Annotated in this window: 88 protein-coding genes and 2 CRISPR repeat arrays (2 of these 90 cut by a window edge); of the genes, 34 read left to right on the top strand and 54 right to left on the bottom strand. The window is 66.3% G+C overall.

The features are described from left to right. Both MPARV_RS0110570 and MPARV_RS25800 read left to right on the top strand, forming a co-directional pair. A protein-coding gene (locus MPARV_RS0110570) for a glycosyltransferase family protein (RefSeq protein WP_020378216.1) crosses the window boundary here: on the top strand, positions 1-1,308 show its 3' portion. The gene continues 1,389 nt to the left of window position 1, outside the view; the window shows 1,308 of its 2,697 coding nt (coding positions 1,390-2,697); its start codon lies beyond the left edge, outside the window; it ends in the stop codon at positions 1,306-1,308. A 48-nt stretch (positions 1,309-1,356) separates the two neighbouring features. Beyond that, positions 1,357-2,712, top strand: a complete 1,356-nt coding sequence (locus tag MPARV_RS25800; protein WP_157789553.1) for an ArnT family glycosyltransferase — start codon at positions 1,357-1,359, stop codon at positions 2,710-2,712. On the opposite strand, the gene MPARV_RS26055 is transcribed toward MPARV_RS25800, so the two are convergent. From MPARV_RS26055 to MPARV_RS0110550, 3 genes are all read right to left on the bottom strand, one after another. After that, entirely contained in the window at positions 2,602-2,883 is a 282-nt protein-coding gene (locus tag MPARV_RS26055) for a M15 family metallopeptidase (protein WP_012223013.1), read from the bottom strand. The two genes, MPARV_RS25800 and MPARV_RS26055, sit on opposite strands and share 111 nt — an antisense overlap. Positions 2,884-3,009: 126 nt before the next feature. After that, positions 3,010-3,897: a PAC2 family protein gene (locus MPARV_RS0110555; RefSeq protein ID WP_012223015.1), complete on the bottom strand. Its 888-nt coding sequence runs from the start codon at positions 3,895-3,897 to the stop codon at positions 3,010-3,012. Next, positions 3,894-4,940 carry a phosphotransferase family protein gene (locus tag MPARV_RS0110550; protein ID WP_012223017.1) on the bottom strand — a complete coding sequence of 349 codons (1,047 nt, stop codon included), beginning with the start codon at positions 4,938-4,940 and terminating at the stop codon, positions 3,894-3,896. Before MPARV_RS0110550 ends, MPARV_RS0110555 begins: the two co-directional genes overlap by 4 nt. A 115-nt stretch (positions 4,941-5,055) precedes the next feature. On the opposite strand from MPARV_RS0110550, the gene MPARV_RS0110545 reads away from it, so the two are divergent. The 6 genes from MPARV_RS0110545 to holA all read left to right on the top strand — a co-directional run bounded on the left by MPARV_RS0110545 (position 5,056) and on the right by holA (position 10,648). Continuing rightward, positions 5,056-5,763 carry a tetratricopeptide repeat protein gene (locus MPARV_RS0110545; protein WP_100221309.1) on the top strand — a complete coding sequence of 236 codons (708 nt, stop codon included), beginning with the start codon at positions 5,056-5,058 and terminating at the stop codon, positions 5,761-5,763. A gap of 264 nt (positions 5,764-6,027) precedes the next feature. Then, complete coding sequence (locus tag MPARV_RS22705) at positions 6,028-6,663, top strand: M15 family metallopeptidase (protein ID WP_155852212.1); 636 nt, start codon at positions 6,028-6,030, stop codon at positions 6,661-6,663. A gap of 107 nt (positions 6,664-6,770) precedes the next feature. Next, complete coding sequence (locus tag MPARV_RS0110535) at positions 6,771-7,652, top strand: ComEA family DNA-binding protein (protein WP_051011966.1); 882 nt, start codon at positions 6,771-6,773, stop codon at positions 7,650-7,652. After that, positions 7,649-9,361 carry a ComEC/Rec2 family competence protein gene (locus MPARV_RS0110530; RefSeq protein WP_020378210.1) on the top strand — a complete coding sequence of 571 codons (1,713 nt, stop codon included), beginning with the start codon at positions 7,649-7,651 and terminating at the stop codon, positions 9,359-9,361. Before MPARV_RS0110535 ends, MPARV_RS0110530 begins: the two co-directional genes overlap by 4 nt. Before the next feature lie 37 nt (positions 9,362-9,398). Next, on the top strand, positions 9,399-9,656 hold the full coding sequence (locus MPARV_RS0110525) for a hypothetical protein (RefSeq protein ID WP_020378209.1): 258 nt from the start codon (positions 9,399-9,401) through the stop codon (positions 9,654-9,656). Beyond that, on the top strand, positions 9,653-10,648 hold the full coding sequence (gene holA, locus MPARV_RS0110520) for a DNA polymerase III subunit delta (RefSeq protein ID WP_020378208.1): 996 nt from the start codon (positions 9,653-9,655) through the stop codon (positions 10,646-10,648). The genes MPARV_RS0110525 and holA overlap by 4 nt, the downstream gene beginning before the upstream one ends. Here holA and MPARV_RS21220 read toward each other — a convergent pair. Genes MPARV_RS21220 through MPARV_RS0110500 form a run of 4 tightly spaced genes read right to left on the bottom strand, consistent with a single transcriptional unit; the run spans position 10,599 to position 15,890 of the window. Continuing rightward, positions 10,599-11,588, bottom strand: coding sequence for an NAD(P)H-dependent flavin oxidoreductase (locus MPARV_RS21220; RefSeq protein ID WP_012223062.1), 990 nt, complete (start codon positions 11,586-11,588; stop codon positions 10,599-10,601). The two genes, holA and MPARV_RS21220, sit on opposite strands and share 50 nt — an antisense overlap. Next, complete coding sequence (locus MPARV_RS0110510; RefSeq protein ID WP_020378207.1) at positions 11,585-12,802, bottom strand: NAD(P)/FAD-dependent oxidoreductase; 1,218 nt, start codon at positions 12,800-12,802, stop codon at positions 11,585-11,587. The genes MPARV_RS21220 and MPARV_RS0110510 overlap by 4 nt, the downstream gene beginning before the upstream one ends. A gap of 7 nt (positions 12,803-12,809) precedes the next feature. Further along, positions 12,810-14,228, bottom strand: a complete 1,419-nt coding sequence (locus tag MPARV_RS0110505) for a wax ester/triacylglycerol synthase domain-containing protein (protein ID WP_020378206.1) — start codon at positions 14,226-14,228, stop codon at positions 12,810-12,812. A 9-nt stretch (positions 14,229-14,237) separates the two neighbouring features. Then, positions 14,238-15,890, bottom strand: a complete 1,653-nt coding sequence (locus MPARV_RS0110500; protein ID WP_162143564.1) for a VanW family protein — start codon at positions 15,888-15,890, stop codon at positions 14,238-14,240. Positions 15,891-16,065: 175 nt separating this feature from the next. Here MPARV_RS0110500 and MPARV_RS0110495 point away from each other — a divergent pair, with 175 nt between their 5' ends. Then, on the top strand, positions 16,066-16,914 hold the full coding sequence (locus MPARV_RS0110495) for a MaoC family dehydratase (RefSeq protein ID WP_020378204.1): 849 nt from the start codon (positions 16,066-16,068) through the stop codon (positions 16,912-16,914). On the opposite strand, the gene MPARV_RS0110490 is transcribed toward MPARV_RS0110495, so the two are convergent. The 4 genes from MPARV_RS0110490 to typA form a co-directional block, all read right to left on the bottom strand. Beyond that, a complete protein-coding gene (locus MPARV_RS0110490; RefSeq protein ID WP_020378203.1) occupies positions 16,911-18,263 on the bottom strand; it encodes a class I adenylate-forming enzyme family protein in 1,353 nt (450 codons plus the stop codon). The genes MPARV_RS0110495 and MPARV_RS0110490 overlap by 4 nt on opposite strands. A 5-nt stretch (positions 18,264-18,268) precedes the next feature. Next, positions 18,269-18,547 carry a DUF4190 domain-containing protein gene (locus MPARV_RS25360; RefSeq protein ID WP_020378202.1) on the bottom strand — a complete coding sequence of 93 codons (279 nt, stop codon included), beginning with the start codon at positions 18,545-18,547 and terminating at the stop codon, positions 18,269-18,271. 257 nt (positions 18,548-18,804) lie between these two features. Continuing rightward, positions 18,805-19,464, bottom strand: a complete 660-nt coding sequence (nucS, locus tag MPARV_RS0110480; RefSeq protein WP_012223076.1) for an endonuclease NucS — start codon at positions 19,462-19,464, stop codon at positions 18,805-18,807. Between the two features lie 51 nt (positions 19,465-19,515). Next, positions 19,516-21,402 carry a translational GTPase TypA gene (typA, locus tag MPARV_RS0110475; RefSeq protein ID WP_012223078.1) on the bottom strand — a complete coding sequence of 629 codons (1,887 nt, stop codon included), beginning with the start codon at positions 21,400-21,402 and terminating at the stop codon, positions 19,516-19,518. Between the two features lie 647 nt (positions 21,403-22,049). On the opposite strand from typA, the gene MPARV_RS0110470 reads away from it, so the two are divergent. Continuing rightward, positions 22,050-22,835 carry an SDR family NAD(P)-dependent oxidoreductase gene (locus MPARV_RS0110470; RefSeq protein ID WP_012223082.1) on the top strand — a complete coding sequence of 262 codons (786 nt, stop codon included), beginning with the start codon at positions 22,050-22,052 and terminating at the stop codon, positions 22,833-22,835. A gap of 269 nt (positions 22,836-23,104) precedes the next feature. On the opposite strand, the gene MPARV_RS22695 is transcribed toward MPARV_RS0110470, so the two are convergent. The 9 genes from MPARV_RS22695 to MPARV_RS0110420 form a co-directional block, all read right to left on the bottom strand. Next, complete coding sequence (locus tag MPARV_RS22695; RefSeq protein ID WP_020378200.1) at positions 23,105-24,751, bottom strand: HNH endonuclease signature motif containing protein; 1,647 nt, start codon at positions 24,749-24,751, stop codon at positions 23,105-23,107. A 117-nt stretch (positions 24,752-24,868) separates the two neighbouring features. Next, on the bottom strand, positions 24,869-25,165 hold the full coding sequence (locus MPARV_RS0110460; RefSeq protein ID WP_020378199.1) for a COX15/CtaA family protein: 297 nt from the start codon (positions 25,163-25,165) through the stop codon (positions 24,869-24,871). Between the two features lie 14 nt (positions 25,166-25,179). Further along, positions 25,180-27,351: a CRISPR direct-repeat array (repeat unit 36 nt; unit sequence GCCGCAATGGAGCCCCGGCCTGATGGCCGGGGGAAG). 113 nt (positions 27,352-27,464) lie between these two features. After that, positions 27,465-31,697: direct repeats of the CRISPR family, unit length 36 nt; unit sequence GCCGCAATGGAGCCCCGGCCTGATGGCCGGGGGAAG. A gap of 172 nt (positions 31,698-31,869) precedes the next feature. Beyond that, a complete protein-coding gene (cas2, locus tag MPARV_RS26050) occupies positions 31,870-32,160 on the bottom strand; it encodes a CRISPR-associated endonuclease Cas2 (protein ID WP_020378198.1) in 291 nt (96 codons plus the stop codon). Between the two features lie 7 nt (positions 32,161-32,167). Next, a complete protein-coding gene (locus MPARV_RS0110450) occupies positions 32,168-33,814 on the bottom strand; it encodes a CRISPR-associated endonuclease Cas4/Cas1 (RefSeq protein ID WP_020378197.1) in 1,647 nt (548 codons plus the stop codon). Positions 33,815-33,817: 3 nt separating this feature from the next. After that, positions 33,818-35,347, bottom strand: a complete 1,530-nt coding sequence (csb2, locus tag MPARV_RS0110445; protein ID WP_081582228.1) for a type I-G CRISPR-associated protein Csb2 — start codon at positions 35,345-35,347, stop codon at positions 33,818-33,820. Then, positions 35,344-36,318, bottom strand: a complete 975-nt coding sequence (gene cas7g, locus MPARV_RS0110440) for a type I-G CRISPR-associated RAMP protein Csb1/Cas7g (protein ID WP_031278186.1) — start codon at positions 36,316-36,318, stop codon at positions 35,344-35,346. The genes csb2 and cas7g overlap by 4 nt, the downstream gene beginning before the upstream one ends. Positions 36,319-36,374: 56 nt before the next feature. Next, positions 36,375-38,750, bottom strand: a complete 2,376-nt coding sequence (gene cas8g1 / locus MPARV_RS0110435) for a type I-G CRISPR-associated protein Cas8g1/Csx17 (protein ID WP_020378194.1) — start codon at positions 38,748-38,750, stop codon at positions 36,375-36,377. Continuing rightward, positions 38,747-41,221 carry a type I-G CRISPR-associated helicase/endonuclease Cas3g gene (gene cas3g, locus MPARV_RS0110430; protein ID WP_020378193.1) on the bottom strand — a complete coding sequence of 825 codons (2,475 nt, stop codon included), beginning with the start codon at positions 41,219-41,221 and terminating at the stop codon, positions 38,747-38,749. The genes cas8g1 and cas3g overlap by 4 nt, the downstream gene beginning before the upstream one ends. 524 nt (positions 41,222-41,745) lie before the next feature. Then, positions 41,746-43,056, bottom strand: coding sequence for an acyl-CoA dehydrogenase family protein (locus tag MPARV_RS0110420; RefSeq protein ID WP_012223092.1), 1,311 nt, complete (start codon positions 43,054-43,056; stop codon positions 41,746-41,748). 143 nt (positions 43,057-43,199) lie between these two features. On the opposite strand from MPARV_RS0110420, the gene MPARV_RS0110415 reads away from it, so the two are divergent. After that, positions 43,200-44,477 (top strand): DUF445 domain-containing protein, encoded by a 1,278-nt coding sequence (locus MPARV_RS0110415; RefSeq protein ID WP_012223096.1) that lies wholly within the window; start codon positions 43,200-43,202, stop codon positions 44,475-44,477. A gap of 61 nt (positions 44,478-44,538) precedes the next feature. Here the strand turns inward: MPARV_RS0110415 and MPARV_RS22690 are convergent, their stop codons facing one another. Continuing rightward, complete coding sequence (locus MPARV_RS22690) at positions 44,539-46,179, bottom strand: ABC1 kinase family protein (RefSeq protein ID WP_012223098.1); 1,641 nt, start codon at positions 46,177-46,179, stop codon at positions 44,539-44,541. Between the two features lie 59 nt (positions 46,180-46,238). On the opposite strand from MPARV_RS22690, the gene MPARV_RS0110405 reads away from it, so the two are divergent. The 4 genes from MPARV_RS0110405 to MPARV_RS0110390 all read left to right on the top strand — a co-directional run bounded on the left by MPARV_RS0110405 (position 46,239) and on the right by MPARV_RS0110390 (position 50,432). Continuing rightward, positions 46,239-47,003: a 3'(2'),5'-bisphosphate nucleotidase CysQ gene (locus MPARV_RS0110405; RefSeq protein WP_172636573.1), complete on the top strand. Its 765-nt coding sequence runs from the start codon at positions 46,239-46,241 to the stop codon at positions 47,001-47,003. Positions 47,004-47,081: 78 nt separating this feature from the next. Then, positions 47,082-48,599, top strand: coding sequence for a bifunctional aminoglycoside phosphotransferase/ATP-binding protein (locus tag MPARV_RS0110400; RefSeq protein ID WP_020378190.1), 1,518 nt, complete (start codon positions 47,082-47,084; stop codon positions 48,597-48,599). A 97-nt stretch (positions 48,600-48,696) separates the two neighbouring features. Beyond that, complete coding sequence (locus tag MPARV_RS0110395; RefSeq protein ID WP_012223114.1) at positions 48,697-49,554, top strand: universal stress protein; 858 nt, start codon at positions 48,697-48,699, stop codon at positions 49,552-49,554. Further along, a complete protein-coding gene (locus tag MPARV_RS0110390) occupies positions 49,551-50,432 on the top strand; it encodes a universal stress protein (RefSeq protein ID WP_012223115.1) in 882 nt (293 codons plus the stop codon). Before MPARV_RS0110395 ends, MPARV_RS0110390 begins: the two co-directional genes overlap by 4 nt. A gap of 37 nt (positions 50,433-50,469) precedes the next feature. On the opposite strand, the gene MPARV_RS0110385 is transcribed toward MPARV_RS0110390, so the two are convergent. Then, a complete protein-coding gene (locus MPARV_RS0110385) occupies positions 50,470-51,129 on the bottom strand; it encodes a response regulator transcription factor (RefSeq protein ID WP_020378189.1) in 660 nt (219 codons plus the stop codon). A 178-nt stretch (positions 51,130-51,307) separates the two neighbouring features. Here MPARV_RS0110385 and MPARV_RS22685 point away from each other — a divergent pair, with 178 nt between their 5' ends. Next, the gene (locus tag MPARV_RS22685) at positions 51,308-53,440 is read left to right on the top strand and encodes a PAS domain-containing sensor histidine kinase (RefSeq protein ID WP_157789552.1); all 2,133 of its coding nucleotides are present in this window, start codon (positions 51,308-51,310) and stop codon (positions 53,438-53,440) included. Here MPARV_RS22685 and ppsA read toward each other — a convergent pair. The 7 genes from ppsA to MPARV_RS0110340 all read right to left on the bottom strand — a co-directional run bounded on the left by ppsA (position 53,437) and on the right by MPARV_RS0110340 (position 61,030). Then, positions 53,437-55,872, bottom strand: a complete 2,436-nt coding sequence (gene ppsA / locus MPARV_RS0110375) for a phosphoenolpyruvate synthase (RefSeq protein ID WP_020378187.1) — start codon at positions 55,870-55,872, stop codon at positions 53,437-53,439. The genes MPARV_RS22685 and ppsA overlap by 4 nt on opposite strands. Positions 55,873-56,015: 143 nt before the next feature. Continuing rightward, entirely contained in the window at positions 56,016-57,278 is a 1,263-nt protein-coding gene (locus MPARV_RS0110370) for a metal-dependent hydrolase family protein (RefSeq protein WP_020378186.1), read from the bottom strand. A 149-nt stretch (positions 57,279-57,427) separates the two neighbouring features. Beyond that, complete coding sequence (locus MPARV_RS24735; protein WP_157789551.1) at positions 57,428-57,586, bottom strand: hypothetical protein; 159 nt, start codon at positions 57,584-57,586, stop codon at positions 57,428-57,430. Continuing rightward, on the bottom strand, positions 57,586-57,774 hold the full coding sequence (locus MPARV_RS24730) for a hypothetical protein (protein ID WP_155852217.1): 189 nt from the start codon (positions 57,772-57,774) through the stop codon (positions 57,586-57,588). Before MPARV_RS24730 ends, MPARV_RS24735 begins: the two co-directional genes overlap by 1 nt. A gap of 274 nt (positions 57,775-58,048) precedes the next feature. After that, entirely contained in the window at positions 58,049-58,291 is a 243-nt protein-coding gene (locus MPARV_RS0110355) for an ATP-binding cassette domain-containing protein (protein ID WP_020378183.1), read from the bottom strand. 1,033 nt (positions 58,292-59,324) lie between these two features. After that, entirely contained in the window at positions 59,325-60,119 is a 795-nt protein-coding gene (locus MPARV_RS0110345; protein ID WP_020378181.1) for an ABC transporter permease, read from the bottom strand. Beyond that, positions 60,116-61,030, bottom strand: a complete 915-nt coding sequence (locus MPARV_RS0110340) for an ABC transporter ATP-binding protein (RefSeq protein WP_020378180.1) — start codon at positions 61,028-61,030, stop codon at positions 60,116-60,118. The genes MPARV_RS0110345 and MPARV_RS0110340 overlap by 4 nt, the downstream gene beginning before the upstream one ends. A gap of 193 nt (positions 61,031-61,223) precedes the next feature. Between MPARV_RS0110340 and MPARV_RS22680 the strand changes: the two genes are divergently transcribed. After that, positions 61,224-62,096 (top strand): universal stress protein, encoded by an 873-nt coding sequence (locus MPARV_RS22680; protein ID WP_020378179.1) that lies wholly within the window; start codon positions 61,224-61,226, stop codon positions 62,094-62,096. 49 nt (positions 62,097-62,145) lie between these two features. Here MPARV_RS22680 and trxA read toward each other — a convergent pair whose 3' ends face one another. The 3 genes from trxA to MPARV_RS24130 form a co-directional block, all read right to left on the bottom strand. Continuing rightward, on the bottom strand, positions 62,146-62,571 hold the full coding sequence (gene trxA / locus MPARV_RS0110330; protein WP_012223138.1) for a thioredoxin: 426 nt from the start codon (positions 62,569-62,571) through the stop codon (positions 62,146-62,148). A gap of 23 nt (positions 62,572-62,594) precedes the next feature. Then, on the bottom strand, positions 62,595-64,301 hold the full coding sequence (gene ettA / locus MPARV_RS0110325; RefSeq protein WP_020378178.1) for an energy-dependent translational throttle protein EttA: 1,707 nt from the start codon (positions 64,299-64,301) through the stop codon (positions 62,595-62,597). 138 nt (positions 64,302-64,439) lie between these two features. After that, positions 64,440-65,924: a histone H1-like repetitive region-containing protein gene (locus tag MPARV_RS24130; protein ID WP_020378177.1), complete on the bottom strand. Its 1,485-nt coding sequence runs from the start codon at positions 65,922-65,924 to the stop codon at positions 64,440-64,442. A gap of 69 nt (positions 65,925-65,993) precedes the next feature. Here MPARV_RS24130 and MPARV_RS0110315 point away from each other — a divergent pair, with 69 nt between their 5' ends. Next, a complete protein-coding gene (locus tag MPARV_RS0110315; protein WP_020378176.1) occupies positions 65,994-66,692 on the top strand; it encodes an HAD-IA family hydrolase in 699 nt (232 codons plus the stop codon). Here MPARV_RS0110315 and MPARV_RS0110310 read toward each other — a convergent pair. Further along, positions 66,631-68,193, bottom strand: coding sequence for an MFS transporter (locus tag MPARV_RS0110310; RefSeq protein WP_020378175.1), 1,563 nt, complete (start codon positions 68,191-68,193; stop codon positions 66,631-66,633). The two genes, MPARV_RS0110315 and MPARV_RS0110310, sit on opposite strands and share 62 nt — an antisense overlap. 46 nt (positions 68,194-68,239) lie before the next feature. Continuing rightward, positions 68,240-71,947 carry a multifunctional oxoglutarate decarboxylase/oxoglutarate dehydrogenase thiamine pyrophosphate-binding subunit/dihydrolipoyllysine-residue succinyltransferase subunit gene (locus MPARV_RS0110305; RefSeq protein WP_020378174.1) on the bottom strand — a complete coding sequence of 1,236 codons (3,708 nt, stop codon included), beginning with the start codon at positions 71,945-71,947 and terminating at the stop codon, positions 68,240-68,242. Positions 71,948-72,083: 136 nt separating this feature from the next. On the opposite strand from MPARV_RS0110305, the gene MPARV_RS0110300 reads away from it, so the two are divergent. Both MPARV_RS0110300 and MPARV_RS22675 read left to right on the top strand, forming a co-directional pair. Further along, the gene (locus MPARV_RS0110300; protein WP_012223149.1) at positions 72,084-72,893 is read left to right on the top strand and encodes an exodeoxyribonuclease III; all 810 of its coding nucleotides are present in this window, start codon (positions 72,084-72,086) and stop codon (positions 72,891-72,893) included. Next, complete coding sequence (locus tag MPARV_RS22675) at positions 72,886-73,674, top strand: PaaI family thioesterase (RefSeq protein WP_020378172.1); 789 nt, start codon at positions 72,886-72,888, stop codon at positions 73,672-73,674. The genes MPARV_RS0110300 and MPARV_RS22675 overlap by 8 nt, the downstream gene beginning before the upstream one ends. On the opposite strand, the gene MPARV_RS22670 is transcribed toward MPARV_RS22675, so the two are convergent. Continuing rightward, positions 73,675-75,840 carry an ATP-dependent DNA helicase UvrD2 gene (locus MPARV_RS22670; protein WP_020378171.1) on the bottom strand — a complete coding sequence of 722 codons (2,166 nt, stop codon included), beginning with the start codon at positions 75,838-75,840 and terminating at the stop codon, positions 73,675-73,677. A 104-nt stretch (positions 75,841-75,944) separates the two neighbouring features. On the opposite strand from MPARV_RS22670, the gene MPARV_RS25220 reads away from it, so the two are divergent. Further along, the gene (locus MPARV_RS25220) at positions 75,945-76,592 is read left to right on the top strand and encodes a PH domain-containing protein (RefSeq protein WP_157789550.1); all 648 of its coding nucleotides are present in this window, start codon (positions 75,945-75,947) and stop codon (positions 76,590-76,592) included. 30 nt (positions 76,593-76,622) lie between these two features. On the opposite strand, the gene MPARV_RS0110280 is transcribed toward MPARV_RS25220, so the two are convergent. The 3 genes from MPARV_RS0110280 to MPARV_RS0110270 form a co-directional block, all read right to left on the bottom strand. Then, entirely contained in the window at positions 76,623-76,934 is a 312-nt protein-coding gene (locus MPARV_RS0110280; protein ID WP_155852218.1) for a hypothetical protein, read from the bottom strand. An 81-nt stretch (positions 76,935-77,015) separates the two neighbouring features. Beyond that, a complete protein-coding gene (locus MPARV_RS0110275; protein WP_020378168.1) occupies positions 77,016-77,864 on the bottom strand; it encodes an aldo/keto reductase in 849 nt (282 codons plus the stop codon). Positions 77,865-77,929: 65 nt separating this feature from the next. Continuing rightward, complete coding sequence (locus MPARV_RS0110270; RefSeq protein ID WP_020378167.1) at positions 77,930-78,958, bottom strand: galactokinase; 1,029 nt, start codon at positions 78,956-78,958, stop codon at positions 77,930-77,932. Positions 78,959-79,134: 176 nt separating this feature from the next. On the opposite strand from MPARV_RS0110270, the gene MPARV_RS0110260 reads away from it, so the two are divergent. Both MPARV_RS0110260 and MPARV_RS0110255 read left to right on the top strand, forming a co-directional pair. Continuing rightward, positions 79,135-80,523, top strand: a complete 1,389-nt coding sequence (locus MPARV_RS0110260) for a pyridoxal phosphate-dependent decarboxylase family protein (protein WP_020378166.1) — start codon at positions 79,135-79,137, stop codon at positions 80,521-80,523. Continuing rightward, complete coding sequence (locus MPARV_RS0110255) at positions 80,520-82,064, top strand: FGGY family carbohydrate kinase (RefSeq protein ID WP_020378165.1); 1,545 nt, start codon at positions 80,520-80,522, stop codon at positions 82,062-82,064. Before MPARV_RS0110260 ends, MPARV_RS0110255 begins: the two co-directional genes overlap by 4 nt. Before the next feature lie 41 nt (positions 82,065-82,105). Here the strand turns inward: MPARV_RS0110255 and MPARV_RS0110250 are convergent, their stop codons facing one another. The 3 genes from MPARV_RS0110250 to MPARV_RS0110240 are packed head-to-tail and all read right to left on the bottom strand — an operon-like array spanning position 82,106 to position 87,199. Next, a complete protein-coding gene (locus tag MPARV_RS0110250; protein WP_012223166.1) occupies positions 82,106-85,042 on the bottom strand; it encodes an AMP-binding protein in 2,937 nt (978 codons plus the stop codon). A 52-nt stretch (positions 85,043-85,094) separates the two neighbouring features. Beyond that, a complete protein-coding gene (locus MPARV_RS0110245; RefSeq protein ID WP_020378164.1) occupies positions 85,095-86,504 on the bottom strand; it encodes a WS/DGAT/MGAT family O-acyltransferase in 1,410 nt (469 codons plus the stop codon). Continuing rightward, positions 86,501-87,199, bottom strand: coding sequence for a rhomboid family intramembrane serine protease (locus MPARV_RS0110240; protein ID WP_012223170.1), 699 nt, complete (start codon positions 87,197-87,199; stop codon positions 86,501-86,503). Before MPARV_RS0110240 ends, MPARV_RS0110245 begins: the two co-directional genes overlap by 4 nt. Before the next feature lie 51 nt (positions 87,200-87,250). Between MPARV_RS0110240 and MPARV_RS0110235 the strand changes: the two genes are divergently transcribed. From MPARV_RS0110235 to MPARV_RS0110215, 5 genes are all read left to right on the top strand, one after another. Continuing rightward, on the top strand, positions 87,251-87,733 hold the full coding sequence (locus MPARV_RS0110235) for a cation:proton antiporter regulatory subunit (protein ID WP_012223173.1): 483 nt from the start codon (positions 87,251-87,253) through the stop codon (positions 87,731-87,733). A 7-nt stretch (positions 87,734-87,740) separates the two neighbouring features. Beyond that, entirely contained in the window at positions 87,741-88,985 is a 1,245-nt protein-coding gene (locus tag MPARV_RS0110230) for a cation:proton antiporter (RefSeq protein WP_020378163.1), read from the top strand. Positions 88,986-89,108: 123 nt separating this feature from the next. Continuing rightward, a complete protein-coding gene (locus MPARV_RS0110225; protein WP_031278150.1) occupies positions 89,109-90,257 on the top strand; it encodes a CaiB/BaiF CoA transferase family protein in 1,149 nt (382 codons plus the stop codon). Positions 90,258-90,386: 129 nt separating this feature from the next. Then, complete coding sequence (locus MPARV_RS0110220; RefSeq protein ID WP_020378162.1) at positions 90,387-91,187, top strand: PIG-L family deacetylase; 801 nt, start codon at positions 90,387-90,389, stop codon at positions 91,185-91,187. After that, positions 91,184-91,543: a hypothetical protein gene (locus MPARV_RS0110215; RefSeq protein WP_012223181.1), complete on the top strand. Its 360-nt coding sequence runs from the start codon at positions 91,184-91,186 to the stop codon at positions 91,541-91,543. The genes MPARV_RS0110220 and MPARV_RS0110215 overlap by 4 nt, the downstream gene beginning before the upstream one ends. 10 nt (positions 91,544-91,553) lie before the next feature. Here the strand turns inward: MPARV_RS0110215 and MPARV_RS0110210 are convergent, their stop codons facing one another. After that, positions 91,554-92,978 carry a flavin monoamine oxidase family protein gene (locus MPARV_RS0110210; RefSeq protein ID WP_157789549.1) on the bottom strand — a complete coding sequence of 475 codons (1,425 nt, stop codon included), beginning with the start codon at positions 92,976-92,978 and terminating at the stop codon, positions 91,554-91,556. Positions 92,979-93,127: 149 nt separating this feature from the next. On the opposite strand from MPARV_RS0110210, the gene MPARV_RS0110205 reads away from it, so the two are divergent. Continuing rightward, complete coding sequence (locus MPARV_RS0110205) at positions 93,128-94,168, top strand: LOG family protein (RefSeq protein ID WP_051011991.1); 1,041 nt, start codon at positions 93,128-93,130, stop codon at positions 94,166-94,168. Between the two features lie 26 nt (positions 94,169-94,194). On the opposite strand, the gene MPARV_RS0110200 is transcribed toward MPARV_RS0110205, so the two are convergent. From MPARV_RS0110200 to rpmB, 5 genes are all read right to left on the bottom strand, one after another. Continuing rightward, a complete protein-coding gene (locus MPARV_RS0110200; RefSeq protein WP_012223187.1) occupies positions 94,195-94,650 on the bottom strand; it encodes an Hsp20/alpha crystallin family protein in 456 nt (151 codons plus the stop codon). A gap of 147 nt (positions 94,651-94,797) precedes the next feature. Further along, a complete protein-coding gene (locus tag MPARV_RS0110195; protein WP_012223189.1) occupies positions 94,798-95,517 on the bottom strand; it encodes a hypothetical protein in 720 nt (239 codons plus the stop codon). Positions 95,518-95,687: 170 nt separating this feature from the next. Further along, positions 95,688-97,493: a phosphoenolpyruvate carboxykinase (GTP) gene (locus tag MPARV_RS0110190; protein WP_012223190.1), complete on the bottom strand. Its 1,806-nt coding sequence runs from the start codon at positions 97,491-97,493 to the stop codon at positions 95,688-95,690. Next, complete coding sequence (locus MPARV_RS0110185; protein WP_155852219.1) at positions 97,493-97,798, bottom strand: cold-shock protein; 306 nt, start codon at positions 97,796-97,798, stop codon at positions 97,493-97,495. Before MPARV_RS0110185 ends, MPARV_RS0110190 begins: the two co-directional genes overlap by 1 nt. A 143-nt stretch (positions 97,799-97,941) precedes the next feature. Beyond that, on the bottom strand, positions 97,942-98,160 hold the full coding sequence (gene rpmB / locus MPARV_RS0110180) for a 50S ribosomal protein L28 (RefSeq protein WP_012223192.1): 219 nt from the start codon (positions 98,158-98,160) through the stop codon (positions 97,942-97,944). 144 nt (positions 98,161-98,304) lie between these two features. Between rpmB and recG the strand changes: the two genes are divergently transcribed. Both recG and MPARV_RS0110165 read left to right on the top strand, forming a co-directional pair. Further along, a complete protein-coding gene (gene recG / locus MPARV_RS0110175) occupies positions 98,305-100,482 on the top strand; it encodes an ATP-dependent DNA helicase RecG (protein WP_020378158.1) in 2,178 nt (725 codons plus the stop codon). Between the two features lie 897 nt (positions 100,483-101,379). Beyond that, on the top strand, positions 101,380-105,453 hold the full coding sequence (locus MPARV_RS0110165; RefSeq protein WP_157789548.1) for a carboxypeptidase regulatory-like domain-containing protein: 4,074 nt from the start codon (positions 101,380-101,382) through the stop codon (positions 105,451-105,453). Between the two features lie 113 nt (positions 105,454-105,566). On the opposite strand, the gene MPARV_RS0110160 is transcribed toward MPARV_RS0110165, so the two are convergent. The 7 genes from MPARV_RS0110160 to MPARV_RS0110135 all read right to left on the bottom strand — a co-directional run bounded on the left by MPARV_RS0110160 (position 105,567) and on the right by MPARV_RS0110135 (position 113,184). Next, positions 105,567-106,841 (bottom strand): HNH endonuclease signature motif containing protein, encoded by a 1,275-nt coding sequence (locus MPARV_RS0110160; RefSeq protein ID WP_012227501.1) that lies wholly within the window; start codon positions 106,839-106,841, stop codon positions 105,567-105,569. Positions 106,842-107,522: 681 nt separating this feature from the next. After that, on the bottom strand, positions 107,523-110,147 hold the full coding sequence (locus tag MPARV_RS23600) for an RCC1 domain-containing protein (RefSeq protein ID WP_081582223.1): 2,625 nt from the start codon (positions 110,145-110,147) through the stop codon (positions 107,523-107,525). A 406-nt stretch (positions 110,148-110,553) separates the two neighbouring features. Beyond that, positions 110,554-111,021 (bottom strand): hypothetical protein, encoded by a 468-nt coding sequence (locus MPARV_RS0110155; RefSeq protein ID WP_020378154.1) that lies wholly within the window; start codon positions 111,019-111,021, stop codon positions 110,554-110,556. 67 nt (positions 111,022-111,088) lie between these two features. After that, complete coding sequence (locus MPARV_RS0110150; RefSeq protein WP_012227509.1) at positions 111,089-111,373, bottom strand: ribbon-helix-helix domain-containing protein; 285 nt, start codon at positions 111,371-111,373, stop codon at positions 111,089-111,091. Further along, positions 111,370-111,609: a hypothetical protein gene (locus MPARV_RS0110145; protein ID WP_012227511.1), complete on the bottom strand. Its 240-nt coding sequence runs from the start codon at positions 111,607-111,609 to the stop codon at positions 111,370-111,372. The genes MPARV_RS0110150 and MPARV_RS0110145 overlap by 4 nt, the downstream gene beginning before the upstream one ends. 70 nt (positions 111,610-111,679) lie before the next feature. Further along, entirely contained in the window at positions 111,680-112,774 is a 1,095-nt protein-coding gene (locus MPARV_RS0110140) for a potassium channel family protein (RefSeq protein WP_012227518.1), read from the bottom strand. Then, entirely contained in the window at positions 112,771-113,184 is a 414-nt protein-coding gene (locus MPARV_RS0110135) for a hypothetical protein (RefSeq protein WP_157789547.1), read from the bottom strand. Before MPARV_RS0110135 ends, MPARV_RS0110140 begins: the two co-directional genes overlap by 4 nt. A gap of 136 nt (positions 113,185-113,320) precedes the next feature. On the opposite strand from MPARV_RS0110135, the gene MPARV_RS22660 reads away from it, so the two are divergent. The 3 genes from MPARV_RS22660 to coaD all read left to right on the top strand — a co-directional run. Next, positions 113,321-114,298, top strand: coding sequence for a 50S ribosomal protein L11 methyltransferase (locus tag MPARV_RS22660; protein WP_020378151.1), 978 nt, complete (start codon positions 113,321-113,323; stop codon positions 114,296-114,298). Then, a complete protein-coding gene (rsmD, locus tag MPARV_RS0110125) occupies positions 114,295-114,819 on the top strand; it encodes a 16S rRNA (guanine(966)-N(2))-methyltransferase RsmD (RefSeq protein ID WP_020378150.1) in 525 nt (174 codons plus the stop codon). The genes MPARV_RS22660 and rsmD overlap by 4 nt, the downstream gene beginning before the upstream one ends. Positions 114,820-114,911: 92 nt before the next feature. After that, a protein-coding gene (gene coaD / locus MPARV_RS0110120; protein WP_012227523.1) for a pantetheine-phosphate adenylyltransferase crosses the window boundary here: on the top strand, positions 114,912-115,343 show its 5' portion. 69 nt of this gene lie beyond the right edge of the window; the window shows 432 of its 501 coding nt (coding positions 1-432); it begins with the start codon at positions 114,912-114,914; the stop codon falls past the right edge of the window.

The raw sequence follows: 115,343 nt of genomic DNA, 5'->3' as shown, positions 1-115,343 counted from the left end.
AAGGTGTACGCCGGACGGATCAACAACTGGGGTGACGAGTTTCTTGTGGGACGGGCTCCGGTGCCGGTGGTCCTCGCCTACTACCCGGTGTCTTCGATCGGTTTCAATCTGCGCATCGCCTCGCTGAGCGCCGATGTGGAGACCTACCTTGACGACACCAATGCGGCCGACCTGCGTCGTTTCGGAATTCGTTGGGTGATCCAGCCGGCGCAGCGGGCACGGCCCATCGGCACCCACCTGGTTGCTCTTGAGGACGGGTTGGCGCTCTATGAGGTGCCCGACTCGGGCTGGGTGTCGGTGGTAGACACGGTCGGTGAACCGCTGAACACCTCACGAGCCGAGCTGGGTGAGGCGGCCCGGACTGAGCTGGCACTGGATCGTCCCCCGTGGCAGGCACGCGTGGTGAACCTGGAGGGACGAACCCCGGCAACGCCGACCGCACCCGATGACTCATCGCTCGAGGCGTCGCTGGAGGGACCACCAGGGTCGGTTCTGGCATCGACGATCGACCTCGACGGTGGGCGCTTTGAAGCCGAGGTCGAGATGGACCGTGGCGGGGTGGTGACGGCGGCCACCAACTTCCATCCACGTTGGGAGGCCCGGGTCGACGGTGAGGTGGTGCCGACCCAGATGGTGACCCCGTCGTTCCTGGGCGTGGCCGTGCCCGAGGGCCGTCACCGGGTGGAGTTCGTGTACCGCGCCTATCCTCTCTACTGGTGGTGGCTCCTCGTCGCCGCGATAGCGCTGGCCGCCCTGTACTGGTGGCCCCGGCGGCGTGGCACAGGGCCTTCACACGTCCGGCCCGCCGTCGTGGCGTCTGCGCTGGCCGTGGGGTCGTTGGGGCTGGCCGGCTGTGCCGGCGGTCCGGGGCATCGGGTGGCGCGGGCGCCGGTTGCCCGCACGACCCAGAGGAGCCTGAGCGAGGCCACCCGGTCCACGCTGATGACGGGGTTCGATCTGAATGACACGCTGGGGTCATTGCTTGCTGCGGACCGCCCGACCGTGCTGCTGGTCACCCGGCAGGGATGCGCGTCGTGCGAGGCGGCGCTGTTGTCGTTGCGTGAGCGGGCGTTCGACGCCCCGAACTACTCGCTGCTGCTCGTCGGTGTGCCCCGGCTTGATTCTGACCTCGCCGACGCGGCGATTGCTGCCGGAGTGTCGGTGTATGCGACGTCGTCCATCGACGAGTTGCTTGCAACCGGCGACGAGGCCGTGGTTGTGGCGCTGACCCCGGATGGTGGGGTGCTCGGTACCTGGCCGCTCGATGAGTTCGACCACGACGACTTGGCATCCGCGTTGGCCGACTGATGGTCCAGTCGCAGGCCAACCTGTAAGGGCGGGTCTACGATGTCCGGCGTGACGACGAACGTGCGTGGGTGGGGGAGCCCTCGACGGTGGGCGCTGAGCCTGACGCTGATCTCGACCGTGGCGGTTGCGGTTCGGGTGGGCTACGTGGTGTGGGTGCTCGGACCGGTGCAATCGGGACTGGATGCCATCTGGTACCAGTTGCAGGGCGGTTCGATCCTGGCGGGGACTGGATTTGTGGTGCCGACGTCGCTGTTCGAGGGGAACCTGACGTCGACGGCGGCATTCCCGCCTGCGTATCCGGCCTATCAGGCGGTCTGGCAGTGGGCGGTTGGCCCCGGTGCGATGTCAGTCCGCGTGGCCGGGGTGGTACCGGGTGTCATCACGGTGGTACTGGTTGCCCTGCTGGGACGAGCGCTCGCTGACGCACGGGTCGGACTGCTCGCAGCAGCAGCGGTGGCGCTGAGCCCGACGCTCATCGCCGCCGACTCCTCGACGATGAGCGAGAACCTCACGGTACCCCTGGTGTTGGCGGCGCTGGTGCTGGCGCATCGGGTGCTCACCCAGGGGGTCGGCTGGCCGTCGGTGATCGCCCTCGGAGCCGTGTGCGGCGTGGCCGTTCTGACCCGTCAGGACCTGGCACTGATGGTGGTGCTCGTCGCGTTGCCGGCGGTGCTGGCGAGCGTTGGCACGGGATTGCGAACCAGGCTGTTGGCGACGTCGCTGCTGGTGCTGGTGGTGGCGTCGGTTGTGGGGCCATGGATGTGGCGCAACCATCGGAAGGTCGGAACCTACGCCGTGTCAACCATCTCGCCGAGCAGCGCGTTGGCTGGGTCGAACTGCGATGCCACCTACGGTGGACCCGACCTGGGCAGTTGGAGCTTCCCGTGCGTCGTGGACGCGACGCCCACCGGAGGGGAGGCGGAGGTGGAGGTGGCCGACGCCCAACGGGCGCAAGCCGTCGAGTACGTCCGAAGGCACCTGACCGACGTGCCGCTGGTCCTGGGGGCACGCGAGGCCCGGGTGTGGGGGCTCTGGGATCCGCGAGACCTGGCCCGCCGCGACGCGGATGAGACCCGACGCTACGGGTGGCAGCTGGCAAGCCGCCCGCTTGACGCTGTGTTGGCCGTCGCCGGGGTCGTCGGCCTGGCGCAACTTGGTCGGAGGCGGTCGTGGGGCTGGGAGTGGCTCGTCGTGTCGGCACCGTTGGTCATCGTGTGCGTGAGCGCTGCGGCAAGCTACGGCAACCCGAGGTTCAACGTGACGGCCCTTCCGGTGTTGTCGATCGGCATGGCGTCACTCCTGATGAGCATGATCGACGCAAGGCGCCCAGCGGCCGTTGACCGAGAAGTGTTGGTAGTCCACCGGGCCGGGCCAGATCCCGCCCCACTGCCACCCGGTTTGTGAGAAGGCCTCGACGACGTTGTCGCCATGGGAGATCACCGCCGTGTGGCTCGGGACGCGGTCGAGGTACCGCTCGCTCGCCGGGGGCGAGGTCATGCCCGAGATGCTGACGCAGGGGTTCTCCAGCGGGCTCAGGTCGAGCGGCGTCCCGTAGGAATGGGGCGCCGGTGCCACCAAACCGATGAATCGGGATGATCGATCTGATGGGGTGGTTGTTCTCGAACAGCTCCTCGAACACGTCGGCGAGTTGGTCCGCAACGTCGTGATGGACGATCAGGGTGCCATTGGTGAGGAGTTTGCTCAGCTTTCGGGACCCTGGTCCCGCAGAAACTCCTGAAACTCGGCGGCCAACTCCTCGCCGGACGGGAGGTTGCCGTCGGGGGACGTGAACGCCGCGTCGGCGCTCTGGCCCTGGTCCCAGGCCTCCTCCAGCTGCTCCACCAGTGGCTGATGCTCCGGGTTGGACTCCAACAGCGAATCGAGCCGCAGCCGGCCGGCCTTGACCTCGCTCTCCATCGGGTCAAGGTTGAAGCTCAGGCCGGTGTGGTGCATGACCCCTTGCACCAATGCCTTGGCTGCGGCGGGGGAGGGCAGGTTGGACGCGTAGTGAGGCACCTGCGCCCACAGGCCGAAAGCGGGGATGCCTGCGGCGTTGAATTCCTCGTCAAGTGCGGCGAAAACGCCGGCGGGGACCTCGAGGGTGCCTCGCTGAAATCCGGTGAGGCTGTCGGAAACCTCCTGGGACGCGGTGGTGATGCTCAGTCGGCTGGACCGGGTGTGAGGTACCGGTGCCGGGTAGGCACCCAGGCCGATGACCCGTTTCACGTCAAAGCTCAGGGCCAGCTCCACGGTTGCGCCCACGAAGGTTCGCCACAGCCGGTCGGGTTCTGCGCCGGTCAGGAACAGCACGTCGTTGCCGGCGGCGTCGGTGCCGCCACTCAGTTCAATCGCCGGCCACTCCAGGTCGGTGATGACGCCCTCCAACAGGTGCATGGTGGGGCGACGTGCCCGGTAGTCCAGCAACTCATCGGTGGAGTAGCTGGCGAGCGTGGCAACGCCCGCCTGATCGGCCATGGCCTCGGCGGCCGTATCGGCGGCGCCGCCCGCATCGATCCACCCGTCGAGAGCGATGATCAGCGTCGGCTCGGCCAACTCGGGTCGGAGGTGAATGTCCACCAGTTCGCTCATGTGTCGTGCTCCAATGCGTCGTAAGCCAGCTCCACGATGCCCTCGATCATGGTTCGAAAACCCTCGGCTCCCTGGCGACCGGCATCGCCCATGGCGCCGCCTGAGTAGCGGGCGTACACCCCGGCGATGATGCAGCCGAGCTTCCAGTAGCCGAATGCCACGTAATAGTCGATGCCGGACAGGTCGAGGTCGGACAGCTTCTTGTAGGCGTTCAGCAGGTCCGCCCGCCGGGGGAATCCGGGCAGCGACACCGTGGCAAGCTGGGGCATGGCTGCGGCGTCGCCCGAATCGGGCCAGTAACACATCAGCATGCCGAGATCGGCCAGCGGGTCGCCCAACGTGCAGATTTCCCAATCCAGCACTGCAACCACCGAACCGTCGGAGCCCAGCATGGTGTTGTCCAAGCGGTAGTCACCGTGCACGATCGAGCTGCGCTGTTGGGGCGGAACCGACTGAGCCAGCAGGTCGTGCAATGTGCCCAGGTCGGGCAGCGTTCCTTCGTCCACCTGCGTGCAGCTCTGCTCGTACTGGCGATTCCAGCGTTTGAGTTGGCGCGTCAGGTAGTCCTCTTTGCGCCCGAGGTCGCCCAGGCCAACCGCGTCGATGTCGACGGTGTGGATGGTGTGCAAGACCTCGATGAGGGAGCTGCCGGCGCGGGCTCGCTGCTCGGGTGTCAGGTCCGAAGCGATGCTCTCGTCTCGCACCACCACGCCGTCGACAAAGTCCATGACGTAGAACGGCGCGTCGTTGATGGATTCGTCGGTGCAGAGGCCGACCACCGAAGGCACCGGCACGTCGGTCGGCCCAAGCGCCGAAATGATCGTGTGCTCACGCGCCATGTCATGGGCGGTGGCCAGCACCTGCCCCAACGGCGGACGGCGCAGCACCCAGTGCCCGCCGGCCGTGTCGGTCACCGAGTACGTCAGGTTGGAGTGGCCGCCCGCGATCAACGTGTAGGTCAGTGGCGGGGCCAGGGTGTCGATGTGCTCGGCCATCCACGCCCCGACGGCGTCGGCGTTGATGCCTTCTGGTAGGTCGCTCACCGTCTTCTCCCGTGGTCCTCTCCCGCTTCGGCCACGCTATCGCCTCTGGGTGATCGGAGATTGCTGGGCCCGTATGATGTGGGTTCCAACCACTCCCACCTCCGAGGTTCACCCCATGGTCGACGTCACCGATGCCACCTTCGAAACCGAGGTGCTGGCACGCTCCGAACAGCTTCCGGTGGTGGTCGACCTGTGGGCTCCGTGGTGTGGGCCGTGCAAGACCCTGGGTCCGATTCTAGAAAAGGTCGTTGCCGACGTTGGCGGGAAGGTGGCCTTGGCCAAGATCAACGTCGACGAAAACCCGCAGGCATCGCAGGTTTTTCGGGTGCAGTCGATCCCGGCGGTCTTCGGGTTGGTGGACCGCCAGGTGGTCGACAACTTCCTGGGCGCACAACCGGAGGCCAAGGTGGCGGAGTTTGTGCGGGGGCTGCTGCCTGCGGACGAGAGCGAGCGACTCGATGAACTGGTCGGCTTCGGCGACGAAGGGTCGCTACGTGCCGCGCTCGCCATTGACGCCTCCCACGAGGGTGCGCGTGTGGCGTTGGCCAAGGTGTTGGTCGGCGACGGCCGCACCGAGGAGGCGCTCGCCCTCGTCGAGGGGCTCTCCGAGGGCGATCTGGAGGTTCGACATGTGCGCGCCCTGGCCGCCTCGGGTGGGTTGATCCCCGTCGGTGGGGTCACCACCGAGTTGGCGTCTCTTCTCGACCGCGTCAAGGGTGACGACGACGCCCGTACCCGATTTTTGGAGCTGCTGGAGTTGTTGGACCCGGACGACCCGGCTACGTCGGAGTGGCGCCGCAAGTTGACCGCACGGTTGTTTTAAGCCTCCGCAGGGAGACCTCACGGTTGTTCAATGGGCCCCGCTAACATGTGAATTATGTTTGTCAATACGGGACGCGCTCGGCGCTTCATCGGCGGGTTGGTGGCCCTGTGTGTAGGGGGCGCGCTCTTGGGAGCATGTGGTGGCAAGCCCGCACCGAGACCAGTTCGGCCCTCGAGGCCGGCGCCCGCATACCTTCCTGCCCCAAAATCGGCGAAGGGGTACGAGGTTTCCTGGCGGGCGCCCAGCCAGAATGAGGTCACCCGGTTGGGTCCGGTCTACGCACCGTCCCACCAGTGCCCGGTGCCGATCGGGCGGTTGGTGGTGCTCGAGCCGACGTTCTTGGACCTGAACGGCGCGCCGAGGCGTGGCACCATCCTCGTGGCCCGGGCCAAGGCAGAGACGCTGGGCCGTGCGTTTGGTGAGCTGTACTCAGCCGGATTCAGAATTGAACGGATGGATATTTGGGCCGCATGGTGGGCCCGGCTTGATCCGGCGGCAGGAGAACTCGTGAACAACACGGTTGGGTTTTCGTGTCGCAAATTGCAGAGCGGTAGCTGGTCGCGTCACTCATTCGGGGAGGCGATCGACATCAACCCCGTGATCAATCCCTACTCGCACAGGAAGTACGTCTTTCCAAAACACCCCACCATCGATTACACGCAGCGTCGCACCAGAGGTAAGGCCAGAGTCGGTGAGGTCGCACCCTACGGTCCGGTCACCTCCGCGTTCTGGCGGCTGCGATGGAACTGGGGTGGGGATTGGTTGACCACCAAGGACTGGATGCACTTCTCCGCGCCCAATGCCACGGGAGTCGAACTGATCGAGCATGATGAGCACGACGAAGTGGGTCAACCCGAATGGCAGCCGAAACGTCAGGTGGGGGCGGTGTCCGCCGGATAGGTGCGAGGCGGCTCCGGGGCGCCCTCCCCGGGGCGCCCTCCCCGGTGAGGGGTCCCCGGTGAGCGATCCCCAGTGCCAACAAGGGATTCGGTTTCTACCGTTGGCCTATGGACGATCCCTTTGACGCGCTGTCTCCCCGCGAAAAGCGCTCGCGCCCGGGTGGCGCTGCATCTGAGCTGATTGGAGACCTTCGCGCCCGATTGCGACCCCGCGGTGACCCGCTTGAGGATCCGGGTCAACAGAGGAGTGGGCCCATCGCCATGGGGCTGGTGGCCATCGGCGTCGTGGCGCTGCTCGGGCTTGGCGCCTGGTGGATGTCGCAGGGACGCGCGCAACCTGTCGATTTGCCGAGAGCAGCGGTGAAGTCGGCAGCGGCACCATCGGTGCCAACTCCGGCCGGACAGGCTGTGCCGGCTGAACAGGCTGTGCCGGCCGGACAGGCTGTGCCGGCAGTTACGACGATGCCAAGCGGATCGTCGGTACCGCAGGAGGTGGTGGTGCACGTCGCCGGGCAGGTGCTCCACCCCGGCCTCTACACCGTGAACGTCGGCGGTCGCCTGGCTGATGCGGTTGCAGCTGCCGGTGGCGCCACACCCCAGGCTGACCTCGATCGTGTGAATCTGGCCGAGCCATTGGCCGATGGCTCACGCGCGTACATCCCGGCCCTCGGTCAGGCTGAGGCCCCGGGAACGATGCCTCAGGATGCGTTGGGGCCGGGTCTGGGCTCCTCGCAGGGTTCGGTGCCGGAGTCCACGGGAACGAACGAGGCCGACACGGGCAATTCGGCAACGCCAGGAGGGCTGGTCAACCTCAACACCGCCGATGAGGCCGCGCTGGAGGAGCTTCCCGGCGTCGGCCCGGTGACCGCTGAGGCGATTGTGGCGCACCGAAGCGAGGTGGGGCCGTTCACCCAGGTGGAGGACCTGCTGGAGGTGCGTGGTATCGGCGACGCAAAGCTGGAGGGTATGGCCGACCTGGTCACGGTGTGAACCTGGCCCCGGCCAAGGTTGCGGTCGGGGCCTTGCTGGGCGCCGTGGCCGGGCCGGTCGTGTACGCCAGGTTGGGTCCGATGGCGACCCGGGCTGCCTTGCTCGCCCTGTTGCTGGGCTCTGGAGGGCTGGTGTGGGCCTGGCTGGGCCGCTCGGCCGCAGGTGTGGCGACTGCCTTGATGGTGGTGGTCGTGGGGCTGTCCCTTCGGGCGCTGGCGCCGCTGGACACCCTCGACCCTGGACCGGTCAGCGGAGTGGTGGTGTTGCGCGGCGATCCTGAGGTGAGCTTTGGCGGTATCGAGGTGGTTGTCGCCGATGGCGACCGACGTTTGCTTGCCTCAATCGATGGGCCGTCGGCCGGAGAGGTGGCCGCCTTGCAGCTGGGCGACTCGATGCGGGTGACCGGACGGACACGGCGATTCCGTGAGTCAACGGGATGGCACAGGTCCCGCCATCTCGCGGGCGAGCTTCAGGTGGATTGGGTGGGGGATATACGGGTGGGTCGTGGCGCCGTTGCGGTTGCGGCCGGGGTGCGGGAGCGCATCCGGACGTCGGTGGCTCCGCTTGATCCTGACGCCAGGGCCCTGGTGCTGGGCGCAGCGCTGGGCGACGATCGCACTCAGTCCGCTGCGCAACGAGACCGCTTTTTGCGGTCCGGGCTGACCCACCTGCTGGTGGTGTCGGGACAGAACGTGGCGCTCATGTTGGTGTTGTGCGCCCCGCTGATCACGAGGGTGCCGGTGGGGCGCCGTTGGATGATGGTGACGGCCGTGGTGGGCTGGTTCGTCGTGCTGGTGCGCCCCGACCCGTCGGTGTTGCGGGCGGGCGCGGCGGCCTTGGTGGCGGCCGTCGCAGCCCGACGTGGTCACCTGGTGGATGCGTCCACGGTGCTGGCGGGCGCCCTGACCGCAGTGGTGCTGGTGGACCCGTTGGTGGTCGGCTCCCTGGGATTCTGGCTGTCTGCGGCGGCCACGTTGGGCCTGGTGGTGGGTTTGGGCGATCGGCGCGGCAGCGACGTAAACCCGGTGGCTGTCGCACGGGCCACGTTGGCGGCGCAGGTCGGGGTGGCGCCGGTGTTGGCCGCTGCGGGCCTGGCGGTGCCGCTGGCCTCGTTTCCGGCCAACATCCTCGCCGGTGCACCCGCCGGATTCTTGACGCTGTGGGGCATGACCATCGGGTTGGTGGCCGGGACGCTGCCCGGTCCGGTGGCAACGGCCGCCCGGCTGCCCGTGGCGATGGCTGCCTGGTGGGTCGACGGGGTGGCCCGGTCGGCGGCCTTGCTGCCGCTGGGTCGGGTGACGCCCACAGAGACCTACGCGTTGATGGCCCTGGGCTTGGCGACCTGGATGGTTTGGGGCCATTGGGAGGGGCGCTCCCGAGCCGTCGTGGCATCAAAAGTGCTGTGGGCACCACTGGTGGTGGCGGCCCTTTGGGCCGGGCGGCCGATTGCACCCACAAGCGGCGCGGTCCCCGGGGGTTGCCTGTTGGTGGACGAGCGGGGCACCGTCCTGGTGCTCGAGCGGGCGCCTCCGTCGGATCGCCGTCTGTTGGCGGCGCTGGCGGATGTGGAGGTGCGCCGGATCGACGTGCTGGCCGTGACCCCGGGTGGGCTCCGCCTGGCCGCCACGGTGGTACAGGTTCGTGACGCATTGCCCGTGGGTGTCGTCACCGACCGCGCTGTGACACCCGGCTGTGAGGTGCTGTCATGAGGCAGGATCTGTGCCGACGGCGCTACGGTGCTGCATCGTGACCGTCAGCACCACGACTCACTCGGAGGCCATCGCGCGGGGCCACCACGTGGTGATGCCCGGCAATGCCGCGCCCGTATCCCCGAAGCAGCAGGTGGTGTGTGTGCCGACGGCGTTGACCCCTGCCGCCCGAATAGGTCTGATGAGCGCAGCCTTCATCGCCGGTGTCGGCGTGGCCACCGACGATCCCCGGGCCGCCCGCAGGGTGTGTCACGTGATCGCAGCCATCACCGACCGCAGGACGGTTCGACGATGACCGCAGCCCCCCCTGTATGGCTGGTTCGTGGCGACGACCCGGTTCTGGTGGAGGACGCGGTCGGTAAACTCGTCGATCGTCTGGTTGGCGACGCCAACCGCTCCGAGACCGTGGACGTCTTCTCGGGTGCCGACTACGAACTTGGTGCCGTGGTGATGGCGGCAGAAACACCGTCGATGTTTGGTCGGAGGGTGTTGGTGGCACGTGAGGGCGGACGGTTCAACACCGACGACTGCGCAGAGGTGCTGCGTTACATCGAGTCGCCTTCAGAGAGCTCGGTGATCGTGATTGCCTGGGAACGCCCTGCGGTTTCGGGTGCCCGTCTGGGCGCCACGCCCCGCAAGTTGCTGAGCGCCGTGAAAGCGGCCGGCGGGCTGCTGGAGACCAAGGCCCCCGGTGGCGGCAAGGCGCGGTCGCAGTGGGTGGGCGAGCAGTTGTCCGCCCTGCCGGTGCGCCTGACCCCGGCCGCCAAAACGTTGGTGCAGTCGACGCTGGGGGAGGATCTGGGTCGGCTGGTCGGTCTGGGCGCCACGTTGAAGGGCGTGTACGGCGAGGGCGCTCTGGTGGATGCTCCCGACCTGGCGCACTATCTCGGCGAGGCCGGCTCGGTGCCGCCGTGGGACCTGACCGACGCAATTGACGATCGTCGATCCAAGGTGGCCATCGACAACCTCAACCGTATGGTGAGTGGCGGAGACCGACATCCACTTCAGGTCATGGCATCGCTCATCACCCACTATCAACGCATCGCTGCGCTGTCGGGCTCAGATGTGCGAACCGAGCGCGACGCAGCCGACCTGTTGGGTATCAAGGGGTCGACGTTCCCTGCCAAGAAGGCGCTGGCTCAAAGCCGACGGTTGGGCCCGGAAGGTGTGGCGCGTGCGATCGCCCTGTTGGCGCAAGCCGACGTCGACCTGCGGGGCGCGTCGGGCTTGGATGCACTCACGGTGACGCAGGTGCTGGTTGCCCGATTGTCCCGGTTAGGGCGGTAAGCACGGCCTCGGCCTCGGCCACCATCGAGGTGACGATGTCGGCCGCCGGGGTCAACTGCCCGAGTGAGCCCACGCCCTGGCCGCAGGGGAAGAACTCGCGGTCGGCGTCAACACCTTCGGTGTCCGGCCCGCCGCCCAGGTGGTTGGCGCCATCCTCCAGGGATTTGAGGAACTGACCTGGAAACGGCTGGGCCACGCCACCGGATTCCTCGAAGCTCTCGGTGTAGCGGTTACGCACCACCCGACACGTCTTGCCGGTGTAAGCCCGGGTAACCGTGGTGCCGTCCTCCCCGGTGGCCAGCAGCGTGTCCTTGTAGCCGGGCACCGCTCGGGCTTCGGGTGTGGCGATGAAGCGGGTACCCACCCACACTCCGTCGGCGCCCAGGCTGAGCGCGGCGGCCAGCCCGCGGCCGTCGACGATGCCTCCCGCGGCGACCACCGGCACGCGGTCTCCCACTGCATCGACCACCTGGGGCACCAGCGCCATGGTTGCAACCCGGCCGGTGTGGCCGCCCGCCTCGGTTCCCTGGGCCACCACGATGTCGCACCCTGCGGCCACCGCATCGACGGCGTGGCGCACCTTGCCGCACATGTTCACCACCAACAGGCCGGACTCGTGGCAGAGTTCGACCACGTCCCTGGGCACGCCCAACCCGGCGACGAACACACGGGCGCCCCCGGCGATGATGGCTCGAACCTTTTCGGTCATGTCCCCGGCGGCGGTCAGCAGGTCGACTCCGAAGGGTGCCTCGGTGGCGGCGGCCGTGAGGGCGATCTCCTCGGCCATCGACTCGTCGGACATGGTCGAGGCACCCAAACAACCGAAGCCGCCCGCATTCGAGACGGCTGCGGCGAGCTCGTGATAGCTCACCCCGCCCATGCCCGCCAGCATGACGGGAGCCTCGATGTCGAGTAGCTCGGTGAGACGAGTGGAGATCATCGCTCGAATGTAGCGCCCGGTGGGGTGAACATTCCTCGACCCCAGCGGCGGGGCGTGAGCACGAGGGCACGTGGGTAGTCCTCAAACAGCCAGCGGGCGAAGTTGCGTCGGGTCCAACCTGTTGCGCCGGCCAGCGCCAATGCAACGGCGGCTCCTTTGCGGTGGCTGAGCGCACGGGTGAGCGCAAGCGACATGCGGTGATCGGCCAGCAGGGCGGCCCGGGCGGCCTGTTCGTAGTTCGCCTCGACGCCGGCGCCCTCGGCCACCACCGCCTCGGCGGCGAGCCTTCCCGTGACCAGCGCCTGGGCGATGCCCTCGCCTGTCATCGGGTCGCCTGCGGCAGCGGCGTCGCCCACGTACAGCACCCGGTCGCCCACCAGGGGCAGGTCACCGATGCGGGCGGGTATGGGCCAGGCCCGGTGGGGTGACTCCGGAGTGGCCTCGTTGCCCAGCAGCTCGCGGATATGGGGCCGATCAAGGAGTTCGGGCCAGCGCTTGGCCATGTCGTGCACGCGGTCCAGCTTGTTGCCCGGCGAGATGCCGTCGTGTCGCATGATGCCGAATCCCACATTGGCCCGGCCGTTGCCAAGGGGGAACGACCAGAAGTACCCGGGCAGGATGTCGGGCTCGAAGCTGACCCACAGGTCGTCGGCCGCCGGGCCGGTGACGCCGGTGAAGTATTGACGGAACGCGTGCCAGTCGCCCCGGTAGCGGTCGACGGTGTCCCCTGAGAGTTTGCGGGTGGCCGACCACATGCCGTCTGCGGCGATGATTCGTCCGGCTGCGATGGTGCGCCCGCCGGATGTGGTCACCTCGATGCCGTCGGCGCCGGGATCGATCGCTGCGATGCCCTCGCCCTCCAGCACCTCCACGTCGAAACTGCGGGTGTGTTTCAGCAGCGCCGCGTCCAGATCGAGGCGCCGCACGACCACCGCGTGCAGGCTGTCGTCACGGGGCAGCGGGAAGCGGACGACCGATCCGGTGGGGGAACGGACCACCACGTCCGACACCGGGGTCCAGTTGGCGACACCGTCCGGGGAGAAGCCCAGCGACTCCAGTTCCCGGAGGGCGCCGGTGGTCAGGCCGTCGCCGCAGATCTTGTCCCGAGGAAACGTGGCCTTGTCGATCAGGGTGACTGGGGCGCCGCTGCGGGCCAGCGTGATGGCTGCTGCGCACCCGGCCGGGCCGGCGCCGACGACGACGGTTGTCTTCATGAGCGTGCTAGCTGGTAGGGCTGAGCGACAGGACTTCGTCGAAGCCCTTCTGCACGCACAGCATGAGCACGTCCGGGTCGGGCACGGCCACCGGGTCGATGTTGGCGCCGATGAAGCACTCGTCGGCGTAGCTGACGAGGGTGAAGTTCATCGCCGACCCGGCATTGGGGCCGAAGGCGTATTGGCTCAGCATGCGTTGGCCCACGAGATAGATGGGGATGGGGGCACCCGGAACGTTCGATGCGGTGAAGTCGTTTCCCTTCAGCATGGCCCCGAACAGCGATGACGTCATCGAGGTTGGCAGCCGGTTGAGGCCGTTGGACAGCAACTCCATCAGATCGTTGGCGGGTTCGTCCCGGGCGGACAGCACCGCGGTGCGCACCTTTTTCATGATCTCGGCGGGGTCATCGGGGTGCAGCGGCACCTCCACTCGGGCGGGGATGAACGCATTGCCCGCCTGATTGCCGATGGTCTGATTACGGATGTTGATCGGCATGTTCATGCGGAGCGCACCGACGTTGCGCGCGTGGGCCTCGTGGTAGCGGCGCAAACCGAGCGCCAAGCCGCCGATGAAGGCATCGTTGAGACGGCCGCCTGACGCCTTGGCCGCCCCTTTGGCCTGGGCCAGGGGAAACTGCAGCGTGTCGAAGCGAACCGACAACGAGCGTTCGGTGATCAGCGGGCTCATCGGTGACGCAGGTTTGATCATGCGCACCACCGAGCCGCTGAGTTCCTCCGCGTCGGCGAGCGCGCCAACGGGGTCGGTGAGGACGCCCAGTACGCCACCCAGGCCCCGCTTGGCCCAATCGGCAAACATGCCGGCGCTGCGGCGACTCTCGTGGCTGACTGCGTCGGCCACGCGCTCGGGTTGGCTCAGTACGTGGATCTCGGGGGCGTCGGGTAACTCGGGAGTTGGGTCGTCGGGTGACAGATTGAAGAGCGCCAACTGCAACTTCATACCGCCCACACCGTCGGTGATGGAGTGGTGGATCTTGATGATCACCGCTGAGGTGCCATCGGCCAGGCCGTCAACCACCGTGAACTCCCAGAGCGGTCGGGCCCGATCGAAACCTTGCATACCTATGGGCTCTGCCATCGACAGCACGTCGTGCAGGGTGGCACCCTCCGACACCGTGACGAATCGCAGGTGATAGGCCAGATCGAAGTACGGGTCGAACTCCCAGCGGGGCGGGGCAATCGACAACGGGTTCGCCCGGACCCGCTGCCGCAATCGGGGGATCGCCCGACTCATAAAGTCCACCTGGTGACGGACCCGATCGTGGTCCAGGCTGCCTTCGAAGGTGCTGACGGTGACGATGGTGGACCGGAGCAGGGGGTCCTTCTCGATGCTCCACATGAGTGCATCGCTGTCGCTCATGCGGTCAATGAACTCGAAGTTCTCGATGTCTTGCATCACGTCTGTCACCGGGCCAAGTTAGTCCCCTTTGGTCTCCGGCTCCTTGCACACGTAGCTGGCATTGAACGTGTCATTCGTCGCGGCGCCGGTGGCGATGACCGTGGTGGTGCGCTGGGTGGTGATGTTGCCGCAACGCAGCCCACCTTCGCCCTCTTTTTCGCCGGTTTGAGCGGTCTGGTCGGCGTTGGCCCATTTGGTGGAGTAGAGGCTGACCGTGATGGACGTGTCGGTGTAGGTGGGCCAGATCATGACGCCGTAGGGGCTTGGGTTGGAGATCTTCAGGTCCACCCCCGGATAGGCGAGGGTGGCCTCTCGTCCGAACGGATACCGAGAGATGTACACCGAGTGTGCCTTGTACCTCGGAATGTCCAAACCGGCGAAGAACGATGCATTGAACAGCGTGGTGGCGTATTGGCTGATGCCCCCGCCGGTGTCTTTGGTGAAGACACCGTCTTCGATCACCGGTGCAGAGACGAACCCCTTTTCCTCGGTGCGTTGCCCCACGAAGTCGTTGACCGAGAACGACCCACCCGGAGGGATGTACACCCCCTGAGTGAGATCCGCGATGCGATGGATGTTCTGCACTCGGGGTTGGCCGGCCGGGTGTTCCGTGGTGAACGTGGCGACCTGCTCTTTGACGCCCGCCTGAGCAGCATCCTTGAGTCCCTGGGCGGCGCTGTACTTGGTTGTCGGCAACTTGACGTCGTGCTGAGCCTGCTCGATCGCCTTGGTGAAGACGGTGCCTGCGGTCTTGTCGCAACAGACCACCGCATCCTTGCCGCCGACGGGGGCGGGCCCGTTTGGTCCCAGCGTGAACCGCACCCCTGTTGGGTTGGAGGGGGTTGGCAGCTTGTCGGTCAGCAGTAAGGCGGCCGCCTTGGCATCGACCACAACCTGAGGCTTGTTGCCCTTGGTCGTCACCGAAAGCAGCGGGACGATCTCGCTTGGCTCCACCTCGGCGCTTTGATCGCCTGCCCGAAGGGTGAATGGTGTCCCCAAAATATTGTTGAGTTGTGCCTTGATCATGACCATGACGTCGTCGGAGATGGGCGTTGGGATGGTTCCCCGGGTGGCGGTCAGCTCAATCGGCTCTCCCAACCTGTTGAGTGAACCGGGAAGTTGATTGGTGATCGACGAGGGATCGATCTTGCGACCAGGGATTCCAGGCGTCAGCTCAGGTGTGGTGCCGGCGAAGGTGATGGCCGGGTTCACCGGATCGGTGCGGCGGTCGCCCTCAAGGGCCAGCACGGTGAAGTTCAACCGGTCCTGGTCGGTCGTCAGGGCCACGGGCAACCGGTACTCCTCGAACAGGTTGGACAACCACAGCACCGCTTTGGCCGGGCTGTAGCCCTGATGACCCTGAGCGAACGCGCGATCGACGGTGGTGTTCACGTCGATTTCGTACCCCAGGTCGCCGGCGGTGGTGTTCAAAATGAGGTCGTCGGCGGTGATGCTGACGGGGGTATCGGGGAAGCCCTCGGCCAACCGTTTCACCTGGGCCAACATCTCGGGTCGATTCAGTCCGCCGACGTCCTCGCCGGCAACGGAGACGTTGCGGACGACTTTGCCGTTCTGGAGCGCGCCGTCGATGAGGTAGCCCGCCGAGAGCACAGCCATGGCGACCAACGGCGTGAAACATGCGATCAGGACCGTTCGGCGCGACAAACTCACCGATCTACCATCGCGCATGGGGGACCAAAAGTGGCGGCAATGGCCGCACTGGCTGAGGGAGTGGGTGGGTTTGCTGGTTGGACGCAGGGGTTTGTCACCCCATGTGCCACGAACCTGCGACAGAATGGAATGGATTCGGCACCCCGTGTGGCCGTCCGGATCGAGGAGAACGACCGTGGCAATCAATCCGGACGCAGTCGGCACGACCGGCACGCCTGTCGAGTCGTCGTGGACGTCCAAGGACTCGTTGCTCTATGCCGTCGGCATCGGCGCAGGCACCACCGACCTGGCCTTTACCACCGAAAATTCGATGAACATCGCCCAGCGTGCCTACCCAACGCAGGCCGTGGTGCTGGGTGATGCCTCGGGTGCCTTCGCCAACATCGGCACATTCAACCCGGCCATGTTGGTGCACGGTGAGCAGGCGATCACCCTGCACCGGGAACTGCCGGTGCAGGGCTCGGTGGTGACCACGGGTGAGGTGACGGCGGTCTGGGACAAGGGCAAGGGTGCCGTGGTCGAGGTGACCTCGCGGTCGGTCGCGCCGGATGGTGAGCCCATGTTTGACAAGGTCATGTCGGTGTTCATCCGTGGCGAGGGCGGCTTCGGCGGTGAGCGTGGGCCCTCGGGGTCCCGCAGCATGCCGCACGAGGGGTCGACCCCCGATCTTGAGGTGACGTTGACCACCCGGGAGGATCAGGCGCTGACCTACCGCCTGTCGGGCGACCGAAACCCGCTGCACTCGGATCCGTCCTTCGCCGCGTTGGCCGGTTTCGACCGACCGATACTCCATGGGCTGTGCACCTATGGGTTCACTGGTCGGGCGTTGTTGCAGGGGCTGTGCGAGGGTGATCCTGCCCGGTTCCGCTCGATGGAGGGCCGGTTCTCGTCTCCCGTGTTTCCTGGTGAGTCGCTTACGGTGCGGATGTGGCGTGATGGCGACGGCGCAGCGCGGTTTTCCACCCACGGCGGTGACGGGCGCGTCGTGTTGGACGCAGGTCGGGTCACGTTCGATCCGGCCTAACGGGCCAACTCGCTCGACAGGGTCGAGCGACGTACCTTTCCGGTCGAGCTCACGGGGATCGAGGCGCGCACCAGAACCCGCTTGGGGCGCTTGTAGGGCGCCAAGGAAGCGTGGGCGTGCGCGTTGACGGCGTCGATCAAGGTGGTGTCTGCGGTGTGATCGGCGGGTGAGCGCGGCACCACCACGGCGTTGACCGCCTCGCCCCACTCATCATCGGCGACGCCGAACACTGCGACGTCCTCCACGCCGTCCACCTGGCGCAACACCCGCTCGACCTCGGCCGGGTAGACGTTGACCCCACCCGAGATGATCAGGTCGTCCCGCCGCCCGTCCAGGTACAGGTAACCATCCACCAGGCGGCCCAGATCACCCACGGTGAATTCGGCGTGGCCATCCGACGTGGTTCGCCATGCGAGCTTGGTGCGCTCCGGGTCGTCCCAGTAGGTGAAGGCGGCGGCGGGCGGGGCGGTGCACCAGATGTGGCCGTCGTCGTCCAGCCGGAGCCTGCGGTTGGGTCGAGCTCGACCAACCGACCCGGGCGCAGCCAGCCGATCGGCCGGCGAGCACACGGTGAACTGACCCTCGGTGCTGCCATAGAACTCCCAAACCGCTTCGTCTCCAAAGCGTCGCCTGGCTTCCGCAGACACCTCCGGTGGGCACGGCGCGCCGGCGTGGGCCAGCAGACGCATGTCGGTCCAGGCATCGTCAGGGTCGACGGCGAACAACCTTTTGAGATGGATGGGTGCAGCGAAACCGACCGAGGGGGAGTGCTCCAGGATGGCCTTCAGGGTGCGTTCCGCTTGGAACGGGCCCGGAACGACCACGGACCCGCCCGCCAGTTGCACGCAGGCTGCGAAGCGCAGCGGAGCGGAGTGATAGAGCGGACCGATCTGTACGTAGGTGTCTGCGGCGGTGATGCCCCACAGATCGATTTCCTCGGCCCAGAGCGACTGGGCCTCCGTCTCGCTGAGGACCCCCGAGTAGACGCCTTTGGGCTGTCCGGTGGTGCCGGACGTGTAGGCCATCGGCCGCCCCAGGGGCCACCGTGACAAGGCGGCACGCCGGTGATGTTTGGTGGCTGCAACCACCTCGTGTTCTCCCATTACGATGGCGGGCCGGGCGTCGCTCAGGATGTACTCGACCTCGTCCTTCAGGAGCGACGTGTTGATCAACACCGGTATCATCCCGCTGCGCAGCGCACCCAGGGCCACGTTGAGATAGTCGAGACTGCTGGGAGCCGAGATGGCGAGGCGGTCGCCAGGGCGCAACCCCGTGTTGATCAGCCACCCCGCCGACCGCGCCTGGGCATCGTCGGCCAGACCGGCGCGCTGCACAACTGCTGCCGTCATGGCCCTCAGGTGGTGGAACCCGAGCCGGCAGCGACGAGCACGATGATCAGAATCACCACTCCCACCGCCAGCAGGGTGCCGAACCAGCCGATGATGATCCCCGCCAGCGCCAGACCTCGACCCTCCTGACCGGAGGTCTTGATGCGGTTCAGGGCCATGTGGCCGATAATGGCTCCGACCGGTGCGAGCAGGATCGGCAGGTAGCACAGCGGCGCTGTGGCGACGCCAACGATGGACAGCACCAGCGACGTGATCGCCATGTTGTTGGTGGGGTTGGTCGCCATGTATCCACCCGGCGTTCCCGGAGGTGCATACACGGTGGCCGATGGCGGCCCGGGAGGTGGTGGTGCCCCGTATCCAGGTGGTGGCGCGTAGGGCGGTTGGGGTGGTGGTGGCGCGTAGGGCGGTGGGGTAGCGGGAGCTTCGGTGATCGAGTAACTCTCCAGCGACTCGCCACATACCGAACACGTCACGGCCGCGTCGAGGTTGGCGCTCTGACAGCTGCGGCAGGTTTGCATGAGGAACTCCTCGGAATGTGTCTCTAGAAAAGGGCCTGTTGTGGCGACTCGATGCCGCGCAGTGAGTCGTAGTCGACCTCGACGCAGGCGATGTCGCGGGACTGGGCCAAGACCTTGGCCTGTGGCTTGATGCTCTGGGCCACGAAGATGCCCCGCAGGGGCCGAAGCGTGGGGTCGCGCTCCATGCGGGCAAGGTAGCGGGTGAGTTGCTCCACGCCGTCGATTTCGCCGCGACGCTTGACCTCGATCACCACTGCCACCCCCGCTGGGTCGCGGCACAGCAGGTCGACCGGGCCGATGTCGGTCGAATGCTCGCGTCGCACCAAGGTGAGGCCGTCCTCAATGCGGGTTGGGTCAGCGGCCAGCAGCTCCTGAAGGTGCGCCTCCACCCCGTCCTTCTGAAGCCCCGGGTCCACCCCAAACTCCCAGGACGAGTCGCTGAGCAGTTCCTCCATGGTGATGCGCAGGGTGTCGCCCTTGGTGTTGGTCACCCGCCACTCGTGGGGCTCCTCAATCAGGCGGTTGGGGGCGTTCATCCAGTTCAGCGGCTTGTAGGCGCCTCCGTCTGCGTGGATCGCCACGCAGCCGTCGGCCTTCACCATGATCAGGCGCACGGCGCTGGGCAGGTGCGCGCTCAGTCGTCCTTCGTAGTTGACCGAGCAACGAGCGATCACAACTCTCATCGCCGTAGCTTGTCAGACCTCGGCAGCGGCGGTCAGACCTCCGCTCTGCAGCTAGGCGTCCGCCTTGGCCTTCTTGGCCGCCCGGGCTCGGACGGTCGGGTCCAGCTCCACCTTGCGCAGTCGAATCGACTCGGGGGTCACCTCGACACACTCGTCGGTGGCGATGAATTCCAGCGCACGGTCGAGGCCCATTGGCATGGGTGGCGTGATCTTCTCGGTGTTGTCCGAGCCGGATGCCCGCATGTTGGTCTGCTTCTTTTCCTTGCAGATGTTGACGTCCATGTCGTCGGGACGGCTGTTCTCGCCCACCACCATGCCCTCGTACACCTCAACGCCGGGCCCAACCATGAGCGAAGAGCGCTCCTGGATTGAAATGATGGCGTTGGCGGTGGTGGGGCCCCGACGGTCGGCGACGATCGAGCCGGTTGCTCGGGCGCGGATGCCGCCGGCCCATTTCTCGTAGCCCTCGAACACGTGGTTGAGGATGCCGGTGCCGCGGGTTTCGGTGAGGAACTTCGTGCGGAAGCCGATCAGGCCACGGGCCGGCACGATCCACTCCTGGCGCACCCAACCACTGTCGCCATGGCTGACTTCGTTCATCCGCCCCCGCCGCTCGGACAGCAACTGGGTGACCGTGCCGGAGAACTCCTCGGGCACGTCGACGGTCAGCCGCTCGAAGGGCTCCTGGCGTACTCCGTCGATCTCCTTGACGAGCACCTGGGGCTTGCCGACGGTGAGCTCGAAGCCCTCCCGCCGCATCGCCTCGATCAGCACGGCCAACTGCAGCTCGCCGCGAGCCTGAACCTCCCACGCGTTGGGCGCCTCGGTCGGAAGCACCCGCAGGCTGACATTGCCGAGCAACTCGGTGTCGAGCCGGTTCTTCACCAGACGGGCGGTCAGCTTGGAACCCTCCTTGCCCGCCATCGGCGAAGTGTTGATTCCGATCGTCATCGACAGGCTGGGCTCGTCGACGGTGATCACCGGCAGCGGTCGGGGATCCTCGGGATCGGCCAGCGTTTCGCCAAGGTTGATGTTCTCGATGCCCGACACTGCGACGAGCTCGCCGGGCCCGGCCGAGTCCACCTCGATGCGCTCGTGGTTCTCGGTGACGAACACCGAGCCGGTGCGCGCCGAGACGATGGTTCCGTCGGCCTTGCACCAGGCAACCGGCTGGTTTTTCTTGATCGTGCCCGATACCACCCGGCACAACGCCAGGCGTCCGACGAAGGGATTGGAGTCAAGGTTGGTCACCCATGCACGCAGCGGAGCCTCGGGGTCGTGGCTGGGCGGGGGCAGGTGCTCGACCAGCGTTCGCACCAGGGGCTCGAGGTTTGCCTCCTGGGTGTTGGGATCGAGCGACGCCGTGCCTGCCTTGGCATTCGTGTAGACGATTGGAAACTCAAGCTGGTGCATCTCAGCCTCGAGGTCAAGGAACAGTTCCTCCACCTCGGACACCACCTCGGCCACCCGCGCGTCGGGACGGTCGACCTTGTTGACAACCAGCACGGCAGGAAGGTCCAGCTCCAGTGCCTTGCGAAGCACGAACCGGGTCTGTGGCAGCGGCCCCTCGGAGGAGTCGACCAACAGCAACACGCCGTCCACCATGGTGAGCGCGCGCTCCACCTCGCCGCCAAAGTCGGCGTGACCCGGGGTGTCGACGATGTTCAGTTTGACCTCGCCGGCCTCGCCCCCGCCATGCTCGGCCGAGAGCGGCCAGCGCACCGCCGTGTTCTTCGCAAGGATCGTGATGCCCCGCTCGCGCTCCTGGTCCATCGAGTCCATCACCCGGGTGGCGTGCCCGTCGGGTGCATCGGTTGGATCGGCCTTGTGGTGTGCGGACATGGCGCCGGCCTGGCCGAGCAGGGCGTCCACCATGGTGGTCTTGCCGTGGTCGACGTGGGCGATGATGGCCACGTTGCGGAAGCCCTCGACGGGCACGGAACGCTCGTGGGCTTCAGCGCTTGTGGGGACGGCAGGGGAGGGTGACGTTGACACTGGGCCTCGACTCAGAGCTTGGACGTCGCTGGCCAGAAAGCAGCGCGCTGGCGACGGTGGGTGTGACCGTTGGAGTGCGGCGCGCGCGACGTGAGATTTGGGGGGTGACCAGCTTAACCGCTGCACACCGTCGACCCGTTTCGCCGTCACCGGGAGCCGCACGTTGGCCTGCAACCCCGCCGCGGCGACGCGATCGTCGAGAACTATCCAGCGTCGGGGGCGGACTCCCGTGTGATCTCCGCCCTGAGCGACTCAAGGTACGGAAGCGCAGCCTGGTCCTTGAGGCGTCCGGCGGCCCGTCTGGAGTCGATGACCGCGTCAAGGTTCGCGACCCGAACGACAAGCCCAGCGGCGATCTTGACGTCGATCGCATCGGCATCTCACTCGGCGAAGCCCTGGCGTGGGTCTGCCGGCCCGAAGGTCAGATCGATGTCTCCGTCACATAGATCACTCCGGCGGCATTCAGGGCGACGGATGTGACGGTGATTGAACGTCACGTGCGTTGGGTGTCGGCGGCGGATGCCTGAATCTCGGACCAGACGCTTACTCCATCGACCAGGGGCTGAACCCGGTCGGTTTAGCCTGAGCCGGTGCAGCATCCCTGGAACACCGCCCTCGTCACCGGAGCATCCAGCGGCATTGGCGCGGCCATCGCACGACAACTCGCCATCGCCGGCGTCGACTTGACGGTCGTGGCTCGCCGCCGAGACCGACTCGACGAACTGGTCACCGGGCTCGCCGGACCAGGTCGGGGTCAGGTTGACACCCTCGTCGCCGATCTGACCAACCCGGCCTCGATGGCTGAGGTCGTCGCCCGTCTCACCGACCCCGACCGGCCGGTGGACCTCCTCGTGAACTGCGCCGGCGTGGGAGCGAGCGGTCCGTTCGCGGAGGGTGACTTCGATGCCTACCGTCAGGTCATCGACCTGAACGTCACGGCGCTGGTCGAGCTCTCGCACGCGGCCGTGACGCCCATGCGTGAGCGGGAACGCGGCTGGATCATGAACATCTCGTCACTCGGCGGGCACGCACCGGGGCCGGGTTTCGCGGTCTACTCCGCCACCAAGGCGTTCGTCACGAGCTTCAGCGAATCGCTACATGAAGAACTCAATTCCTCTCACGTCGTTGTCACGGCGATCTGTCCTGGCGCCACGCATACCGAGTTCGGCGAGACCGGCGGCGCCACCGGCGATGATCTACCAGGGTTTCTCTGGCAGAGCGCGGATCAAGTGGCCACCGAGGCGCTGGTCGCCACCGCCTCCGGCAAGACGGTTCGGGTCACGGGCATGGCCAATCGGGTCTCCGCAGCGATCACGACCGTGTTGCCGCGAACCGCCAACCGCAAGATCGCCGCCCTCGTCGCCGATCGGCTGTGACGGTCACCGATCGAGCACTGAAGTGCGTGGCGGGGACGACGATGATCTCATCCGGGTGGATGGCGGACTGCGAATGACCGTTTAACGTCCGCCCATTGCGGGTGACCAGCGGAGGCGTGCTCGATGTCGGCACCCCGCTCGTCCTCAATGACGTCGGTCTACCTCCGGGTAGCCTCCGGCTGAACCGAGCCAATTGCGCGCCGGGTCCCGGTCCACCGTTGGCGGACCGGGCGTGAGCGGTGTCTTTGATGCCGACCAAGACTGCTGGGCTATTCCCGGCGGACGAGCGTTGGTGGGATGTTGACGCCAGTTTCGGAGGGAACGGGTGTGATCGGGGTGAGGTTGGGTGATCGTGGTGGAATGGGCTTCGGCCAGGGGAGGATCGCCCAGCGTTGAAGCTTGCCGCCGACAGGTCCGAGTCGTTGCTGCTCGGGGTCGGTCATGCCGTGGGTTTGGGCGTCGTCGGTGAGCCGTTCGGGGCTGGATTCCGACGGTGTGATCGGTGGTTGGGCGCAGATCGGTTTGCCATTGGCGTTGGTGAACGTCAGCCCGGAGTAGGGGTCGCCATGGATGTGGAGGAGGCCGTGGTGGTGGGCTCGGTGGTGGGCTTTGCAGGCTGCGATGAGGTTGGAGGCATCGGTGGGGCCGCCGTCCTCCCAGTGGATGCGGTGGTGGATCTCCAAGCCGCGGGTGGCGCCGCAGCCTGGGACGACACAGCCGCCGTCGCGTCGGAGCACGATACGGCGGAGCCGGTCGGGGATCGTTCTGGTCTTGCGGCCCAGGTCGACCGGGCGGCCGTTGCGAAACCCGATGGCGACCAGGTTGGTGTCACAGAGGATCTGGCGGGCGATGGCGTGGGGGAGCGGTTCGCTCGATCCGTCGAGGTAGAGGCGCCCGAGTTGGTAGTGGAAGTGGACGAGGGAGCGGTCGGTGGGACGGCCGTCGGCCGTGTCGGCATCGGCGTGGTCGAGCGACCGTCGGGCCAGACCGATGAACGCGTCGGCCCAGGTGAGTCGGAGTTTCTCGTCGGGGTCCTCGGCAGCGTTGAACGCCAAGTCCCTGACCTGTTGGAGGGCGGTTTCGAACAGAGCGCCGTCCTCGGCTGACAGGTTGGCGTTGAGCGACCAGCGGCCATCGCCGTGGAGCCCGAACGACACCCGGTTGGGCGGGTCGGCGGTGGCCGACTCGTTCTGGGGGGCGTCACCTTCGTTGGCCGCGTCGGTGGCCTGCTCGGTCTCGTCGCCGGCTTCACCGGTTGGGTCCAGCCCTGGCTCGGGTTCCGCCTCGTCGTTTGGGGCCGGAACCGCCGGCGTGCATGACCGAAGCTGAGTCATGGTCATGTTGCGGGCATAGCCGACGAAATCGGTTTGGAATTCGGTGGGGACCCGACGACAGATCAGTTGGGCGGCTTCGAGGCTGATCTCTCCGGCGACGAGGGCGTCGATCACCTCGGGGTAGGTGTTGGCCTTCTTGGCGACGGCGATGACCCGGGTGATGTTGGCGGAGGTGGTGGACCAGTGGATCGACAGCCAGTGTTTGGCGGAGAGGATGCCGTCGCTGTTCCACCAGCCGGTTTCGAGGATTCGGCTCATGGCGAGCACCATGCGGCCGTGGGTGGCGTTCACCACGCCGGCGAGCGCTCGCACAGTCTCGTTCAGCTGGGCACCCTCGGCCTCGGTGATTTCACCGGTCGGCCCATCAGTCTTGTAAGCGCAATCGTCATGAAGCTGCGCCACGATCTCGGCATGCAATCCGGTCGGCGGGGCGGCCCAGCCGATTGTCTCGTCGGCCCCACCGGTTGCCCAGTTGGTGAACTGGGTCGCGGATGGTTCGGCGCCGACCGGATTGGCGGATGGGCCTCCGGTTGAAGTTGGGTCGATCGGGGTTGGTTCGCCCGGGATCTCCAAGTCGTACATGTGTTCGAGTATGACGGAAAAGCAGGCCGTCGTCAACCTATTTCTGAAAGTACTTCGGAGCGCGTTCGTGCCGCTACTCACCGTGAAGAGAACGGCGCCGCGGTGCCACGGAACGGATTAGCGAGCAGCCTCCCGACGCTGCCCGGCAGTGCCGCGGGCGCCACCCATCGACCAGTGCGCGGCCACGACGGTGACGACCAGGAGCACTACCGCCCCCGCCTGGTGGGCGAAGCCCAACGCGACGGGCACCGCGTACACCAACGTGAATACGCCGAGTAGGAACTGCGCCACCACGGCGACCTTGAGCGCCAACGCGTGGGGCCGTGCCCCCGCCCGGTACAACCTGGCTGCCTCTACCAACGCGCCGACGACAACGACCACCGCCAACCAACGGTGCAGGAACTGCACCGCCACGGGGCTGTCCAGCGGCCGCAATGGAGCCCCGGCCTGATGGCCGGGGGAAGCTGGGGGTACAAGACACGCGCGGCTGACACCGGCGGCTAGCCGCAATGGAGCCCCGGCCTGATGGCCGGGGGAAGACCTGTGACGAGCACAACCGTGCACAACACCAGCCAAGCGCCGCAATGGAGCCCCGGCCTGATGGCCGGGGGAAGTGTCATGGTCGTGTTTCCTTCGGGGTGTGTGGGGATGGCCGCAATGGAGCCCCGGCCTGATGGCCGGGGGAAGCACGCAACGTGTTGCTGCGGACCTTCGCCGCCCGGTTGCCGCAATGGAGCCCCGGCCTGATGGCCGGGGGAAGTTCGATCCCCACCTATCGAACGAGAGCCGCTCGAGCTCGCCGCAATGGAGCCCCGGCCTGATGGCCGGGGGAAGGTGGCGCCGGAAACGTGCGGTGCGTTCTCGCACTATGGGGCCGCAATGGAGCCCCGGCCTGATGGCCGGGGGAAGGTGGCCACCGGGATCGCCACCGCTGCACAGTGGCTGTGGCCGCAATGGAGCCCCGGCCTGATGGCCGGGGGAAGTCCGTCCACCACTGGCACAGTGACCCCCGACGCCCCGCCGCAATGGAGCCCCGGCCTGATGGCCGGGGGAAGACGACGCTTCGAGGACCTTCATCGCGCCGGCCGGATCCTCGCCGCAATGGAGCCCCGGCCTGATGGCCGGGGGAAGTCAGGGCCGAGCTGCCGTGGCTGATCAAAGACCCCGCGCCGCAATGGAGCCCCGGCCTGATTGCCGGGGGAAGACTCAGGGCGTGGCCTGACGGGGTCGACGTGCCGATGGCCGCAATGGAGCCCCGGCCTGATGGCCGGGGGAAGCGAGCTACCTGACCGTCACCATCAGCCGCGTCACCCAGCCGCAATGGAGCCCCGGCCTGATGGCCGGGGGAAGCGGGGGCACGTGTGCACAGTCGTGATCCCATCATCGTGGCCGCAATGGAGCCCCGGCCTGATGGCCGGGGGAAGCAAGGTCGAGAAGCTTCTCGACGACTACCGCGACGACACGCCGCAATGGAGCCCCGGCCTGATGGCCGGGGTAAGTTGGCCTACCCTACGGCGTGGCCCTAGCTGCACTACGCGCCGCAATGGAGCCCCGGCCTGATGGCCGGGGGAAGTCCGAGGATGCGGGCGAGAAACACCGTTCCGTAACCGGTGCCGCAATGGAGCCCCGGCCTGATGGCCGGGGGAAGCTCACCGGAACCGTCGTCACGACACGCGGAGCAAGAGCCGCAATGGAGCCCCGGCCTGATGGCCGGGGGAAGGCCACTGGCTCATCACTGCTAGACCTCCCGTCGGGTGGCCGCAATGGAGCCCCGGCCTGATGGCCGGGGGAAGCGAACCCGATCGCCAACTGTGAGAGCACCCAGTCGCCGCCGCAATGGAGCCCCGGCCTGATGGCCGGGGGAAGCTCGACGAGGCGTGTAAGCAGGCCGAGCGGGACTACCAGCCGCAATGGAGCCCCGACCTGATGGCCGGGGGAAGTTCACCCAGCGACGTCGTGTCGCCCTCCGGACCTTCGGCCGCAATGGAGCCCCGGCCTGATGGCCGGGGGAAGTAGGATGCGGTGGCGAGCGCGGTGCCTGCGCCCTCGGAGCCGCAATGGAGCCCCGGCCTGATGGCCGGGGGAAGGATCAAGCCAACCCTTCTGTGTCCGGTCGGACTCGTCGCCGCAATGGAGCCCCGGCCTGATGGCCGGGGGAAGTTGCTGTTCACCAGGGCAAGTCGTTCCCGTCGACCGAGCCGCAATGGAGCCCCGGCCTGATGGCCGGGGGAAGCACCGTGCGCCGACGCATCCGCATACGACGAATCAGCGCCGCAATGGAGCCCCGGCCTGATGGCCGGGGGAAGTTGAGGCGCAGGCGCTCAACAGCGCCATGGCCAAGACGCCGCAATGGAGCCCCGGCCTGATGGCCGGGGGAAGGCCGTGGCCAGCGCCTTTATCACCGGCAACGCAACCTGCCCGCCGCAATGGAGCCCCGGCCTGATGGCCGGGGGAAGGTAGGCGGCCGTTGTGCGCCAGGCGTTGCGAGTGGCGCCGCAATGGAGCCCCGGCCTGATGGCCGGGGGAAGCTCTGAACACTGTCATTCTGTCCACAAGGCGGACGAGCCGCAATGGAGCCCCGGCCTGATGGCCGGGGGAAGCGGGGTACCGTGCGACGCTACGCCGGACGTCGACGGGGTGCCGCAATGGAGCCCCTGGCCTGATGGCCTGGGGAAGGCGGGCGACGTCGCCGACGTGTTGCTGAACATCCAGGGGCCGCAATGGAGCCCCGGCCTGATGGCCGGGGGAAGTCGCCGACCTGATCGACACGCTGACCCCCCTCGTCGAGCCGCAATGGAGCCCCGGCCTGATGGCCGGGGGAAGCCCGCCGCGCTCCGTGCGGCCCTCGACCTACGCGCCACGCCGCAATGGAGCCCCGGCCTGATGGCCGGGGGAAGGTCTCGCCCTCGCCGGGTGCAGTCACGTTCCCCAACGTGCCGCAATGGAGCCCCGGCCTGATGGCCGGGGGAAGGGGGACGCAGGGATGACCGCAACGGTCTCGATCGCCCTGCCGCAATGGAGCCCCGGCCTGATGGCCGGGGGAAGCCATGAGTCACGATGATGATGATTGACCGATGAGGAGGCCGCAATGGAGCCCCGGCCTGATGGCCGGGGGAAGTGCACCCACTGTGATGGCGGTACGCCGTCGACTCGGTGCCGCAATGGAGCCCCGGCCTGATGGCCGGGGGAAGTTACGCAGCTATCTGGCGCGACGATCCCGACCCCCGGGCCGCAATGGAGCCCCGGCCTGATGGCCGGGGGAAGTACCTGCGCAGGACGATCGCGAACGTGCGGACGGGGCAGCCGCAATGGAGCCCCGGCCTGATGGCCGGGGGAAGGAGCGACCCCAAGTTCGTCGCCCATGCGACATCGTGGCTGCCGCAATGGAGCCCCGGCCTGATGGCCGGGGGAAGCTCGGCCCACGACCTCGGTGACTGGAACGGGCAGTAGCCGCAATGGAGCCCCGGCCTGATGGCCGGGGGAAGAACGTGGCGCCAGTACGTCGAGGCACGCACTAACGGGCAGCCGCAATGGAGCCCCGGCCTGATGGCCGGGGGAAGGGTAGCTGGCGGCGTTGTTGCCCGCCACGATGTTGGTGCCGCAATGGAGCCCCGGCCTGATGGCCGGGGGAAGACTGACATCCGGCTCAAGTGGCCAGCCTGCGACCGCCACGCCGCAATGGAGCCCCGGCCTGATGGCCGGGGGAAGCCACGCCCACGACGACACACCGGTCGGCATGTTGATCCGGCCGCAATGGAGCCCCGGCCTGATGGCCGGGGGAAGGACCAGCGTGAACGAGCGCATCGTGTGGATCGACGGCGCCGCAATGGAGCCCCGGCCTGATGGCCGGGGGAAGCCGAGGAAACACCCGAACGGGTTGCCCCGTTCGCGGTGCCGCAATGGAGCCCCGGCCTGATGGCCGGGGGAAGCCCGGGCCAGCCTTGACCCCTCATCGTCGATCGATGACCGCCGCAATGGAGCCCCGGCCTGATGGCCGGGGGAAGGCGTCGACACCTGGGCGGCATCCGCCAGACCCTTGGGCCGCAATGGAGCCCCGGCCTGATGGCCGGGGGAAGGGCACCCCTACACGGGCGAGGACCCACACGTCTCACAGCCGCAATGGAGCCCCGGCCTGATGGCCGGGGGAAGCCCGCTGCGCTGCGTGCCGCCCTCGACCTGCGTGGCACGCCGCAATGGAGCCCCGGCCTGATGGCCGGGGGAAGCGGGGCCGACGTTCGGCGGTATGACGATCGGCGTTCCGCCGCAATGGAGCCCCGGCCTGATGGCCGGGGGAAGCTCGCGTGCGGCGCCGAGATCAAGTCAATCAAGTCCCAGCCGCAATGGAGCCCCGGCCTGATGGCCGGGGGAAGCGGCCACGTGAAGCGCTGGGCGGCGGGGCTGACGCTGCCGCAATGGAGCCCCGGCCTGATGGCCGGGGGAAGTTCCGAGTTCGACCGCCACCGACTCACCGCCGGCAGCGCCGCAATGGAGCCCCGGCCTGATGGCCGGGGGAAGTCTTCCGGCGGCCAGCGCGTTCGATCTCGTCAGTACTGCCGCAATGGAGCCCCGGCCTGATGGCCGGGGGAAGCTGCGCGAACAGCTCGCCGAGACCGACGACGTCGCGGCGCCGCAATGGAGCCCCGGCCTGATGGCCGGGGGAAGCGGAGCAGCTGAGCTTCGCGGTCGGCGTTGTCCCAGATGCCGCAATGGAGCCCCGGCCTGATGGCCGGGGGAAGGCTTAACCATCGTTCCCCAAGGCGGCCAACCGAACCGTGCCGCAATGGAGCCCCGGCCTGATGGCCGGGGGAAGTCAGACTTCGGTCAGCCAACGAACGTGACCGTGGCGATGCCGCAATGGAGCCCCGGCCTGATGGCCGGGGGAAGGTTCAGATCGTATGTGTCCGCATCCGTCTGCTCGACGCCGCAATGGAGCCCCGGCCTGATGGCCGGGGGAAGCCTGTGATCGGCCTGCTGTCCCCCGTCGACCAGGCACTGCCGCAATGGAGCCCCGGCCTGATGGCCGGGGGAAGTCCCAGTGTTGGTGTGATCCATGCTGATCACCAGAGAGCCGCAATGGAGCCCCGGCCTGATGGCCGGGGGAAGCCGCCCAGTCCCTACAGGCGATGTGCCTAGCTCGACCAGCCGCAATGGAGCCCCGGCCTGATGGCCGGGGGAAGTCCGGGAGCTAGTCCCGGAGGATCAATTGGAGGTCGCTGCCGCAATGGAGCCCCGGCCTGATGGCCGGGGGAAGTACCCCTGCACATGGCGCAGCGCTCGGGGCGGACCTCGCCGCAATGGAGCCCCGGCCTGATGGCCGGGGGAAGTTCAGATTGATGTTCTGATGACAACGCAGCACTGGAAGCCGCAATGGAGCCCCGGCCTGATGGCCGGGGGAAGCCGCAAACTCCGCTGTCGCCGCAGCGAAGGGCTGACCCGCCGCAATGGAGCCCCGGCCTGATGGCCGGGGGAAGAGGCAAGTTTGGCCCCCCAGCCCAACGGCTGGCACTCATGCCGCAATGGAGCCCCGGCCTGATGGCCGGGGGAAGTCGCGGGCCTCGTCGATCAGCGGGGCCGGATCCAACCAGCCGCAATGGAGCCCCGGCCTGATGGCCGGGGGAAGACCACATCGGAGGAAACCTCACGGCTCCTCGCCGTCTCGCCGCAATGGAGCCCCGGCCTGATGGCCGGGGGAAGGTCGCCCTGAGTCTCCTGGAGCTTGCCGATGATCGTGTCGCCGCAATGGAGCCCCGGCCTGATGGCCGGGGGAAGTCCTCCGCGAGCGGTACAAGTCGACCCAACTCCACCTCGCCGCAATGGAGCCCCGGCCTGATGGCCGGGGGAAGCTTGCCCAACTGGTCGTGGAGCAGCTCGGGCACTTCGCCGCAATGGAGCCCCGGCCTGATGGCCGGGGGAAGACGGCTGAGCGAACCGGTCACCCTCACCGTGAATCAGGCCGCAATGGAGCCCCGGCCTGATGGCCGGGGGAAGGTGGAGCAAGCGGACCGCCGCAAGCAGCATCGAGACGCCGCAATGGAGCCCCGGCCTGATGGCCGGGGGAAGCAATTGCCAGGAGGCAACCCAATGAGCAACACCCCAGCGCCGCAATGGAGCCCCGGCCTGATGGCCGGGGGAAGCTCCCACGTTCCGGCCGACTCCGGGAACGCATCCCACCCGCCGCAATGGAGCCCCGGCCTGATGGCCGGGGGAAGGTCCGGCACCGTCGTGTTCGACGTCACCGGCGTGACGCGGCCGCAATGGAGCCCCGGCCTGATGGCCGGGGGAAGGGATCGTGCCATCACGGAGCACCGACCGGGCCACCGTGCCGCAATGGAGCCCCGGCCTGATGGCCGGGGGAAGTGCCGGTTCGTGTTGCCGGCCTTGGACGCCACCTGGCCGCAATGGAGCCCCGGCCTGATGGCCGGGGGAAGGGCATCAGGCCAGCGGGCAATGTAGGTGCCATCGACCGCCGCAATGGAGCCCCGGCCTGATGGCCGGGGGAAGCGCGCCTGCACCGCCGACTGGAAGATCGGTGTCGTATCGCCGCAATGGAGCCCCGGCCTGATGGCCGGGGGAAGCCGGCGTCGGTACCGTCAGCAACCGGCAGGACGGTCGCCGCAATGGAGCCCCGGCCTGATGGCCGGGGGAAGCGCCATCGAACACCCACCGGTCAGCGATCGCGCGGAACCCGCCGCAATGGAGCCCCGGCCTGATGGCCGGGGGAAGAGATAGCCCGGAGCCATGGCCTCACCAGAGCCAACTACCTGCCGCAATGGAGCCCCGGCCTGATGGCCGGGGGAAGCGCGACCCCGTCGGGACCGGACACGATGGTGGCGTGCTGCCGCAATGGAGCCCCGGCCTGATGGCCGGGGGAAGCTATCTCATTCAACAAATAGATAAGGCGGTACAGAATGCCGCAATGGAGCCCCGGCCTGATGGCCGGGGGAAGGGCCCCTGATGGGAGCCCTTGGGAGAGCAGGTATCTTTCGGGCGATTTCGAGCGGTCCCAACGACGGTGGGTCATCGCATCCTGATGCTGTTGTCAAAGACCAACCAAACCTCCCGGTGGCTCAAGGGTTTCGAGCGCTGCCCGGGGGAATGTCCATCACCCGAGCGCTCGCTTAGAAGATCGCCGGCCCGGGATTTGGCAGTCTTCGTGATTTGCCCATGAAGACTACCTTCACTGCATCCTTCTCGACTTGGCCAAGGTCGGCAAAGCATACGGAATCATCCCGGTGGTGGATCACCTCAGCCAGCAGACTCTCAAGTCGGATTCGTTCCACGTCGTCCAAGTCGCACAAGAAGACGGAGAGCTGGATCCATTCGCCATGGCCTTGCATGATCCGATACACCTGCCTCCACCGCGCTGGCGAGGCGATGTCGTAACAGACCACGAATCTGCGCCGAGCCATGGCACCGTCACCTGGTGACGAACGGTTCGTACCGCTCTATCTCGTCCATCAACCATCCCGCAAGCAACCTCACCTGAAGCTCATAGAGGCGCCGGTAGGTGACCTGATAGCCGAAGATCGGATGCTTGACCTCGACATCGAGTCGCCGCTCGTAGGCGGCGATGACCTTCCGGCGACCATCGCTGGTGAGGGCGACACCCTCGCCGCGTTGGATGAAATGCCCGGGGTTGATCTCCTCGTTGTTGATGAGTGATATCGCCACCGAGTCCCCGACGAGCGGCCGGAATTCCTCAGCCAGATCGAGAGCAAGGGACGGTCGCCCGAAACGGGGCCGGTGGTAAAGCCCGCAGTAAGGATCGAGCCCCACAACCGTGATTGCGCCGGTGAGATCTCTCACGATCAATCCGTAGACGAAGGAGAGCAAAGCGTTGACGGCATCCTTGGGCGGGCGACGGTTACGCCCGTCGAATTGGAAACTCCCCCCTGGGAACTCCCGAGGGGCGAGCATCGACGAGAACGCTGAGAAGTACACACGGGCGGCGTTTCCCTCGGAACCAAGCAGCGTCGCCTGGTCGGACACGTTGTCGAGGGATCGCAGTACGCGAGCCAACTCGCGCAGCTCTTGTTTCGCCCCAGTTCGCGTGTTTCGTCTGAGGATGGTTCGACTGTTGGCTACCTTTCCGCGGACGATCTCCTTGGCCGGGTGCACCGCCCCTCGTTCGGCTGCGAGAACCTGACGGCGGCGAAGCTCCACCGAACCACTCCATCCGCTGGTTCCGACGCCATCGAGCCATCCGCCAGTGCTGAACCACGCCACGGTGATGTCCTTGCGCAACAACGTTCGAAGCAGCTGGGGCGAAACCGAAATGTTGCCGTGGAGCGACACCGATACGACGTCGATGAGGCGAAGTGATCCCAGTTCTTCGTCACCCTTGATGACCAGCAGTCGTTCGCCCTTCTTGGACAAGCGCGCCCCCTGCTCGGTGACGTGCAGGGGCCTGGACGACGGATCTCTGGCCAGGTATCGGCGGGTGGGTGTGGCTTGTCGTTGCGTCAGCGTGTTCTTCTCGTCTGGGAGGCAGATCGAGACCAGCGAGCAACGAGGACACTTCGGGCTGTCTACCAATGGTGGTGGCGGCACCGGCTCTGCTGCGACCGTTCGGAGTTCCAGCAGCATGGCCAGGGTGGTCGTCAACAGCTCGTCGTTGATCGGTACGACGACCCGTTGGCGGGTGGCACCGTAGAACAGCTCTCCGTGGTTACACAGGTGGCCATGGTCACGCAGAATCAGCGCCTGCACGCACAACTGGACGCGATCACTCAGCCACGCGGTCTCCTCGTAGTGCGCTGGAGGTGGCTTGCCCTTCTTGACATCGACGGGCCGCAGCTCGGTGCCGTCGCTTTCCAACACGTCGATGACGGCCGTCAACCCCAAGCGGTCAGACGTGACCTTCATCGATGTTGCGGAGAACGGCAGCCCATCGGCGGAGATGTTGCCCCGAGCTTGGTCGACACGTCGGTGCTGGTGATCTCCCTCAGCGGTATCGGCGTTGTCTGCCCACTCCCGACCTACCCACTCCAAGTGGAAGAGGCGTGGGCAATAGGCGAACTCGTTGACCATGCGGGCTGGCACGACGGCGGGAAGTGAGCCCATGGCCTATCGGATCTTGGAGGGTTCGGGTTCGAAGAGTCCAAGGCCAAGGTGGCTGAACCGCCCGAGCGATAGCGGGCCAGCGATCTCGGCATCGAAGGTGAGACGGAGCCAGGTTGCAGGGCGAGCATCTTTGATCGTTGCTCCGATCCGATGTCTGCGGTATCGCTGGGCTGGCCGAGGTGGCTGATCGAGGAACTCCACCGAGGTTGGCTCGGCCTTGCTGCGGTAGCGGAGCTCGGGAGCCATGCGCCGCCGGACGAAGCGAAGCGAGACGCCGCCCATGCGGTCAGCGTCAGCGCGGTCCTGTCGGTTCGGATGGCCGGTGGGCATCATGGGAGACAAGGACCGCCATACCCGGGAAGGGCCAACCAGATCGAGTCCCGACGATGCCGCAAGGATCTCGTCGGGTTCCCCCAATGCAGCGAGTACAACGTGGAACGTCGCCAGACCCCGGACGACCTGGCGTTGGGACCGTCCGGATGGTGGTTGCCTCCTACCCGGCGACTGTCCCGGTGGGTACACGGCACTGACTTCCGCCAGGGCGGCCACCTCGGCTGGGCCGAACCCCTCTGGTGCCCAGGCGATGATGCGATCGATCCTTCGGTCGGCGCCTGCGACGGGGAGCAGATGCAGATGTTGGTGATCGTCGAGGCGAGCGGGACTGTCGACCACGCCTGCACGATGTCCCGCGAAGGTTGGGCTCGTTGCTCGATCTGACCGCTGGCCGTACACGCTCTGCAATGCACTCCGAACTCGTTCGGCGACCACCAGGCTCAGCTCATGCATCGGCGCGGGGCGCCCTGATACCGCCAGAACCGCAACCGTAGGGTTCGGGCGACGCGAAGGTGGGACCCGGGTAGCCCGGATTGCGGAGCGTTCGAGGGGCGGTGATACCCGGAAACGCACAAGGTGAGATCCCTTGGGCTGGGCATACCCAGCGCTTCGCATGGCGTCGGTACCGACGGTCACCTGGCCAAGATCGATCGGCAACCCGGGCGAAAGCAGGGCGAGCTCGCCGTCTGGGTCCGGTGTGACTTCGTGGGGCGGGTCGGCAGTGGGGTGGTTCGACAGGGCAGGTGTCACCACCCTCGCTTCGCAGATACTGTCGGCCCGGCCCAGATAACTCATGCGTTCGAAGAGCACCGTCGCAGCCTTGCGAGCTTGTTCGCTCAGCTCGCCGGGCCACGTGATCTGCACCACCGCCGCCGGATCGACAGCACGGAACGTATCGAGCACCTTCGAGGTGTCGGGCTTCGTTGGCAGCTGCTGAGCGCTTCCGGGGTAGTAGTGCCTCGTGCCAGCAGCAACCGATCGCGGTAAGTGGTAGGTAGGCGACGCTCCCACCACGTTGAGCACCTGCACCACGTCAGGCTGATCGAGTTCGGGGCACCGATCGTGCCACACCGCGATCAGGGCTCGAACCATGCGCCACGGCGAGGGTGGCCATTCGACGGCCCCTTCGTTGACGTGTCGATCCCAAGGGGTAGCGTGATAGCGGCCCAGAGGGAACGAGACTTGGACGTTCAGGCTCACTTCTCGCCCTTCTTCTTACTGGCCTTGCCGCCCGACCAGATCACGTCGATCGGTCCGGTCGTGGGCAGCAGATCACCGCTTGCCGTGATTGCGGTGCCGATCCGGTCCTCAAGTTCCGCGGCCTCGGGCAGCTCGCTGAGGTCGGCAGCCTCGATCGGTTCCAGGTCGCAGGCTGTACGCAGGCGCATGCCGCCGTCGATGAGCGAACGCACTTCCCACAGCGCCAAGGCTTCCAGTAGATCGCGAGGCCCTTCGGGCAAACCGTACGCATCCAGTTGGGCAAGGTCCAGCACGAACGTGGCCTCGATCGAGCGCGCAGTGAACTCCATACGGTGGAACGGCACGGTGCCATACCCCTCGGCTGTGCCGCCTTCAGACTCGCCGAGTGAATGGCGAACACGGTCAAACTTCACACCGCCTGACACAGCCTCGGCGACATCGTGGGCCTCTACTGCTCCAGTGATGGCCCGGGCCACCTTGGGTTGACCGGGCCAGGCCGAGTCGGCAAAGAACACACCATGGAGGAGACACATCGGGTCGAGCGCAAAGATCGCACGAGCCAGATGCCGTGGTGCAAGCGGCGTGTCGTCGCGAAGAGCCAGACGCTCCTTGATGGTCTCGGTCATGCCAACACCGTCGAGCTCGGACTGCTTGACGAAGGCACTCGCCAATCGGTGGGCTTCGGTGCGGCTCGATGTGACGTAGCGCCCGTCATCGGCGGCGGTGACTCGAATCCATGGGAGGGCCGCAATCATCTCGACCGGGGCCTGGTCGCCCTCTGACCACAGCGTGCCCTCCAACCGGTTGGCCATCGACTGGTTCGACTCCACCAGTACGCACTGCTGCATCTCGGTTTCGCCGACGGGCCGTTGGAAGGTCGCAGGCCCGAGGTCGGGGAACCCAGTCGGTTGAAAGCGGGAGCCGGCGATGGGTCGCATTTGCACTCGGAGGACGGTTCGTTGGGTGGGCATGGGATTCTCCTTGTTGGTGAGGTGTTGTGTGGCGAGATCGATGGCAAATATCTGCGCTACTGAGTGACGGGTTCGTCAGCGGCTGCTTGGGTTTGCTTGTCCCGAGCGGTGAGGTCAGCACCGGCGCCGACCATGGGCATGGTGTTGCTGCCGAAGATGTGGGACAGGTCGTCGACTCGCGTGGGAACGAGCAACGCCCCGAGTGTGAGCCGTGCCGCCTTGGCGTCGGCGGCAGTAGCGAGTGCCGAAACCCCGGATCTACCGAGGATCGCGATGTGGCCAGACATGGCGTAGCGATTGATCGCATCTGCGGTTACGTCGGCCACCGATCCGGCTCGGAGTCGGGTTGGCCAGGTGCTGGGCATCACGGTTGCCACCCTTGATTCTCCGGTTGGGCGCAGGACGAGGCCCGAGGCCCACGGGGCCAACATCCGCCAAAGTGGGCTGGCGCCAATGGATACCGGTTCCATCGCGGCGGTCCGTCTGTCCGGCTCGGACTGGTCGTCACGATCCTTAGTGGCCCACGGGTGTAGCGGGCTCAGTAGCAGCAGCGCTTCCAGCCACTCTGACAGCAACGACTGGTCGCAACGTCCGGCCGCGAACTCCTCGGCATGGGAGGCGGGTACCCGCCAATGCCACACACCGCCAAACTGGGGCCGGATCCCGCGAAACGGGAGTGGGACATCGTCGCCCGGGCGGACGATTGGGTCATGCCGCGTGTGGGAACGCAACACCATCACGTCAGCGAGAACATCCCCGATTGGGCGCTCGCCCAATCCCGGAACCGTCGGACCGTTTCGGGCCCATTCGAGCCGCTCGTACTTCTCCAGGGTGGGTTGGGTGGCGCGCAGACAGTCTCGGAGGGTGGTCGGGGCACCTTCGATGGTTTCTGAGAGGTGGGCGCGGTCGCCGGGTGGCACGGAGTCTCTACCCAACATGAGGGCAGCAGCGATACCGAATTCGACGGAGCCGTCGTCCAACTCTGGAAGCCATTCATGGCTATTGAGTGGCTGAATTGGGCTGAGCGATGCGCTCTCACGGAACCCGGTTGACCTAGACGCGGCCCGCTCAGCGCTCGCGGCGGCCACCAGCAAACCACGCAGCGTCTCGGGCGACGGACGCGCGCCGGCAACGAACAGAGTTCGGATGAGGCGACGTCGTGTGGTGCGAACACCCGCTGGGGTTCGGTCATCCCCGACCCGATTGAGGGTGTCGACCCAACGGTCGAGGTGTGCGGTGAGGCGAACTCGTGGCTCGTCAGAGGTGGCGTAGTTACCGACGTGCACTGCAACCGGCGCCTGCCCGTTCCGTTCGATGAACCCGAAACGCTCGAAGCGACTAATGCCCCGGTCAACGCCAAAGGCCTTGAGGGAGCGGACGGCGTCGGTCCCGGTGCGGGCCTGACGACCGCGCCACTCCATGCGGCCTTCGCCCGCCAGAGCGCTGATCTCGGCCGCTGTCAGGCCCTGATCCCAGATTGGGGCCCAGAACTCGCCCTTGCCCGGTTCGGACTCGGCTGCTGAGGCATAGTCGGCGGCCACGCCGATGACGTAGAAGGGTGCGGAGGCAATCCCGCTATCAGCACCCTGCCGGCGACTCATCGCGGAAGCAAAGGCGAGCGTTCCGTGCATGCCGAGCACGTAGACCCAGGGGTTCACCAATGCTCGCCCATCACTGCGCCTGCCGAGGTTGGTTCCACCGACCCCGGCGCCGTCGTATTGACCCGGGGTGCCCTTGACGCGCGGCTGAGGAGCCGGATCGAATACCTCGTCTAACCAGATCGCAGGGTCGGGTGGAGCACCTCGCTTTGGGGGGTCGGTCAATCCAAGCAACAACGCCAGATGCTCGGCATAGTTGAGCACCAGGTCGAGGCGACCGATGTTGCCGCCGGTTCCCAGCAACGGTGGGTAACGAACGGAATCGTCGGATATCACCACAGACGCATCGAGAAAGTCGAGCGCCGCGTCGGGCAGCGTGTTGCGGAGCACCCTGATGGCGAAGGCCTTTTCGTCACCTGCCAGGTTGTGGGCCCACCCGTAGCGCCCCACGGCGTGGTCGACAGCCAAGATCGTCGCCCGATACGCAGCCAGGCGGTCTTGGGTCGAGTTGCGGAAGAGTTCCCACAGACGCGTGCCACGGGTATTTTCGGTCGTGTGGAAACCACCGACGTCTTTGCCGTTCCATGGGGCGACCAGCGGCGCAGGTTGAGCATCATCCAACAGGAACTCACGTACTTGGGCCAACGACAGACCGGTGACAAGTACGGGCGTGGAGCCACGCCAGCTCAGCGTTGCCTCGGAATCTGCCTGACCCGCCACGAGGCGGTGAAGCCCGATGGCCGCCAGGTATTCGCCGAGCACGGCAGCGTCCAGGCCGGCGAGCACGACCCGGTTGTGGTCATGGATCCTGGTTGGGGAATCGTGCTGGTTCATCGGTTGGCCTCCGTCATTGCGCTTGCTCGCCAGTCGGCCACTCGAACGATCGCCTCCAAGAACCCCAATCTGAATGGCCCCAGATCGGTGCGATCGACCAAGGCTTGGGCCATCGAGGTCCATGAAGGCCCAGTGGGGGTGCCGCCAGCGCCCATGACCATGAGGTCGAGAGTCATCGGGCCGACCACCTGCCCGTCCACGGTCACTGCGGGAAGCTCGTCACCATCGATGACCCCCAGGGCGATCCGGCTGCCTGGAGGACCCTCATACTCGTCGGGTAACCGCTCTTCGGGCATGGACCGAATAGCGGTCCGCACCTTTCCGTGGTGCGCGGCCGTGAGGTAGCAAATCAGGCTGCGTTCCTCGTAGCCATCCAGGAGCGAACTGGCGCCCCCTAGGAGCGCTAGGGCCGAGACGAGCTCGTGGCGGAAGTAGGGGCGACTGTGATGGGCCCGTTTGGAGGATCCCGACTTGGCCCAAGGCCCCGCGATGGGAATCGGGTCCTCCCCAGCGGCTGCCTTCAGCGTTGCCTGGAATACCGGGTGGGCCTTGCCAAGGTCGTGAAGGCGTGCCGCACGGATGGCGGCGGCACGGTGGTGAGAATCCAGACCTGGGGTGTCCATCGCAGCCAGGAGATCATGAGCATCGTTGCCAGCATCTTGAAGATGCTGCTCTAACGTCATCCACCGACCTGCGTAGGTGGCGGGGTCGTCGCCCTCCCGCTCGTCCAGCGGTGCCATGTCGGGCTGCACACCGCTGCCTGCCGGAGGCGTTTCAGCGGCGGAGCGGGGCGGTGGCACGGGCTGCGTTCCAGCGGGGTCCCATCCCGTGTCGGGTGAGTAGCCGCCGAGAGCGGCATTCACCATCAGCACCATGCCGGGCCGCACCCGTTCGGTGCCCAGGTTTACCCACGTTTTGGTTCGTCGACCGACATGCTCCAGACGTAATGCAGTTGGCTTGCGCGAGGAGGACTTCTTCTTCAACCAGGCGGTGAGCTGACCGACCGGAACCTGGCACAGCTCATCGCGGTTGGGAGTGCGCTGACCGTCTTCGGCGAGATCACGCCAGCACACCCAGACGCTGAGATCGTCTCCGCTGCGAAGGAACGGAGCGATGTCGAGGTCGTTGCCGGTGAGGTCGGGCGTGGTGTCGAAGAGACCCAACAGGTCACGGCGCCGCAACACGAGCGGTTCTTCGCCGCCCGACTCGGCCACCTCCAACGCATCGAGTTCACCCGTCGTGACCTCGTGACCGGTCAGTCGGGTCAACTGTGCCTCGGCAGCAGCGGCATCGTCGATGTCATACGGCGCAGGAGAAACGGGCGGATCCCAGAACATGTGAGCATCGATGACCTTGCCGTCGCGATTGCAGCGCCCCGAGCGCTGCACGATCGACGACCACGGCGCGGACTCTGTGAACAGCGTGGTCGCGTTCAGGTCGACCCCGGCCTCAACCACCTGGGTAGTAACCACTACCGTGCCTTCGGCAGGGGGGACGGCCAACACTTTCCGCATTTGCTCAGCCCGGTCTGCAGGCCGGTAGCGGGAGTGGAGCAACACCAATTCCGTCCCGTCGATGACGAGTTTGTTGAGCTGCTTGTGGAGCTCCCTGGCCACGTCGACCTGGTTGACGACCACAAGCGTGAGCGTGCCCGGCCGATGGCGGTCGGCGACGACCTTCGCCCGCAGCGATGGCAGCTGCTTCTTGTCGGGCCGCGCGTTCGACGTGTCGTCGCCGAACCAGCGCGCAACCGTTCGTTTGGCTCCGAGGCGCTCTGCCAGCCGGTCCGTCATCTCGTCCGGTAGTAGCGCGAACGCCTTGGCCACCGTGGGGTTGTCCACCGTTGAGAGGCGCTCAGGATCAAGGGTTGCCGACATCCACGTCGTGGTGCAGGGGATTGCCGTACCCAGAGTGTGCCGAAAGGCGTCCATCTGTCGGCTGGTGGTCACGGCGGCGCCCATGAGCTGCACCTCGTCGAGGACGTAGTGGCAGTCGTTGTTGAGTAGCCCGAAGTCCACGGGCCAGGCATAGCGGTTCATGGCATAGCCCCGGTTGAGGCTGCGCGACAACACCATGTCGAGCGTTCCGACGATCACGGCGTCCTTGTGCGGAGCGAGCTGCCAGCGGTCAACCGACTCGCCGCCCATGAGCACGTGGATCGGCAGGTGATCGGGGGTGTCGGCGTCGGCCCACCCAGCGTTGGCTGCCCAATTGGTCAGGCGATCCCGGGTCTGCTCAACCAGTGAGCGTTGGGGGAGGACGATCACCAGCCGTCGGGGGGTGGCAGCTCGCACGGCGAGATCTGGGTGGAGACGGCGGCGGTAAGCCCAGGCCATGAACACCGCCTCGGTCTTGCCGCATCCCGTTGGAATCTCCAGCGTCTCGGGCAGCCCAGATTCGACGAGGCGTCGCTGCCATCGGTAGGGGGGCAAGCCCGTGATGCGCTCGAACTCGGACGAGATGTCATTCATTGGGGTGTTCCTTCATTCCAAAAACCTCGCCAAACACTCGCTTCGGGGCCGCAGGCGTCGGGTTGATCTTGCTGAGGGTCGTTTGGGGGATGGCAGAGGTCGCTCTGAGGTGGCAGCAACTTCGCGGGCACTGATCGGCTCAGCCGGGGTGGTGCGGATGGCGAGGTCATGGGGTTGGTCTCCTGGGTGAACCTCGACCGGCGGTCGAGGCGGAGCGACTCGACCCGCCGTCGTGAAGCTTCGTGAACATCATGACGCACCGCTGTGACAATGAGCGTTGGAACGCCCGACGTGACGGGATTGCGCGCGATGAACGCGATGAACGCGGTGAACGCGATGAACGGCGCCGAGGCGCCCGCTCGCCCCACGCGCAAAACCCGGCCGCTCACCGTCCGGAGATGGGCCGGGTTCACTTCCGCTGGCTAGTGCCGTTGGCGCTGTCCATCGTACGCGCTTCGTTGGCGGTGCTCAACCACCTTCAGCCGACCAAACAAGGCGCCGCGGCGCCACCGACAGCCGGATTGCTACTCGGCGCCCTTGGAGGTGCGCAGCTCGTTGAAGGGCAGCGTCTTGTCATTGCGAGGCTCGGAGGGCAGGCCCAGGACGCGCTCGCCGATGATGTTGCGTTGGATCTGGTCAGTGCCGCCGTAAATGGACGGGCCGGGGGCGAACAGCACCATCTCGGTGACCGCACCATCGTGAGGGGCCGACGCCCCGGCGAGCTGACCGGCGGGACCCAGGATGCGCGGGCCGAGGTCGACGATGGCCCGCATCATGTCGCTCATCATCAACTTGGACAGGTTGGCCAGGCCGGGGATCTCCAGGCCGATCGCCTTGGCGGCCTTGGCCCGCTTGTTGGTCATCTTGGCCAGCTCCACCAGCGTGTGCAGCTTCATGATGTCGTCGCGCAGCACGGGATCACTCATGGCGGCTCCGCTGGACGTTGCCAGCTTGAGGATGGCGGAGGCGCCCCCTCCGGCCATCGCCGCGCCGGACCCGGAGGTGTCGCCACGGACGAAGTCACCCACCCGCTTGTCGAGGTGGCCGTGCACGGTGCCGGGCACCGCCGAGCTGGTGGCGCCCGTGCCGCCGGCGCCCAGGCCGGAGCGCTCGAACATCAGCGTGGTGTTGGCCACCGCCCAACCTTTGCCCTCGCCGCCGATCAGCGCATCGTGGGCCACTCGGGCGTCCGAAATGAACACCTCGTTGAACAGCGCCCGGCCGGTCATCTCCTTGAGGGGGCGAATGTCGATGCCGTCCTGATGCATGGGCAGCGCGAAGTAGCTGATGCCGGCGTGCTTGGGCACGGTGGGGTCGGTGCGGGCCATCAACATGCCCAGGTCGGCGATGTGCCCGGCCGAGGTCCACACCTTCTGACCGTTGATGATCCACTCGTCGCCGTCTCGGAGCGCCGAGGTACGGATCGACGCAAGGTCGGAACCGGCCTCGGGCTCGGAGAACAGCTGGCACCACGCCTCGGAGCCGTCGACGATCGAGGGGATGTAGCGCTGCTTCTGTTCGTCGGTACCTTGGGCGATGATCGTGGGTCCGGCGAGCAGCAGGCCCAGACCGCCGGGAGGGCCGATGGCGCCGGCCTTGGCGATCTCCTCGGCCACCACGACGGCCTCGCCCCGGGACAGGTCGCGGCCGAACCACTCTGACGGCCACGCGGGCACCGACCAGTGGGCGTCGCGCAACATCGTCCACCATTCGCCGACGGTGAGATCCGGGTCCCAGTTGGCGGTCACCCACGACGACACCTCGGCGCGTAGCTCTGAGTTGTCGCGATCCGAGGGTTCGCTGGGCTTGTCGGTGCTCGTGGTGGCGTCGCTCATGGACGTTGATGCTACCGCCGGGCGTCGGCTGGGACTAGACCGCGCGGTCAAGTTTGATCTGGTGGCCGATTGGGTGGCCGATTGGGTGGCGGACGGTGACGCGTTGACTTGGATGCGCCGCGGCGCCGCTACGGTTTCGTGCCGTGACGTCGCCACCAGCGGTTCCGATGCCGCTTACAGGAGACGAGGCCCGTCGTCGGGCGGAACTGCGGCGGATGAAGGCGACCGCCGTCGGCCTCCTGCTGGTGGCCACGGCGGTGTTCGTGGCAAGCGCACTGGCTGGTGAGGATGCGCCCGGTTGGGTGGCCTATGTGAGGGCTGCGGCCGAAGCGGGCATGGTGGGCGGCTTGGCCGACTGGTTTGCCGTCACCGCGCTGTTCAAGCACCCGCTGGGCATTCCCATCCCACACACCGCCATCATCCAGAAGCGCAAGGACGACATCGGTTCCGGTCTCGGCTCGTTTGTTTCCGACTACTTCCTCACGCCGGAGGGGATCACCGAGCGCCTCGGTGAGGCTCACGTTGCCGAGCGTCTTGGTGCCTGGATGGCAGAGCCCGCCAACGCCGACAGGTTTGCCCGCCAGTTGCTGACGGTGGGCGGGAGCATGCTGGACGCCGTGCGCGAGGACGAAGTGCGCGAAGCCATCGAGGATGCGGTGGTGCGGCGATTGCGCACCACCCCAACCGGGCCCGCCGCAGCCAGGGTTCTGGAGTTGGTTGTTGACGAGGGCCGTCATCAGAAGCTGCTCTCGGTCATCCTGAAGCGCCTGGGTGAGGTGCTGGAGGTCAACCGGGAGACGCTGCGCACCCGCATGTACACCGAATCGCCGTGGTGGGTGCCCAACACGGTCGACGACGTGGTGTTCGACCGGCTTCACGATGTGGCCACCCGCTACCTGTTCGACCTGGCGGCCGATCCTGACCACCAGTTGCGGCAATCGATCGACCTCCAGATGGAGCAGTTGGTGATCGATCTTGCTCGCGATCCGGCGACCGGTCGGCGCGCCGACGAACTGCGCGACGAGTTGCTGGATCATCCGCAGTTGCGCGAATGGACCGGCTCGATCTGGGTCGACCTCAAGGAACGAATCAAGGCAACCGCTGCGGACCCCGACGAGGCCACGTTGGCCCGCATCGCCGCGGCCATCGCCGGGTTCGGCCGCGGGCTGGTGGACGACCCGGCGCTGAGTGCCAAAGCAAACGGCTGGTTGACCACCACGGCCGTGTCGCTGGCCGACCAGTCTCGCGACGAGATCGGCAACTACATCGCCACCACCGTTCAGGGTTGGGACACCGCCGAAGCCGCCCAGCGCATCGAGTTGCAGGTGGGACGCGACCTTCAGTTCGTGCGAATCAACGGCACCGTGGTCGGCGCCCTCGCCGGTGTGGTGATCTACACCATCGGCCAGCTTCTTGGCTGAGACACCATCGGGCGACGACGTGCCAATCGTCCGGCCGAAACCAGGCGTTGTGGCGAACGTCCTACCGCTTGCGCATGCGGGCGCGGATCAGGTCCCTGCGGCGTCGTAACTCCTCGTGGGTCAGCGGGCTGGCGTCCTGCTCGGTGATACCGAAAGCGGCTCGAACGGAGGTTTCGTCCACCCCGATCATGTCGTCGGCGGCGATACCCAACTGGGCGGCCAATACTTCGCCGTGACGGCCGGCCATCGACATCCACAGGTTCATGATCTCGGCCATGATGTCCAGATCGGGCGCCAAGGTGGCGATGGCACCGTCGAGAAACACCAGGTTCTTCACATAGAGCATGAGGATCTTCGGTAGCCGGGCGCCCATGCCCAGGAGCGCCTTGGTGATCCGCTGCAGCTCGGCCATCATTTCGTCCTGGCTGAGCTGAGTGGGGTCGATCACATCGCCGTCCAGGCGGAGCTCGGACATCACCCAGTCGAGATCGACGTCGTCGGGCAACGCTCCCAGGTCGCGGAACGCAGCCAACTGGCCTCTGATGTCGCCCGTTGCCCCGGTGATCATCATGCGAAGGAACGCCAGGCGCTCCTTCTCGGTCATGCGGGCGGTGATGCCGAAGTCCAACAATGCGATGCGCCCGTCCTCGAGCACAAACAGGTTGCCGCCATGCAGATCGCCGTGGAAGATGCCCTGCACCATGGCGCCCTCGGTGAAGCCGACCATGCCGGTGCGCACCACATCGTGGCCACTGATCCCGGCGGCGATCATGCCGTCGATGTCCTCCCAGCCGTAGCCGGACAGGCGTTCCATCACCAGCACCCGCCGGGTCACCAGCGTGGGGTGGGGGCGGGCCACGACGAAGCCGCGCTGGTCCAGCTGAGCGAACGCCTCGGCGACGTCCAGCATGTTCTCGGCCTCGAGGCGAAAGTCGAGCTCCTCGGTGATCGTTTCGGTAAACAGCTCGACGAGCGCGGGCGGATTGGCCAACGCCGAGACCGGGATGCGACCGATGAGAAACGGCGCCAGCCAGGCCATCACCTCGAGGTCTCGATAGACCTGGGTGCGGATGGTCGGTCGCTGCACTTTGACCACCACCTCCTCGCCGGTGTGCAGCGTGGCAACGTGCACCTGGGCGATCGAGGCAGCGGCAAGTGGCTTTCGGTCGAACGTGGCGAACACATCCTCCAGCGGTCGGCCCAGGTCGGATTCGACCACCTCGCGCACCACCTCGAAGCTCTCGGCAGGCACCTTGTCCCGGAGCAGGGAGAACTGCGCCACCAATTCGTCGGGGAAGATGCCGGCACCCGAGCTGATGATCTGACCCAGCTTGATGTAGGTGGGTCCCAGGTCCTCGGCCGCCTCGCGTAGGCGGCGGGACAGGCCATCGATACGTCGGGTTGAGTCCGACAAACGGCGCTCCCGCAACAGCCATGGCGCCACCGCCCACGCCAGACGGCCCGATACCCGGGCCAGGCGGCCAAGCGGCGGGATGCGCTTGGGTGCGGTCAGCCGCGGTACCTCACGGGCCAGTGCGGCTCGAATGACCCCGAGCCCGACGTCCCAGTCCAAGTGGTCTCGATCCACCACCCATGGGGCGGCGTCGGTGAAGGCGAACCGGTCGGTGTCCGGGGCGGTACCCGGCGAGGTTGCGGGTGGTTGGGTGGGCGATGCTGCGGGCGGTTGGGCGGGGCGAGCCATGGTCCATGATCCCCCGAGAGCGTGGCCCGTGGCGAGCGGGCCTCTACAGTGCCTGGATCATGGCCCACTTGGATGACCATCGACTGGCCCACCAGCTGGCCACGGACGCCGGCTCGATGCTGGTGGAACTTCGGGCGAAACTCGCTTCCGAGGGTGCCCCGCCGAGCGTGCTGAAGGCGCAGGGCGACCGGGCGGCGCACGTGCTGCTCGTGAGGGCATTGGCCGAGGCCCGCCCCGACGACGCCGTGCTGTCCGAGGAGGGCCGCGATCACCTGGGGCGGCTGAGCGCAGACCGGGTGTGGATCGTCGACCCGCTCGACGGAACCCGGGAGTTTTCCCAGGTGCCCCGCAGCGACTGGGCGGTGCACGTGGCACTGGTGGAGGACGGCGAGCCAACCGCCGGGGCCGTCGCGCTCCCGGCATTGGGTGTCACGTATTCCACGGCGGAACCGCCCGTGATACTCGATGCGCCCAACGCTCCACCCCGGCTGGCGGTCTCACGCAGCCGCCCACTGTTGGAGGCGATGGCGTTGGCCGAAGCCTTGGATGCCGAACTGGTGCCCATGGGGTCGGCGGGTGCGAAGGCCATGGCGGTGGCCACCGGACTGGTGGACTGCTACCCCCATGCCGGAGGGCAATACGAGTGGGACAGTTGCGCACCGGTGGCGGTGGCCCGCGCCGCCGGGCTGTGGTGCTCCCGGCTGAACGGGTCGCCGCTGCGCTACAACCGCCCGGACCCCTGGCTGCCGGACATCTTGATCTGCCACCCGGGCGTGCACGAGCGCGTCGCGGCCACCTTGGCCCAACTGGGCTGGAGTTCCTGAACGAGGCAGACGGGTGCGTGAGCGGGCAACATGGGGTGTGCGGCTCCCGTCGTTGCGGTGGCCGGAGAAGGGAGCACGATGAGCGGCACCGATCAGCGGAGCGGAGCGCCAGGCGGAGCGGAGACCGCCGGTGGCACCCAGGCCGTCGAGACACACATGTCGTGGGTGTTCATGGCCGGCGACCGTGCATTCAAGCTGCTCAAGCCGGTCACCCTGCCGTTTATCGACCGATCTGAGACCGAGGTGCGAATCGCCGCCGCCGAGCGTGAGTTTGAACTCAATGCCCGCATCGCCCCTGACGTGTATCTGGGTTTGGCAGACGTCCGCGAGGGGGGCGGAGCGGAGGGTGCAGCGTTGACCGACCGGATGATCGTGATGCGTCGTCTGCCCGCCGACCGTCGGCTGTCGCAGTTGGCCGGTACCCCGGGCTTCGAGGATCAGCTTCGCTCCGTTGCACGAACGGTGGCAGCGTTCCACGCGGCGCAGGCGCCGGTGTTTGACCACGAGGCGGCGCTGGCCGGCGCGCTGGGCGACAACTGGACCGACAACTTTGCTGTCACCGATGCGCTGGTCGGAGCCGGAGTGCCCAACGAGGACATCGACCGGGTCAAGGAGTTGGCCCGGCGATACCTGGCCGGCCGAGGTCCGCTGATGCAGCGACGTGCCGCCGACGGATTCGTGCGGGACGGGCACGGCGACCTGATCGCAGATGACGTCTTCTGCCTCGATGATGGTCCCCGCATTATTGACTGTCTGGCGTTCAACGACGAGTGGCGCATCGGCGACGTGCTCCTGGACATCGCCTTCCTCGTGATGGACGTGCACCGTGTGGCCGGACGGGCGGACGCCATGGCCCTGCTCGCCTGGTATCAGGAGTTCGCCGCGGAACAACACCCCTCATCGCTCGCGCACCACTACGTGGCCTACCGGGCTCATGTTCGGGCGAAGGTGGCCTGTCTGCGTTGGCAGCAGGGCGACGCGGCGAGCGCCTCGCTGGCACGCGAGTACCACGACCTGGCACTCCACCACCTGGAGTGCGCACGGGTGCGTTTGGTGCTGGTTGGTGGTGGGCCCGGCACCGGTAAAACCGTGTTGGCCAACGGACTGGCCGATCAGCTTGGATGGGCGGTGGTGCGGACCGACGACGTGCGTCGCGGGGTTGTCGCAGCGCAGGGTGAGGTGCCGGGTGCCGTGGCGCCGGGCGAGGGGGCCTACGGCGCTGCGGGCAGGGATGCGGCGTACCAGGAACTGGTTCGCCAGGCGAGGCTGCTGCTGAACTCGGGTGAAAGCGTGGTGCTGGATGCCTCGTGGACCAGCGAGGACCATCGGCAGGTCGTGCGCAGGCTGGCGGAGGAGACACACGCCGAACTTGTTGAGCTCGAGTGCCGGCTGGACCCCGCCGTGGCCAAGGAACGCATTTCCGAGCGTCGCGCAGCCGGGGGCAGCAACTCTGATGCCACCGCCGACGTCGTGGACTACCTGAACGGCCTCAGAGACCCGTGGGAAGCGGCGGCCGGCCTGGATACCGAGCAGGCACAGGAGGTGGTGCTCCAACAAGCGTTGACGGTAGTTCACGGCCTGGTTCGGACGCGCTGATCGGTCTCGGGCCCACGGCTCGGTCGGGCCCTTGTCCTCTAGCCTGCCGTTGGAACCCGCGCCACCCTGGGTGGGTCGAGTCGACCGAAGGAGTGGAATGAAGATCGTTGTTGGAATGGATGGTTCGGACGCGTCGATCGAGGCGTTGCGATTTGCGGCCGACGAGGCCGAGACGCTCGATGCGGACCTGACGGCCGTCACGGTGTGGGAGATGCCGCCGTTGGCCCTGGGCTATGTGTCGGCCGCGGACGCGAGCGGCGCCATGGACCCGTGGTTGGAAAAAGCGGTTGACGCAACCCTGGGCGAGGCGGGGGAGAAGGTAACCAGGCGGGTCGAGACCGGATCGGCGAGCGCCGCGTTGTTGCGGGTTGCCGAGGACGCCGACCTGTTGGTGGTGGGCTCGCGTGGCCACGGCGCGCTGGCCGGAGTGATCCTGGGCTCGGTCAGTAACCAACTGGCCAACCATGCCGACTGCCCGCTGACCGTGCTGCCTGCGCCACGCGACGGGTCCAGCCATGATCCCGACGGCCCCATCGTGGTGGGGGTTGATGGTTCGTCCAACGCCACCGCCGCCCTCCACTGGGCGGCCGACCGGGCCGTCCGATTGGGGCGGCGGCTTCGGGTGGTGATGGCATGGCGAGGCGAGGTTGCGGGATGGCTGGCAGGCACGGACGTGCTGGATGAATGGCCCGCCGACGATGACTTCAAGGCGCAGGCCCGTGACATGCTGACCGAGGTGGTGGACGAGGCCAGGCTGCCGGATTCCCTTGAGGTCGACCTGGTGCTTGGGGAAGGGGCACCGGCGACGGTGATTCGTGAGGCGTGCGGTGGGGCTTCGATGCTGGTTTTGGGTGCCCGTGGGAGGGGTGGCTTCATGGGGCTGCTGCTGGGCTCGGTGACCGCCCATCTTCTGAACCATCTGGAAGGACCCACCACGGTGGTGCCGTCGTCATGAGCCGCGTCGTTGTTGGGGTTGACGCCTCATCGATGCCGACGGCGGCGCTGCGCGAGGCGCTGAGCGAGGCACACCTGCGCGGTTCGGTGTTGAAGGTCGTCTCGGTCTGGTCCTATCCGCCGCTGTCCGCCGAGGAGCGCCTGTTGACCACGGCGTCGGCCGTGGAGGCCGAAACGATCGAGCGGGTGGGGGAGACGGTTGATCGGCTTCGACACGAGGGGCACAACTCCGAGTTGACCATCAAGGTGGACGTGCGGCAGGGAGCGCCAGGCAAGGTGCTGATCGACCTGGCCGTCGGGTGCGAACTGCTGGTGGTGGGACGGCGCGACCGGTCACGGCTTCGGCACCTGGTCCTCGGATCGGTGGCCGACCAGTGCGTGCGCCACTCGCCCGTGCCGGTCATGGTGGTGCCGTCGGACTGGGAGCGCCCGGATCGCTCCGGCGACGTGACGTTGGCCGTCGGTATGGACTTTTCGGATTCGGCGAACGAGGCGTTGCGGTGGACGCTCGGCGAGGCCGAGCGGCGCAACGCTGCGGTGCGGGTGGTGCACTCCTGGGAGGAGCCGATGCTCGTCGGCGGCGATCTGATGATGGCCATGCCACCTTCGGCCGCGCTGGAACACGACGCAGAGGAGCGCATGGACAGGTTCATGTCGGCCCTCGACGTTCCGGATGGAGTTTCGGTGACCGGTTCGGTGCGACGTGGACCACCGGCTCAGGTTCTGCTGGAGGCGGCCGAGGACGCAGACATGGTGGTGGTGGGCAGCCGTGGCCTGGGCGGGTTTGCCGGACTGTTGTTGGGATCGGTGGCCCGCCGGGTGACGCATCTGGCACCGTGCCCGGTCGTCGTCGTTCCATCTGAAAAACAACGAAGGTAGGCGAGGCCCCGTTCGAGAACCAGGGCGGTGGGACGGTTCAGATTCGTTTCTGCCGCTCGTCGAGGCGGGCGGCCAGTGCGGCCGCCTCGGTTCGTCGTTCCATGCCCAACTTCATCAGCACGTTGGAGACGTAGTTCTTGACCGTTTTCTCTGCCAGGTACATCACATCGGCGATCTGGCGATTGGACATGCCCTCGCCGATCAGCTCGAAAATGCGCTGCTCCTGAGGGCTGAGCAGGTCGACTGCGTTCTGCCGACCGGACTGGCGTCGCACGCGCTCGAGCGCCCGCCGGACCGCACCGGGATCCAACAGTGAGTTGCCATTGGCCACCTGGCGGATGGCGTGGGTGATCTCATCGCCGCGAATCTGCTTCGAGATATACCCGTGGGCGCCGGCCATCGATGCGTCCACCAGCGCCTCGTCGTCTGCGAATGACGACAGCATCAGACAGCGGACCGCCGGCCGGCCAGACCTGATCTCCCGGCACAACTCGATGCCCGAGCCGTCCGGGAGGCGAACGTCCAACACGGCGACGTCAAAGCTGAGCACCTCCACGAGTGCCAGGGCGGAGGCGAGTGTGCCCGCCTCACCGACCACCTCGAGATCGCCGGTGCCGTCGAACAGGTCGATCAACCCGCGCCGAACCACCTCATGGTCGTCCACCAGAAAGATCCTGATTCGCCCAGCGCCGGTCATCGAGCACATCTTGGTCGATCGTGGCCGCAAGGGGCAGGGGCCAAAGTCCCTCCCCGTTCGCTTGACGCCGGCGATCCGCTGCGTGAGCATCCATCCCAGGCGATGAGATCGGACGAACTTGAAACCGAATGTGCACTCCGGCGAGGGTTCTTCAGACCGAGCGGCGCCGTCGACCACGTTGAGCGACTTTCCCGAGTCTGCCCGGGTACTGCTGGATGCCATGCCCGATGCGGTGCTGGTGGTTGACGACGATGGCCGGATTGTGCTGTCCAACGCCGAAGCCGAGGCGCTGTTCAGATATGAGCCTGGCTCGATGTTGGGGATGAAGGTGGAGTCATTGGTTCCGCTCGGTCTTCGTCAGCGTCACGAGGAGCTGAGGGAGCACTACCATCACCAGCCGCTGCGGCGATCGATGGGCACATGTGGCCAGCGGCTGACAGGGATCACCAGCCATGGCTCGGTCTTCCCCACCGAGATCAACCTGAGCCCCTGTCAATATGGCGGAGCGACCTACGTGGTTGCCGCCGTGCGCGACATCAGCGATCGGGTGCAACTCGACCGGGACCACCGGCGGGTGCTTGCCAGCCTCGACTCATTGCCCAGCCTGGTGGTGGTCATCGACCCGGACAACCTCTGGATCGGATACGCCAACGATGGCGCCCGGAGGATGTCCGGCTATCCGGTGGACGAGCTCACCTCCATGACGCCGTTGACCCTCCTCCCCGGGATGAGTCGCGCGGAATTTTCGGCGCTGGTGGCGAGGGCTCGAACGGATGGCCAGGCGACGGCCGAGACGGACCTGCAGCACTCGGACGGCCGACGGCTGCCGCTGGAGATCTGGGCCACCTTTGTGGACGGTGTCCCCGGAGGGGACGCAGCGGTTTGTGTGTTGTTTGGCAGGGACGTGTCCGATCGGCGCCAGGCCCAGGATCAGCACCGGGCGGTACTGGACAAGCTCCGGCGTGTGGCGGTGTCCGCCGGCATCTCGATCTGGACGCTCGATCGCGAAGGTACCGTGGTGTTTGCCCAAGGGGCCGAGTTGAGCCACCTCGGGCGTCTTGGCGACGCAGTCGGCCGCGGTATCGCCGAGTTGTTCGAGTCCTTCCCGACGGTGGTGGCGGCATTTGACGAGGCGCTTGGCGGGGTTGATACCTCCACGGTCGTCAGCGTGGGCGGCGAGAGCCGACAAATCAGCTTTCAGCCGGTGATCGGCGATGGATCCGAAGTGGTCGAGGTGATCGGCACGGCGGTCGATGTTGGCGAGCTCGAGGCGTCACGCCAGGCGGCGGCATGGGAGCGGGACCGGCTCGACGCAACCCACCGGTCGATGAGCCAGGGCATGCTGACGGTGAGCATCGAGGGCACGGTGCTGGAGGCCAACCCGGCGTTCTGCGGATTGGTGGGTTTGTCGCATACCGAGGTGCTCAACAGCCGCCGACCGTTTTCGTTCCTGTCCGAGCGCGAGGGCAACAGCGAGTTTGAGGCGACGTGGATGATCCTCGCCGAGGTCGGCCACGTGGAGTTCAGCACCGAGTTGGTCCGCCCGGATGGCTCCAGGATTCCGGTGCTGGTGACAGCCGACCGAATCGCCGGTCACCCGGATCAGGCCCTCGTGTTGTTTTCCGATCTGTCGATTCGTCGCCGCTTTGAGAACGACCTGGACACCGCCAACGCTGTTTTGGTGGCCGCTGATGAACGGGAGCGGATTGCCCGCGACCTGCACGATCGGGTGATCCAACGAATATTCGCCACCGGCATCTCGTTGCAAAGCACGCAAAGCCGCACCGCCGACGCTCGAATCGCAGCCAGGTTGGGGCAGGCGGTGGACGAACTGGATCTGGTGATCCGCGAGCTGCGCACCTCGGTTTTTGAGCTTCACCAAACCCCCTCGGGCGGAGCGTCCGGGGTCCGACGAGATGTTTTGGCGGTGATCGATGAAGCCACCCGTGTGCTGGGGTTTCGGCCTGACGTGCGCTTTGAGGGGGTGATCGAGGACCTGGACATCGAGGTGGAGGTGGACCTCCTGGCGGTGGTCCGGGAATCCCTGACCAACGTCGCACGACACGCAGCGGCCACTGCCGCATCGGTCGCCGTCACGGTGGACGACGAGTCGCTCGAACTGGTCGTTGACGACAACGGGGTCGGCTCGAAGCCGGCCACCGCGTCCACCGGGCATGGCATGAGCAATATGGCGGGGCGGGCGGAGCGGCGCGGCGGCAACCTGGTGATGAGCCCAAACGGTCCCGGCGCCGGGTCGACACTTCGCTGGTGGGTGCCGCTGCCGTCCGACCAACCCGAGAGCGGTCGTTAGGCCAACGCTGCGGGCCCCTTGGGGGCCAGTAACGCTTCGGCGTCTGCAATCCGGTTGCTGACAGCGAAGAAGGCGTCGGGCGTGACCGACACTGAATCGATGCCGGCTTCCACCAGAAGCCGTGCGTACTCGGGGTCGTTGCTCGGAGCCTGGCCACAGAACCCAACCGGTTTGCCGGCGGCGTGGGCAGCCTCGATCAGCTGTCGAATGAGGCTGAGCACGGCCGGATCGTCCGCCCCGAACTGCGTGGCAAGTTCGGCCGAGTCGCGATCGACTCCCAACGTGAGTTGTGTGAGGTCGTTGGAGCCAATGGAAAACCCGTCGAACCGCTCGGCAAATTCGGTGGCTCTGATCACGTTCGAGGGGATCTCCGCCATCACGTAGACCTTGAGCCCGTTGGCGCCGCGGGCCAGACCCTCCTCCGCCATCACCCGGAGGACCCGATCAGCCTCGTCGGGGGTGCGGCAGAACGGGATCATGACGATCACGTTGTCGAAGCCGATCTCGTTGCGCACCCGCGCGACCGCCTGACACTCCAGAGCGAATCCGTCGCGATAGCCGGGGTGGTCGTAGCGGGACGCGCCCCGCCACCCCAGCATCGGGTTGGCCTCGGTGGGCTCGAACTGCTCGCCGCCCAACAGCCCGGCGTACTCGTTGGTCTTGAAGTCGCTCATGCGCACGATCATCGGGCGGTCGGCCCAGGTGGCCGCCAGTGCGGCGATGCCGGACGACAACCTGTCGACGAAGTACTCCGCCGGGCTCGAGTGGTGCCCGGCGAGCTCCTCGATCGCCTGCCGGACCTCGGGATCGGTGATGCGGTCGGGGTGGGCCAGGGCCATGGGATGGGCCCCGATGTGCTCGCCGATGATGAACTCCATGCGGGCCAGCCCGATGCCGGCGGTCGGGAGCCGCCACCACTTCAACGCCGCCTGTGGATTGGCCAGGTTGACCATGACCTTGGTTCGGGTGGGAGGCACGTCGTCGAGCGACAGCTCACGCGTGTCGATGGTTGCGGACCCGTCGAAGACGATCCCGACGTCACCACCGGCGCACGACACGGTGACCCGTTGGCCCTCGACCAGCGTGGTGGTCGCATCGACGGCGCCGACGACCGCGGGCACACCCAGCTCGCGGCTGACGATCGCCGCATGAGAGGTTCGTCCACCACGGTTGGTGACCACGGCGGCCGCCCGCTGCATCACCGGCACCCAGTCGGGGTCGGTGGTGTCGGCCACCAAGATCGCCCCATCGGAAAATCGGTCGCCCTCGTCGGGCGAGTCGAGTCGACACACGACCCCCGTGGCGGCGCCGGCGCCGACCGACAGGCCCTTGAGCAGCACCGGCCCGTGACCGGAGACGTCGTACGTCGTCAGGGTGGCACCGCTGCGGCGGGCCTCCACCGTCTCGGGCCGGGCCTGCACGATGAACAGATCGCCGGTCACGCCGTCCTTCGCCCACTCGATGTCCATCGGACGCCCGTAGTGGTCCTCGATGATGACCGCCCACCGTGCCAGGGCCAACAGGTCGGGGTCGTCGAGCACCAACCGATTTCGCTCGTCCTCGGTGGTGTCGACCGTCGCCGTGGGACCGGCCTGGTCGTCGTGGCCGCCGACTCCGTCGTTATTGATGATCTTGAGACGCTTGCGCCCGAGCGACCGCTCGACGATGGGGGTCAACGACTGGTCGTCGAGGAACGCCTTGAACACCCGATAGCGGTCGGAGTCGACCACGCCCGACACGACGGCCTCGCCCAGCCCCCATGCGGCGTCGATCAGCACGTGGTGGGGAAAGCCGCTCTCCGGGTCGATGGTGAAGATCACCCCGGCCGAACCGGTGTCGGACCGGACCATCTGCTGGATGCCGACCGACAGTGCGACGTCCAGGTGATCGAAGCCGTTCTTGGTCCGGTAGGCGATCGCCCTGTCGCCGAACAGCGAGACGACGCAGCGGTGGTACGCCGCGACCACCGCATCGGCGCCGCGCACGTTGAGGAAGCTCTCCTGCTGCCCGGCGAAGCTGGCCTCGGGCAGGTCCTCCGCCGTGGCCGAAGAACGGACGGCGACCGGCACGTCGAGTTCGCCGATCCGGCTACACAGATCGTCATAGGCGGCCCGAATGTCGCGCTCGAGTGCCTCGCTCACGCGGGCGGCTCGAAATGCGGCACGTACGGTGGAGCCGATCGACCTGAGCGACTCGGGATGATCGGACATCCCGGCACCGACCGCTGAGATGGCCGGTCGCAGCCCCTGGTCGTCGACAACGTGCCAGTAGGCGGCGGACGTGACCGCAAACCCGCCCGGCACCCGCACGCCTGCGGCCCCGAGGTGGCGAATCATCTCCCCCAGCGAGGCGTTCTTGCCGCCGGCGATGCCCACATCGTCGATGGTCAATTGCTCAAGTGGGATGATCCACCCGGTCTCGGTGCTCTGCATGCGATCGCTCCCTCGGACTGGCCTCTCGGTCAGTGTTGCCCGGCGGAACGACGTCGCCTAGAGCACAAGGTCCGCGTCTCGGAGCTACAGATCGCGCAGTCGCCGGTGGAACGCGGTGCCGAAGCTCGGTTCAGTTCGGGGGGTCAGAGGGTGTTCTTGTGGGCGACGCCGTTCTTGACGATCACGCGCAGGGTGTCCTGGTAGTCGTTGAAGAAGCTCAGGTCCTTGGTGGGGTCACCGTCGACCAGGAGGAAGTCGGCCCATGCGCCGGGCTTGACCACGCCGATCGGAGCGTCGATGTAGGGGTCGCGCAGGCCGCACATGCGGAAGAGTTCGGCGTTCGTTGACGTGGCCATGCGTACGGCCTCGATCGGTTCCATGAACTCCGACAGGCGGGCGAACATGGTGATCTGGTGGGTTTCCTTTTCGGGCTCGAGGAGGATGTCGGTGCCGAACGCCGTGTTCACGCCGTACTTCTTCGACCACTCGTACAGGTTGCCGGTTCCCGAACACACCTGCTCGTGCTTGGCCTGGGTGCGGGGGTCGGGGAAGTGGTGGTCATGCGACACGAACGGCTGAGTGCTGAGCCAGATGTTCTTGTCCTTCATGTGCTTGACCGTGTCCTCGTCGGCGAGGTGAGCGTGCTCGATCGAGCGGACCCCAGCATCGATGGCGCGGTGGATCCCCTCGACGTTGTAGACGTGGGACAGTACGTACGTGCCCCAGTCGGCGGCGGCATTGACCGCCGCGCGGATCTCGTCCATCGTGAACTGCTGCGAGTCGAGTGAGTCGTAGGCCGAGGTCACACCGCCGCCGACCATCATCTTGATCTGCGTGGCACCCTTCTTCAGCTGCTCGCGTGCGCCGGCGAGAACCCGGTCGGGGCCGTCGGCGACGAGCGTCATGCCGACCGAATCACCTCGGGTTGGGACGCCACCCAGAGCGGTCGCGACGTCGTACGTCATCGAGAAGTCGCCGTGACCGGCGGTCTGGGAGATCATGGCGCCGCTCGGGTAGATCCGCGGTCCGGGAATCGTTCCCAGATCGATCGCCTGCTTGATCCCGAACACCGGACCGCCGGCGTCGCGCACGGTGGTAAACCCGCGCATCAGGGTGCGTTCCGCCGCAGCGACCGTGTTCGCGTAGATCCAGCCGATGTCGCCCTGCATCATCGCTGGCAGCGAATGACACATACCCATGATGTGGCAGTGAGCGTCGGTGAGGCCGGGCATCAGCACCCGACCGTCGCCGTCGATCACCTCGACGTCGTCGCCGGTGCTCGGCATCGTCTCGGTGACCTCGACGATCTTGCTGCCCGAGACAACGACGTGCCCTTCGACGAGCTCTTCGTGAACTCCGTCGAACACTTTGACGTTCGTTGCCACCATGGTTGTTGCCTCATTCATGGAGCCGCATGATATTCGCGCTCTCGCGAGCGAACCCACAGCGCCAAAGCTTCTGCCCGAGATCGACGCAGCGACGGCCGAGCCGGTAGGGACGTGTTCTTTCCCGCTGAGGGCTACAAGTGGAACGAACTGAAGCGGTACAACGCCGCTCAGCGGGAGGCCCGGGCGGTCGTGGCGATCGATGATTCGAGTGGGACCGGGCCCCATTCAAATCGCTGCTCGAACTCGCCCGAGTCGACCACGAAGTCTCGATCGAACTGATACAGCAGCTCGATCGACTCCTTGACCATGGGGACGAATACGCCCATCACCGAAGCTGCCAGGCAGGGACCAGACGCAGTCGTGGGCGGACCCCGGTCGCCACGACGCCGTAGACGTTCTCGGCAGCGGTCAGCGGAGCGTTGGCGGACGCACAGGCGTTGAGCACGCTGCGTTGAAGCGGCGGGAACTCCTCGGCCCACCGGTGGCACGGCGGCCCGGCACACTGAAACCCCACGCTTGCGCCCGAGATAACCCGGCGGGCGTCGCTGGCATCCGTGATATCGGCTGCTCTCGAGCGAGCTCCGCGAGGAAGGTGGGAATGACCGTGTGGTTCCCGTCTTCGCGAGTGACGGCGATGGCACCGAACAGCGCGGCCAGGATGAACCCATTGGACGCGAAGGCGATCACGATGAATGCGTTGATGATCGCAAAGAGGATGAGGACCCCAAGAAGTGCCAGCGGCATCTTGGTACTCGTGAGCTTGCGGAACTCGGAACGAATGAGTCGTCTCATGATCGGGTGTCCTCATCGGAAGCCGTCAGCTCGGAGGTCCAGGTCAGGATCAGCTCTTCGAGCGCTCCGTGGGTGACGAGCCGGCCTCGATTGATGACGATGACGTCGTCGGCGAGGTGTTCGACCTCGGCGAGGTTGTGGCTGGACACCAGGACCGTCCCGCCGTTCGCCGCGTGGGTTCGGAGTAGGTCGCGCAGCGTGCGGGTGCCCTGAGGGTCGAGGCCCAATCGTTGTCGCATTCCGAGGGAGTACGTCCCCGCGTTGCGATGAGCGGCGTCGGCGAGCCCGAACCGTTCGGCCCGAGAAAGCCGGTGACTCGCCCGGCGGCACCACGAAGGTGAGATCGTCGACGACGGTGTTGCCGTCGTAGCACTTCGTCAGGTGATCGACCTTGAGTGATCGGGCATCCTCGGCGTGACGTGTCAGGTTGCTGTCCGACCGTGGCGAGGTACTGGGCAGTGTTGATGGGGCAAACACGTTCTTGGTTCTGGTCGAACCAGATCCCACTCCCTCGCAGCGGCACGGATGCCGTCGCCGCGATTGGTCTCCTGGCTGCAGACGCTCGACACGGGTGCCGAGCGTCTCGCTGGCCGAAGATGGTCTCGGCGGTCACCGGCGGGTGAGGTCGGCAGAACCTGCATCGAACGCTCCTCGCCTGGGGTATCCGACCGATTCTTGTGGGCCCGAACCGCCGTTCCTGGGAGAAGGTCCGCAATCGGGAGCATGCCCGTGCCCCCGAACAAGGCGATGCCGTTCGGGGGCACGGAGGGATCCCGCCAGGGAGTTGGGCCAGTCGCAGCAATGCGCCAATGGTCCCGCGCCATAACCCACCTATCGGACCCAGACCGCGAAGTGTGAGTCACCCCGGCATGTTGAGACCTTCCTTGACACCGTCGACGAGGCAACGATCACCGTCGTTGACCAGGACGACCGCCATGTCTACCAACCGGGCATCCTGTTCGTCGCCTTCGCACTGGCCCATCCCGATGAGATCGTGCGGTCGCGTTCGCGCCAACTGCACCGTGGGATCGACTTTGTCGAGTCGGCCGTCGAACTCGTCGATATCGAGACCAACACGGTGCAACTCGCTGAAGGCGGCGCTCTGACCTATGACGTGTTGATCGTCGCATCCGGCGCAGCGCTGGTACCCGAGGAGACCGAGGGCATGATCGGCCCCGGCTGGATGGAGCGGGTGTTCACCTTGAAATCGTCACCGTTGGCGAGTTCTACGAGAGCGCCGCCGGCGGCCAGATCATCTTCCGGACGAACCGCCTACAACAGGAGGTCGCGACGGTCAAAGACCGGGATGGACGCAGCAAAAAGTGCCAGGCCGACGACGGGCATCACGACCACCATCATCGGCAGCGACGGGGCCAACGGCCCGCCGGAGATCGCCTGGTAGAAGGGTGAAAGCTTCCGGTACGGCTTGAGCGAGTCGAGCAGTTGCCCGGCCACGTACAGCACGTAGGAGGCCCCGGCGAGTCCGGATGCAATGCCAACCGCCAGGCCTCGGCGGCCGGTGGCAGCGCCGGCCGCCAGGGATATCAGACCGAACTCGATGCCGAGCAGCGTGGTCGCCACCACGCCGTTCAGGCTGTCGAGCAGGCCGATGTTCAGCCCGAAGAGCAGCGACGACAAGATGGTGCAGGCCCACAGCACGGCTCCCAGCGCGGCCACACCCGTCACCAAGCCACCGGCCTTCCCCACCAGCAGGGCCCGGCGGGTGATCGGGGTGGTGGCCAGCACCTCCATGGTGCCGTCCTCCTCCTTGGCGCCGATCAGCCGGGCACCCCTTCCGATGGCGTACACGACGAACATGATCGGCAGCATCAGGCTGAACACCTCGGCGTTCAGAAAGCCGATGGGGGTCGACATGTCGGCAACGTTGAACACCTCCATCAGGCCCTTCGGGTACTGATCCAGAAGAGCGTCGAAGTCGATGTCTGAGAACGACGGCCACATGGCCGACATCAGCAGGACGGTGCCGCCCACCCCGGTGCCCCACCCGATGAGGCCCCGCCGCTGATCGGTAAGCGTCTTCACGAACACGGCGCGGGTGGCGCTCATGGCTGCTGCTCGTAGTACTGGAGGAACACGCCCTCCAGGTCCACCTCGTTGGACACAACTCGTTCGACACCGAAGGGCGCGACGAACCGCAGCAGCTCGGCCATCGATCCCTCCACCACCACCTCGACGGCCGAGCCCAATCGGGCCACCTGGATCACGCCCTCGACGGCACCCAGCTGGTCGAATGGCGGTTCCACCCCCTCGGTGAACCGCAGTTCCAATCGCCTTCGGGTGCGGGCCTTGAGCGCGTTGATATCCCTCACCGTGGCCAGCCGCCCATTGCGGATGATGGCCACCCGGTCTGCCACCTCCTCAACCTCCGCGAGGATGTGCGACGAGAGGAACACCGTGCGTCCGGCGTCGCGCTGTTCGGACAACAGCTCCAAAAACACCCGCTGCATCAGCGGGTCGAGACCCTGGGTTGGCTCGTCCAACACCAACAGGTCTGGCTGGTGCATCATCGCCTGGATCAGCCCCACCTTTTGATGGTTTCCATGGGACAGTGCCCCGATGGCCCGGTCGAGGTTCAATTCGAAGCGTTCGGCCAGATCGTGGGATCGCCCTTCATCCACGCCGCCTCGCAGGTTGGCGAGATACCGCAGGTAGCGCCGCCCGGTCATGTCCCGGTAGGCCGCGAAGTCGCCGGGCAGGTATCCCACACGGCGGTGCACCTCCTGAGGTTCGCTCACCGGGTCGAAGCCCAGCACCGACGCAGTGCCGCCGGTGGGGTTGAGCAAACCCATCAGCAGCCGGATGGTGGTGCTCTTGCCGGCGCCGTTGGGCCCCAGAAATCCGAAGACACACCCGCGTGCGACCTCCAGGTCGAGGCGGTCGAGCGCCAAGGTCTTGCCGAATGACTTGGTGAGACCGTGGGTGCGGATTACCGCGTCGCCAGGTTGCTGGGAGGTCATCAGGTCAATCCACGACCACGTAAACGGTGCCGACACGAGAAGGGGGCACGTCTGCGGGTGCACCTGTCTGCAGATTCGGTGGCACGGATCAGTGTCTACTCCGTGCATCACGGCACAACCACAAGAACCCACGGCGGCTAGCGGGTGGGCGTGGGGTTTGGCATGATGGCGAGCTGTCGAGACGAGGTAACCGATGAAGATCGTGGTTGGAATTGATGGTTCGGCGGAGTCGACCGACGCGTTGCGCTTCGCCGCTGCGGAAGCGGGTGCCACCGGGGCGGATCTGCTTGCCGTCACCGTGTGGGAAGTGTCGACCCATTCGGCGAGGTACCTCAGCCAAGAGCACGTTGACGACGCAATGATCCCATGGATGGGTGAGTTCATCGACGAGGTGCTTGGGGCGAAGGGTGCCGACGTGACGAAGCTGGCGGCGTCGGGTTCGGCAGGGGGAGCCCTGCTGGATGCTGCCGCCGATGCCGATCAACTGGTGGTGGGTTCGCGTGGTCTCAACAGGTTGCAGCGCACCGTCCTGGGTTCGGTGAGCCGGCAGCTTGCCAGCCACACACCGTGCCCGCTCACCGTGATCCCTCCCGCAGACGTCGACGGGGGAGTCAACGATGCGGGGGTCGCTGCGAGCGGACCGGTCGTGGTGGGCATCGACGGATCCGCCAACTCCATGACCGCGCTCCAGTGGGCGGCCCAACGGGCTGTTCGCACCGATTCGCTGCTGCGGGTGACGATGGCGTGGCGGGGCGAGTCGGCAGGTTGGCGACCGGCTCCCGAGTTCAGCGATGTGCTTCCGGCGGATCAAGTGTTGGAGGCCCAGGCACAGGAGATGCTGGACGAGGCCATTCAAGCGGCGGCGCTTCCCGACTCGCTCCGTCTGGAAACGCTGCTGCACGAGGGCTCGCCGAAGCATGCGCTCGATGAGGCCGCCCATGGCGCGTCCATGCTGGTACTGGGCACTCGCGGCCACGGGGGGTTCATGGGGCTGCTCCTCGGTTCGGTGACCAGCCACACCCTCGACCACCTGCGTTGCCCGACCACGGTCGTTCCGGCGGCCTGATCACGCCAACAAGCAGCCTGGAGGGTAGGCAGGCCGGTTCTTCGACCGGTCAGGCCAGCGTGTCGTCAATCCAACTGCGCAGAGCGGGGCCGGGAAGGGCACCCACCTGGCGGCCCACCTCGTTGCCGTCGTGAAACAACAGCAGGGTGGGTATGCCCTGAACACCCAAACGGGCCGACACCCCGGGGGCCTCGTCCACGTTGACCTTCACCACTCGCAACTCGCCGGCTCGTTCGGACGCCAGCTTCTCCAGTTCGGGGGCGACCATGCGACATGGTCCGCACCAAGGCGCCCAGAGGTCGACCACCACCGGCAACGAAGACCCCTTGACCACCTGGGTGAAACCAGCCTCGTCGACCTCGATCAGCCATGGGAGCTTGGTATGGCAGCCGGCGCACTGCGGCTTGCCCGACGCGATATCGGGGACGCGGTTCTTGGTGGTGCAGCTTGGACAGGTGATCACGGTCGATGACATCAGGGCCTCCGGTGGTTGGATGGCTAGGAACGGGTAAGCGGCTTGTACTTGATGCGGTGGGGCTGGGATGCCTCGGCACCCAGTTCCTTCTTTCGCATCGCCTCGTAGTCGCTGAAGTTGCCCTCGAACCAGCGCACCTGGCTGTTGCCCTCGAAGGCCAGAACGTGGGTTGCGATGCGGTCCAGAAACCAGCGATCGTGGGAGATGACCACGGCACAACCGGGGAAGCTCTCCAGGCCTGCCTCGAGGGCGCGGAGCGTGTCGACATCGAGGTCGTTGGTTGGCTCATCCAACAGCAACACGTTGCCGCCGGTTCGCAGCAGTTTGGCCAGGTGCACCCGGTTGCGTTCGCCGCCCGAGAGCTGTCCCACCAGCTTCTGCTGGTCAGCGCCCCGAAAGTTGAAGCTGGCGCAGTAGGCGCGACCGTTCATCTCGCGCGTGCCCAGCTTGATGGTCTCATCACCGTCGGTGATCTCCTCGTAGACGGTGCGTTCGCCATCGAGGTGATCCCGGTGCTGGTCGACGTGGGCCATCTGCACGGTGGAGCCGACCCGGATCTCACCCGAGTCGGGCTGCGCATCCGGCGCGGCCGTTGCCTGTTCGCCGGCTTCGACCAGCATGCGGAAGAGCGTGGTTTTGCCGGCACCGTTGGGGCCGATCACACCGACGATGCCCGCCTTCGGAAGCGAGAACGTGAGATCGTCGATCAGCAGTTTGTCACCGAAGCCCTTGGTCAGGTGATCCACCTCGATGACCTGATCGCCGAGGCGATCGCCCGGTGGGATGTAAATCTCCAGACCATCGCTCGCGCCCCTGGCGGCCTGCTGCTCGGCGAGCAGTTGGTCGTACGCGGCCAGGCGGGCCTTGCTCTTGGCCTGGCGAGCCTTGGGCGCCATGCGCACCCACTCCAGCTCTCGCTCCAGGGTGCGCTGGCGGGTGGAGGCGTGCTTTTCCTCCTTTGCCAGCCGGGCCTGCTTCTGTTCGAGCCATCCGGAGTAGTTGCCTTCGAAGGGCATGCCCTTGCCGTGGTCCAGCTCGAGGATCCAGCTGGCGACGTTGTCGAGGAAGTACCGGTCGTGGGTGATCGCCACGACGGTGCCTTCGTAGTCGGCGAGGAACCGCTCGATCCAGGCGACCGATTCGGCGTCGAGGTGGTTGGTGGGCTCGTCGAGCAACAGCAGGTCGGGGCGCTTCAGCAGCAGGCGACAGAGTGCGACCCGGCGGGCCTCACCACCGGAGAGCGAGGCCACGTCGGCATCGCCGGGCGGCAACCGGAGGGCGTCCATGGCGATCTCGACGGTGCGCTTCAGGTCCCAGGCGCCGGCGGCCTCGATCTTGGCCTCCAGATCGGCCTGCTGGGCCCCGAGCGCCTCATAGTCGGCGTCCGGGTCGGCCCATCCGGCCATCAGCTCGTCGTAGTCGGTGAGCAGCTTGGCGGTCTCGGCCACCCCATCCATGACGTTGCCGGTGACGTCCTTGGACTCGTCCAGCTTCGGTTCCTGTTCGAGCATGCCGACGGTGAATCCAGGACTCAGGCGTGCCTCGCCCGTATACCCATCATCAATCCCCGCCATAATGCGCAGCAGGGTGGACTTACCCGAGCCGTTGGGGCCGATGACGCCGATCTTGGCGCCCGGGTAGAACGACAGCGAGATGTCCTTGAGCACCTCGCGCTCGGGCGGCACCACCCGTCCTACCTTGTACATGGTGAAGATGAACTGAGCCGACATGCATGCTCCAGCGACGGTGGGAGGGAAGCCCGGGCGTGTGCAGCGCCAACCGGGCGGATCGTCGATGGTACAGCCCGCGCCGGCCTTGCCCGGACGGCGGTGTCGTCGTCGATGGCTCCGTATCGAACCGGCTGTGACTCAGTCGGCGTTGTCCCGGGCGGCGGCCATGCGTTTGGCGTGCTCAGACTTCACCGGAGCGTGTTGCTCGGGTGCTGCCTTCTTGACGGGTGCCGCCTTCTTCGCCGGTGCCTTCTTTGCCGGCGCTTTCTTGGCAGGTGCCTTTTTGACCGTGGCCTTTTTGGCAGGTGCCTTCTTTGCCGACGCTTTCTTGACCGCGGCCTTTTTGGCGGGTGCCTTTTTAACCGGTGCCTTCTTTGCCGGCGCTTTCTTGGCCGCGGCCTTTTTGGCGGGTGCCTTTTTAACCGGTGCCTTCTTTGCCGGCGCTTTCTTGGCAGGTGCGGCCTTCTTGGCAGGTGCGGCCTTCTTGGCGGGTGCCTTCTTGGCGGGTGCCGCCTTCTTGACCGGCCCTGCCTTCTTGGCGGGTGCCTTCTTGGCGGGTGGTTCCTGTGCGGAAGGGGACTCGGCGGGCGGCGACTTGGAGGTGCCCTTGGAGTCAAGCGGCGCCATCGTGCTGCCGGCCGGCAACCGCAGGTCGACGCTGCGCAACGGTGTGTCGTAGCCCTCGACCTCCAGCGTCAACTCGGCGCCCATCGACATGTAGTCGCGGGCACGGGTGGGCGGAGGGTCGGCCAATGCCCTGAGCGGCAGATACGCCTTGGTGCCGTTCACATCGATGTAGGCGCCGTGGGACGAGAACTCCACCACGGTGCCGGTGACGGTGTCGCCCGGCTGATGCTCGCTGATGAAGCGAAGAAAATCGCCGGGCGAATTGACGGGGCTGGGCGTGGACGAGCGGCGCTTGGACGAACCGCCCCGCTCGTTGCGGCCGCCATCTGGAGAAGCGGACCGCTGAGCGCCCCCTGCCGCCTTCTGTTTGGCCGCCCGGGACCGCGGCGCCGCGGCGCCGTCGGGTTTGGAATCGCCCACCTTGGGCTTGTCCCCACCGGACGAGCCCGACCGCTTGGTGGGGGTCTTCTTGGGCGCGGGCGCCGCGCCCCTTTTGGCTGGTGCCGCGTCCCTCTTGGACGGTGGCGTGGACTTGGAGTCTGTTTTGGCCTCTTTGACGGCTCGTCTGCTCACCGAACCCCGCACAGGAGTGCGGGCGACGAATACCCACCCCACTCCGGTGACGGGCTTGCCGCCCCACAGCCGATCCTTGTCGAAGAGCCAGGTGTGTTCGCCGTGGAACTCCTGAAAGGAGTCGTTGGAGAACACCGAAGCGTTGGCCTTGTCGGCCACCTGAAGGATGAATGCGTCCCCACGGCCGACTACGCCGGCGGGAGGAGCAACGATTGACCCGTTGAGCACGCGTGCCTCGTAGTCGTCGCTTTCCTTACTGGAGATTCGATGCCCAAATGTCGCGTCCACAATGACCGTGATGTCGGCCTGGGGATGTTCGGCAGCGAATGCTTCGATTGCCTCATCGAGTTGGTTCAGACTGGGTTTGGTTCGCCCTTCGGTTGCAATGTTGGAACCGTCAACGACCACATGTGAAAGGGTCATGACCGCACCAGTCAATCACCTCCGGCTGCGCAAGGTGGGGATCGCGTTTGTTGCCTACCATCGTCGGTCATGAACCCGCCCGCCTTGCCAGCGTCGTCCGAGCCTCCAATTGAAGCGGTGATCTTCGATCTTGGTGGGGTCGTGTTGACCAGCCCGTTCGAGGCGTTCGCCCGCTACGAGGTCCGGTTGGGTCTTCCAGAGGGGTTCATCCGCCGGCTCAACATGGACAACCACGACGACAACGCTTGGGCGCGGCTGGAGCGGGGCGAGTTGGATGAGGCAGGCTTCGCTCAGGTCTTTGAATCCGAGGCTCGCGCCGCCGGTGGTGCCCTGGATGGACGGGCGATCCTGGGAATGCTGGTGGGGGAGGTTCGTCCGCAGATGGCGACCGAGGTGTTCAGACTGCTTGAGGAGGGCTACGGCGTGGCCTTCCTGACCAACAATGGGGTGCCCTTCAGCGAGGTGTCGGACGTGCTGCCCGACGGGTTGGCCGAGTTGCTGGGTGCGGTGGACGCCGTCATCGAGTCGGCCGTGCTGGGGATGAGAAAGCCCGAAGCGGCGTTCTATCGGGTGGCGCTTGGCGCCCTTGGGGTCGAGGCAGACCGGACGGCGTTTCTGGACGACCTCGGAGTCAACCTGAAGCCTGCGCGGGCCATGGGCATGACCACGATCAAGGTGGACGATCCGCAGGTGGCGATGAGCGAGCTCAGCGCGGCGCTGACAGCCCGGCCGCGGCACGGGCCGCCGCCTCCTCCCGCGACGGGCTGAACACGACGGCGACGGCGACGGCAGCGGTGAAGGCGAGCAGTGCCGACACCCCATTGGCGATGTTGAACGCGCTGGTGAACGCCACGCCGGCGCGTTCGATGAGCTCAGCGCCGCTGCCCGACGCCTTGGCGACCTGCCCGGCTCCGCCGACCGAGTCCCTTGCCTCGGCTGCCTGCGCCGGGCTGAGACCGAGCCCGTCAAGGCGGAGGCCGGCCTGGTAGGCGCTGGTGATGATGCTGCCCAGCACGGCGATGCCCAGCGCCCCGCCAAACTCCCGTGTGGTGTCGTTGACGGCGGAGCCCACCCCGGCCTTTGCGTCGGGCACCGCCGACATGATGTTGCCGGTCGCCGGGGCTGCGGTGATGCCCATGCCGGTACCCAGCAGTGCGTAGGCGAACCCGAGAGGCAGATAGGGCCACTGGGGTGTGGCCATGGTGAGCACGGCAAACCCGGCGGCGATGAAGCCAAAGCCTGTGGCGATCACCCGCCCGCTGCCGAAGCGGTCGCTCAGCGACGAACTACGCGGTGCAACCCACACCTGCATCACCGCAACAGGCACTGCTGCCAGCCCGGCGTACAACGCCGAGTAGCCGCGTACGAACTGGAGGTACAGGGTATTGAGAAAAAAGAAACCGATCATGGCGAAGAAGGTCACGGTGATCACGGCGCTGCCCACTGCGAAACGCAGGTCGCCAAACAGCTCGAGCGGCAGCATCGGGTGGGCGGCGCTGCGCTGACGTGCGACGAAGCCGAACAGCGTCAGGGCAGCCGTCCCGAAACCGATGAGCACGCCTGGGTTGGTCCAACCCAGGTTGGGGCCCTCGATAATGGCAAACACCAACGCGGTGATGCCGATGAGCGACAGCACGGTTCCCGCCGGGTCGAGTGGCGTGTTGTGGGGATCTCGTGAGTGGGGAGCCAACATGGCGATGGCGATCATCAGGAGGATCACAATGGGGATGTTCACCAGCAGCGCCGAGCCCCACCAGAAGGCCTCAAGCAGGGTGCCGGACACGATCGGCCCGATTGCGGCACCGGCGCCCGCGAAACCGGCCCAGACGGCGATCGCCCGTCGGCGTTCGTCGGGTGGAAACACCGTGGTCACCAGCGACAGCGTGGCGGGCATGACGAAGGCTGCTCCTGCACCCATCACCACGCGACCGGCGATCACCTGGACGGCGCTCGCCGCCAGACCTCCGACGGCCGCGCCGGTGGCGAAGATCGACAATCCGACGAGCAGTGCGTTGCGACGCCCGAAACGGTCACCGAGCGCCCCGGCCATCAACAACAGCCCGGCGAAAACCAGGGCGTAGGAGTCGATGATCCACTGCAGCGCAGAGTTGGAGGCCTCCAGCGATTCCTGAATGGTGGGAAGGGCCACATTCAACCCCGAGACCGACATGACCACCAACGTCAAGGACGCGGCCATCACACCCAGGATCATCCAGCGTCGCTCATGGATGTGAGGATCCTCGTAGAGCGGGGTGTGGGGCGCCGTCACGTGACGGCGCCGCAGCGGGTAATCGGGCCCAAGCGGGTGAACGCGCTCAGGCGAATTCCCGCCGGTCCTTCTCTGGCAGGGGACCGAAGGATTTGGTGAGAATCTCGTCCTGCTCCTGGCGGTGGATCAGCGACGACCCGGTGGCAGGGCTGCCCGAGGCCACCCGACTGACCCGACGGATCTGCATACCGCGGCCTTCGAACGCCTCGTACAAGCGACCCTTGATGCCGTTCCACGGTCCCATGTTTTCGGGCTCCTCCTGCAACCACACGATCTCGTTGCAGTTGGGGTATCGATCAAGTTCGGCCTCGATGGCAGCGAACGGCCATGGGAACAGTTGCTCCACGCGGGCGACTGCCATGGGTACGTTCAGTTGGTTGCGTCGCTCGATTGCTTCGTGGGCCACCTTGCCCGAGGCCAACACCACCCGGGTGACCGTCTCGGGGTCGAGGCCGGAGTCATCGGGCAGCAGCTCGCAGAAGTGGCCGTCCGTGAACTGGGAAATCGGTGATCGGTAACTCTTTGCCCGCAGGCCCGACTTGGGCGTGAAGATGATCAGCGGCTTGTTGCCGTCTCGGTGGATCTGGCGGCGCAGCAGGTGAAAGTACTGGGCGGCGGAGGTGACGTTGCACAACTGGATGTTGTCCTCGGCCGCCAGGATCAGGAATCGCTCGATGCGGGCCGATGAGTGCTCGGGTCCCTGACCCTCGTAGCCGTGGGGCAACAACATCACCAGGTCGGAGGTTTGCTTCCACTTGTCCTCGGCGGCCACCAGGTACTGATCGACGATGATCGAGGCGCCGTTGACGAAGTCGCCGAACTGGGCCTCCCACATCACCAGCGCGTCGGGGTTCTCCACCGAATAGCCATACTCGAAGCCGAGTGCCGCGTACTCCGAGAGCAGCGAGTCGTAGATCCAGAGCTCGGAGCCGTCGGTGGTCAGGGCGCTGAGGGGCAGGTAGTCGTCACCGGTGTGAAAGTCCACCAGGGCCGCGTGGCGCTGAGAGAAGGTACCTCGGCGGCTGTCCTGACCTGCGAGGCGCACCGGGGTGCCCTCGGCCAGCAGCGAGCCGAACGCCAAGGCCTCGCCGAGCGACCAATCGACCTCACCCGCCTCAAACATTTTGCGGCGGGTGTCGAACTGCTTGGCCAGCTTGGGGTGGATGGTGAAGTCGGCCGGTACCGTATTGAGCGCCTCGAAGATGCGGTCGAGCTCGGTGCGGTCAACGCCGGTGGCGACCGGACCGATGACTCCCTCCGGGTTCGGGGGAGCCGGCACCGTGCGTGGTTCCGAAGGTTTGGCCTCCCGGGTGGATTCCAGTGCGTTGGTCAGTTCGGCGTGGTAGGCGTCTGCCGCCTTCTCGGCCTGCTCCAGGCTGATGTGGCCCCGCCCGACCAGCGATTCGGTGTACAGCTCGCGCACCGGCGCCATGTTGTCGATCCGTTGATACATCAGCGGTTGGGTGTAGCTGGGGTCGTCACCCTCGTTGTGGCCGTGCTTGCGGTAGCAGACCATGTCGATCACAACGTCTTTGCCGAACTCGCGCCGGTACTCGTACGCCAGCCGTGCCACGCGCACACACGCCTCGGGGTCGTTGCCGTTGACGTGAAAGATCGGCGCCTGCACCATTTTGGCCACATCGGTGGGGTATTCGGAGCTGCGGGCCGACTCGGGCGGGGTGGTGAAACCCAACTGGTTGTTGATCACCAGGTGGATGGTGCCGCCCGCCTTGTAACCCTTGATGCTGGAGAGGTTGAGCGTCTCGGCCACCACGCCTTGGCCGGCGAATGCCGCGTCGCCATGCACCAGGATGGGCAGCACCGGATACTTGTTCTCGACGTTCTTCGGGATCTGGTCCATTTTGGCCCGGGCGATGCCGAGAACGATCGGGTCCACCGTCTCCAGGTGTGACGGGTTGGCCGCCAGTTCCAGATCGATCACGTTGCCGGCGACCGACTTGAACTGGCCGCGCTGGCCGAGGTGGTACTTCACGTCGCCGGAGCCCTGCACCGCGTCCTCGTCGATGATCTGCTCGAACTCGCCGAACAGGTCCTGGTAGCGCTTGCCGACGATGTTCACCAGCACGTTGAGACGTCCGCGGTGGGCCATGCCCAACACCGCCGAGTCCATGTGATTGGCAGCGGCCAGCGTGAGCACCTCGTCGAGGATCGGAATGGCCGACTCGGCCCCTTCCAGACCAAAACGCTTCTGGCCAAGAAACTTCGTGCCGAGGAACTGTTCGAGCGCATCGGCCTTGTTGAGCAGGTCGAGGATGTGGATCTGCTCGTCGCCGGTCAGGGTGAAGGTTTTTCCGCTCTCCATCTTCTCCTGGATCCAGCGCTTCTCGTCCACCTCCTGCATGTGCATGAACTCGACGCCGATGGTTCGGCAGTAAGCGTTGCGCAGCACCCGGAGGATCTCGCTGAGGGGCAGGCGATCCTGGCCGCCGACGCTGGCGTAGATGCTCCCCGGACCGGTCTGAAACTCGCGGTCGAGGTCCCAGATGGTGAGGCCGTAGGTGACCGGGTCAAGTTCCTCGTGAATCTCGGGGATCTTGGCCGCCAGCGGATCGAGTTCGGCGATGAGGTGGCCGCGGCTGCGGTACATGTTGACCAGCATGGCGATGCTCATCTGCTTCTGGATGAGCCCGCCCAGGTGATCGGCGGGGTTGGAGTCCTGACGCCACTCCACCGCAACGTACGGCACGCCGATGTCGGCGAATATGCGACGGTAAAAATCCTCATCGCCCAGAAGGAGTCGCTCGACGGTTCTGAGGAACGAGCCGGATTCGGCTCCCTGGATCACCCGGTGGTCGTAGGTGGAGGTGAGGGTCAGCACCTTGGAGATGCCCAGGTTGGCGATCGTTTCGGGGTCTGCGCCTTGATAGGCGGTGGGGTAGGCAAGCTTGCCCACCCCGACGATCACCGACTGTCCAGACATCAACCTGGGCACCGACAGCACCGTACCGATCGTGCCCGGGTTGGTCAGGCTGACCAACGCACCCTGGAAATCATCGACGGTCAGCTTGTTGGCCATCGTGCGGTCGACCACGTCGCCATAGGCGTCGACGAATTCGCGGAAGTTCATCGATTGGGCGCCCTTGATCACCGGCACCATCAGCAGGCGCTCGCCACGACGTTCCACATCGATGGCCAGCCCCATGCCGATCTCGCTGTGGCGGGTCACCTGCGGCTTCCCATCGTCGTCCCGGCTGAAGGTCACCGCCATGTCCGGGTGATGGTCGGCGATGGCCCGCACGATGGCGTACCCGATGATGTGCGTGAAGCTGACCTTGCCACCGCGGGTGCGGCCCAGGTGCCCGTTGATGACCCCGCGGTTGACCTCGAGCAGCTTTGCCGGAACATCGCGAACCGAGGTGGCGGTCGGAACCCCGAGTGAGGCCTCCATGTTTTCGGCGATCGCAGCGCCGATGCCCCGGATGGGCTTGGTCTCACCGGTGGCTGCCGGCGGCTTTGGGGGCGCTGCCTGCTTGGGCGGAGCCTGCTTTGGGGGCGCTGCCTGCTTGGGCGGAGCCTGCTTTGGGGCCACCTGCTGTTCGGGAGCCCCATCAGCGACCGGTGCGTTCTGCTGTGAAGGCTGGGCGGAACGACCGGCGCCGTTCGCGGAGCCATCGCCGCCGAAGTACTCGCGCCACTCCTCGGACACCGATGCAGGGTCTTGGTTGTATGCGTCGCGGTACTCGTCCACCAACCAGCTGTTGGGGCCCAGCAGTTCATCAGGTGAGGTGCTCATCAAGGCCGAGCCTACAAACCCGCACCACGCAAGCGGCACCTCCCGATTCCAGTCGGCATCGGCGCCGCTACGGTGGGGCGCCCCGCGTCATCCGATCGGTCTCGTTCGGTCGCCGATTCGCCCCAAGGAGCCTGCAGTGCTGGTCGCCACCTGGAACGTCAACTCGCTCAACGCCCGCATGCAGCGTGTGGAGGAATGGGTTGAGATGGTGCAGCCCGACGTGCTGATGATGCAGGAGACCAAGCTGGCCGATGACAAGTTCCCTCACTTGAGCTTTCAATCGATGGGATATGAGACAGCCCACTTCGGTGAGGGTCGCTGGAATGGCGTGGCCATCATCTCCAAGGTTGGTCTGAGCGACGTCCACAGCGGGTTTCGCGGTGACGATCCGGCGGGCTGGGACCACCCGGCGGAGGCACGGCTGTTGTGGGCAACCTGTGGACCTGTTCGCTGCGCATGCGTCTACGTGCCAAACGGCCGCGAGGTGTCCAACGACCATTACCGATTCAAGCTGGCGTGGCTTGAACGGTTGCGGAGTGATCTTGTGGACGAAGTGGCCGCGGCAGAACACTTCGTCATCGGTGGTGATTGGAACATCGCGCCCACCGATGCCGACGTGTGGGACGTCGGCGTGTTCGACGACAACTCCACCCACGTGTCAGTCCCCGAACGGGACGCGCTGTTGGCGATCACCGACGTCGGCCTGCGTGACACCTTCCGGGAGCGGTACCCCGCCGACGGTGACCTGTACAGCTGGTGGGACTATCGGGGCGGCAACTTTCACAAGCGAAAGGGCATGCGTATCGACTTTCTGCTGTCCAACCCCACGTTGGCCGATGCAGTGGTGAGCGACCTGGTGGACCGCAACGCTCGAAAGGGCACCAAGCCATCCGACCACGCGCCGGTGCTGGCCCTGTACAACCTCGATGGGGGACATCATGAGTAGTGCAGCAACGGGCGACAGTGCGACCGAGGCCGAGGTGGCGAGTACGGCCACCTTCCCGAACTCAAGCACGATCAGTCGCATCGAGCGGCTGGATCAGATCGAGATCACGCCGCAGCGGGTGGCGCTCCGGCGCGTCGCCGCCGAGATGCGGGCGATCATCGAGGGACTGACCTCCACCAGCACCGACGCCGCCGCGCTCGATGGCATTGCCTCCGAGCTTGCCGATATTGCCACCTTGATCGCCGAACACCCCAAGGGGCGGGTCTACGAAGGCTTCGCCGAGCTGGCCAACGCCGGGAGACTGACGCCCGACAACCCCGAGGTCCAGGCGTTGGCGGCCGAGATGTACGCCACGTTCGACCACAGCCCGTTCATCGGCCTGGCCAATCCGCTTTCGCCGCCCATGAGCCTGCATATGCACAGCGACGAAGTCACCGGCACGGTCACGTTTGGTTCGGCGTACGAAGGGCCGCCCGGCAACGTGCACGGCGGTTACGTCGCAGCCGTGTTCGACGAGCTGTTGGGCTCCACCCAGGGGCTCTCGGGTGCCCAGGGTATGACCGCCTACCTCCACACCGACTATCGGTCGCCGACGCCGCTGCACACCGAGCTGACCATGAGGGCGTGGGTGCACGATCGGGTGGACCGCAAGATCCGGGTACGTGGCACCATTCACGCCGGCGAGCGGCTGACCGCCGAGTGCGAGGGGCTGTTCATTTCGATGCAGCCGGGCGTCTTCAAGCAGTTGCTCAACGACCGCGCCGAGCTCGACGACGCCTGATTAGGAGTCGGAGTCGGCGATGAGCTTCAGGAGCGCTTGGCCGAAGAGGTCCGCTTTGGTGGGGCCGATGCCGCGGGTTTCGAGGAGTTGGGCGCGGGTGACGGGGCGGTCGCTCGCCAACCGGGTGAGCACGTCGTCGGTGAGGATGACGAATGCGGGCTTTTTTGCGGCACGCGACTGTTCCAGACGCCAGGCACGCAGCCGACCGAACAGCTCGGCGTCGGCGCCGGTGAGCCCGGCCTTGGTGACGGGCGCCGACTTGTGGCCCTGCCTGGATCGAGGAGCGCGTGGCCGCCGGTGTTCCACACCGTTGAGGAAGTCGAGTGCCGCCTCGACCGGTTCGAGAAATGCCGACGGCTTGCGGCGCATCTCCCGGGTGCCGGTGGTGCGTTTTTCGGCCCGATGCAGCACCAGCTCGTCCTCGGCACGGGTGATCGCCACGTAGAACAGCCGGGTCTCCTCGGCCAGCTCGCCCTGGGTCTCGGCGAAATGGATTGGGATCAGGCCTTTCTCCACCCCGGCCAGGTGCACCACCTTCCATTCGAGGCCCTTTGCGGCGTGAAAGGTGGACAACTCCACCACGTCGGTATCCGAACCGCCGGCATCGGCCAGGCTGGATCGCAGCCAGGCGGAGAACCCGGTGGGGGTGCCGGCAGGGTCGAGGTCGAGGTACTCGCGGCCCATCCGCACCAACTCGTCCAGGTTGGCCAGCCGATCGGCTGTGAGGTGCTGCGGTGCGATGCGACCAGCGTGGCCCGACGGACCCGCTGCGGTCTCGCGCCGGTTGGGCACAGCCCCCCGAGGAACGGGCCCGGAGGGCTCGGCTGCAGCTGTGGCTTCGTCGAAGTTGTCGTCGAAGTTGTCGTCGTCGTCGCCATCGAGCAACGCCTCGCTGCGTTCCACCTGCGGACGCACCTCCCGCAACTCCCGGGCCAGATCGCCGATCCAGGTGCCCACCTCGCGGGCCCGCCGGAGGCTGCGGAGGACGTCGTTCACCTCGGGCTGGTCCAGCAGACCGCCGCCCCCCCGGGTGCGATGGGGGATACCGGCAGCTCCGAGGGCCTGGGTCAGGGGGGCAAGCTGCGCGTTGGTGCGTACCAGCACGGCAAGGTCGGCCCAGCGGCGCCCGGGTCGGCGTGCCGATCGCAGCTCCCGTGCGATGTGGCGGGCCTCCTGGACCTCGTCGGGATGGACTGCGACGGTGGGGATGGGCCCGTCGGGCCGGGTGGGCACCAGTGCGGCGCCCCGCTGATCGCTGCCGTCGCGCAGCACCTGGTTGGCCACCGTGAGGATCTGCGGCGACGAGCGGTAGTTGCGGGTGAGGCTGACCGTGGCCGTTTCCTGGAAATACCGGGGCATGTCCACCAGGTAGCTCGCGTCGGCCCCGTTCCAGGCATAGATCGCCTGATGTGGGTCGCCGACCACGGTGAGGTGAGCGCCCTCGCCCATCCATGCCGACAGCAGCTGAAACTGGCGGGGGTTGACGTCCTGAAACTCGTCGACGAACAGGAACCGGTTCATCCATTGACGCCCCGAGGCGTAGACGGGGTCGGCGCGCAGGTCGCGGGCGGCCAGGCGCAGGAGGTCATCGAAGTCCACAACCCGCTGGCGACGCTTGTGGTTGACGTAGGCGGCCATGATCTCGGCCATGCGGGTGGGGTCGTAAGGCGGATCCCGGCGGGCGGTCGTTGCGGCGGCCGGATAATCCTCCGGCTCGACGCAGCGGGCGTTGGCCCATTCGATTTCGCTCATCACGTCCAGCAGCGCTGTGGTGGTGCGCTCCCCGCTGACGCTTCGGATCATGCCCAGCTTGGACGTGATCAGCTCGGGGGGAGTGATACCCCGTTCCGCCCAGCGCTGACGGAGCTGGGCCCATGCGATCGAGTGGAACGTGCCGGCCTGTACGCCGTCGCGAAGGCCGAGTTGGCCCAACCGGCTGCGCAGTTCGGAGGCGGCCTTGCGTGTGAACGTGACGGCCAGCACCGCCCGTGGGTCGATGGCTCCGGTGGCGGACTGGTAGGCGATGCGCCGGGTGAGCACGCGGGTTTTACCCGACCCGGCACCGGCCAGGATGCGGAGGCGGAGGGACTCATGGGTGGCCGCTTCCCGCTGCTCGGGATTGAGGCCGGCGACCAGAGCATTCGGCTCTGTGGATGATTCGCTCACCCGGGCGAGCGTACCGGCCGCCGGTGACACTCAAGTCGGGTCAATCGTTCGCCCACGGTCATCTTCGTCCCGATATCGTTGGCGCCGAGATCTCAGGAGCACCCATGGCATATCCCACCAACCTGCTGCAACCCGACGAGGAGGTCGTCCTCGAACTGAATCCGCACTGGAAGTACCTGTTCTGGCCCACGCTCATCTTGGTGCTCAGCATCGTTGGCGGCCTCTTCGTGCTGAATCAGGAACGGGTGGTTCAGGTCCCGCTGGGGCTGGTGGTCCTCATTGCACTCGGTTGGTTCATCAAGCGATTCATCCTCTGGCGCACCACCACGTTCATTCTCACGACCGACCGATGTATCTACCGGTCTGGGGCGCTCGTGACCTCCGGGGTGGAGATGCCCCTCGAGCGCATCAACACCGTGTTTTTCCAGCAGACCCTGTTCGAGCGGATGCTGGGCGCCGGCGACCTGGCCATCGAGTCGGGCGGTGAAACCGGCAAGGAGTACTTCCACGACATTCGCAACCCGCCCGAGGTGCAGCACGAGATCTACACCCAGATGGAGGCCAACGAGAATCGCAAGTTTGATCGCATCGGCCAGGAGGCTGCCGAGGGTGCCCGCGCCTACAGCGCGTCGACGGCACAGACCGGTCCGATCACCGTGGCCGAGCAGCTTGAGAAGCTGGCGGAATTGCGTGAGAAGGGTGTACTCACCGACGAGGAGTTTGAAACCCACAAAGCCAACCTGCTGGCCTGAGCCCCTCCGGTTTGCGCTGCTCGGACCTGGTCAGTCGGGATCGGGCGACCACACCAGGTCCCAGCGGTCGTTGCAGCCGCTGCAGCGGTACACCAGTGGGATTCCGTCAGTGATTTCGTCGGGTTCGCCATCGAAGCTGTCGCCGGTGGGGATACCGGACAACTCCGCCCGGTCCCACGGGTCGAGGTTGGCGCCGGCTTCGGTGGACGGCGCCGCGGCGCCGACCGGGTTGGACCACGGAGCATCGGACGCCTCCGGGTCGGTGGGGTCGACGAGGAGGTGGGCCTCGAAGCCGCAGTCGACACAGATGATCACCTTTGGGGGACGGGCGGGGTCGTGCACGGAAGGAACCGTACCGGAGCAGGGGCCCAACACACCTCCCATTGCCGGCCCGGCCACCATCCGGAGGGGTGACTGCTGAGCTCAGGCCACCGCGTCGAGGGCGGCGACCTGAGTGGGCGACAGGGTGACCGAGGCGGCGCGCATGTTGTCCTTGAGGTGATCGATCGACTTCGTGCCGGGAATGGGAAGTACCACCGGTGACCGCTGGAGCAGCCATGCCAGTGCGACCTGGGTCGGTGAGGCGCCCACGTCACGGACCACGTGGTCCACGGGCCCGCCCGGCTCCGCCAACCTGCCGGTGGCGATTGGAAACCAGGGAATGAACCCGATGCCCAGTTCGGTGCAGCGGTCGAGGACGTCCTCAGAGGCCCGTTCGATCAGGTTGAACCGATTCTGCACGGTGGCAACCGGGATCTGCTCGCGGGCTGCGTTGAGCTCCTCGACCGACACCTCGGAGAGGCCGATGTGGCGCACCTTGCCCTCGTCGCGCAGGTCACCGAGCACGCCAAACTGTTCCTCCCGGGGAACCGCCGGATCGATTCTGTGGAGCTGGAACAAGTCGAGGCGCTCGACGCCGAGACGGCGCAGGGTGAGCTCGGCCTCCTGGCGCAGGTACTCCGGGCGGCCGACAGGGTGCCACTCGCCCGGTCCGGTCCGAACCAGACCGGCCTTGGTGGCGATGGTGACGTCGCCATATGGGGCGAGGGCTTCGGCGATCAGTTCGTCCGCCACATACGGGCCATAGGAGTTGGCGGTGTCGATGAAGTCGACACCAAGTTCAACGGCGCAGCGCAGGACGGCGAGGGCGCCGTCGTGGTCCTCCGACGGACCCCACACTCCGGGCCCCGGCAGCTGCATCGCCCCGTAGCCCAGCCGGTTGACCGTCAGATCACCGCCGATGTCGAAGGTGGTTGTGGCGTCGGTGGTCATCGAGGTGCTCCTTGTGGTCGGAAGGCGCCAGGCTACGGCTGGCCACGACCGATCGGTTGGAGTGGCTACAACAGTCGGGCACCATCCCCGGCCTGAACGAGCCACGCGTCGGATCGAACGGTGGAGAGGTCGGTGCCCGGCCGGGCCAACACCACGACGCAGCCACCGAATCCCGCCCCGGTCAGCCGGGCCCCGAAAACGTCGCCCCGTGATGACAACTCCAGCACCAGGTGGTCGAGTTCGGGCACCGACACGTTGAAGTCGTCACGGAGCGACGCATGGCTTTGCAGCATCAGCTGGCCCACCTCGGTGGGGTCGTCGGCCTCCAGCGCAGCGGCAGCAACCCGAACCCGATCGCACTCGGTACGGACGTGGCGGGCACGACGCACGAGAACCGGGTCGTCGATTGCCTCGATGTCGTCCAGCGATGCCTCGGCGAGCGGGCCCACCAGCTTGGCTGCGACCTCGGTGGCGCGGCGCCGTTCGGCATAAGCGGAGTCGGCGAGTCGGCGGGGCACTCCCGAATGCAGCACCCACACCTCCACCGAGTCCGGCATCCTCACTACTCGGTGGCGCTCGGTGGCGCAGTCGATCAGGAGGGCGTGTCCAGCGACGCCGGCGGCGATCGTCAACTGGTCCATGATGCCGGAGGGTACGCCCGACGCGACCTGCTCGGCCCGCTGACCGAAGCGGGCGAGCTCAAGCGGTGACCCGTCGAACCCCAGGGCAAGGGCCACCGCCAATTCCAGCGACGACGACGACGACAGTCCGGCCCCGACGGGCAGGGTGGTGGTGACCTCGCCGGATCCGCCCACGGTGGATGCCAGTTCCAAGGCGGCCGCTGCGACAAATCGACCCCAGGCGGGCTCCAACGTCGTCAGGTCTTCGGCCAGCACACCGCCGAGAGGCAGGTCGAGGTGCAGCGACTGGCGTCGTGCCGATCGCAGGTGGAGCGTGTTGCCCCCCGGCTGCAACGTGACCGTCGTGCCCAGGTTGATCGCCATTGGCAACACCAGACCGCCTGCGTAGTCGGTGTGATCTCCGATGAGGTTGACTCGGCCCGGTGCCCAGGACCGAAGGGTTTCGGTGACCATCAACGTGCCCTTCGAAGGTGTGTCGTCAGAGCGTGAGATCTGGTCATCGGGGCGAAACTATCGGGTCGGCCGGCGACCGGGCACGTGAGCGGAGACAAACCGAACGCGAACGGTGGGTCAATGGTCACAGTGCCTCCCGTGGGTTGATTGGCCCCTTTCAGCTACGGTCAGCACTCATGAGCGCCTACCCCTACGCCGATCGTTTCCCCGTCAACCGCACCCTTCCGAAGGAGGGCAGGGACCCGGGTGAGATCATCGACGAGCTGCGCACCCTGGCCACCGAGGAGGACACCTCCTGGGAGGACGGCAAGGTGTCGGGCACGATGTATTGCGGCGACCACGATCACTACGAGTTTCTCAACGAGGCGTTCGCGCTCTTCGCCCACGTCAACGCGTTGCAGCGCGACATCTGCCCGTCGGCCACCCGCTTCGAGGGCGAGATCATCGCCATGACGCTCGACCTGTTCCATGCCGACGCGGTCACCGACGGCACGCCGGTGGGCATCGTCACCTCGGGTGGCACCGCGTCGATCGCCCACGCGATCCTCGCCTACCGCGAGGCCGGCCGGGCGCGCGGGATCACCAACCCCAACATCGTGAAGGCCGAGACGGCGCACCCCGCCTTCGGCAAGGCCGCCCAGCTGTTCGGCCTCGAGCAGCGGAACGTGGCGATCGACCCCGTGAGCACCAAGGCCGACATGGCTGCGGTGCGCGCCCAGATCGACGAGAACACGGTGGCGATCATCGGCTCGGCCTGCAACTACGGCTACGGCACGATCGACCCGATCGGCGAGATGTCCGAGCTGGCGGTCGAGCGCGGCGTCGGCCTGCACGTCGACGGCTGCCTGGGCGGGTTCATCCTGCCCTTCGGCCAGGAGCTGGGCTACCCGTTCGAGGTGTTCGACTACCGCCTCCCCGGCGTGACCTCGATGAGCTCGGACACCCACAAGTACGGCTACGGGCTGAAGGGCTCGTCCGTGGTGACGTTCCGTGACACGGCGCTGCGTCGGGGCCAGTACTTCTACGAGACCGAGTGGACCGGTGGAAAGTACTGCTCGCCGTCGATGGACGGATCGCGCAGCGGCGGCCTGCTCGCCGCCACCTGGGCCTCGATGGTGAAGCTGGGCCGCGACGGCTACCTCAAGTACGCCAAGGAGATCTTCGAGACGGCCGACAAGATGATCGCAGCCGTGCGCTCGCACCCCGAGCTGAGGATCATGGGCGACCCCACGTTCCTGTTCAGCTTCACCTCTGACGAGTTCGACATCTACCACGTCAACGACTTCATGAAGCTGCGCGGCTGGCGCTTCAACGGCCAGCAGTACCCCAACGCCATCCACATGGCGGTCACCCGCCCCCAGACCCAGGAGGGCGTGGCCGAGGCGTTCGAGAAGGACCTGGCCGAGGCGGTCGTCTACGCCACGGAGAACTCCGACGGCACGCCGGACAGCGCAGCGATTTACGGCGGAATCCCAGGCGGCATGACCAGCGACGTCGACGAGTTCATCCGCGACATCATGGCCAACATGATGGACGAACAGCAGGGCGTGCCCCCGGCCTCGTGAGCGCAGCGGCGCTCGCCATCGGGATTGACGTCGGGTCGACCAACGTCAAGGTGGTGGCCCTCGCCGCCGATGGGTCGCTGGCGGCCCATCGCCGGCGCCCGCTGGCGACCAACGACCGGCCGCCGATCTGCGAGCAGGAACCCGAAGAGATCTGGGATGCGGTGCTCAGCGGTGTTGCGGAGTGTGTTGCCGAGGCCACGATCGACGCACCGGTTGTTGGCGTGGCGCCATTGGTGACGATTGGCGTGACCAGCCAGTATTCCTCCACGGTGCCGGTCGGCCCGGGCGGAACGCCTGCCGGGCCGCTGGTGATGTGGCGGGACCGGCGAGGCACCGAAGCCTGCCACGAGCTGCTGGGCACGCCTGGACTGTTCGAGCTCTGGGTGGAGCGCCACGGCATCCCGCCCATCGGTGGTGGGCTCGGCCTGGCTCACCTGCTGCACCTCAGCGCCGAGGACCCCGGCGGGCAGACCCGGTTTGTCGAGGTGATGGATGGCATCACCGCCCGCCTGACCGGCCGGGTAACCGCCACCCGACACAGCATGTTCACCAGCCAGCTGTGCGACAACCGCAGCCCGCAGGACGTGTCACGTGCGTACGACCCGGACCTGCTGGCCGCCTCCGGCATCGACCCTGCTCGGCTTCCTCCGCTGGTTGCCCCGGATGAACCGGTGGGCACGGTGACCGCCGACCTGGCCGCCAGGCTTGGGGTGGATCCAGCCTCGAACGTGGCACCCGGCATCAACGACACCGGCGCGGTCGCGCTGGCCACCGGCGCTGAGAAGCCCCGGCAAGGGGGGGTGATTGCGGGTGTCTCCATCGGGACCACCAGCGTGTTGGTCACCAGCATGGACCACAAGGCCGAGGACCTCGACCACGAGATCCTGACGATGCCCGCCCCGGACATCGGCTACCTGGTGATGGCGGAGAACGGCCTGGGCGGAAGGGTTCCTGAGGCGATGCTGGCGCTGCTCGACGGAGCCGATGAGATGGGCGAGACGCGTTTCGCCGGGGCTGAGGCCGCCTTGGCCTCTACGGAGCCGGGCGCTGGGGGAGTGCTGGGCCTGCCGTGGCTGGATGGCTCGATGGCGCCGTCGGGCAGCTCGACGGCGCGCGGTGGATTCATCGGCGTGTCGCTGTCGACGACCCGAGCCCAACTGATCCGGGCCACCTTCGAGGGAGTGGCGCACAACCTGGCATGGCTGCTTCGCCACGTCGAGGCGTTCATTGGCGCACCAGTGGACGAGATCCGCCTCACCGGAGGTGGTGCCCAGGTGGCGGGTTGGCCCCAGATCATCGCCGATGTGCTGAATCGTCCGGTGCGGGTCGTGGCCGAACCGGGGTTGGCGGCCGCTCGGTCGGCGGCACTGCGGGCACGCCATCTGGGTTCGGGCAGCGACGAGTGGTCCCCGACGCCCGCAGCGACCTCGGCGTCGCTCCAACCAAATTTGGAGGCACGGGGCGTGTACGAACGGCAGCAGCAGGCGTTCGAGCGCGCCTTCGATGCACTCATCCCGGTCTTGGAGTTGCTGAATCCTTAGTAGTGGACGGGCCGGGAAGGCACCGTCGACCTGGCCGCCCTTCAGCTGCTTGTGTCGTAGGCGCCGGAGTTTTGGTCGAGATGGAACTGCTCGCCTCCCCCGGGCAGTCCGGCCTGGCGCAGAGCGAACTTCCGAAGCCGAAACCAGGCGGTGCGGTCGATGTCCTCCACCACGTGGACCACCACCGGCCGCTCGTGGGCCGGAAGCCGGTCGAGCGCCTCCGACAATGTGACCGGGTCGATCTCGCGGCCGCCCGACCGGGTTACCGCAGCAACCGCCACCTCGTCATCCCCAGCGGGAGACGCCACGCCGTAGGCAACGGCGAGCGACACCTCATCGAGCCGACCCAGGGCATCCTCGATGGGCACAGATGGCACCGTGCCCTGTGCCGTTCGGATCAACGCAGGGACATGATCATCCAGCCAGAAGTCACCGTCTTCATCCCGGTGAAACAGGTCGTCGGTTGCGATCCACGCATCGTTGCGATTGAAGAGGCCGCGGAGTGGCGTGACGGCCATGATGCCGCTCGCTCGACGGGCCTGGGCCAAGAGAATCCCGGTCTCGCCGACGTCGCACTCGATTGCGAAGCCGTCGGGTCCCTCGATGAGCCGCCCGGCGACGGTGTCGTACCGGGCAAGTCGGACCTCGGCGCTGCCCGGCAGCGGGCGCCCCTTGGAACCAACCTTGCGGCCGCTGAGGTTCACCAACACCGCAGCGCCTTCGGTGGAGGCATAAAACTCCAGCACGGTGGCCGGAGCGAACCGATCCGTGACCTGCTTCCACAGTCCCGCCGGCATCCCGGAGCCGATGAACATGCGGACTGGATGGTGGCGCTCGGCCGGGTCGGGCGGTGCCTCGACCAGATCACGAACCAGCGTCCACGTGTAGGACACGATGGTGACGCCATAGCGACGGACCTCGTCCCAGAACGTGGTCGGGTCGAAGCGGGTGGCCAAGGCCAGCCGGGCGCCTCCGGCCACCGCCCCGCCGATGCTGGTCAGCAGGCCGCTGGGGTGGTGGATCGGCGTGACGCTGTACACCGTGTCGCTCGATGACAGCGCTGCGGCAGAGGCGGTACCGAACGCCGACAGGGCCCAACGCCGGTTGGTGATGTGGTTGATGCGGATCTTGTCGCCCCCGCCCGTGAACAGGATGAACGCCAGGTCTTCGGCCCGACCCGGGTTGGCCAGGTACCAGGCCGGAATCCGCACAGCGTCGGGGTCGATGCGCTCCATGTCGGTCACCCGTGGGCCGAGGTCCCGCTCGTCGCCGCCGCCACCCAACACATAGACGGGCACCGAGGTGGCGTCGACGGCCAGCGCGCCGTTCTCGGGGTCGGCCACGATCCGGTCCACCTCACCGAGCCGCACCTCGCGGGCGATGTCGGGGCCGGGTCGGAGCATCACGGCGATGGCTCCCAGCCGACTGAGGGCCGCCACCGCAGCGAGGCCGGATGGGCGGGTGTCCATCAGCACTCCAACGTGTTCGCCTTGGCGCACCCCAATCGAAATCAGGCCCTTCACCACGTTGTCGATACGAACCTTGGCGTCGGCGTAGCTGTGGCTGCGGCCCTCGAACAGGAAGAAGGGGTCGTTGGCGTGGCTGGAGGCCTGCTCATCGAGCAGCGTCCCCAGGCTGATGCGCGTGTCGTGGCCCACTTGCTCAAGGCGGGCCAGCCGAGGCAACTGGGCCATGGCCTGACCGGTCAGGCTCTGCACGGTCTTGCCGGTGTCGACGAGGGTGCCAACCACCGAGCGGGCCATGTTCAAGCCCACGCCGGCCGCCAGGTTCAGGTTGAACGCGGCCCGCTCGGAGGAGCCGACGATGTCCGCCTCGGACTCTGCCACGTCGCCAACCCGAGCTACGTTGACCGGCTGTTCGCCAATGCCATCGCGCCAGAGGGCCCACGCCGCCACCGTCGGCCAGGTGACGGTGGCAGCCGTGTTGCCCACCACCAAGCCAAAGTGTCCGGCTCGCATCGACGTCTCATAGATGTCGGTGCGAGGAGCGGCCTTGTGCACGGCCCGCACAGCCGCGGTTGGAGCGATTTCGTCGACCTCGCCGACGAACGTCAGCACCGGTACCGAGATATCGGCCAGCGTGACCGTGCGACCCTCGATCACGAAGCCGCCCTGCAACATGCGATTGTGGGCGACGAACTGACGCATGAAGTCGGCCAGCGCCGGGGCGGGCCAGGCGACCCACCCGTCGCCCATGAGAAATCGCCGCTGCCGCTCCCTGGGGAGCAGCGCATCCCGGTCGTGCAGTTGGGTGACGAAGTCGATTCGGGACCGCAACGACTTCAGCGGGTCCATCAGTTTGAAGCCGAGACTCGAGGCCCACGATGGCAGACCCCAGAGCTGCAGGTTGTCGGCCACCAGCCCGAGCACCCGGCCGGCCACGTCCTCGGGGATACCAAAGGGAACCATGCCGCTGGTGTCGGCCGGGCTGCCAAAGGTCACCACCGAGGTCAACCCGACGCTGCGCCGATAGGCGGCGGCCTGGTAGCAGAACATGCCTCCCTGGCTGTAGCCACCGAGGTGCACGTCACGACCCGTTTGCTCCCGTACCCGGTCGACCGCATCGCTGACCGCCAGCACGTGATCGGTGAGCGTGCGCTCCAGTCCGCCTTCTTCGTTTTCGGGTGCACCGAAGTCGACCACCCACGGGTCGATTCCGGCAGCGGCCAGGTGGGCCACGGCGCTGATGGCGGGTGCCACGTCGTACACGTCGGCCGACAACATCATGGGTGGTACCAGCACCACCGGCGGCCTGGCCAAGCGCTGCCTTTTGGTGGTGGGCACCAGGTCGGGGAAGTACCGACGCAGGCGATAGGTGCGGTGCTCGTAGGTCACCTCGAACGGTGAAGGCACCTCATCGGTTTCCAGGCCGCCGAACCGGGCGACCTCCATCACGTTTTGGGCCGCCGCTCCGATTCGGTTGGCAAACTCGAGGAGGAATGCCGGAGAAAGATCCATGCTTGCATTCTGCCCGCTCAGCGGGCAACGCTCGGTCAGCGCGGAGCGTTCTTCAGGAGGCGGCCCGAGCCAGGTGCAGCAGGTCCTCCATGCCCGCCTCAATGCCGTCGCTGAGCACGCCGATGTCTTCGCACGTGTCGTAGTCGCCGGTGATACCGAAGTACACGGTGCCGTAATAGCTAAACATGGCCACCCCAACGCGCACCTGACCGGCCAGCGGCACGAACGGGAAGATCTCCAGCATCCGCCGTCCCAGCGAATACAACGGCAGTTGGGGACCGGGCACGTTCGTGGTCACCGTGTTGACGTTGCGCTGAGCCGCCCGGGCGGCCACCCGTTCTCCCAACGCCAACAGCATGGGCGGGGCGAAGTCGGCCATCGACGTGAGTGCCTCACCGGCCACCGCCTGCTTGGACTCCTTGAGGTCGGCCATCTGCTCCGAGACGGCCGCCAGGGCCTCGCCGGGGTCGTCAAGCATCACCGGCAGTTCGGCGAACATGGCGGACACCTTGTTGGCCATGGTGCCGTCGCCGGCAGCCACCTCACCATCGTTGCGCGGCCGCACCGAAACCGGCACCAGCGTGCGCACCACACGGTCGGTGCTCTCGTCGCGGGCTCGCAACAGTGACCGGAAGCCCCGGGTGATCGTGGCCAGCACCACGTCGTTGAACGTGCCGCCGAGCGCGGCCCGAACCGTCTTGATGTCGTCCACCGAAATCGACGTCCAGACGTACCTCCGGTGGGGGCCGATGGGCCCGTTCAGGGTGCTCTCGGGTGTCGCCGACAGAATCCCCGCCAGTGAGCTGAGCCCGGCGCCCACCTCTTTGAGCTGTTCGATCGCCTGGCGTGGCACCCGACCGGCTGCACGCAACGCCCGCACCTGCTCGTAGGGGCTCTTCACAAGTTGGGCGACCGCGTCGGTGGCCAGCTCGATGTTGGAAGGTGACGATCGCGGCGCCCACTCGGCTGCTTTGGCGATGGTGGCGTCGGGGCTGATGTCCAGCACGGTTGACAGCAGTTCGGCGCCGGACACGCCGTCCACCATGGCGTGATGAACCTTGGAGATGAGCGCCCAGTGGCCATCCTCCAAACCTTCGACGACCCACATCTCCCACAGCGGTCGGCTGCGGTCCAGCTGCTGGGACATGATGCGGGCCACCAGGCGGCGCAGTTCCTCGCGGCCGCCCGGGAGCGGGAGCGCAGTGTGGCGTACGTGAAATTCCAGGTTGAAGTGACGGTCGTCGGCCCACACGGGTCGACCCAGGTCCATCGGTACGAAGCGCACCACCTGCCGGTACCGCGGAATGTCGATGAGCTTGGATTCCACGAGCGCCCGAACATCCTCGAACGGTGGGGGTGGCCCCTCGAAGATCGACGTGCTGCCGATGTGCATGTGCGCGAACTCGTTCTCCAGGTGGAGAAACGAGGAGTCCAACGGACTCAGACGATCGGTGGTGGTCATGTGTCCCCCCAGGGTGCTGAACCGTTGGTGTCGCCGCCACCAGGCGACGTCATCTCAGCATAGGGGTGCAGTTTCTCATCGGTTGAGTCGTCGCGGTGCATCAGCCACGCCACACCGATGCCACTGAGTGCTCCAAACAGATGGCCGGTGAACGACACGCCGTGCCGGGGGATCAGGCCCCACAGCATCGAGCCGTACAACAGGGCGATCAGCGCGCCGCCCAGGATCCAGGTAAAGCGCCTGGCGAAGAACCCGCGGGTCAACAGGTAGGTGAGGTACCCGAACACCAGCCCGCTGGCGCCCACCTGAACCGAATTGGTCGAGCCGAACAGCCACATTCCGGCGCCACTACCGGCCATAACGAGCGCAGTGATCATGAGGAATGGTCGAAGCCCGGTGTAGGCGACGACGGCGCCCAGCACCAGAAACGGCACGGTGTTGGCGATCAGATGGCCAAACCCCGCATGCAGGAAGGGCGCAAACACGATGCCGGGCAGGCCGGCCAACTCGCGGGGTCGCACCCCAAAGCGATCCAGCCGCCCGCCCAACGGAATGTTGATGATCTCCACCGCCCACATCACCGCCAGCATCATGACCACCGGCGCCAGGGGGCGGAGCCACTGCGGAACCTGGTCGAGCGCGCCACCCCGAGGCGACTTCGGCGACGGCGTGGTGGAGGTCGGGAAGGACGCCATCGGCCCAGTCTTTCAGGCCGAGGGCCAAGGCCGCCGCCTAGCCTGAGGGCAATGGGACGCGTTTCTGAGAGTGAACTGCCGGGTGTTGGCGCACGCTTCGACTTCACCACCGACAACGGCGAACAGTTGGGGGTGGTGGTGCACCGGACCGGGCGTCGCGACGTGGCCTTCTACGACAAGGACGACCCAGACGCCTGCCGGGCCATGGTGCATCTGGAGGAGCACGAGGCACGCGACCTGGCCGAACTGCTGGGCGGCGGCCGCCTGTCCGACGAGGTGGCGCGCCTTCGCCATCAGGTTGCGGGCATCACCCTCGACTGGTTGACCGTCGAGCCGGGGTCGGCCTGGGCCGGGGTCACACTGCGCGAGTCCGAGGTGCGATCTGAGACGGGGGTGTCGATCGTGGCCATCATTCGCGATGGCGAGGCATCGCCGTCGCCCGGACCAGACGACCTTTTCGAGGTGGGCGCCACCGTGTTCGCCGTCGGTATGCCTGACGGGCTCGAGGTGCTGAGCGAACGACTGAGCAGCTGAGCGCTCCGTGAACCAGCTTGTGTTGGCATCAGCAGGTGCCGATGTCGCCCGCGCGTTCATCGAGTTGGGCGTGCTTCTGATCGGGCTGGGATTCTTGGCCCGTCTCTCCCACCGGATCGGGCTGAGCCCGATTCCTGCGTATCTGGCGGCCGGACTGATCTTCGGCACCGGTGGGCTGGTGGAACTGAACTTCGCCGAGGACTTCATCGACCTTGCGTCGGAAATAGGCGTGCTGTTGTTGCTGTTCGTACTTGGCCTGGAATACACCGGCGCCGAACTGACCGAAGGCTTGAAGAACGGGTGGCGGGCGGGGTTCGTCGACGTGTTGCTCAACTTCACGCCGGGTTTCGTAGCGGGCCTGGTGCTCGGGTGGGGGCCGATCGGTGGGCTGATGCTGGCCGGGGTGACCTACATCTCGTCATCCGGGGTGGTGTCGAAGCTGCTCTCGGATTTGGATCGCATGGCCAACCGCGAGACGCCGGCGGTGCTCGCAGTTCTCGTGTTCGAGGACCTGGTTGTCGCCGCCTACCTGCCGGTGCTCGGGGTGCTGCTGGTGGGCGGCTCGCTGTTGTCGGGCACGCTCTCGGTTGGTGTGGCTCTGGCGGTGACGACGCTTGCGTTGATCATGGCCATCCGCTTCGGTGGGCCGATCAGCAAAGTGATTTCGGCGCGCTCGGACGAGGCGCTGCTTCTGAGCGTGATGGGCGGGATCCTCGTGGTCGGGGGCCTTGCCGAGCAGGTCCAGGTCAGCTCGGCGATTGGGGCGTTCCTGGTTGGCATCGCGCTGTCGGGGGAGGTGCGCGACCGGGCCGAGGCGCTGCTGACGCCGTTACGCGACCTGTTCGCTGCGATCTTCTTCGTGCTGTTCAGCCTGCGTATCGATCCGGGCGACCTGCCGCCGGTGCTCCTCGTTGCAGCGTTGCTCGCCATCGTCACCACCATGACCAAGATCTCCACCGGCCGCTACGCCGCCAAACAGCTGGGGGTGGGCCCAAAAGGTCGCGATCGGGCGGGCATGGAGCTGATCGCCAGAGGGGAGTTTTCCATCGTGATCGCCGGGCTTGCCGCCGGCACCACCGTCAACGCGGCATTGGCGCCGACCGCCGCGGCCTACGTGTTGATCCTGGCGGTGCTCGGGCCGCTGTTGGCCAAGTTCAACCCGCCGATACCCAGCCTGGCGTCGATCCGCGGTCGGCTGCGCCCTCAGCAACCCGGGACGTCGCTCAGTCGGAGTGCGCCCGAGCGCCCGTGATCGCCCGCTCCGCCAATCGGACGTCTGAGCCGACCCAACTGATGGTGATCCCGCATCGCCACGCGCGGGGCGATGCGCCGGCACGTCTTGACCGGTCGGCCGCTGGCCGGTGAGCATGATGGCATGAGTGGACCGCTGACAGGAATCAAGATCGTCGAGGTTGCGGGCATCGGACCGGCACCTTTTGCCGCCATGATGCTGGCAGACCTGGGGGCCGACATTGTGCGCATCGATCGGGCGGGCAACGTGTCGGGGGGCAGCCCCGACCTTCCGCCCGGCGATCTACTGACCCGGGGCCGCCGGTCGATTGGGGTGGACCTGAAGTCGCCGGAGGGCGTCGAGGTGGTGCTCCAATTGGCCGAGTCCGCCGATGCCTTTCTCGAGGGCTTCCGGCCCGGTGTGGCCGAGCGGTTGGGCATCGGTCCCGACGAGATGCTGGCCCGCAACCCCAAGCTGGTGTACGGCCGCATGACGGGGTGGGGTCAGGACGGTCCGTACGCGCCGATGGCCGGTCACGACATCAACTACATCGCTCTGGCCGGCGCGCTGGCCCATCTGGGCCGCGCCGGCGAGCAGCCCACGCCGCCGATCAACCTCGTCGGCGACTTCGGCGGTGGCGGCATGCTGATGGCCTTGGGCCTGTGTGCGGCGTTGCTCGAGTCGGGGCGTTCAGGTGCGGGTCAGGTGGTCGATGCGGCCATGGTGGACGGCTCGGCCAGCCTGATGACGATGATCTGGGCGTTCCAGGCGATGGGCATCTGGACCGACGAGCGGGGCACCAACATGCTGGACACCGCCGCCCACTTCTATGACACCTATCGCACCGCCGACGACAAGTGGGTGTCGATTGGTTCGATCGAGCCGCAGTTCTACGCCGAGCTGTTGCGCCTCACCGGCCTGGCGGGCGAGGACCTGCCCCACCAGATGGACCAGACCGCCTGGGCCGAGCTGAAGGACAGGCTGCGGGGCGTGTTCGCGGCCAAGACCAGGGCCGAGTGGATGGAGATCATGGAGGGCACCGACGTGTGCTTCGCCCCGGTGCTCACCATGTCCGAAGCGGCCCAGCACCCGCACAATGTGGCCCGTGGCACCTTCACCGAGGTGGCCGGCATCACTCAGCCCGCCCCTGCGCCCCGGTTCAGCCGCACCCCCGGCGAAATCCGTCGCCCTCCGCCCCACGCCGGCCAGCACACCGACGAGGTGCTGACCGAATGGTTGGGGGCCGACACCGCCAAGGTGGCCGAGCTGCGAGCGGGCGGCGCTGTCGCCTGAGCCCGAAATGGTTCCGGGTTGGCTCAAATGTGTCTCCGAGCCGATGGCGCGGCCCGAACACACATTTGAGGTGAACCGGTCCGCTGAGCGGAGGTTCGAGCCGCGCTCGTGGCGGTAGCCTGCTCGGTCGTGTCCACGCTCGTGTGTTTCCATGCCCATCCCGACGACGAGGCGATCGCCACCGGGGGCACGATGGCCCTGGCGTCGGCGGCCGGGCATCGGGTGGTGCTCATCGTCGCCACTGACGGCGAGCTCGGTTTCACGGTCGAGGGTGAGGCCGAAACCCCCGAGGCACTCGGCGCGTTCCGCCGGGCCGAAACCCAGGCGGCCGCGTCGATTCTGGGTGCCCACCGTGTGGAGTTCCTCGGCTACCACGACAGCGGCATGGCGGGGGAGTCCAGCAACGACGACCCGGCCTGTTTCGCCCAGGCCGATGTCGACGAGGCCGCCGAACGTGTGGCGGCGATCCTGCGTGAGGAACGGGCCGATGTGTTCACGATCTACGATGATCACGGCGGTTACGGCCACCCCGACCACATCGCGGTGCACACGGTGGGTACCCGGGCGGGCGAGTTGGCGGAGGTGCCAAGCGTGGTGTGGGCCACGATGAACCGGGACAAGATTCGCGAGCAGATGGCGGGTGCCGCCGACCTGATGTCGGAACTGGGCGACGCCACCTCCGACGACCCGCCCAAGATGGACGAGGAAATGGGCAGTCCCGAGGCGCTGATCACCCACGGCGTCGATGTCACCTCGGTCGTCGGGGCAAAGCGGCGGGCGATGGTGGCTCACCGCAGCCAGATCGGCGATGACTCGTGGTTTCTCAAGCTGCCCGATGACATCTTTGCCGTGGCGTTCGGTCATGAGTGGTTCGTCGACCCGGCCAATCCCCGCCCGGCTGATTCGCCGATGATCGCCCATCTTCTGTGAGCGTCGCAACGCTGCACGCAAACTTCGCGTGGGTGGTGATTGGGGTGAACGCGGCGGCTGGGCTGTGGGCCCTGGGCGCACACTGGTGGGCGCCGTTGCGGGTGCGGGGTCTCTGGTGGTTCGTGATCGCCGCCGAGGCGTCGATCTTTATCCAGGTGGCTTTGGGAGTCGCCAACCTGGCCGGCAATCGGGCGCCCGGAGACGACTTTCACATCTTCTACGGGTTCGTGGCACTGGTGACGGTGGGGATCCTGTATGGGTACCGCAACCAGGTTCGGGCCTGGGCGTATCTCCTCTATGGGCTGGGCGGGTTGTTCCTGATGGGCCTGTGCATCCGGGCACTGCTGCTGGCGTGATCCTGTTCGCTCACCATCCGGCTGCCATGAAGGTCGCGAGGGCGCCCAGCGCCGCTGCCTGAACCTGGTGATCGGTCTTCTCGGCCCAGGCCAGGGCAACGTCGCCGCCGGTCAGGGTCGTCAGTTGTGTATCGGCCAGGCCGGGGGAGGTGTTGAACCATTCTCGGAACGGATGGCCGGGCGCGACCCTGGTCCACATTGGCGCGGCCTCCTGCCAGAACGGTGTATCGAAGTAGAGGATCACCTTGTCAAGCAGGCCCATGCCGAGGTCGTCGATCGCCGTCTGGTGGTCCTCCGAGAGCGCCGGCGAGAATGAGATGTCACCCGCCTGGAGCACGCCGAGTGGCACGGTGACGATCACCCGGTCGGCGCTCAACGTCTCGTCGGTCTGCGTGATGACGGTGACGCCGTCGGGGTCGTGGGCGACTTCGGCCACCGGTGTGCTGAGGCGGACATCGACTTTCGGGATCTGGTTCGCAAGATGCCGTGCCAGGTTGGAGTAGCCGCCCACCACCAGCAGGTCGGTGCCCTCGTTGCCCTCCTCCAGCGCCCACCGCGCTGAGAGCCGTGCGGCTGAGGCCCCGTACTCGTCGGTCACCTCGGTGGTCAGGTAGTGCTCCAGGGCCTCTTGGTCGACCTTTTCGGCGAACCCACTGGCCTCGACGGCGTCGGCGAGTGCCTGATCGGCGCCCTGTCGCCGGGCCCAGGCGGCTGCCTGCTCGACGGCATCGGCGGGCTCATCGAGGTAGTCGGTGGGCAGTCGCCGGCCCTCCAACCCCAGCGTCGCCTGGCGGTAGTCAAAGGGCACGGTGTCGATCCGGGCCTCGTGCACCAGCGTGTCCAGTTCGTTGGTTTCGATTCCATGCACCCAGGAGGCGCCCCGCTCGGCGTAGGTGTCGAGGCCGGCGGGTCTGACCGAGTCGAGCCGGCCCCCCAGGCGGTCGCGGGCCTCGACCAGCCTCACCCGGTATCGGCGGTCGGCGAACCTGCCGGCGCTCAACTCGAACGCCGCGGTCAACCCCGCCATGCCGGCGCCGATGATCAGGAGGGTCTCGTCGGTGCCGGTCGCAGCCGCCACCTGTGTCGCCACCCGCATGCCGCTGGCCCGGGCCCCGTGCACCGTGCCGGGGTCGCCCAGGTCGGTGGCCTCACCGGCGAAGAACAGGCGATCGCCGATGGGGGTGCCCAGCGCCCGGCGTAGCTCGGGCGTTGCCCCCACCGGCAGGTAGCTGTACGAGCCACGGGCCCAGGGGTCCTTTGACCAGTTGGTGCGGACCATGGCGGTCGGTTCGGGAACGGGCTGCCGCGTTGAGGTCGACCCCCGGGTGGCGTTCCGCTCGGCGTCGCGCTGCGAGGAGCATCCGCCGGCCGTGGCCAGTGTGGCCCACCATGCGCCGCCCGTGGCACCCATACGAAGTAGTTGACGTCGTTCCACCAGGCCTCCTCGCACATCGTAGGGCTTGCCCCCCCAGGAGGAGTTCGTCCCTCCAGGAGGCTGAATCCTCACGGGGTGTCGAGGGGGTCAGGCGCTGCGGGTGAGTTGCGGCTGCGTCGGTTGGCCGGTCATGCACCATGCTGGTTGGCATGACCCGTCGCCCCCGCTACCGCACCGGTGATATCCAGTTGGACGAGTCGATCAAGGCACTGGTGGAACAGGCCGACCTCGACGGCAATCACGACCTCTACACGGAGATCGTGACCTCGGCGATGCGGATGGGCAGGGAACGCACCGATCGTGGAGACGTGAAGATCGTAAACTCGGCACTCAAGGAGTTACGCAATGCGTTTGCGGTGTTTGCTCCGTATGGCGACGTGCGCAAGTGCGCCGTGTTCGGCTCGGCCCGCACCGCCGAAGACAGCGAGGCCTACCGCATGGCCCGCGAGGTGGGACGGCTGTTGGCGGATTCCGACTGGATGGTGTTGACCGGTGGTGGGCCCGGCATCATGACCGCCGTGGTCGAGGGGGCGGGCCCGGAAGCCAGCTTCGGGGTTTCGATCGTGTTGCCGTTCGAGCCGGGCGGTGCCGAGCATGCGGCCCTGTTCGACGGAAAGAACATCAACTTCCGCTACTTCTTCAGCCGCAAGTTGACCCTCACCAAGGAGTCGTCGGGCTACGTGGTCTTTCCGGGCGGGTTTGGCACGCTGGACGAGACGATGGAACTCCTCACCCTGATGCAAACGGGCAAGGCGCCGCCGTCGCCGGTGGTGCTCTTCGAGCCGCCGGGCGATGCGTATTGGCGCAGCTGGCGCCACTACGTGGAGGTGGAGTTGCTCGATGGCGGGCTGATCTCACCGGTCGACCTCGACATCGTGCACATCACATCCGACCCGATTGAGGCCGTCGCGTACGTGCGAGACTTTTATCGGGTGTTCCATTCGATCCGACACGTGGGCAACAAGCTGTACATACGCCTGAACACAGATGTCTCCGACGAGGCGCTGGACACGCTGAATGCCGAGTTTGGAGACCTGCTGACCTGCGGCACGATCGAACGCGCCGAAGCCGCAGCGGTGGAGGTGGAGGATAACGACATCCCCGACCTCCCCAGGCTGCGGCTCCGGTTTAACAACGCCGCCCATGGGCGGTTGCACGTGTTGGTGCAGCGTCTCGGCCAGCTGGCCTGACCGGGCCGTTCCCTCGGACGAAGGGATCAGCCCGCCGGAGCACCGACGGGCTCGTCGGCCGAGCTCGCCTCGGCTTCGATGCTGGTGGTGCCAACCCCGATCGGCACTTTCACGGCCTGGGCCTTGGCCGACACCGGGATGCGCAACTCAAGCACGCCGTTGTCGAAGTTGGCGCTCACGCTCTGGCCGTCCAGCGTGTCCGACAAGGTGACCTGACGGCGCACGGTTCCGAAACGCCGCTCGTTCACCAGACGTTGAGCGCCCTCGGGCAACTCGTCCTGGGTTCGGCGGGCGGTCAGGGTGAGCACGTGGTTCTCGACGGTGACATCGACGTCGTCGGCTCGGAAACCGGGCAAATCGTAGGTGAGTACCACCTCGTCGCTGGTGCGAACGGCATCGAAGGGCGCAGGGATCGAGCGGGTTCGGGGGTCGACCTCGAACAGCCGCTCGACGTCTCGGAAGGGATCCCAAGTAGTGAGCATGATGTGGCCTCCTGTTGTGGCAGTCGCTGCGGACTGGACCGTCGGTGTTGACGATGGTCAGTATGCCACGAAAGTTGAGTGTTGGGACATCAACTTTCCTGTTTGTGACTAGTTTCACGACGCAAGGTTCAGCGCACCCCCTCGGCGCTACTCACGTTCGGCGATCAGGTCGGCGACGAGTTCGCCATCCTCGGTGGAGTACAGGCCGGACACGACCCGCCGGAGTTGCTCCTGGTCGGCCGCGTTGGGGTCGAGGCCCATTCGATAGGTTGCCGCGGCCAGGACCACCTGGTCGAAGAAGGGCCGCCCGCTTCTGAGCGTCGACTGGGTGACGTCACCGTCGCCCAGCGTCACGGCGGCGAACACCTCCACTCCGAGCGCCCCCAGAACTTCGAGACCTTGTACGTTGACGCGACGTTGCTTGACCGCCCCGATGGGCGATGGTTCCTGGCTGATCGAGATGGAGTTCACGTCCTCGTAACCCATCGAGAAGTACAGGTGGCCGTCGGCGTGCTCATCGATTTTGTCGCTCAACGGGCTCTCACCGTTCATCTGGCCCAGCAGGCGACGGTCGGTCACGACGACGACGCCCTCACCGGAGACGAACGGAATGAGTTGGACGTCCGGAGCCTCGGCCTCGGGTAACAGGCGCATCGGCATGCCGCTGTTCTGTGAGACCGCTGAGAGGATTCCCCCGGTGAAGAGGTAGCGGGCGATCTCGGTCTCACCGGATCCTGGGATCACCTGCGACGAGGGATGGATACCTGCGTCGATCTGGTGGATCGCCTCCGCTGGTGGAGTCTCGGCGAGGTGCATGCGCGGGTTGAACTCACCGAGGTGTTCGATCAACGTGCTGACGGAAGGCATGGATCCCCGTTTCGTCATCGTGTCGAGACGGGCTCGACCGGATTCGATTGACACTATGCAAGTTGGTTGGCGGCCGAAGAGCGACCTCCAAAGTGGTACCACGCGAAACGGTCCGGGCCTGGGGCCCGGGCCGTGCTCACATGGCTGACGGCGCCGTGACGCCGACCGGCTCAGTTGGCCAGGCGCTTTTCCAAGTCGGACAGCTCGTTGGCCATCTCCTCGGGCAGACGCTCGCCGATGAACTCGTAATGGCCGCGGATCAGCTCGACCTCGTCGCGCCACGCCTCGTTGTCGACCTCGAGGATCTTGCCCATCGTCTCGTCATCAAGGTCGAGTCCGGAGAGATCGAGCGAGTCGATCGTCGGCACGTGACCGATGGCGGTCTCGTCAGCGTCAGCGGTGCCTGCGAGTCGCTCGACGACCCACTTGAGCACCCGGGAGTTCTCACCAAAGCCCGGCCACATGAAGGAGCCGTCGTCGTCCTTGCGGAACCAGTTGACCCAGAACAGCTTGGGCAACTTGTCGGCGTCGGTCGCCTTGCCGATCTCCAGCCAGTGGTTGAAGTAGTCGCCCACGTTGTAGCCCATGAACGGCAACATGGCGAAGGGATCAAACCGGACGTCGCCAACCTTGCCGGCCGCGGCTGCGGTCTTCTCCGAGCTCATGATCGAACCTTGGAACACGCCGTGTTGCCAGTCGAAGCTCTGGGTCACCAGGGGCACATTGGTGGCCCGGCGTCCGCCGAAGAGTATGGCGGAGATCGGCACGCCCTCCGGGCTCTCCCAATCGGCTGAGATCGACGGGCATTGCGAGGCCGGGGAGGTGAACCGGGCGTTGGGGTGGGCGGCCTTGGTGCCGGAGTCGGGCGTCCAGTCGTTGCCCTTCCAGTCCATCAGGTGCGCCGGTGCCTCTTCGGACATCTCTTCCCACCACACGTCACCATCGTCGGTGAGGGCCACGTTGGTGAAGATCGAGTTGCTCGCCAACGACGCCATGGCGTTGAAGTTGGTCTCGTCCGAGGTGCCGGGTGCGACGCCAAAGAAGCCCGCCTCGGGGTTGATCGCCCGGAGGCGACCCTCGTCGTCGAACTTCATCCAGGCGATGTCATCGCCAACGGTCTCCACCGTCCACCCGGGCAGGGTTGGGACGAGCATCGCCATGTTGGTCTTGCCGCACGCCGACGGGAAGGCCGCGGCGATGTAGGTCTTCTCGCCCTCGGGCGAGGTGAGACCCAGGATCAGCATGTGCTCGGCCATCCAGCCCTGGTCGCGGCCCATGGTGGATGCGATGCGCAGCGCAAAGCACTTCTTGCCCAGCAGGGCGTTGCCGCCGTAGCCGGAGCCGTACGACCAGATCTCGGAGGTTTCGGGGAAGTGGCTGATGTACTTGGTCTCGTTGCAGGGCCAGGTGACGTCGGGGCGCTCCTTGCCGTCGGCGTCGACCAGCGGGTAACCCACCGAGTGGATGGCGGGCACAAACTGACCGTCGGATCCCAGCACGTCGAGTGCGCCCTGGCCCATCCGGGTCATGATGCGCATGTTGGTGGCCACGTAGGCCGAGTCGGTCAACTCAACGCCGATGTGGGCGATGGGGGATCCAAGGGGGCCCATCGAGAACGGCACCACATACATGGTGCGGCCCGTCATCGAACCCCGGTACAGGTCGAGCATTTCGGCCTTCAACTCGGAGGGCTCGCGCCAGTGGTTGGTGGGTCCGGCGTCGATTTCCTTCTCACACGAGATGAACGTGCGATCCTCAACTCGGGCGACGTCGTCGGGATCGGAGAGGGCCAGGTAACTGTTGGGTCGCTTGGCCTCATCGAGCTTGGTGAAGACGCCCTCGTCGACCAGCAGTTGGGCGAGTCGGTCGTACTCCTCCTCGGAGCCGTCACACCATTCGACGGCATCGGGCTGGAGGATCTCTCGCCACTCCTCAACCCAATCGAGCAGCTTTTGGTTGGTCGTCGTACCCGCCATCAGGACAGGCCTCCTTCGTGTCGGATTGTGCGCGTCTCCGGGGCAGGCCCCGGAAGGTGTTCCGAGTCGGGAAACCCGGGCGTACCCATGTCGATCTCCGAGCCCAGGCGAACCGTGGTGGCAACCTTCGCCGGGTGAGCGGCGCCGGGTGGTCCGTCGGTCACCTCAAAAACGACGCGCTGGCCCTGCCGCAGCATGCGGAACAGTGAGCCGTCGAGCGCGTCGGTCGCCAGGTCGTATTCAGCGAGCGTGCTGTCGCTGATGACGCTGCCGTCACCGGTGGATGGGTCGTAGCTCTTGATCACACCTTGCAACGTGTGGGCTCCGTTCCTCAGAGGTTCCCGTGTGACGATCAACGCCATGCGAGTGGGGCGAGGATAACCCTACAACGCAAACTTTTCACAAGCGCCAATTCGGCGCTGAGCAACGCCGAACGGCACAGCCGGAATCAGGCCGACTCTGGCTGCCAGTTGCGGGCCGGGGGCTTGGTGACCTTGCCGGCTTTGAGGCAGCCGGTGCAGACGTCGATGCGCTTGGTGGAGCCGTTGATCACGGCCCGGACCCGCTGGATGTTCGGGTTCCAGCGGCGACGGGTGCGGCGATGCGAGTGCGACACCGACATGCCGAAGCTGGGCTTCTTGTTGCAGATTTCGCAGACACTGGCCATGGCAAGATCCTTACGGGTTGGGGGAGGCGCCGGGCACGAGACGAAAGCCGACGCAACGCAGCAGATCAGGCTAACCGGTGAGGCGGGGCCGTGCGCAACGTGGCCGGCGGTCGGTGCTCCACTGCGAGGTGTCAGCATAGAGGAGTGACCGCGGCCGGCCCCAGCTCCCAGCACTCTCCGATCTCACTGCGTGAGCTGGATGCGCTTGGTGTGGAGCGCCTCAAGGGCGTTGGCGGCAAGAAGCGCGATGGGCTGGCGGTCCTTGGCATTCACTCGGTGCTCGACCTGCTGTTCCACTACCCGCGCCGTTATGTCGACCGCACCCGAGAGGCCCGGATCGCCGATCTGGCGCCGGGCGAGGAAGGCATGTTCGTCGGTGAGGTGCAGTCCATCTCGAGCCGTCGGGTGCGGGGCGGTCGGGCCATGGTGGAGGCGCGGGTCACCGACGGCAGTGGCACGATGAAGGTCACGTTCTTCAACCAGGGCTGGCGGGAGCGCCAACTGCCCATCGGCACCAGGGCGGTGTTTTACGGAAAGGTCGACGAGTTTCGGGGCGCCCGGCAACTGACCAACCCGGTGGTCGACCTGGTGGGCGATCGCACCGGGCGGATCCTGCCGATCTACCCGCAGTCCGAGAAGGCCAAGCTGAGCACCTGGGAGTTGGCCGACTGGGTGGCCGAGTCGTTGCGTCGAATTGCGCCCCGGGGCCTGGCCGATCCGGTGCCGGTGACGGTGCTGGACGCTCACGACTTGATCGGACGCCAGGATGCGATGGCGGCCATTCACGCTCCCGAGTCGATGGGCCACATGACCAAGGCCAGGTCGAGGCTGGTGTTTGATGAGCTTCTGCGTGTGCAACTGGCCCTGGTGGCGGCCAAGGCCGAGCGGGAGGCCACCGTCACCGGGGTGGTGCACGCCGTGGGACAGCGGGCCTCCGAGGCAGTCTCTCCCGAGCTGGTCGACCGCTTCCTCACCGGGTTGCCATTCCCCCTCACCGGCGCCCAGGCGCGGGCGATCGACGAGATCATGGCGGACCTCGAGTGTCGCTCGGCCATGCACCGCCTGCTTCAGGGCGACGTCGGCTCGGGCAAGACACTGGTGGCGGTGGCAGCGCTGCTGGCCGCAGTGCAGGGCGGACACCAGGGGGCGCTGATGGCGCCCACCGAGGTGCTCGCCGAGCAACACCATCGGGGCATCGCCGAGCTGCTCGATGGCTTCGTCGTCCCGGCGCCCGACACGCTGTTGGGCGAACGGCCGCTGCACGTGGCGCTGCTGAGCAGTCGCCTGTCGGCGCCGCAGCGCCGAATGGTGCTGGCCCAGCTGGCCTCTGGCGAGATCGACCTGGCGGTCGGCACCCACTCGCTGATCTCCGAGGGGGTGGATTTCGCCTCCCTCGGCGTGGCGGTGGTGGACGAGCAGCACCGTTTCGGGGTCGATCAGCGGGCCGCGCTGACCGAGGTGGGGGAGGGCGACAACCAGCCGGACCTGCTGGTCATGACCGCCACGCCCATTCCCCGCACCGCAGCCATGACCGTGTACGGCGATCTGGACGTGTCCACCCTGGACGAACTGCCTCCGGGTCGCACGCCGATCGTCACCCACTGGGCGCAAACCCCGCTTGAGGTCGAGGTCGTCTGGCAGCAGGTGCGTGACGAGGTGGCCGCCGGGCGTCAGGCCTACGTGGTGTGCCCGCTGGTGGAAGAGTCCGAGAAGCTGGAGGTGGCCTCGGCCGAGACCACCCGGGAAGAGTTGGCGGCCGGCGAGTTGGAGGGTCTGCGGCTGGGGCTGTTGCACGGCCGGGTTGTCGCCGATGAGGGCGACGCCACCATGGCGGCGTTCCGGGCCGGCGAGCTGGACGTGTTGGTCGCCACCACCGTGATCGAGGTGGGAGTCGACGTTCCCAACGCCACTGTCATGGTCATCCTCGACGCCGACCGCTTCGGCATCGCCCAGTTGCATCAGTTGCGGGGCCGGGTGGGGCGCGGCACCGCAAAGTCGTCGTGTTGGCTGGTGTCCGCAGAGCCTTCCGACGATGGCGAACAGCGGATCTCGGCGATGGTGCGAACGACCGATGGATTCGAGCTGGCCGAGGTGGACCTGGACCTCCGGGGCGAGGGCACGCTGATGGGAGAGCGCCAGAAGGGCCGCAACGACCTGCGCCTGGCCTCGCTCCGACGTGACCGCGAGTGGGTGGTCAAGGCCCGGGCGGTGGCCACCGACCTGCTCGCCCAGGCGGGCTCGCTCGCCGACCTCGGTGGTCTCGCCGACGAGGTCGACCTCATCCTCGGTCAGGACGAGGTCGGCTACCTCATGAAGGGGTGATGGCATGGTACGTGGCATGCCGCGTGCGCGGATCTCTGCCACGGTGGATGCAGGTCAGCTTGAGAAGGCTCAGGGCGCAGCCCGACCTTCGCGACTCGGAGCGCTTCGACCGGGCCCTCGACCTGTTCGTCCGACAAAGCACGATTGATCATGAGGTCGCCTCCTTGGCACTGTTTCCATATGAGGTCGATCCTGTTCTGAACATGGGGGACGCGCCGGGTGACCCGCATGACGAGTTGCCCCACGACGGCGAGGTGCCAGAAGAGATTCTCCGGCTGGCCGCCGAGCGTCGGGGTAGGCAGGTTCGGCCGGCTTTGGGATCGAGGTCGGTCAGGGGCGGATCTGGTGAGCGGACTTGGAGGGCGACAAGGTGCGGCCGGTGGTGGTGCTCACCCGTAGCTGGATCGCTCTCCCTCGTCGGTCGCTGCCTCTTTCAAGATGGCCGCTCGGGAGACGGCTTGAGCTGGGATGAACTCGGGCGGTCCCCTTATGAATCTCATTTCATCAACCAAATTCAAGGTTGAGCCGCAAACTCAGACGCTCCGGTCACATTGGGTGGACAAGGCTCACCAACGGTGATTGAATGCCGGCTAAGAAGTGGTCTGAGAGTCTTTCGGGGGAGTTTCTATGAAGCGTGCACTTGTCTCAGTTTTGCTGATTGCCTCCTTGGTGGGGTTACAAGCTCCGTCGGTGGGAGCGCAGACCAAGGCGGTAGCAGGCCTCGATCAGAGCGTGGACGACTTCGTCCCCGTGAGTGCTTCTCCGAGTTCTGAGGTGCCTTCGGATGCGGCTTCGCTGTCGCCGGGGCAGCCCGAAACCACGGTCAAGGTTCAAGGCGGTGGTGGTCAACAGTCTCCCGACCCAGGTGTCACGTCACCGACTCCCTTGGACCCACCGGTGACCGCAGCGACGGTGCCCGAGCCCGGCCCGACTACGGCACCCGTCGCACCGCCTGCAACCCCTACCGATCCGCGGACCCAGCCCACAACCCAGGGCGGAACGCCCAGCACGGCTGGTCCGACCAACTCCGGCGCACTGCCCACCCAGCCAGGCGCACTGCCCACCCAGCCAGGCGCACTGCCCACCCAGCCAGGCGCACTGCCCACCCAGCCAGGCGAGCCGCCCCAAAGGGACGCGGCTCCCAGCCGACCGGCGCCGGGCCAGGCTCCGGCTGTCGCAGGGTCGGGCAGTATCAGCGGCACTGTTACTGCTGACGACACTGCTGACCCGATCGGCAGCATCAATGTTTGCGCCCACAACGCTGACTACAGCGTGTACTTCTGCGTGCTCACCAGCACCATCGATGGCACCTACACCCTCGCCGGTCTTCCATCGGACGACTACGTGGTTGCCTTCAGCGATTCCGGTGGTCCGTACATCAGCGAGTACTTCGACAACGTGACCGACTTCGACGCGGCCTCCTTGGTGAGCGTGACCGACCCCAACGCCACGTCGGGTATTGACGCCGGGCTCGCACCAAGCGGGTCCATCAGCGGCACGGTGACCGCCGAAGACGGCGGCGCTCCCTTGGCCGACGTTCGGGTCTGCGCGAGCGGGGACAATAGCGGTTTCAACTGCGTTATCACGGCCAATGACGGTACCTACACCATCAGTCGGCTGGCGGCCGGCAATTACACAGTTACCTTCGCCGACTTCGATGGCATCTACGTCAACGAGTACTTCGACGACGTCTTCGACTACGACTCTGCCACCCCGGTCAGCGTCACGCCTCATGCCACCACACCCGGCGTCGATGCCGCACTTGGGAGCGGAGCCTCCGTTTCGGGCACGGTCACCGAGGACGGCTCGGGCGACCCACTTGAGAACGTGTATGTCTGCGTCTTCGACCAGGCCAACGTTTACGAATGTGACTATTCGGGCGTCGACGGCACCTACAGCGTCGGCGGACTTCCATCGGGCAACTTCACCGTTGGTTTCTCAGACTTCACCGGCGCTCACATCAACGAGTTCTTTGATGATGTCACCGATTTCGACCTGGCCACCCCGGTCACCACCACGGTGCCCAACGAAACCGCCAACATCGACGCTTCACTTGGCCTGGCCGGTTCCATCTCCGGCACCGTGACCGAGGACGGCACGGGCGACCCCCTCCAGGACATCTACGTGTGCGCTGACGGCGTGGACAACGGCGCTTACAACTGCGCTACCACGGCCAACGACGGTACCTACACCATCAGTGGGCTGGCGACGGGCAATTACACAGTGACCTTCAGTGACTTCGATGGCATCCACGTCGACGAGTTCTTCGATGATGTCACCGATTCCGACTCTGCCACCCCGGTGAGCGTCACAGCGCCGAACCTCACTGCCGGCATCGACGCAGGGCTCGCAACCGGTGGTTCCATTTCGGGCACGGTCACCGAAGACGGCTCCGGCGACCCGCTTGACGCCATCAGCGTCTGTGCCGCGGGTGAGGACGTGAACGCCTATTCGTGCACCGGCACGGCGGCCGATGGCAGCTACACCGTTGGTGGTCTTCCGAGCGGCAACTACCGGGTTCAGTTCACCGACTACTCCGCCACCCACCTCGATGAATACTTCGACGACGTCGTGCAGTACGACGCAGCCACGCTGGTTGGGGTCACTGCGCCGGACACCACAGCAGGCATCAATGCCGGCCTTTCCACCGGCGGTTCCATCGCCGGAACGGTGACCGAGGAAGGTTCCGGCGACCCACTCGAGAACATTCAGGTGTGCGCCTCGGGCGTCAACACCGACTACTCCTCATGTGCTGACACGGCGGCAGATGGCACCTACAGCATCGGTCCGCTACCCGACGATAGCTACAGGGTTGATTTTCAGGACTTCGCGGGGACGTACCTCCGCGAGTACTTCGACGATGCCGCCAACTACGACTCGGCCACCCCGGTTGTGATTGCGGCGGCCGCTGACGCCACTGGAATCGACGCAGGGTTGAGTCGGGGCGGGTCGATTTCGGGCACCGTCACCGAGGATGGCACCGGTGATCCGCTGGAAGACATCAGCGTCTGCGCCTCAGAGGAAACGGGTGAAGGTTACGGATGCACGTCCACCGCTGCGGATGGTACCTACGCGATCGGCACCCTGGCGACCGGGTCCTATCGGGTCTCCTTCGACGACGACCAGGACCAGTACCTGGACGAGTACTTCGACGATGCCACGTACGAAACCGCAACCATGGTGGGGGTGACCGCACCGGACGTGGCTCCCAACATCGACGCCGCCCTGACGAAGGGGGGCTCCATCTCCGGCACTGTCGTCGGCGATGTGTCCGGTGATCCGCTCGAAGACATTGAAGTTTGCGCCTTCGATGACGCTGGAGGCTTCTACCGGTGTTCCAGTACCGAGACTGACGGTACCTACGTCATCTCCGGTCTGCCGTCCGGCGATTTCCTGGTCAACATTCACGATCCCGGCCAGGTCTATCTGGGCGAGTTCTACGATGACGTGACCGACTACGAATCGGCCACCCCGGTAAGCGTGACCGCCCCAGACCTGACGCCCAACATCAATGCAGGGCTGGCCGTGGGCGGAGTGATCGCCGGCACGGTCACCGAGGACGGGTCGGGCGACCCGCTCGAATACGTCCAGGTGTGCGCCGACAACGACGACGCCAGTCTGTGTGCAGGGACCGCCCCAGATGGCACCTATGCCATCACGGGCCTGCCGACCGGCGACTACACCGTCGCTTTTTATGACTACACGGCAATCCACATCAACGAGTACTTCGATGACGTGATCAATGCCGACCTGGCAACAGCAGTGAGCGTGACGGCCCCGAACTCGACGCCCAATATCGATGCCGGTTTGGCCGTGGGCGGCGTGATTTCGGGTGAGGTCACCGAGGAGGCTTCAGGCGACCCGCTTGGAGACGTTGAGATCTGCGCCGAGAACGGCGATGGAACCGATTATCAATGCAGCTACACCAGTAACGGCACCTACGAAGTCACTGGGCTGCCCACCGGGAGCTACACCGTCAGCTTCGATGCGTCGGACGACAGGTTCCTGCGAGAGTACTTCGATGGCGTCTTTGTCGGAGACTCGGCCACGCCGGTGGCGGTTACTGCGCCAAATACCACACCCAACATCGACGCCGCACTCAAATTGGGCGGGTTGATCACCGGCACCGTCACCGACGAGGTGACTCATGATCCGCTTGAAGACATTCAGGTGTGCGCCGAGACTGACAGCAGCGACTTCCAGCAGTGCGGGTACACGGATTCCAACGGTGAGTACACGATCGTCCAGCTCGTGACCGGAAGTCACACGGTTGAATTCTTCGACTGGTCCGGTACCTACGGTGCGGAGTATTTCGATGATGCCATCAACAGCATCGATGCAACCCCGGTCAGCGTCACCGCACCTAACACGACACCCAACATCGATGCTGAGATGGGCCAGGGCTGCTCGCGCTACCACGACTTCACCGACGTGGCTGACGGAGTGTTCTACGAGTGTGCGGTGGCATGGCTGGTGCGTGCTGGCATCACCGCAGGGACGTCGCCTGGCAAGTACTCGCCCAATGCCAAGTTGACCCGTGGGCAAATGGCGTTGTTCCTGTACAAGGTGGCGGGTTCGCCGCCGGTGGACGACTGTTCGGACAATCCATTCACCGATGTGCCCAGTGGCGCGTTCTACGAGTGTGCGGTGACGTGGGCGTCCGATGCGGGGGTCACCGGGGGAGTAGGCGCTACCAGGTTTGCCCCGTTGGGCAAGGTGAAGCGGGGCCAGATGGTGACGTTCTTGTACAGGTTGGCGGAGTCGCCGCCGGTGGACGACTGCTCCGATCATCCGTTCACCGACGTGCCCGCCAATGCGTACTACGAGTGTGCGATGACCTGGGCGGTCGGTGAGGGAATCACCAGCGGCACGACGGTCACGAAGTTCAGCCCGACCAACGATATCCCCCGTGGCCAGATGGCCGTGTTCCTCTGGCGGTTCTCCGGTTCGCCGCCACCTTGGAGCGTCTGACCGGGCCGAGAGGCAGGCAACTCCCAGGCTGATTGGGCATCGACGCGCCGAAGCGCCCATCCCGGGTGGAAGGTACCGATTTGGTTGGAAGTGGTCGGTTCCGGGGCGGCCGCTTACGCGGCCGACACTTCGGGCGGCGCCCCTGTGCGCACGCCGCAGCGTTGGCTGTGCACGGTGTGCCCGTATGGGGTCTGCCATTCGAAGAGCACCAGGCTGGGGTCATCCGGTAGCTGGCGACGGCGCATGGTCCAGCCGGGCCGGTGGGTCAGCCGATGATGAAATCTGCAAACGAGTGCAAGGTTATCGATGTCGGTGGGGCCACCGTTGTCCCACACGTCGACGTGGTGGGCGTCGCACCAGGAGGCGGGCCGGTCGCAGCCCGGGAAGATGCAGCCCCCGTCGCGCACGGTCAGCGCCCGGCGCATGTGCCGGTTGGCGTAGCGGATAGCCCGGCCCATGCGCAGCGCGTCGCCATTGCCGGACGTCTCCAGGGGCCGGATGACGGCGGCGGTGATCAGCCAGCGCATCAGCCGTGGGTCCAGCCGTTCGTTGTGAGTGTCGCGTAGTTCGCCGCTGTCGGCGTTGAAGTGCACAACCACCTCGGGTTCGGGCGCCTTGGTGGCATCGAGGTCTACCCCGGCAGCCCGTTCGCACAGCTCGACGAGGCCCTCGGCGCGTGCTTGAGGGCGGGATGGGGCGACGGTCAGGTCGCCTCCGGCCTCCTCGGAGGCTCGGTGATACTGCAACATCAATTCATCGGTGACCGCTTCGAGGTGAGCCCGGAGTTTCAGGGCGAGTTCGCCGACGAACTCGCCGGAGAGCCGGGTGACCCCGCCGGGCAGTTCGTTGAGGTGCAGCCGGTTGCGGCCGGCGTCGCCGAGGGGATCGTGGTTGCCGTCCTGGTTCAGCAGGTCGCACACACCACGCAGTTCTTGAACCCAACGGTCGTAGGTAGCCACCTGGGCCAGGTCGACGAGCGGGTCGATGTAGCCGTCGATCAAAGCCCGGAGGAGTGGCGTGACGTGGCGGCTCCACGCGGCAGCGTGGTGCCAACCCAGCCGTGCGTCCTTGAACGCCTCGGCGATGCGGGGGTGGTGGGCACGCAGCTCGGCGGCCACCCGCACCCGCCGTCTGGCATCCGCCCGGCCGATGCCGGTGCTGTTGGCCAGCCACGGGCCCGTCAGGTGTCCGGCGTAGGCAATGGTGTCGCCAGTGGCGTCCAGGTCGGCCAGCAACTTGGCCTCGCGCACATCGATGCGGTGACGCAGGGTGGCCAACTCGACCACCTCGGCCATCGGCGCGGTCAGCGCCGTCGAATGGTCGGTATCAGCCCGCGAACGGTCGGCCGGGGTGCCATCGCCCTTAGTCGATTCCGCCTCATCGAACATGTATCCCAGTATGAAGGAGGCCTGTGACAGTTAGGGGCGGTCTACGCCGATCTCGGGAAGGAGTCTTGAATTTCTCAGAACGGTTTCGGGTATCTGTTCTGGCACCAAGGTTGGAGGTTGCAGTGAGCCTTGCTCGATGTCGTCCGCCAGCTTGGCGATGCGTTCAGCCGCCTCGACCCTACGGCCTGCCGGTTCTGTTGAACTGGTTGGTCGGCTCGTCCGACGCCCCCCCGTCGGGTGGTCGACCCCGATGTGCCGGCGAGCGGCGCCACATCGAGCAGTGCTGTTCCCACAGAAGTCTCTGTGCCCACAGAAGTGACGGTGGATCACGTGTGGCACCAGCCCAATGCGGCCGTCGTCATCTCCAAGCTGCACGCAGGGGAGGTTCTGGTGCACTGCTGATTTGGGCCGGTGGGCTCTGGGCCGATGCGGCCTCGACACTTCCCGGTAGCCCCAACACCACCGCTCCAACCAACAACAGCCAACCAGTAACTACCCGACCCACAACACTTCGTCCCATAACCGGTGACCATAAGCGTCTGCCGTGGAAGCGCGCCATGTCAGCGATTGCTTTCGGCAGGAAGGAGCAGGCTTTAGGTTTTCGCGGTGCTTGAGATGATTCTGGAGAGTGGCGTCTGTGGAAGGCTCAACTGTGACCTCGTCCCGAACGGCTTCGCAGCGTTAGGACTCTACAGCGAGCGTTGGAGACCACTGTGGAGAACCCCAGAGATCTCCGACGCCGAGCTGACCCCAGAGATTGTTTCCCCAACAGGCTACTGAGCCATCGACTTTAAGTGCACAAGAATGGTCAATTCCCGAATCGATGGATTGCACTCCGTGCAGCGCATCTACCGGTGCCGGGACCGACCGAGGGTTGGTGGATCCATCGCCCAGCTGACCGTCGCCGTTCCACCCCCAGCACGCCGGGTTACCATCACCTTGCAACGCGCAGGAATGATTACCTCCAGCAGCTACTGAAGTGGCTCCTGTTAAGTTGATCACTGGCACGGGTTCCGGCACCGGAGTGCTACCAAATATAGAGCCAGACGTCCCCCAGCATTCAACGGTGCCCGTGTCGAGTACTGCGCAGGTTTGGTTCCTGCCGGCATCGATCATCGTCACTCCTGACAGGCCCGAAACTGACACGGGAGTCCCGCTGCCACTCACCCCCACGGGGTCTGGGATGGTCCCATTTCCGAGTTGCCCGTTTTGATTGAGTCCCCAACAGGCTACCGTGCCAGTTGCTTTCAGCGCACAGGTATGGTCAGAACCAGCAGTAATTGCTCGAACATCGGAAAGCGTAACCACACTCGTTGCTGTTAACCGCGGACTGGTGGCATAGGTGCCGTCTCCAATATGGCCGCCATCGTTGAGGCCCCAGCAGGCTACCGTGCCCGTCTCTTTGAGTGCGCAGCTGTGGCTTTCACCTGCGGTGATCGCAGTAGCGTCAGAGAGCCCGACCACCAGTGATGGTGTCCATTTCTTGATTTGGCTGCCATCACCCAATTGGCCCCAATTGTTGTCCCCCCAACACGCCACAGCTCCGTTGTCGATTAGTGCGCAGAAGTGGGCGAGTTGAGACATGGATGACCACCCTGCCGTGATTGCCGTAACTCCCGACAATCCATCGATGGGAACTGCCGCACGCTCGACTCCGAGCGTCCCTGATCCCCAGCAAGCAACGGTACTGTTGATCTTCAAAGCACACGACTGATGCCCGGCCGTGGCGATGGAAGCAACTCCTGTCAGCCACACCGGTGGCTTTAAACGAAAGATCGTGGTCCCTTCACCCAACTGCCCGAACTCGTTTCCCCCCCAACAGACCTTTGTTCCGTCGATCTTGAGGACACACGAGTGGGATTCACCAGCGGTCAACTCTGAGAACTCAGACAATCCAACGACGGTTGCAGGTGTCAGGCGATCATTAGTCCAGGTGCCATCACCAATTTGACCAAAGCCGTTGTCGCCCCAGCAGGCCATCCCCCCATTCTGCTTGGAGGCGCACGAGTGCTGACTGCCGAGGGCGAGTCCGGTCATCCCCGACATGCCTGCCAGCGGCGTTGGCGTTAGCGACTCGGCCGTTGTCCCGTCGCCTAACTGGCCACGATCGTTGTCCCCCCAACACGCCACCGTTCCCTCGACGTTGAGGGCACATGAATGCCGTGCCCCGGCGGCAATCGTGAGGACCTCAGTGAGGCCTGCCACCGGAGTTGGTGTCAGTCGGCTTGTAGTGGTGCCATCTCCTAGTTGTCCGTTGTAGTTGCCGCCCCAGCAGGCCACTTGCCCGTCGTCTTTCAGGGCACAAGAATGTCCAGAGCCAAGAGCGGTTGCGGAGACGCCGGAGAGGCCGACCACCGGAGTTGGTGTCAGTCGGTTTGTCGTGGTGCCATCTCCCAACTGGCCATAGTAGTTGAAGCCCCAGCAAGCCACCTTGGCATCGCGTTTCACGGCGCAAGTGTGGGAGTCGCCGGCGTCAATTGCCAGCACTCCCGAGAGGCCGAGCACAAGGGTTGGTTCCAGCCGGTTGGTGGTGGTGCCATCCCCCAACTGACCGCTGTCGTTACTTCCCCAGCAGGCCACAGTGCCGTGTGCCTTCAAGGCGCAAGAGTGCGATCTACCGGCCGTGAGCGAAATGGTCGAGGTCAGGCCCGGAACCTGAGTTGGCGCCAGGCGGTTGGTGGTGGTCCCATCCCCCAGTTGTCCCTCAGCGTTGAGCCCCCAGCACGCAACCGTCTGGTCATCGTTCAACACGCACGAGGAGCTGTCTCCGGCTGCTATCGAGGTGCCCACAGGCGCTTTTGTGCACGCGGAGGCGTGGAGGAACACGGCCACTTGGGCTCTGGTGACGGGCCGGGTCGGGCCGTATTTGCCCGGTGCGACACCGGAGGTGATTCCTTCGCCGACCAGCCAGGTGACCGGCCCCTCGTAATAGGAGCCTGCGTTCAGGTCTGTGAAGTCGTGGGTGCCTTCCACGCTTGGTGAACCTGCTGCGGCCCACAAGAACACCGCCATCTGTGCGCGGGTGACCTTCGCGGACGGCGCGAATTTGCCCGGTGCGACACCGGAGGTGATTCCTTCGCCGACCAGCCAGATAACCGCCTGTTCGTAATAGACGCCCGGTTTGACGTCGGTGAAGCTGTGGCCTCCGGCTGGTTGCGGTGAACCTGCTGAGGCCCATAGGAACACGGCCATCTGGCCTCGGGTGACCGTTGCGGTCGGCGCGAATTTGCCGGGTGCGACACCGGAGGTGATCCCGGCTTCCACCAGCCAGCCGACTGCCAGGTTGTAGTAGGAGTTCGATGGCACGTCGGAGAACCCGTGCGGTCCGGGAGACACACAAATGCCGCCGGGTCCGGGTTCTGGTGCACTGCTGATTTGGGCCGGTGGGCTCTGGGCCGATGCGGCCTCGACACTTCCCGGTAGCCCCAAGACCACCGCTCCAATCAACAACAACCAACCAGTAACTACCCGACCCACAACGCTTCGTCCCATAACCGGTGACCATAGCTGTTCACGCTCAACCCGAACCACGAATACGGCTACGCAGCAGGAGGTGAGGGTCCGTCGCTGACGATCCCCAAACCCCTTGCAATTCCAGCTCCACTCTTGGGTTTGCCGTCATGAAGCAGGTGACGTGATCCGACGCGTGCTTTCGCTTCGCTGGGCGATCCGAAGCTGCTATCGAAACCGGCACGGAGCCGCCCTCGGCACCTCAGGAGCCGTCCGGGAAGGACAACTCCACTCGCTCGAGCGAGGCGGCGAGGACGTTGGCGAACACATCGACGTCGCCGTCGCAGGCGTCCAACTCGCCGGGACCCAGGACGAAGACCCACGCTCCGTCGACGCATGCGAGCACACACGGGGTGCGGTCGCCGGTGATCTCCTCCACCTCGGGGGACCGCTCGTTGCGATGCAGCGCCTCGACCGGCACCGGCACGCTGCAGCGCCAATCTGCCCACGACCGTCGTTCCCTGACGAGGCCGTGGGTGATCGAGCAAAGCGAGCAGTGGGCGGTGCGGCGCAGCTTGCCCCAGCCGTAGGCCAACTCGCCCCGTAGGCCGCCGTCGGCGTCGTAGATCATGATCAACTCGGTCACCACCGCCTGCGCTGTAGCGCCGTCCAACCTGGTGGGATCAACCACATCATCGGCTGTGAGTGATGGGTGCACCGTTCGATTCACTCGGTCATTCTTTCGCGTCTCGCCGCTCGATGGAGGTTGGTTCGATGCCTCAATGTGCCGGGGATGGTCAACTTGCGGAAAGGTGTTGGCGGAGCGCTTCGCGGATCACTTCGGAGACCGGCACCCCTTCGTCCTTGGCGCGGGTTGCGAGCCGCTGCTTCAACTGGGGGTCGAGTCTCACGGACTCGACCGTCGACGGCGCCGACCCGAGTCGCGGGCGCCCGCGCTTGCCCCGGCGAGCAAGGATCTCATCGACGTCAAAGCCGGCTTCCGCTTCGTCTGCCAGCCGTTCGATCATTTGGTCGGTGATGGGAGCGCCTGACTCGGTGTGTCCGTAGTTGCGATCTGTCATGAGTCGAGCAGTATTCGGTGGGTTGCGCGGAGTCGCATGGCATGAATGATCATCTGCTCACCTGTGGATGTAATGAGTACGATGATCTCAAGCAGGTTCGCCGCCCAGTCCGGTCCGATGACGAGCCACCGGTCCGGGACTTCGCCGAGGTCATCGCCCAGCACCGAGTGGTCGAACGCATGCAACATCTCGGCGGTAGATACTCCTTGGCGACCTGCCGAGCTGTGGATTTCCACATGAACCTACCGTACTACGAAAATGGGTTGCTGTGATGAAGCCAGGGCATCGGAAGAACCGATTCGAGGTTCATGGTCTGTCGGGGCTCGGCATGGGCTGCACCATGCTTTGTGGGGCCCAGAACCCTCGCGGACACAGCATCGTATCGATGAGGAACTCCATGGACGGGGCGTACATGGCTCGCAGCTTGGTCCCCTCCTCGACGCACAGGTCGTAGGGCAACAGCTCGAAGCCGTGCTGCTCAAGCTCGTCGTAGAGTTCCCGAAACATCAGGTCGCGCTCCACCGGGGTCAGACGCGTCTCGGCACGCCAGGGCCCCAGGTCTGCTCGAACGGTCATCTGGCGAAAGAGCGTCTCGGCCCGCCGCAGAAACCAGTACGACGACCCGTTGGATGCACCAACGACCATTTGCGACTGCACGGCGACGTCCGAAAGCAAACCCAGAGCGGTGATCCAGTTTTGCCGTCGGTCGTGGCTGCGGAACAGGCGCAGCATGGGTGCCGAACCGTGGGTCTCGGCGACGGCAGCGGCCCAGCGCTCCCACTCGGCAAAGCGGGCGTCGAGCTTGGCCGGGTCGCCGTCGGGTGCCCACGCCTTCATCAAGCTGGTTGGGGTGATGCGGTCGCCGGAGCCATCGTCGATGGTCATCAAAATTTGTTCCCGGTCGGAGTACGCGCCATACAGCGTCGGCAGATAGCCGATGACGAGCGCCGTGGTCACCACGCCTGCGAAGCCCTCGACCAAAACGCCGAAACGGGAAACAAACTCGACCGGAACGGCATCGCCGAAGCCGATGGTAAAGAACGAGACCCCGGAGTAGTAGATCGAGCTCAGTACCGAGTCGACACCCTTCACGCCGCCAACGCCTGCCCAGATCATGCCGAAGCCCACGACCTGGAGGGATACCCACAGGGTCAACAACACCAGCAGCAGGAAAGGGCCATACGTGGCGAGTAGGCGCTCTCGAATCGGCCTGTCCTGAGGTATGCGCTCCGCCATGGCGCGGACGAGACGGAACCCAATCTTGGCAACGACGCGGGAGGGCCACCGGTCGGCGAAGCGGGACGTGGAGGACGACGTCGTCACCAGGGTGTTCACCAGGTCGGTGAACGCCACCAGTACCAACACGGCCCCGACAACCACCAAGACGATGTTGGCGATCATGGCTCCATGACCACCCAGCCGCGCCGCTGCAACTCGGTGGCCAACACCTCGTCGCTCACGTCGCGCAGCGTTCGCTGCGCCTCTTTGGCCCGGCGCTCGTCGCGTGAGATGCGTCTTGGTGCTGTGGGCGTTGCGGTCGTCGAAGATGCGATTTCGTTGCTTCCGTGTGGCTCGGGACTCGGACCGGCGTCCGTCGCGTCAGATCGTTGCTGCTCCAACTCGGTCTCCAACAGCTCGATCAAGGCGTCCGCCTCGCCGCGGGTGAACCTTCCCGCGGCCTGACGCTGGGTGAGGTCGAGCGGCCCGCGTGCGTCACGGAAGTCGCTGTGACCCGCCTCGTTGAGCAGCTCCAACAGCCGGTTCACCTGACGCTGTCCCGCTGGAGGGCCGGGTGATTGTCCAAAGGCCACGGGCCGAATCCTTCCACCTGGACCGAGGCCTCGCAGCCATCCTGCGGGGGAGCGGTGCCCGGGGAGTGCTCCCCGGCCGGTTGTCGGTGCGCGGTGGTTCGGCCGTGACGTCGGCGTTCTGGGACCATGGACGCCCATGTGTGACCTGACCGGACCCACCCCGGTGCAACTGAGCCTGAGGCTGGCCGACGAGCGCGGTGACGGCGTTGAAGCTCTGGTGTGGGGCGGGTTGATCGAGAACCTGATCCTGCCAGACGGGATCTCGGAACAGGCGGCCGACCCTGGCGTCACCGAATGGGTGATCAGCTGGCTTGATCCGCCCCCCGACCGGGCGATCGAGCGCCTGGTGAAGGCGTTACGTGGGATGGGTGCCACTGAGATCTCGTTGACGACCGTGGCCCTCGATGTCGGGCTGGACGGGTGGCGTGAACATGCCCGGGAGTGGACGGTCGGACCGTTTGTGGTGCGACCGCCGTGGGTGGAGCCAACGTCGGGTGATGAAACCACCGAAGCGGCAATCGACCTGGTGATCGACCCGGGCGCCGTATTCGGCTCGGGCTCGCACCAGAGCACGCGTATGGCTCTGGAACTGCTCTCAGCACGATTCGACGGTGCGAAAGTCGGCGTTCCGCTGGTGGTGCCGGACGAAGTGATCGATGTCGGCAGCGGTTCCGGCGTGCTCGGCATCGCCGCCGCTTTGCTGGGTGCGGGCGTGGTGCGGTTGGTGGAGTTGGACCCGGCCGGCGAGCGGGTGGGCCTGGCAAACGCCGCCGCCAACGGGGTGGCCGATCGGGTGCGTTGGGCGGGAACCGATGTTGCCAAGCTGGATGCCCCGGAAGGTGAGGCCGCCCGGTTGGTGCTGGCCAACCTGCTGATTGGCGAGCACGAGTCGGTGGCCCCGTCGGTGCGACGAATGGCCGCCGGGGGTGGCACGGTCATCGTGGCGGGGATATTGGAGCATCAAGAGGATCGGTTGCTGGCCGCCCTGGCGCCGACGGTCCCCCTGAAGCGTTTGGTTGAGCCATCCGAGACCGACCCGACCGTCGCCTGGGTGGCCCTGACCCTGCTGGTTACCGACCCTCACGCTGATCGAGCCTTGGGGGAGCGCGCATGAGGGTGGTCGCTGGGTCTGCGGCGGGTCGCCGCCTGGAGGCGCCACCCGGGTCGGGAACCCGCCCGACGGGCGACCGGGTGCGCGAAGCCACCTTCAACTCGTTGGGTTCCCTGGGTCTGGTGCAGGACGCCACTATGGTCGACCTGTTCGCTGGCAGCGGTGCGCTCGGTATCGAAGCGCTGTCCAGGGGCGCAAGCGAGCTGACGTTCGTCGAACGGGACGCCAGGGCCGTGCGGGTGGTGCGGGCCAACCTGGCCACCGTCGGGCTGACCGAGCCGGCCGAGGTGGTGCGCGCTGAGGCGCTCGCCTTTCTCGAATCGACGACCCGAACCTGGGATGTGGCGCTCCTCGACCCGCCTTACGCGTGGGACGGGTGGGATCGGCTGTGGGCGGCTTTGACCACCGAGTGGGCGGTTGTGGAACGAGACGTGGAGACCGAGGCCCCCAAGGGGTGGACGCTTCAGCGGGCCCGCCGCTACGGCGGTACCTGGGTGTCGGTGCTCTACCGAGATGCTCCGTGAAGCATCGGCTGTGAGACCTCGCTCAGCACCCTGCACCGCATCCGAGCGCCCTGCTCCGCATCCGGGCACCCAGCGCAGCTAGCCTCGCCGTCGTGACCACGGTGCTCTATCCCGGCTCGTTCGATCCCATCCACAACGGACACGTGGAGATCGTCGAAACCGCCTCCCGGCTCTTTGATCGGGTGGTGGTCGCCACCCTGTACAACCCCCAGAAGCACTCGGGGCTGTTCGACCTGGCCGAGCGGAGCGCACTGATCGAGGCCAGCCTGGATCACCTCGACAACGTGTCGGTCACCAGCTTCTCCAGCCTGGTGGTGGACCTGGCACGAGAGGTGAAGGCCGACTTCATTGTGAAGGGGCTGCGTGCCGTTTCGGATTTTGAATCCGAGCTGCAGATGGCCCAGACCAACACCACCATCTCTGGCGTGGACACCCTGTTCATCCCATCCGCCAGCTCACATTCATTCCTGGCATCCAAACTGATCCGAGAGATCGCCCGCTTCAGTGGCGATATCACGGCGATG

The sequence above is a fragment of the Candidatus Microthrix parvicella Bio17-1 genome (assembly GCF_000299415.1).
Classification (GTDB): Bacteria; Actinomycetota; Acidimicrobiia; order Acidimicrobiales; family Microtrichaceae; genus Microthrix; species Microthrix parvicella.
Note: the sequence above shows the minus strand (reverse complement) of the source record. Positions and strands in the feature narration are given on the sequence as shown.

Bases quoted from the DNA above. Each gene is read 5' to 3' on its own strand.
- MPARV_RS0110405 (WP_172636573.1), top strand. From the start codon at position 46,239: ATGGCCCACTTGGATGACCATCGACTGGCCCACCAGCTGGCCACGGAC.
- MPARV_RS0110270 (WP_020378167.1), bottom strand. From the start codon at position 78,958: ATGGTCACCGAAACCCTTCGGTCCTGGGCACCGGGCCGAGTCAACCTC.
- rpmB (WP_012223192.1), bottom strand. From the start codon at position 98,160: ATGGCCAGTGTCTGCGAAATCTGCAACAAGAAGCCCAGCTTCGGCATG.
- MPARV_RS0110385 (WP_020378189.1), bottom strand. From the start codon at position 51,129: ATGACCGGCGCTGGGCGAATCAGGATCTTTCTGGTGGACGACCATGAG.
- MPARV_RS0110160 (WP_012227501.1), bottom strand. From the start codon at position 106,841: ATGTTCGATGAGGCGGAATCGACTAAGGGCGATGGCACCCCGGCCGAC.
- MPARV_RS22675 (WP_020378172.1), top strand. From the start codon at position 72,886: ATGAGTAGTGCAGCAACGGGCGACAGTGCGACCGAGGCCGAGGTGGCG.
- MPARV_RS0110555 (WP_012223015.1), bottom strand. From the start codon at position 3,897: ATGAGCGAACTGGTGGACATTCACCTCCGACCCGAGTTGGCCGAGCCG.
- trxA (WP_012223138.1), bottom strand. From the start codon at position 62,571: ATGTCATCGACCGTGATCACCTGTCCAAGCTGCACCACCAAGAACCGC.
- MPARV_RS0110195 (WP_012223189.1), bottom strand. From the start codon at position 95,517: ATGCCTTCCGTCAGCACGTTGATCGAACACCTCGGTGAGTTCAACCCG.
- MPARV_RS0110535 (WP_051011966.1), top strand. From the start codon at position 6,771: ATGGACGATCCCTTTGACGCGCTGTCTCCCCGCGAAAAGCGCTCGCGC.
- MPARV_RS0110545 (WP_100221309.1), top strand. From the start codon at position 5,056: ATGGTCGACGTCACCGATGCCACCTTCGAAACCGAGGTGCTGGCACGC.
- ppsA (WP_020378187.1), bottom strand. From the start codon at position 55,872: ATGCAGAGCACCGAGACCGGGTGGATCATCCCACTTGAGCAATTGACC.
- MPARV_RS0110225 (WP_031278150.1), top strand. From the start codon at position 89,109: ATGAGTGGACCGCTGACAGGAATCAAGATCGTCGAGGTTGCGGGCATC.
- rsmD (WP_020378150.1), top strand. From the start codon at position 114,295: ATGAGGGTGGTCGCTGGGTCTGCGGCGGGTCGCCGCCTGGAGGCGCCA.
- MPARV_RS0110315 (WP_020378176.1), top strand. From the start codon at position 65,994: ATGAACCCGCCCGCCTTGCCAGCGTCGTCCGAGCCTCCAATTGAAGCG.
- MPARV_RS0110390 (WP_012223115.1), top strand. From the start codon at position 49,551: ATGAGCCGCGTCGTTGTTGGGGTTGACGCCTCATCGATGCCGACGGCG.
- cas3g (WP_020378193.1), bottom strand. From the start codon at position 41,221: ATGAATGACATCTCGTCCGAGTTCGAGCGCATCACGGGCTTGCCCCCC.
- MPARV_RS22660 (WP_020378151.1), top strand. From the start codon at position 113,321: ATGTGTGACCTGACCGGACCCACCCCGGTGCAACTGAGCCTGAGGCTG.
- MPARV_RS0110355 (WP_020378183.1), bottom strand. From the start codon at position 58,291: ATGCGACAACGATTGGGCCTCGACCCTCAGGGCACCCGCACGCTGCGC.
- MPARV_RS0110490 (WP_020378203.1), bottom strand. From the start codon at position 18,263: ATGACGGCAGCAGTTGTGCAGCGCGCCGGTCTGGCCGACGATGCCCAG.
- MPARV_RS0110305 (WP_020378174.1), bottom strand. From the start codon at position 71,947: ATGAGCACCTCACCTGATGAACTGCTGGGCCCCAACAGCTGGTTGGTG.
- MPARV_RS0110200 (WP_012223187.1), bottom strand. From the start codon at position 94,650: ATGCTCACTACTTGGGATCCCTTCCGAGACGTCGAGCGGCTGTTCGAG.
- MPARV_RS0110450 (WP_020378197.1), bottom strand. From the start codon at position 33,814: ATGGGCTCACTTCCCGCCGTCGTGCCAGCCCGCATGGTCAACGAGTTC.
- MPARV_RS0110245 (WP_020378164.1), bottom strand. From the start codon at position 86,504: ATGACCACCACCGATCGTCTGAGTCCGTTGGACTCCTCGTTTCTCCAC.
- nucS (WP_012223076.1), bottom strand. From the start codon at position 19,464: ATGAGAGTTGTGATCGCTCGTTGCTCGGTCAACTACGAAGGACGACTG.
- MPARV_RS0110260 (WP_020378166.1), top strand. From the start codon at position 79,135: ATGAGCGCCTACCCCTACGCCGATCGTTTCCCCGTCAACCGCACCCTT.
- MPARV_RS22680 (WP_020378179.1), top strand. From the start codon at position 61,224: ATGAAGATCGTGGTTGGAATTGATGGTTCGGCGGAGTCGACCGACGCG.
- MPARV_RS0110205 (WP_051011991.1), top strand. From the start codon at position 93,128: ATGACCCGTCGCCCCCGCTACCGCACCGGTGATATCCAGTTGGACGAG.
- MPARV_RS0110340 (WP_020378180.1), bottom strand. From the start codon at position 61,030: ATGACCTCCCAGCAACCTGGCGACGCGGTAATCCGCACCCACGGTCTC.
- MPARV_RS22690 (WP_012223098.1), bottom strand. From the start codon at position 46,179: ATGGCTCGCCCCGCCCAACCGCCCGCAGCATCGCCCACCCAACCACCC.
- MPARV_RS0110140 (WP_012227518.1), bottom strand. From the start codon at position 112,774: ATGATCGCCAACATCGTCTTGGTGGTTGTCGGGGCCGTGTTGGTACTG.
- MPARV_RS0110235 (WP_012223173.1), top strand. From the start codon at position 87,251: ATGGGACGCGTTTCTGAGAGTGAACTGCCGGGTGTTGGCGCACGCTTC.
- ettA (WP_020378178.1), bottom strand. From the start codon at position 64,301: ATGTCGGCTCAGTTCATCTTCACCATGTACAAGGTAGGACGGGTGGTG.
- MPARV_RS21220 (WP_012223062.1), bottom strand. From the start codon at position 11,588: ATGATCTCCACTCGTCTCACCGAGCTACTCGACATCGAGGCTCCCGTC.
- MPARV_RS0110190 (WP_012223190.1), bottom strand. From the start codon at position 97,493: ATGGCGGGTACGACGACCAACCAAAAGCTGCTCGATTGGGTTGAGGAG.
- cas8g1 (WP_020378194.1), bottom strand. From the start codon at position 38,750: ATGAACCAGCACGATTCCCCAACCAGGATCCATGACCACAACCGGGTC.
- MPARV_RS0110250 (WP_012223166.1), bottom strand. From the start codon at position 85,042: ATGGATCTTTCTCCGGCATTCCTCCTCGAGTTTGCCAACCGAATCGGA.
- MPARV_RS24130 (WP_020378177.1), bottom strand. From the start codon at position 65,924: ATGACCCTTTCACATGTGGTCGTTGACGGTTCCAACATTGCAACCGAA.
- MPARV_RS0110345 (WP_020378181.1), bottom strand. From the start codon at position 60,119: ATGAGCGCCACCCGCGCCGTGTTCGTGAAGACGCTTACCGATCAGCGG.
- MPARV_RS0110240 (WP_012223170.1), bottom strand. From the start codon at position 87,199: ATGGCGTCCTTCCCGACCTCCACCACGCCGTCGCCGAAGTCGCCTCGG.
- MPARV_RS25220 (WP_157789550.1), top strand. From the start codon at position 75,945: ATGGCATATCCCACCAACCTGCTGCAACCCGACGAGGAGGTCGTCCTC.
- MPARV_RS0110510 (WP_020378207.1), bottom strand. From the start codon at position 12,802: ATGAAGACAACCGTCGTCGTCGGCGCCGGCCCGGCCGGGTGCGCAGCA.
- MPARV_RS25360 (WP_020378202.1), bottom strand. From the start codon at position 18,547: ATGGCGACCAACCCCACCAACAACATGGCGATCACGTCGCTGGTGCTG.
- MPARV_RS0110275 (WP_020378168.1), bottom strand. From the start codon at position 77,864: ATGACCACCGACGCCACAACCACCTTCGACATCGGCGGTGATCTGACG.
- MPARV_RS0110395 (WP_012223114.1), top strand. From the start codon at position 48,697: ATGAAGATCGTTGTTGGAATGGATGGTTCGGACGCGTCGATCGAGGCG.
- MPARV_RS24735 (WP_157789551.1), bottom strand. From the start codon at position 57,586: ATGGGCGTATTCGTCCCCATGGTCAAGGAGTCGATCGAGCTGCTGTAT.
- MPARV_RS0110420 (WP_012223092.1), bottom strand. From the start codon at position 43,056: ATGAGCGACGCCACCACGAGCACCGACAAGCCCAGCGAACCCTCGGAT.
- cas2 (WP_020378198.1), bottom strand. From the start codon at position 32,160: ATGGCTCGGCGCAGATTCGTGGTCTGTTACGACATCGCCTCGCCAGCG.
- MPARV_RS22695 (WP_020378200.1), bottom strand. From the start codon at position 24,751: ATGTACGACTTGGAGATCCCGGGCGAACCAACCCCGATCGACCCAACT.
- MPARV_RS0110370 (WP_020378186.1), bottom strand. From the start codon at position 57,278: ATGAATGAGGCAACAACCATGGTGGCAACGAACGTCAAAGTGTTCGAC.
- holA (WP_020378208.1), top strand. From the start codon at position 9,653: ATGACCGCAGCCCCCCCTGTATGGCTGGTTCGTGGCGACGACCCGGTT.
- MPARV_RS0110400 (WP_020378190.1), top strand. From the start codon at position 47,082: ATGAGCGGCACCGATCAGCGGAGCGGAGCGCCAGGCGGAGCGGAGACC.
- MPARV_RS0110150 (WP_012227509.1), bottom strand. From the start codon at position 111,373: ATGACAGATCGCAACTACGGACACACCGAGTCAGGCGCTCCCATCACC.
- cas7g (WP_031278186.1), bottom strand. From the start codon at position 36,318: ATGCCCACCCAACGAACCGTCCTCCGAGTGCAAATGCGACCCATCGCC.